Below are 112,847 nucleotides of genomic sequence, written 5' to 3'. Positions count from 1 at the left end.
AGCGTTCTTGCTGGGCCCGATGACGCAGAAGTCCAGACTCACTTCGTCGAGGGAGAAGGGAATGTATTGATTGGCCTCGGACTCGACCTGAACTTCGAGTTCCTGTTCTGTCATCCCGCCTGGCAGCGTGATCTTCTTGGTGATGACAGCCGACGGCGGCAACGCCAAGGCGACGTTCTTCGTGCGCGTGCCGCTTTTCTTGACCAGTCGGCGCAGGGCATCAGCGACCTCATCGAACTTCTCGATGTTGCCATCGGCGATCCACCCGCGCTCCAGCGGCTCGATCGCACAGCGCTCCAGCACCAGACTGCCCGCCTTATCACGCCCCAGCTCGACCAGTTTGACGCTGGAAGAACTGATGTCGATTCCCAGCAGCGGCGCAGACTGGCGACTGAACAAAGACCCCATTGAGCTCAAGATTGGTCCCCTGTAACTTGCCAAAATGAGGCAACAAAACTTAACACTTCACATGAATGCTATCAGTAAGATAGTTCTCCAGCAAAGATTTTTCCCCGCGTAACACTTGCGGAGCGTTGCCAAAAGCAGACGAATTTTTCGCGCTTTGCAAGACCGTTTGGGGAGGGTGGCGCGCCTTTTGGCGACCTGCTCATCGCACGGCGCTGCGATTTTCCGTGCTCAGGAGCAGACATTTTTATAATGGGGGGTCCTACCCCTCCGGAGCGATATGCCGCCCTCTCCATCGAAGTCCACCGACAAGCCGGACTCCTCCCCCGCTCCCCACCGTCCCACCTGGCTTCGTTGGTTCCTGCGTGCAATCCTCTGGATCGCAGGCTTGGCAACTGCAGCCGCTTTCGGGCTGGCGCTGACCATCGCCGTGGCCCTGGCCGTCGCCTACCCGAACCTGCCGGACATTTCCGATCTTGCCGACTACCGGCCCAAGCTGCCCCTGCGCGTCTATTCAGCGGAAGGTGCTTTGCTCGGCGAATTTGGGGAAGAGCGCCGCAATCTCACCCCCATTGGAGAAATCCCCAAGGTCATGAAGGACGCAGTATTGGCCATTGAAGATGCCCGCTTCTTTCAACACGGCGGCGTTGATTACAAGGGCGTGGTTCGCGCCGGTCTCGCCAATCTGGGCCGCGTGAAAAGCCAGGGAGCATCCACCATCACGATGCAGGTTGCACGCAATGTTTACCTCTCTTCAGAGAAAACATTTACACGCAAAATTTACGAAATCTTACTGACATTCAAGCTTGAGCATTTACTGAGCAAGGATCAGATTCTTGAAATTTACATGAATCAGATTTATCTCGGCAATCGCGCTTATGGATTTGCGGCGGCCTCGGAGGCGTATTTTGGCAAGCCATTGAAATCCGTGTCTGTGGCAGAGGCGGCCATGCTGGCCGGCCTGCCCAAGGCGCCCTCCGCGTACAACCCGATCAGCAATCCGAAACGGGCGCGCTCCAGGCAGCTGTACATCATCGAGCGCATGGAGGAGAACGGATTCATCACAGCCCAGCAGGCCACGGACGCCAAGAAGGAAGAACTCAAAATCCGGTCAGGACCGGACAACACCCGGATCCATGCGGAGTACGTCGCCGAGATGGCGCGCCAGCTGATCTTCACTCAGTATGGCAACGAGGCCTACACACGGGGATTGAATGTCTACACGACCCTCAACGCGGCAGAGCAGGAAGCTGCCTATGGGTCGCTGCGCCGGGGCATCATGGACTACGAGCGGCGACAACAGTACCGGGGGCCGGAGAAGTTCGTGGCCTTGCCCACTGCAGCCCAGGAGGTCGAGGATGCCATTGACGACGCATTGGCCAATCACCCGGACAACGGGGATGTCCTCTCCGCCGTCGTTCTGGAAGCCTCTCCCCGCAAGATCATTGCGGCCCGGGCCAATGGCGACAACCTCGAGATCACCGGCGACGGCCTGAAGCCCGCGCAGTCGGGCCTCAGCGACAAGGCACCGCCGAACATCAAGATTCGCCGAGGTGCGGTGATCCGGGTCGTGAAGACCCCCAAGAACGCCTGGGAGATCACACAACTGCCTGAAGTCGAGGGCGCGTTCGTGGCCCTGGACCCGCGCAGCGGGGCGATCCGGGCCCTGGTGGGTGGGTTTGACTTTGACAAGAACAAGTTCAATCACGCGGCCCAGGCTTGGCGCCAGCCGGGGTCGAGCTTCAAGCCCTTCATTTATTCCGCGGCGCTGGAAAAGGGGTTCACGCCCGCTACGGTCATCAATGACGCCCCGCTGTTCTTTGACGCCGGCGTCACGGGCGGCCAGCCGTGGGAGCCCAAGAACTACGACGGAAAGTACGACGGGCCCATGAGCATGCGCACCGGCCTGGCCAAGTCCAAGAACATGATCTCGATCCGGATCCTGCAGGCCGTGGGCCCCAAGACGGCCCAGGAATGGGTGTCGCGTTTTGGCTTCGATGCGGAAAAGCACCCGGCCTACCTCACGATGGCCCTGGGCGCGGGTTCGGTCACGCCGCTGCAGATGGCGACCGCCTATTCCGTGTTCGCCAATGGCGGATACCGTGTGAACCCCTGGCTGATCGCCAAGGTCACGGACCACAAGGGCCGCGTGATCTCGGAAACAACGCCACCGGTGACCAGCGAGCAGCCCCGCGCCATCGACGCCCGCAACGCCTTCATCATGAACAGCCTCCTTCAGGAGGTGACACGGTCCGGCACCGCCGCGCGCGCGCAATCCACGCTCAAGCGCCCGGACCTTTACGGAAAGACCGGCACCACCAATGATTCGGTTGACGCCTGGTTCGCCGGCTACCAGCCCACCATCGCCGCCGTGACCTGGATTGGTTACGACACGCCCCGCAACCTCGGAAGCCGCGAAACCGGGGGCGGGCTCAGCCTGCCGGTATGGATCAATTTCATGGAACGCGCGCTCAAGGGTGTGCCTGTCATGGAACCCACGGTGCCGGCTGGCGTCGTCAACGTCGGCGGGGAGTGGTTCTACGAGGAGTACGCCCGCCACAGCGGCATCTCCAGTGTGGGCATTGATGACCGCTCTGCGTCACCGGCGGTGGCCCCGCACGCACCGCCCCCGGCGGAGGAGCGAAACCGCATCCTGGACCTGTTCCGCAACTGACACGGCCGGGACTATCAGAGGCCCAGCCTGGGGGGCAGCAAGCTTGAGCCAGGCTGAGGCGGTTTCCCTAGGCCGAGAACTGCAGCGGCAGGCCCGCTTGCCGGGCTGCGTCACGGCTCAGGCAGTCAAAGAACTCTCCCGCGCCCTTGGTGTCTTGCCATGCCTGGCCATCGAAACGGTAGTGGTAGCCACCGGAGCGCGCCGCCATCCAGACCTCGTGCAGCGGCTTTTGGAGATTGATCACGATCTGGCTGCGGTTGGGGAAGGTCAGCGTCACCATGCCCCCCGAGCGCTGGGCGTCCACATCGGCCTCGGTCGCGTCGTTGATACGATCACAACTGCGCTCGACGGCCAGAAGCAGTTTTTCGGCGTGGTCCAGGAATTCAAGGTCGGTCATTACAATTTGCGCATGTTGATAGCTTCCCAAATTCTAGTCAGGACGCTTGTCCTTGCCGCCAGTACGGCGGCCCTCGCCGGCTGCGGCCAGCGAGGCCCCCTGTATCTTCCCAGCAGCCCCGCGGCTGCACAGCGCGCAACCCTTCCGCAGACCCTGACACCCAGCGTCGGCACGACCACGCCCGCCCAGGCACCGGCGGCTGCCGCATCGCAGCCGCGTTAAGCCGCGGCGAATCGCCGGCAGGGGCCTGCGGCCCACCTGGCTGCCACTACCAATGCCGAGGTGCTTGATTTCCATCAAGGACACCTCGAAGGGTCAATCGTACAGTCCGTGCTTTATCGCACTGCAGGATGGCCATGGCCCTGGAACTCTACCGCGACAAGAATCACGCTTGTCTGATGTTCACCGACCTCATCGAGGAAGACGGCCAGGCCGTGCAGGCCAACCAGTTCCTGATCGTGGACGACGACACGGGCGCCATCATCGATCCCGGCGGCAACCTCGCTTTCAACGAGCTGTTCATGGGAATGACCAAGCATTTCCCGCCACACAAGCTGTCGTACCTGATCGCCTCGCACGCGGACCCGGACATCATTGCCTCGCTGGACCGGTGGATGACCAGCACCAAGGCAGACTTGGTGATCTCGCGCGTGTGGGAGCGTTTCGCCCCGCACTTCACCAAGGTCGGCAAGACGGAGAACCGGGTCATCGGGGTGCCCGACAGCGGCGGCCACCTGCCGCTGGGCCGCCATGAACTGGTGCTGCTGCCTGCGCATTTCATGCATTCCGAAGGCAATTTCCATTTCTACGACCCGGTCAGCCGCATCCTGTTCACGGGCGATCTGGGGGTGTCCATGATGTCCGGTGCCGAGGCACGCGTGCCGGTGACCGACCTCAAGGCGCACATCCCGCGCATGGAGGGGTTTCACCGCCGCTACATGGTCTCCAACAAGATCCTGCGGCTGTGGGTGCGCATGGCGCGGCAGCTCGATATTTCCATGCTCGTTCCGCAGCACGGCGCGCCGATCATCGGCAAGCAGGCCATCAGCGACTTCATGGACTGGATCGAGAACCTGATGTGCGGCATCGACCTGTTCGACGACCGGGCCTACCAATTGCCCACCAGCTACATCGATCCGGTGACCCGGCAGCTGCGGCCCGGGCTGGGGCGGTAGCACGGGCCGTTTGCTCGATCTTCAATAAAAACAGGGCCTGGCGCTTTACTGGCAAGCGCAGCTAGCTATATATTTTATAGCAATCGATCTAGCATCCCATCCGCATTGCGTTACCGGGCCCCAGCGGCCGTCCGGCGGGGAGCCGCCGCCCCCTGCGCCGCCTGCCGCTTGCGCAGCCGGTGCCACAGCCGCCAGCCGAGCAGGGCCGCGAGCACCACCGCGTAGACCGCCACCTCGCCAAAATCGTTCTTGCCCGCGCGCATCCAGAAAAAATGCAGGATGGCCAGCCCCGCCACCGCGTACACGCTGCGGTGCAGGGCCTGCCAGCGCCTTGCACCCAGCGCCTTGATGGCGCGGTTGAACGACGTGGCGGCGAGCAGCGTGAGCACCAGCAGCGCCAGGGACCCTACCAGGATGAAGGGCCGCTTGACGATGTCGCGCACGATGTCGGCCACATCAAAGCCCATGTCGAACCAGGCGTAGCTCAGCAGGTGCAGCAACCCATAGAAGAACACGAACAGCCCCAGCATGCGCCGAAAGCGCGCGAGCTGGGGCGTGGAGGCGAGCACGCGCAGCGGTGTCACCGCCAGCACCAGGCACAACGCGCGCAGCGTCCAGTCGCCCGTGGCGCGGATCAGGGCTTCGGCAGGGTTGGCCCCCAGTTCGTTGGCGGCCGCGGCATACACCAGCCAGGCCAGCGGAAGCAGGCACAGCACGAACACCCCGGGCTTGGCGGCAGGATGGAGCAGCAGTTTTCGCATGGGGGTAAGGGCCGGGCCGGGCTTTCGCCACCGGACGTGACGGCGGAGCCGGGCGGACGCGGCGGTCAGTAGAACTTCTTGAGGTCCATGCCCGCGTACAGCTGCCCCACCTGGGCTTCGTAGCCGTTGAACATCAGCGTCTTGCGCTTCTTGGCAAAGAGGCCGTCTTCGCCAATGCGCCGTTCGGTGGCCTGGCTCCATCGGGGGTGGTCCACCTCGGGGTTCACGTTGGAGTAGAAGCCGTACTCCTGTTTGGCCGCCTTGTTCCACGCCGTGCCTGGCTCCTTCTCGACAAAACGGATCTTGACGATGCTCTTGGCACTCTTGAATCCATATTTCCAGGGCACCACCAGGCGCACCGGCGCGCCATTCTGGTTGGGCAGCACTTCGCCGTACATGCCGAACGCCAGCAGCGTCAGCGGGTGCATGGCCTCGTCCAGGCGCAGGCCCTCCACATAGGGCCAGTCAAGCACGCGCGAGCCGACAAACGGCATGGTGGCCTTGTCGGCCAGCGTCACGAACTCCACATACTTGGCGCTGCCTTGCGGTTCCACCCGCTTGATCAGTTCGGACAGCGAATAGCCCACCCATGGAATCACCATCGACCAGCCCTCCACGCAGCGCAGCCGGTAGATGCGCTCTTCCTGGGCACTGAGCTTGAGCAGGTCTTCCATGCCGTACTTGCCAGGCTTCTTCACCAGCCCTTCGACTTCCACGGTCCATGGCGTGGTCTTCAGGGTGTGAGCATTGCGGGCGGGGTCGGCCTTGTCGGTGCCGAACTCATAGAAGTTGTTGTAGGTGCTCGCGTCCTTGTAGTCGGTGAGCTTTTCCATCGAGATGGCGCCCGGCACGGTGGACTTCGCACTGGCCAGCGCCGCCAGCTTGCCAGGACGCGCGACAGTGCCCTGCTGTGCCAGCGCCTCGCGCCCGGCCCAGGCGGCCAGTGCCGCGCCCGCCGCCCCGCCGGCCATCAGCCGGAGCATCCTGCGCCGCTCCTCGTACACCGAGCGCGGCGTGATCTCGGAGGAATGCGGGTGGTTGAAACCCGGTTCGCGGGATGGAATCAGCATGGGTGTCTCCGGTGGTTCTCGGTTGAAACGGACTCTGCGATAGAGCGGAACAACTGCTAGTTCGTTCCCTGGGCCGTTCAGGTTACACCGAAGACACAATAGTTGCAGGCGCCGCCTGCCTGCCTGCCGGGCAGGGGCGTGCGGGCAGCCGCGGGCCTACAGCGTGCCGTAGCTGTGCAGCCCGCTCAGGAACATGTTCACGCCCAGGAACGCGAACGTGGTCACCGCCAGGCCGACCAGCGCCCACCAGGCCGAGACGGTACCCCGCAGGCCCTTCATGAGGCGCATGTGCAGCCAGGCCGCGTAATTGAGCCAGACGATCAACGCCCAAGTCTCTTTCGGGTCCCAGCTCCAGTAGCCGCCCCAGGCCTCGGCCGCCCACAGCGCCCCCAGCACGGTGGCGATGGTGAAGAACGCAAAGCCCACGGCGATGGACTTGTACATCACGTCGTCCAGGATCTCGAACGACGGCAGGCGCGCCGCGATGCGCTTGCGGCCGAAGAGGATGCCCGCCACGATGAATGCCGAGATGCCGAAGTACACCATCCAGTAGCTGCCGCCGTTCTCGGTGGCGCCCTGGCGGAACACGATGGGCTCGAAGCACAGGACCACGCCCAGCAGCCACAGGGGGGCCAGCTTGTACCAGCGGGTTTCGGTGGCCTGCTGCTTGATGAGGTAGGCGAACGCCACCATGGCAGCCAGCGCGAACGTGCCGTATCCGATGAAGTTGGCGGGCACGTGCAGCTTCATCCACCAGCTCTTGAGCGCGGGCACCAGGGGCTGGATCTCATGCGCCTCGCGCACCACGGTGTACCAGAGCAGAAAGCCGACCGCCGCGCTCACCACCAGCATCACGAAGCCGCCCAGCGCGCGGGTGTCGTACTGCTGCTCGTAGTACAGGTAGAACGCCGCCGTCATCCAGCAGAACAGCACGAACACTTCATACAGGTTGCTCACCGGGATGTGGCCGATGTCCGGGCCGATGAGGTAGCTCTCGTACCAGCGCACCAGCGTGCCGATGAGCGCCATGGCCACGGCCACCCAGGCGATGCGCGAGCCGAGCATGCCCATGGTCCTGCCTTCGCCGCGCGAGAACATGCCAATCCAGTAGAACGCGGTGCTGATGAAGAACAGCATGCTCATCCAGAGGATGGCGGACTGGCTCGACAGGAAGTACTTGAGGCCGAACACCGTGTCCGCGCGCGCCAGGCTGCCCGCGCCGTCCTGCTGGTACAGGCCGATGGCAAAAAGCGCCACCGCCGTCACCACCAGCATCAGCACGCGCAGCGGCCGCCAGAACCAGCCCAGCCAGATGGTGCAGGGAATGGCACCCAGCAGGATGCCTTTTTCGTACACATCCATGTAGCTGCCGTAGCGCTGCAGCGCATAGAGGCCGCCCACCGCCACGATGGCCGCGAACAGCCAGTCGAACCAGTTGCGGCGGGCGAAGAACCCCTCATTCAGGGTGATCGCGGTATTCGTGTTGCCGGTGGCGGTGTTCATGCGGTGCCTTCCGGGGCCTTGCCGGCCCCGATCAGTTTCTGTGCGAGCTGTACAAACTCCTGGTCCCCGTCCATGGTCTTGCGGTTCGTGGACAGCGCCATGGTGGCGTGGCTGCCGCCGCCCTGCGGCGCCACCCAGACCCAGACGCGGCGCTCGCGCACGTACAGCATGGCAAAAACACCGAGGATCAGCAAGGCGCAACCCAGATAGACAATGTTCTTGCCAGGGGCTCGGGCCACCTGGAACACGCTGGCCTGCACCTGGGTGAAGTCCTTGAGCTCGAACGCCAGTGGCGCGGGGTATATCTGCGCGTCGCTGAGCGACAGCACGGCCTGGGTCATGAAGCCCCGTGTCTGTTCATCCTGCGGCAGGCGCGGCAGGCCCGCGTTCTGGCGCGACAGCTGGGCCACCTCAAACAGCGTGCCATTGAGAATGCGCACCAGCACTTCACCGGCGCGCGCGCGCTCGGCCTCCGGCACATTCGCCTCCATGAAGTCCGAGACCGCCTGCAGGCCACCGGTGGGCTTGCCGTCCACCATGCCGCGTCCGGCGAACAGGGCCAGCGCCCGCGATGCGGACTGCTGCAGCTGCTCGGCCAGATCCGTGCGCGAGGCATCGATGGCCTGCGCCACATAGCGGCGCACCGCCTGTTCGCGCGCCACCGGGTCGGCCAGCGTGGCCTTCAGGCGCATGAAGCCGTCCATGCCGCCCTTGTCATCGGCCGGCACGCGAAGGTATCGGAACGGTTCCGCCGGGCTCTCGCGCACCCCCAGCAGGAACACCGGCACGCCGTCCCCCGTGTCCACGGGCAGCATGTAGTTGTGGAACTCGCGGGCCTGGCCCGCCGCGTCGCGCAGCTTGTAGCTCACGCTGGGGCCCACGTTGCGCAGCTCCTTCTTGGTCACGGTCTTGTTGGCCGCGCCCAAGCGGGACTCCACCGACTCGCGCAGGTCCACCTTGCGCACATCGACACCGGTGCCGCCCGGGCCTGCTCCGCCGAAGTTCTCGACATTGATGGTGCGCAGCGCCGTGAATTCCAGCGTCAGCGTCTCGCTGCCAGTGCCGCCGCCGTTGTTGGTCAGCTGGGTGGAATTGCCCACCACGCCCTCGACATCAAAGGCCTTGGCGCCTGCCACCATGGGCACGGCCCGCAACTTCAGGTGCGAACCACCGTCGTCGAAGCTCGACTGGTAGATCTCGATGCCGCGGTAGCTGGCCGGGTGGTTCACCTCCACGCGCGCCGGGGTCTTCTCGCCCGTGGCCTTGTCATGGATGACGATCTCGCTGGCAAACAGCTTGGGCATGCCGGTGGAGTAGTGCTCGACGATGAATTTCTTGAGCTCGATGGCGAACGGCAGGTCCTGCAGCAGCACGCCGTCGGACTGGTTCAGGATCGCCGTGCTCGACTGCGTGCCCTCCGCCACGAGCAGGTTGCCGCGGAAGGTCGGGTTGCGCTCCGACAGGCGGTGCTCGGGCTTCACATCGGCGATCAGCCCGCCGCCCTGGTACGGGGTCTTGCCGCCCAGCAGCATCTGGGCGCGCACGATGAGGTCACCGTCCAGCAGGCCACCCACGCACACCAGCACGATGGCGCTGTGCGCCGCGATGTAGCCCAGCTTGTTGGCAGCCCCCGCCTTGGCGGCCACCATCCAGCCGGTACCGGGGCCGGCGGCCGTGTCGCGCTGCTGCAGGCGCACTTTCCAGCCGCCGCCCGCCAGCATCGTGCCGATGCGGCGCGCCTCGGCCTCGGCGGACCCGCTCAGCCCTGCCTCGGCCTTGTGGTGGAAGGCCTTGAGGCTTTGCTCCCGGATGTTTTCCTTGTAGACCTTCAGGTCGATGAGGATCTTGGGCGTGTTGCGGGCAATGCACAGCGAGGTGCTGACCACCAGGAACGCCAGGATGAGGAGGAACCACCAGGCGCTGTAGACCGCGTTGAGCTGGATGGCGCCGAACAGCTCGGCCCAGAACGGCCCGAACTGGTTGACATAGTTGACCGCCGGCTCATGCTGCTTGAGCACCGTGCCGATCACGGAGGCGATGCAGATCACCGTCAGCAGCGAGATGGCGAACCGCATCGAGGACAGCAGTTCGATCCCTGCGCGCAAGGCCTGGGAACCAGACTGGATGCGAAGGCCTTGGGTGTTGTCGGACATGGATGGAAACGTGGGCTTCGGGGCGCGAAAGAAAGAAAAAGGGCGGGACCATCTGTGCGATGGGCCCGCCCGTTTTGGGATTGTTATTGGCGGTAGGTTCCGTGCGGCCCGGTCTTTCGGGCCACAAGATTGACGAAAATCAAATCGCTCAGCGCAGGCCGGCGATGTAGTCGGCCACGGCCTTGATTTCCTTGTCGTTGAGCTTGGCCGCCACTTGCGTCATCTGGATGCTGTTGGCGCGCGAGCCGTCGCGGAAGGTGTTGAGCTGTGCCACGGTGTAGTCAGCGTGCTGGCCCGACAGGCGGGGGTACTGCGCGGGGATGCCGGCACCGTTGGGGCTGTGGCAGCCCGCGCAGGCAGCGATCTGGCGGTCGGCGATGCCGCCACGGTAGATGCGCTCGCCCAGGGCGACGAGGTCCTTGTCCTTCGCGAAGCCGGCCTTCGCGGGCTTGGCGGTCACCCAGTACGCGATGTTCCGCATGTCGTCATCCGACAGGGCACTGGCGAAACCCTTCATGACGGCGTTGTTGCGCTTGCCGGACTTGAATTCCTGCAGCTGCTTGACCAGGTATTCGGGGTGCTGCTGCGACAGCTTGGGGTTGGCCGCGATGGCCGAGTTGCCATCGGCGCCGTGGCAGGCGGCGCACACCGCGGTGTAGCTGGCCTCGCCCTTGACGAGATCCGGCTTGGCCGCTTTGGGGGCATCGCCCGCCGCAAAGGCCGAAATAACAGGTGCTGCCAGTGCGGCAGCCGTCAGCAAGGAGGCGAGCAACTTCATATCGAGGGTCTGTGTTTATGTGCGCAAAACCTCGCGATTCTACAATGAGGCTCCCTCGCATCCCAATTCCCCATGACGACATCTCCTACCGCGCCAGTTGCTGGCTCCCTTCCGCCCGCACCTGACGCCAAGACCGCCATGGGCTGGATGCACACGGCCAAGTTCCTGACCACGGCCGCGCAGCTGCACCACCTGCCGCCCATCGACGTGCCCGAAATCGCCTTCGTGGGCCGCTCCAATGCGGGCAAATCCACCTGCATCAACACGCTCACCCAGCAAAAGCAGCTCGCGTTCGCGTCCAAGAAGCCCGGGCGCACCCAGCACATCAACCTGTTTTCCCTGGGCAAGCAGGGCGTGATGGATGCGGTGCTGGCCGACCTGCCCGGTTACGGCTACGCCGCCGTGTCGCGCTCGGACAAGGTGCGCTGGCAGCAGGTGATGGTGAACTACCTGGTCAGCCGCCCCGGGCTCACGGGCATCGTGCTGCTGTGCGACCCGCGCCTGGGCCTGACCGAGCTGGACGAGGCCCTGCTGGAAGTGGTGCGCCCGCGCGTCGAAGAGGGTCTCAAGTTCCTCATCGTGCTGACCAAGGCCGACAAGCTCACCCGCGCCGAGCAGGCCAAGGTGCTGTCGATTACGCGACTGAACGCGGGCGGTGGAGAGGTGAAGATGTTCTCGGCCCTCAAGAAACAAGGCGTGGACGAGGTGGCGCAGCTGCTGTGGCAATGGGCACACCCGGTACAGCCGGCCGCCCCCGCAGCAGCGCCCGACGGCACCGCCGCACCGGAAGCCCCTGAGGATTCTCAGCAAAATTAGGCACGGCGCTTGTCTGTCATGCGCTGCTAGCTATTCAATTCATAGCATCATGATCCAGACCCGTTCCGTCACCCTGCCCCACGGCATCACCCTGCACTGCCGCGTGACCGGCGTGGCCGGCCGCCCGGTGCTGCTGCTGCTGCACGGTTTCCCGGAAGGCGCCTTCATCTGGGACGAACTGCTGCTGCACTTCGCTCGGCCCGAAAACGGCGGCTACCGCTGCATCGCACCCTACCTGCGCGGCTTCGGGCCCTCCAGCAGCCCGGCCGAGGCCGAGGCCTACCGCGCCAAACACCTGGTGCAGGACCTCGCGGCCCTGATCGCGGCCGAGTCCCCTGGCGGCCCGCTCGAATGCCTGGTGGCGCACGACTGGGGCGGGGCCGTGGCCTGGAACCTGGCCAACCAGCAGCCGGGGCTGATGAAGCGCCTGGCCATCATCAATTCGCCCCACCCGGGCACGTTCCTGCGCGAGCTGCAGCACAGCCCCGCGCAGCAGGCCGCCAGCCAGTACATGCACTTTCTCTGCCGCCCGGACGCCGAGGCGCTGCTGGCCGAGAACGATTTTCGCCGCCTGTTCGGCTTTTTCGACGCACCGGACGGCCGCGCCCCCGCCTGGCTCACCGAGAGCGTGCGCGCCCAGTACCGCGCCCTGTGGCAGCAGGGCCTGACCGGGGCCTGCAACTACTACCGCGCCAGCCCCCTGCGCCCACCCCGCGAGGGCGACGACAGCGTGCAGGCGATCACCCTGCCGGACAGCATGCTCACCGTGGCCGTGCCGACCCTGGTGCTCTGGGCGATGGACGACCCGGCCCTGCTGCCCGGGCTGCTCGACGGCCTGCCGGGCTGGATTCCCCAACTGCAGCTGCACCGCGTGGAGCAGGCCTCGCACTGGGTCGTGCACGAACACCCCGAGCGCGTGGCGATGGAGCTGCGGCACTTTTTGCAGCAAAAATGATAGCTGTCAGCGCTTGAAGCGTAAGCGCTGCAGCCTGTTTTCACCCAGTGACAACGGGTTCCCCGTCTGTCCGCGCCCGCGAGCGGCCAGCCAGCAAGAGCCGGCTGCGCCTGGCTTCATTCAGTACACCGAGCCTTCGCCCTCGGGCCGCGTCTTGAAGCGCTTGTGCACCCAGTAGTACTGGCCGGGCGACACATCGATGTAGCGCTGCAGATTGGCGTTCATGAGGGCGGTGTCCGCCTGCACGTCGTCGGTGGGGTAGCCGGGCCAGGCAGGCGAGATCTCGGCCACATAGCCCGTGGGCGTGAGGCGCGTGACCATCGCGATCACCTTGGCCCGCCCCAGCCGCGCAAAGCGCGACAGCGACGGCACGGTGGCGGCCTGCATGCCGTAGAACGGCACGAACAGCGAGTCGTTGCGGCCGAAGTCCATGTCGGGCAACAGGTACAGCAGGCCACCCTTGCGCAGATTGGCGATGATGGGCTTGACCCCGTCGTTGCGGTTGAGCATGCGCACGTCGCCAAAGCGCTGGCGCCCCTCGCGGAACCAGGCATCCACGGCCGGGTCCGGGTGGGTGGAGAAGATCGACGTGAACGCGCGCGACGTGTGCAGCGTGAGCGCCGAGCCGCCCGCATCCATGCCGTAGAAATGCGGCGCGAAAATGATGGTGGGCGTGTCGCCCTCCAGCTCGTTGAGCGCTCCCCGCAGCTTCACGCGCTCGAGCACCACATCCCGGGGCGCGAACCACAGCCAGCTGCGGTCCAGCCACGACTGGCAGAACACCACGAAAGTTTCCTGCGCCCAGGCACGGCGCTGCTGCTCGCTGGCATCGGGATAACACAGCGCCAGATTGCGCAGCGCCACACGCCGGCGCGGCCCGGCCAGCACGAACAGGATGCGGCCGATCAGCCAGCCCATGCCGCGCAGCACCGGCAGCGGCAGGCGCGCCAGCACGCGCATGAACCAGACCCCCAGGCGGCCCGTCATGCGGCCACCTCGGGCGCCGCGGCGGACTCAGCGCGCGGCTGCTTGTAGCGGGCGTAGCCCCACAGGTACTGTTCGGGGCATTGGCGGATGAGGTGTTCCATGGCCTGGTTGATCTGCAGGACGGCGACGTCGATCTGGTCGGACAGCGGCTGTGCCAGCGGCTCGAAGTGGGTGACGAAACCCCGGCCCCAGGGCAGGCGCTCGCAGCGCGCCAGCACCACGGCCGCGCCCGTCTGCTGGGCCAGGCGCACGGCCAGGGTCATGGTGTAGGCGTCCCGGCCAAAGAAAGGTGACCAGTGGCCCTGCCCTTCGGGCGGCACTTGGTCGGGCAGCAGGCCCACGGCCTCGCCCCGGCGCAGGGCCTTGATCATCTGGCGCACCCCCGCGAGCGTGGTGGGCACGGCGAGCATGCCGGGCCGGTTGCGCGCGGTTTCCATCACCTTGGCCAGCCAGGCCTGGCGCGCGGGGCGGTACAGCACGGTGATGGGCCCGCGCTCGGCGCTCCAGCGCCGGGCCGCGGCCTGCGCCGACAGCTCGAAGCACCCCTGGTGGGGCGTGAGGTACACGATGCCGCGCCCGGCCGCGTAGGCCGCCTCGACGCAGGCCTCTCCCTCCAGCCGGCAGGGCATGGGCGCGCCCAGCCACAGGCGGGGCAGCTCGGTCACCATCCGCCCCGCATGGGCCACGGCCGCGCGCACGGTCCCGAACGGATAACCCGCCAGCGCCACATTGGCCAGGAAGCGGCGCCGGTAGGTGGGCGAGGCGGCGAACGCCACCCAGCCCATGGCCGCGCCCATGATGTGCAGCAACCACAGCGGAAATACGGAAAAGAATCGGAAGACGACTGGCATTAAAATGGATGGGTCGCTGAGTTAAATGAGCAACTTGCAGGGCGACGTTAAATAAATCTGCTAAAGCGTTCGCCAAAGCTCCTTCGGGGTGAGGGCAACGCCCCAAATGCCGGAACACAGGAGTTTATTCAAATGGCGAACGACTTTCTCTTTACCTCGGAATCCGTCTCCGAAGGCCACCCCGACAAGGTGGCCGACCAGATCTCGGACGCGATTCTCGATGCGATCTTCAAGCAGGACCCCCGCTCGCGTGTCGCCGCCGAAACGCTGACCAACACCGGCCTCGTGGTGCTGGCCGGCGAGATCACCACCAACGCCCACGTGGACTACATCCAGGTGGCGCGCGACACCATCAAGCGCATCGGCTACGACAACACCGACTACGGCATCGACTACAAGGGCTGCGCCGTGCTCGTGGCCTATGACAAGCAGTCCAACGACATCGCCCAGGGCGTGGACCATGCGTCCGACGACCACCTGAACACCGGCGCCGGCGACCAGGGTCTGATGTTCGGCTACGCCTGCGACGAGACGCCCGAGCTGATGCCCGCGCCCATCTACTACGCGCACCGCCTCGTCGAGCGCCAGGCCCAGCTGCGCAAGGACGGCCGCTTGCCCTTCCTGCGCCCCGACGCCAAGTCGCAAGTAACGATGCGCTACGTGGACGGCAAGCCCCACAGCATCGACACCGTGGTGCTCTCCACCCAGCACCACCCCGACCAGAGCGAAACGCAAACCAAGATGAAGGCCTCGTTCACCGAAGCCATCATCGAAGAGATCATCAAGCCCGTGCTGCCCAAGGAATGGCTGCAGGACACCCGCTACCTGATCAACCCCACGGGCCGCTTCGTCATCGGCGGCCCGCAGGGCGACTGCGGCCTCACAGGCCGCAAGATCATCGTGGACACCTACGGCGGCGCCTGCCCCCATGGCGGCGGCGCCTTCAGCGGCAAGGACCCCACGAAGGTGGACCGCTCGGCCGCCTACGCCGCCCGCTACGTGGCCAAGAACATCGTGGCCGCCGGCCTGGCGCGCCAGTGCCAGATCCAGGTGGCCTACGCCATCGGCGTGGCCGAGCCGATGAACATCACGGTCTACACCGAAGGCACGGGCGTGATCTCCGACGAGCGCATTGCCGCGCTGGTGAAGGAGCAGTTCGACCTGCGACCCAAGGGCATCATCCAGATGCTGGACCTGCTGCGCCCGATCTACGAAAAGACGGCGGCCTACGGCCACTTCGGCCGCGAAGAGCCCGAATTCAGCTGGGAAAAGACGGACAAGGCGGCGGCACTGCGCGCAGCAGCAGGGCTGTAAAACCCACCGCGCGAATCACGCGCCGTAAGCCCTCCCCGGCCCCAAGCCGCAACGCCCAGGCGTTGCGGCTTTTTTTCGCGCTGCGTCTGGCAGCCGCGCCCAGGGGCCCTCTCCTACAGCGGCAACCCGCCCGGGCTGACGGCCGCGCACCCGCCCCACCGGTATCGTTCCTGCACACCCTCACGCAGCCCCGGGCTGCTCTTCAACCCCCGCAAGGAGCGACCATCATGCTGAAGTACGCCATCATTTTTGCCCTGATTTCCCTGGTTGCAGGCGCGCTGGGCTTCACCGGTGTGGCTGCCGGCGCCGCTGGCATTGCCAAAGTGCTGTTCGTGATCTTCCTGATCATCGCCGTGGTGTTCGTGGTCCTCGCCGCCGTGGGCGTGGGCGCCGCGCGCAAGGCGCTGAAGTAGCCGCCACGGCTTGGTTGCACCCCCACGATCCACGCACAAGAAAAGAAATCAGGAATCCCATGGCCCTCAACATCTTTGAAGCGCTGCGCGAAAGCCACGAACGGCAGCGCGCGCTGTGCAAGCAGCTGGTCGATACCAGCGGCGACACGCCCGAGCGGCACGACCTGTTCGAGCAGCTCAAGACAGAACTGCTGGCGCACGAGCTGGCCGAGGAGCGGCATTTCTACATTCCGCTGATGGCGCACGATGCGGGCGTTGATCTATCCCGCCACGCGATCTCCGAACACCACCAGCTCGATGAACTGGTGGAATCGCTGGAGGATGCCGACCCCGCAACGCCCGCCTGGCTGCCGCTGGCCAAAAAACTGGCCGAGAAGGTCGAGCACCACCTGGAAGAAGAGGAACACAAATTCTTCCAGATGGCCGGCAAGCTGCTGACCGAAAAGCAGAAGATGCAGCTGGCCAAGGAATACCTGGCGACCTACGAAGAAGCAAAGACGACGACTGCCTGAGCGGCGACGGCATCCTTCTCACCCCATGTGAAGACAGTGCGTGAATTGCGCGTCGCGCCCCCGCGGGGGAACGTGATCAGCGCCTCAGGCCACCGCTTCCTCGGCCTGCACCACGCAGTTGCGGCCCCGGGACTTGGCCACATACAGGGCGGTGTCCGCGCGCTTGATGAGGGCATGGGCGTCTTCGTGATGGTCCCAGGTCGCCACGCCAAAACTCGCGCTCACATGGCCCACCGAATCGAAGGGCGCGCCGGCGATGCGGGCACGCACGGCCTCGGCCATGGCCATGGCGGCGTCCACCGGGGTTTCCTTGAGCAGGATGATGAACTCCTCCCCGCCGAAACGCGCCGCGCAGTCGGACGAGCGCAGCAGTTCGCGCACGCGCAGTGCCGTGCTCTTGAGCACCACGTCGCCCGAATCGTGCCCGAAGGTGTCGTTGATGCGCTTGAAGAAGTCGATGTCGAACATCACCACCGACAGGTGGCTCTTCTTGATGCGGGTGTCGGCCATCTCGGTCTCCAGCCGTTCGAAGAAGCGGCGGCGGTTGACCAGATCGGTCAGGAAGTCCTTGGTGGCCAGGTCCTCGAGCTTGCGGTTCAGGCGCGCCATGGGCTCGATCACCAGCGAGGACAGCGACAGGTTCAGCACCACGAACAGCAGCACGAAGCTGCCCAGCAGCGCGCCCATCACGGTATAGAAGGTCTGGCGCGCCTTCTCCAGCGGGAAGTACATCGGCACCTTCACCACCTGGATGCCCACCGTTTCGTTCATGCCCCAGCCAAAGCCGTTCTTGTCGCCATACACCTTGAGCATGGTGGGGGGCGCCACGGCCGGTGTGCTGTGGCAGGCCATGCACTGGGCCTGCTTGATGGTGATGGGGCGGGCCACGTACAGGGCGCGGTGCATGCCCTCGCCCACCTCGCCGGAGACCTCCTTCTTGAGGTCCGCGCGGCCTTCGCGGAAGTCGCCGATGATGCGCTCCTCCCATTCCGTGGCGCGGTCGCGCAGATTGGTGGGATTGAGCACCGCCTCCTTGTACTCATACCCGGGAAAGCGGCTCTGCAGGCGACGCAGGGTCTCCGTGGCGGCATAGGCTGGCACCGTCTGGGGGAGGAATTTTTCCGCCAGCGTCACGTCCAGATGCGGCTTGACGAGCTCGGTGGTGTAGTCGCGGATCGCCATGGCCGCATGCATCATGATCTGCGAGTTGTGCTGCACCTCCTCGATCGCCGACTGCTGCAGGAATCGGTGCACGTACAGCCCCGCCCCCACCACCGCCAGCAGCAGCACACCCGCCAGCACCAGATTGAATTTCAGCCGCAAAGACATGGATGACCCTCAGGCGCCAGCGTCGGGCCGGCTTGTTGTTGTTGGCGGTGCGGCGGCGGCCCTCCCGGCCCGCCGGCGCGCACCCACCCTTCGTGGGACACAAAGTTTGCGTTTGTGCCAGATTTCCCCGGCGCGGTCCAACTTTTTCGTTCGTTCGTGCGTGCGTGCGCGCCGCCGCCAGGGCGCTACAGCCCCCGTGCGCTCAGCGACAGGCTGCGCCGGTAGGCGTGACGCACCCGGTACAGCTGCGCGGGCCGGTGGGCGCCGCCGGTCTGCAGGGCACCGGGCAGTGCCTCCAGCATCGCGAGCTCGTCCATCTTGCGGCGAAAGCTCACCTTGTTGATCGCCTCGCCCAGCACGGCTTCGTAGACCGCCTGCAGCTGCGGCAGCGTGAAGGGCTCGGCGCACAGGTGCACGGGCATGGACGAATACTGGCTCTTGCTGCGCACGCGCAACACGGCGGCATCGACGATCTGGCGGTGGTCGAACGGCAACGGCGGCAGGCCGCCGTCCACGGCCACCAGCTGCACACGGCCCTCCGCCTGGGCCAGCGTCCCGGGCGGGACCAGCGCACAGTACGCCACCGCCAGGGACCAGCCCCGCGGGTCCCGCACCGCGCCCGAGAAGGTGGCCAGCTGCTCCAGATAGGGACTCTCCAGGCCCGCCTTGGCACGCAGCACGCGGGCGGCGGCGGCCTGGGCGTCCACATCGTCCTGAGCGTGGATGTAACCGCCCGGAAGCGCCAGCGCCTGGGCGAACGGCGCGTGCTCCCGGCGCACCAGGGCCACCTTCAGCACCCCCTCTTCCAGGGTCAGCAGCACCACATCCACGGTGCAGATCACGGCACAGGCGCTGTCGTCGTTCATGGGGGAAGGCACATGGTTCATTGCAGAGATATACGAACGAGGCTACCACCGGGCGGCGCAAACCCCAAGCGCTTGCGTGCTGGCCGCTGGCGCACAGCGGAAACATGAGGTTTCACATTAGTTAGTTGCATTATTAACCTAACAAACCTACACTGTTCCCATACCGAAGGAGAAGCCCATGGCCCGCAATATCCAGCTGCTGGTGATCGACCCGCAAAACGACTTCTGCGACCTGCCGGCCGATTGGCAACCCCGCCAGCCGGACGGCACCCGCACGATGCCCAGCCTGCCCGTGGCTGGCGCCCACGCCGACCTGCAGCGCGCGGCCGCCTTCATCCGCGCGCAGGCGGGGCGGCTCGACGCCATCACGGTGACGCTCGATTCGCACCAGCGCTTCGACATCGCCCACCCCGGCTTCTGGCAGCAGGCCGACGGGTCGGCCGTCGCGCCCTTCACGCCCATCACGGCGGCCCAGGTGCGCAGCGGCGCCTTCACCCCCCGCAGCGCCGCCGCACTGCCCCGCACGCTGGCCTACCTGGATGCGCTGGAAGCCCAGGGCCGCTACACGCTCATGGTCTGGCCGGTGCACTGCGAGATCGGCAGCTGGGGCCACGGCGTGCATGCCGACGTGCTGGCCGCCTGCGGCGACTGGCAGCTGCAGCTACAGCGCGCGGTGCACCACGTGTTCAAGGGCACCAACCCCTGGACCGAGCACTACAGCGCGATCCAGGCCGAGGTGGTCGATGCCGCCGACCCGGACACCGCCCTCAACACCCGCCTGCTCGCGGCGCTCGACACCGCCGACCTGCTCTTCATCGCCGGCGAGGCCAGCAGCCACTGCGTGCGCGCCACCACCGAACACATCGTGCAGCACCTGCCCCGCCTGCAGGCGGCGGGCGCCCGGCCCGGCCACATCGTGCTGCTGACCGACTGCATGAGCCCCGTGGGCGGCTTCGAGGCGCAACACCAGGCCTTCCTCGACGCCATGCGCGCGCAAGGGGTGCAGCTGGCCACCAGCACGGAAATCGGCCTCTAGCGCTTGCTGAACAAGCGACAAGCTATAAAAACAGGAGCATCATCATGACCCGCATCATCACCAGCCTGCTCGACACCGACCTGTACAAGTTCACCATGTGGCAGGCCCTGCTGCACCGCCATCCGCAAACACAAAGCGAATACCGCTTCGTGTGCCGCAACCAGCCCCTGTACCCGCTGGCCGAGCTGCTGCCGCAGGTGAACGCCGAGCTGGACCACCTGTGCTCGCTGCGCTTTACCAAGGGCGAGCTCGACTACCTCGGCGGCCTGCGCTTCATCAAGAGCGACTTCGTCGACTTCCTGCGCCTCTTCCAGTTCCAGCGCAACTTCATCGAGGCGCGGGCCGAGGGCGACACGCTGACCATCGTGGCCCGCGGCCCCCAGGTGCATGTGATGGGCTTCGAGATCTTCGTGCTGGCCATCGTGAACCAACTGTACTTTCGCCGCTTCGACGCGGCCGCAGCGCTGGCCAGCGGGCGCGAGCGCCTGGCCGCCAAGGTACAGCGGTTGCAGGACCTGGCCCGGCAAGCCACCTTGCGCCACCCCTTCGAGCTGTTCGACTTCGGCCTGCGCCGCCGCTACAGCGGCGACTGGCAGCGCGAGGTGGTCAAGACATTTGCAGAGCAGACACCCCAGTGGTTCAAGGGCACCAGCAACGTGCTGCTGGCGCGCGACCTGAACCTGGTGCCCATCGGCACCATGGCGCACGAATACCTGCAAAGCTACCAGGCGCTGGGCGTGCGGCTGCGCGACTTTCAAAAGGCCGCGCTGGAGGACTGGGTGCAGGAGTACCGGGGCGACCTGGGCATCGCGCTGACCGACACGGTGGGCATGGACGCCTTCCTGGCCGACTTCGACCTGTACTTCGCCAAGCTGTTCGACGGCCTGCGCCACGACTCGGGCGACCCGGTGGCCTGGGGCGAAAAGGCGCTGGCGCACTATGCCAGGCTGCGCATCGACGCGCACACCAAGCGGCTCGTGTTCTCCGACGGCCTCGACCTGGAGCGCGCCCTCATGCTGTACCGCCACTTTGGCGACCGCACGCAGCTCGGGTTTGGCATTGGCACGAACCTCACCAACGACATGGGCGCAGACCACAAGCCCCTCAACATCGTGATGAAGCTCACGCACGCCAACGGCCAGCCCGTGGCCAAGCTCTCGGACACGCCCGGCAAGACGCTGTGCGACGATGAAACATACTTGGCATACCTGCGCCAGGTCTTCAGCATTGCATAAGAAGCCCCCTGAGTCGCTTCGCGCCTTCCTCCGGGGAGACGACGCCCTCACTGCGGGGCGGCCCTTGCTCGGCGTCCCTGGCATGGGCTGCGCCCGTGTCGGCGGCTGCCGACGAAATCGAACCTTAGGAGGAATGACACCATGCTCCGCATCACCATCGCCCAGCTCAACTTCACCGTCGGCGACATCGAGGGCAACGTGGCCCGCATGGTGGCCGCCGCGCAGCAGGCGGCGCGCGAACAGGCCGACCTCATCGTGTTCAGCGAACTGTCGCTGTGCGGCTACTACCCCGGCGACATGCTGGAGGAAAGCACCTTCCAGCAGCGCATCGAGGCCGGCCTGGCCGCGCTGCAGCAGGCCTCCGCCGGGCTGCCGCAACTGCACTGGGTGGTGGGTGCGCCCACGCCCGCGCGCGGCCCCGGCAAGCGGCTGCACAACAGCCTGCTGGTGCTGCAGGGCGGCACCGTGCGCCTGCAATACGCCAAGCAGCTGCTGCCCACCTACAACATCTTTGACGAGCGCCGCCATTTCGAGCCGGGGCCCGACGTGGCCAAGGTGCTGCGCATCGGCAACGCCCAGGTGGGCCTGCTGGTCTGCGAGGACGGCTGGAACGACCACGGCGCCGACTACGCGACGAACCCCTTCGAGCGCATGCGCGACGCGGCACCCGACCTGGTGGTGAGCATCAATGCCAGCCCCAGCCACATCGGCAAGCGCGAACAGCGCCACCAGATCTTTGGCGGCTCCTCGCGCCGGCACGGCCTGCCCATCCTGTATGTGAACCAGGTGGGCGGGCACGACCAGGTGGTGTATGACGGCGCCTCGTTCGCCGCCGAGCCCGAGGCCGGCATCGTCTTCGAGGCGCCACGCTTCGTGGAGGACGTGCGCACGCTCCGATTCGAGGGCGGAAGCTTCTTCACGGCGGAAGGCGCACGCCCCGCGCCCGTGCCGGAGCAGGGCCTGCCCACGATGGATTTCTACCGCCAGCAGATCGTGCTGGGCCTTTCGGACTACGCGCGGCGCTGCGGCTTCACGCAGGTGGTGGTGGGCAGCTCGGGCGGCATCGACAGCGCGCTCACCCTCGCGCTGGCGGCCGAGGCGCTGGGACCCGGGAACGTGGTGGGCATCACCATGCCCTCGCGCTATTCCAGCAGCGGCTCGGTCGATGACTCGGTGGCGCTGTGCCGCAACCTGGGCGTGCAGCTCTTCACGCACCCGATCGCCGATCTGGTGGCGGGCTACGCGCGGCAGTTCGAGGCCAGCTTTGGCCCGCCGCTGGCGGGCCTGCCGCTTGAAAATTTGCAGGCGCGCATCCGTGGCACGGTGCTGATGGAGTATTCCAACGCCTTCGGCCACCTGCTGCTCACCACCGGCAACAAGTCGGAAATCTCGGTGGGCTACTGCACGCTGTATGGCGACACCAACGGCGGGCTGGGCCTGATCGGCGACCTGTACAAGACCGAGGTGTTCGCGCTTGCGCGCCATGTCAACGAACACGCCGGGCGCGAGCTGATTCCGCAGGCCATCATCGACAAGGAACCGTCCGCCGAGCTGGCGCCCGGCCAGCGCGACGTGGACAGCCTGCCACCCTACCCGGTGCTGGACGAAGTGCTCAAGCTGCTGATCGAGGGCGACCGCCTGTCGAGCGCCGAGCATGCGGCCGCGCAGGCCTTCGTGGCGCAGCTGCAGCAGGAAGAAGCCGGCCGCGCGCTGGTGCAGCGCGTGCGCATGATGGTGGCGCGCAACGAATACAAACGCCGCCAGGCCCCGCCCATCGTGCGCGTGCGGGCCCGGGCCTTTGGCAGCGGGCGGCAGATGCCGATTGCGGCACGGTATGCATGAACCATCGATCAGATAAAATCACTACAAAAAAGATAGCTGCTGGCGCTTGATGGACAAGCGCCAGCGGCCAAAAAACCTCAAAAATACAACCCAGCAATGGAGACACATGCTCGATACCGCCATCTACATCGGGCGTTTTGAACCCGTGCACAACGGCCACATCGCGCTGCTGCGGCGCGCGCTCGACAGCGCGCAGCAGGTCATCGTGGTGGTGGGCTCGGCCTGGCAGGCGCGCTCGCCCAAGAACCCCTTCACCTGGCAGGAGCGCGAAGCCATGCTGCTGATGGCGCTGCCCGAGGCCGACCGCAGCCGCGTGCAGGTGCTGCCCATGCGCGACTACTACAACGAGGCCGTGTGGGTGCAGGCCGTGCGCCAGGGTGTGGCGCGTTTGACCGCACCGAATGCGCGCACCGGGCTGGTGGGCCACTTCAAGGACGCCACCAGCGGCTACCTGAGCGCGTTCCCCGGCTGGGAGCTCATCCATGTGGAGCGCCAGGGCCCCATCGACGCCACGGCCATCCGTGACGCCTGGTTTGGTGCGAGCCCCGACACCGTTCCCTCCGCCCTCGCCCCCCTGGCCAACCAGATGCCCCCCAGCACCCTGGCCACGCTGGTCCAGTTCGCGCAGACCCCGCACTACCTGGCGCTGCAGCAGGAGTGGCGGATGCTGCGCGGCTACCGCCAGGCCTGGGCGGCCGCGCCCTATCCGCCCGTGTTCGTGACGGTGGACGCCGTGCTGCGCTGCCGCGACCATGTGCTGCTGATACGCCGCGCCCACGCCCCCGGCAAGGGCCAGCTGGCGGTGCCCGGCGGTTTCATCGAACAGCGCGAGACCGTGTGGCAGTCGTGCCTGCGCGAACTGGTGGAAGAAACCCACTGCCACCTGCCCGAGGCCACCATGCGCGCCGCCCTGCAGTCGGTGGCCGTGTTCGACCACCCCGACCGCAGCCAGCGCGGGCGCACGCTCACGCATGCGCACTACTTCGATCTGGGGGACGCGCCCTTTCCCGTGGTGCAGGCCGATGACGATGCGATGCTGGTGCAGTGGACGCCCATCGGCCAGCTGGCGGGCCTGGAAGAGGAGTTCTTTGAAGACCACTTCCACATGCTGGACCACTTCCTGGGGCTGACGGAACTGCACTGACGGCGCAGGGCCGCATTTCGGGCAAGAACTGCTGCCGGCGCTTGTCCATCAAGCGCTGACAGCTATCATTCAGATAGCATCAAGTCCCCGCCCGCTCGAGCATGGCATGCAGCAGCACGTTGCACCCCGCCGTGATGTGCTCGGGCTTGGCATCCTCGATCTCGTTGTGGCTGATCCCGTCCTTGCACGGGATGAAGATCATGCCGCTGGGCGCCAGCTTGGCCATGTACACGGCATCGTGCCCCGCGCCCGAGACAGCGGGCATGTGGCTGTAACCGAGCTTGGCGGCCGCGCGGCCCACGGCCTCCACGCAGTTCTCGTGGAAGGCCTGGGCCGGGTAGCTGGACACCATCTCGATGTGCACCTGCACGCCGTGTTCCTGGGCCACCTGCCCGGCCAGGGCCTTCACCTCGGCGGCCATCTGGTCCACGAGTTCGTCGGTGCTGTTGCGCAGGTCGATGCTGAACTTGACCCGCCCGGGGATCACGTTGCGGCTGTTCGGGAACACCTGCACCATGCCCACGGTGCCGCGTCCGTGCGGCGGGTGGCGGTGGGCTGCCGCCACCACGTCCTGCATGATGCGCGTGGCGGCCAGCATCGCATCCTTGCGCAGCGCCATGGGGGTGGGGCCGGCGTGGGCTTCCATGCCGGTCACGGTGCAGTCGAACCAGCGGATGCCCAGCACGCCGCTGACCACGCCGATGGTCTTGTCGTTGTCTTCCAGCACCGGACCTTGCTCGATGTGGGTTTCGAAGTAGGCACCGATGGGGTGGTCGCCGGGTTCCTGGTCGCCGATGTAGCCGATGCGTTCCAGCTCGCCCTTCACGGTCTTGCCCTCGGTGTCGGTGGCGGCGTAGGCGTGTTCCAGCGTGAAGGCCTTGGCGAACACGCCCGAGCCCATCATCACGGGCACGAAGCGGCTGCCCTCCTCGTTGGTCCAGAACGCGACTTCGATGGGCGCCTCGGTCTCGATGCCGTGGTCGTTGAGCGTGCGCACCACCTCGATGCCCGCCAGCACGCCGTAGTTGCCGTCGAACTTGCCGCCCGTGGGCTGGGTGTCGATGTGGCTGCCGGTCATGATGGGCGGCAGGCTGTTGTTGCGCCCGGGGCGGCGCATGAAGCCGTTGCCGATCTTGTCGATGGTCACCGTCATGCCCGCCTCGCGCGCCCAGCGGGTGACGAGATCGCGGCCCTGCTTGTCCAGGTCGGTGAGGGTGAGGCGGCACACGCCGCCCTTGGGGGTGGCGCCGATCTGCGCCAGCTCCATGAGCGAATCCCACAGGCGCTGGCCGTTGATGCGCAGGTTCTCGATATCGGGTTTGACTTTGGTGTCCATGGTGTTCTCCAGAGGCATTGAATCGGTCAGCGAGTCCATCAACGTGCGACAGCGGTAGGCGCCAGGTCCTGCGCGCGCTTTTGCACGGCCTGGAAGTTGGCGCCGAACGCGGGGCGCTTGATGTAGCGGCCCTTGCCCTGTTCGGCCCGCAGGTCGCCGTTGGCGAACACCACGCGGCCCTGGCTGATGGTGTGGCTCGGGATGCCACGCACGGTGCGGCCCTCGAAGATGTTGAAGTCGCCCTTGCTGAACTGCGTCTTGGCCGAGAAGGTCTTGGTGCCTTCAGGGTCCCACAGCACCAGGTCGGCGTCGGCACCCTCGCCGATGAAGCCCTTGCGCGGGTAGATGTTGAACAGCTTGGCGCAGTTGGCCGAGGTGATGGCCACGAACTCGGAGGGCGTGAGGCGCCCGGTGTTCACGCCCGCATCCCAGATGGCGGCCATGCGCTCTTCCACCCCGCCCGTGCCGTTGGGGATCTTGGCGAAGTTGTCCTTGCCTGCCGCCTTCTGCGCGGCGCAGAAGGTGCAGTGGTCCGTGGCGGTGGTGTGCAGCTGGCCCGACTGCAGGCCGCGCCACAGCGCCTCCTGGTGGACCTTGGGGCGAAAGGGCGGGCTCATCACATAGGCGGCGGCCTTGGCGAAGTCCGGGTCGCGGTACACGCTGTCGTCCACCAGCAGGTGCCCCGCCAGCACCTCGCCGTACACACGCTGGCCGCGCGCGCGGGCGCGGGCGATGGCGTCGGCCGACTCCATGCAGCTCACATGCACCACGTAGATGGGCACGCCCAGCACGTCGGCAATGGCGATGGCGCGGTTGGCGGCCTCGGCCTCGACCATGGGCGGGCGCGAGAGCGGGTGACCCTCGGGGCCGGTGATGCCCATCTTGGCGACCTCCTGCTGCAGCAGGTACACCAGCTCGCCGTTTTCGGCATGCACCGTGGGCATGGCGCCCAGCTCCAGCGCGCGCTTGAAGCTGTTCACCAGGGTTTCGTCGTCGCACATGATGGCGTTCTTGTAGGCCATGAAGTGCTTGAAGCTGTTCACGCCTTCCTGCTGCACCAGGGTGCCCATGTCGGCGCGCACCTGCTCGCTCCACCAGGTGATGGCGACATGGAAGGAATAGTCGGCAGCCGACTTCTCGGCCCAGCCGCGCCACTTGCGGTAGGCGTCGAGGATGGGCTCCTGCGGGTCGGGAATCACGAAGTCGATGATGCTCGTGGTGCCCCCGGCCAGGCCCGCGGCCGTGCCGGTGAAGAAGTCGTCCATGGTGACGGTGCCCATGAACGGCAATTGCATGTGCGTGTGCGGATCGATCCCGCCAGGCAGCACGTACTGGCCGCTGGCGTCCAGGGTCTGTGCGCCCGCGGGGGCCTGCGCCGCCACGCTCTCGCCCACGGCCACGATGCGGCCGTCCACGCACAGCACATCGGCCGGCTGCTCGCGGTCGGCATTGACCACGGTTCCACCGCGGATCACAAGGGCTTGGGTCATGGGGATCTCCTTCAGGGATGCAGATCAAAAAGAGGCCCTGCGCTGGCACCAGGCCCAGGCAGGGCCGGAGGTCATTGCTTTTTCTTCGCGGTCAGGTAGTAGTAGGTGCCGGCCACGGCCAGGCTGAAGAACCAGCCCGAATCGAACAGGGTGAGCCAGATGGCGGGCATGCTGGCCTTGTCCACCACGCCCGACACCGCCAGATAGCCCGGCAGGCACGGCAGCACGCCCAGGAAGAAGGCCATGAGCGCATGCAGGTTCCAGCCGTTGCTGTATTCGTACTCGCCGCCGCGGCGGTACAGGTCGTCCACCTTCAGCTCGCTCTTGCGCACCAGGTAGTAGTCCACCAGCAGGATGCCCGCGATCGCGCCCAGCAGCGTGCCGTAGCCGCCCAGCCAGGTGAAGAGGTAGCCGCCTGATGTGGCCAGGATCTTCCAGGGCATGAACACGAGCCCGATCAGCGCGGCGATGATGCCGCCCATGCGAAAGCTGATCCTGGTAGGCGCGCACTGGCTGAAATCATAGGAAGGCGACACCAGGTTGGCGGCCACGTTGGTGGTCAGGTTGGCCAGCAGGATCACCAGCAGGCCCAGGCCGGCCGCCACGCTGCCCATCTGGGTCAACAGGCCGTCGGGGAACAGCTGGGCCTTGCCGTACAGGATGGCCGACGCGGAAAAGCCGATGACGCCCACCATCGAGAACAGCGCCATGGGAATCGGCAGGCCGATGGCCTGGCCCAGGACCTGGTCCTTCTGCGATCTGGCGAAACGCGTGAAGTCCGGAATGTTGAGCGCCAGCGTGGCCCAGAAGCCCACCAGCCCGGTGAGCGCGGCCCAGGTCTTGGGCCCGCCTTCCACCACCTTGGCGGGCAGGTTGAAGAGCTGGCCCGAGGGCACCCGCACCATGAGCACCACCACCAGCAGGATGGAGGCGGCGATCATCAGCGGCGCGGCGATCACCTCCAGCTTGCGGATGGATTCCGGCCCTCGCCAGATGAACCAGATGTGCACCGCCCAGAAGGCGAGGAAACACATGAACTGCGAGGTGCTGATGGTCTGGCCATCGGCCGGCCCCGCGAGGTTCATGCCCACGATGTTCAGGAAGCCATGCAGCGCCAGCGCACCAAAGTAGCAGTTGATGGAGAACCAGCCGCAGGCCACCAGGCCGCGCAGCACGGCGGGCAGGTTGGCGCCCTTCACGCCGAACGATGCGCGGGCGAGCACCGGAAACGGCACGCCGTACTTGGGGCCCACGCGCCCGATGAGCACCATGGGCACCAGCACGATGCAGTTGGCCAGGAACACCAGCCACACGGCCATTTGCCAGGAGAAGCCCTGGTCCAGCATGGAGCTGGCCATGGTGTAGGTGGGCACGCAGACCACCATGCCCACCCAGAGCGCGGCAAAGTCCTTCCAGGTCCAGTGCCGCTGCGCGGCGGTGGTGGGGAGCAAATCTTCGTTGGCCAGCGTGTTGGATGCTGCGCCGGGCATCAGCCCCGCCACATGGGCAGCGCCACCGGTACTGTTCGTCATGCCTGTACTCCTGTCAAAGACCTCATTGGGGTTGCACACAACCCGCTGTCTGGTCCGGCGCCCCGGTGCATTCAGATGCGGGCCAAAGGAAGCGAGCGATGCTATAGATCACGCAAGGACCGCACCAGATGCAGCGCAGCACGCGTTGCGAACGCGCACCACATCGGGCGCCTCCAGCGTCATGCCGCCGCCGGCACGCGCTGCGGGTTGTTGGGGTGCGTCGTCCAGTTGGCGTATTCACCGGTGACCGTCTTGCCCGTGCGCACATCCACCTCGCCGGGCTCCAGCGCGCGCATGGTGATGCACTCAGGCACGGGGCAGATCGACACGCACAGGTTGCAGCCCACGCATTCGGCCTCGTTGATCTCGAACTTGCGCACGCCACCGTCCTTGGTGAAGGTGATGGCCTGGTGCGAGGTGTCTTCGCACACCACATGGCAGCGGCCGCACTGGATGCAGGCATCCTGGTTGATGACGGCTTTCTCAATGTGGTTGAGGTTGAGGTTCTTCCAGTCCTTGACGGTGGGCACGGCCTGGCCCTTGAAGTCGTCGAGCGTGGCGTAGCCGTGCTCATCCATGAAGTTCGACAGCCCGTCGCACATGTCCTGCACGATCTTGAAACCGTAGACCATGGCCGCCGTGCACACCTGCACCGTGCCGCAGCCCAGGGCGATGTATTCGGCCGCGTCGCGCCAGGTGGTGATGCCGCCAATGCCGCTGATGGGCAGGCCGGCGGTCTGCGCGTCGCGCGCGATCTCTGCCACCATGTTCAGCGCGATGGGCTTGACGGCCGGGCCGCAATAGCCCCCGTGCGAGCCCCAGCCGTCGGTGCTGGGGCTCATCACCATGCGGTCCAGGTCCACGCCCATCACGGAGTTGATGGTGTTGATGAGCGACACCGCGTCCGCCCCGCCCGCCTTGGCGGCGCGCGCCGGGTGCCGCACGTCGGTGATGTTGGGGGTGAGCTTCACGATGACGGGCAGGCGGCTGTAGTGCTTGCACCAGGCCGTGACCATCTGGATGTACTCGGGCACCTGGCCCACGGCGGCGCCCATGCCGCGCTCGCTCATGCCGTGCGGGCAGCCGAAGTTGAGCTCGATGCCGTCGGCGCCGGTGTCCTCGACGAGCGGCAAAATGCTCTTCCAGCTCTGCTCCTCGCAAGGCACCATGAGCGAGACGATCATGGCGCGGTCGGGCCAGTTGCGTTTGACGCGCTTGATCTCTTCCAGGTTGGTGTGCAGCGGCCGGTCGGTGATGAGCTCGATGTTGTTCAGGCCGATCACGCGGCGGTCTTGCGACATCAGCGTGGAGTAGCGCGGGCCGTTGACGTTGACCACGGCCGGGTCTTCGCCCAGCGTCTTCCAGACCACGCCGCCCCAGCCCGCCTCGAAGGCGCGGGTGACGTTGATCTCTTTGTCGGTGGGCGGTGCGGAGGCCAGCCAGAAGGGGTTGGGGCTTTGGATGCCCAGAAAATTGCTGCGAATGTCTGCCATGGGGTGCTCCCGTGAGTTGCAGTTGACGACGTCAGGCCACGAGTGCCACGGGCACGCTCAGCGCTTGATGCATGGAGACAGCGGCGACCTTGCCGTGCTCCACCGCCTCCACCGTGAGGTCGCGGCCACCCACGCGGCAGTCGCCTCCGGCCCAGACGCGCGCCAGACTGGTGCGGCCCTCCAGGTCCGTCACAATGCGCCCGGCTTCCAGCGCGATGGAGGCACCCACCGGCTCGGCCACAAAGGTCTGGCCGATGGCCTTGAGCACCATGTCGGCCTCCAGCATGAAGGTCTCGCCGGTTTCCACCAAGTTGCCGCCACTCAGCGCCGTGGCGGCAAAACGCACGCCCTTGACAACACCGCCTTCGCTCAGCACCTCTTTCGGTGCAGCCCAGTGGCGGATGGTCACACCATTCGTCTGCGCCCACTGCTGCTCCACAGCGGACGCCGACATGGCCTCTGCGCCGCGACGGTAGACGATGGTCACTTCTTCGGCGCCCAGCTTGCGCGACTGCACGGCGGCATCCACTGCCGTCATGCCGCCGCCGATCACCACCACGCGGCGGCCCACGGGCAGGGTCGAGAGATCGGTGCTCTGGCGCAGCTCGGCGATGAAGTCCACCGCATTGCGCAGGCCGGTGGCCGTGGGCTCAGCCACGCCCAGCGCGTTCACGCCCTGCAGGCCCAGGCCCAAGAACACCGCATCGTAGCCGCCCAGCAGGCTGTCGAGCGTGATGTCACGGCCCAGCTGCTGGCCCGTGCGCACCTCGATACCGCCGATGGACAGCAGCCACTCCACTTCCTTCTGCGCGAAGTTGTGGGTCGTCTTGTAGCTGGCCAGGCCGTATTCATTCAGGCCGCCCAGCTTGGGGCGCGCCTCGAACAGCACCACGTCATGGCCGCGCACGGCCAAGCCGTGGGCACATGCCAGGCCAGCCGGCCCTGCGCCCACCACCGCCACGCGGCAGCCGGTGGAGGCTGCGCGCTGGAACAACGGTGCGCCCGGGCTGGCAAAGAATGCGTCGGTGGCGTAGCGCTGCAGCGAGCCGATCTCCACCGGCTTGTCCTCGTTGGTGTTGCGCACGCAGGCCTGCTCGCACAGCACCTCGGTGGGGCACACGCGGGCGCACATGCCGCCCAGCGGGTTGGCCTGCAGGATGGCGCGGGCCGCGCCCCGGTTGTTGTCCTGCGCGATGCGATGGATGAAGGACGGGATGTCGATGCCCGTGGGGCATGCCGTGGCGCACGGAGCGTCGTGGCAGTAGTAGCAGCGTTCGGCTTCGATCAGCGCCTGCGGGCGGGTGAGCGGCGGGTGCGCGTCGCTGAAGTTGCGGGCGTAGTCGGCCAGGTTCAGGCGCGCGGCATGTATGCCGCAGGCACGGCTTGCGGGTGTGTCCATCAGTCTTGCTCCGGAAGGTTCGGGGTGGAGATCCAGGCATGCGCGGCACGGGCCGCCCCGCGCCCTGGGGCTTTGTGGCACCTGTGGCGGGCATGCCGCGTGCCAGCCAACGCAGCGCAAGCCAGAATGCTTGCGCCCGCGAACTTCGGAGGTTTCATCGTGGTCCTCGCTGTGGGGTGCAGGTGCCCGCCGCTTTATTTGCCGCGGTGCCCTGCGATGTGGGTAAATTTACCAACCCGTAAAAATTTACCAATTGGTAAAATCCCTAGAGCAAGCGCCATGCCAGCCAATTGCCAGTCTTCGAGGCCTCGCTTGTTCCACAATGGTGCGATGACAGACGCCCGCCAGTCCCCTCCAGATCCCGCCGCGCCCCCGCGGGCCAAGGCACCGAGATCCCCCGCCCCCGACGACACGGCCGCCACCCGCGCGCCCACGGCATCCCGCCTGCTCAAGGAGCAGGGCATCCTGGCGGAGGCCGAGAACCACTTCGCGCAATTCGGCTTCGAAGGCGCCTCGCTGGAGAACATAGCGGCCGCCATCGGCATCAGCCGCCACAACCTGCTGTACTACTTTCCGAGCAAGGAAGCGCTGTACCAGCGTGTGCTGGACGACGTGCTCACCCAGTGGCTGGCCGGCATGGAGGACCTTTCGCACAGCGAAGATCCCCAGCAGGCCCTGCGCCGCTACATCCGCGCCAAGCTTCAATACTCGCGCGTGCACCCCCAGGGAGCCAAGGTATTCACCAAAGAGGTGATTGCCGGTGCACCACGCTATGGCAAGGCCATCCGCGAGCGCGTCGGCCCGCTGCTCAAGACCGAGGTGCGCACTTTCGAGCGCTGGGCGCGCGAAGGCCGCATCGCCAAGGTGAACTTCACCCATCTGATGTTCATCATCTGGTCCGTGACGCAGGCCTATGCGGAACAGGAAGCGCAATTCGCCTTGTTGCTGGGCAAGCCGTCACTGACCGAACGCGACTATGAAAACGCCGAAGCGTTGATCGTGCGCATGGTGCTGAGCGCGCTTGCGCCGGATGCCGTGGCCTGACGCCGCCAGGGCCCCGAAGGCGTGCACCGTGAAGAACGCCGCCAGGGCCCCCAAACCGCTACTCAATCCGTAGCACGAGGCCATGCAGAGGCGGGCGCCACCGGCAGATCTTCTCGGTAGGGGTTCTTGCCGGCGCGCCGCGACGCCAATGCTCCCCAGGCCGCCCACACGCCTTCGTTGCGCCTTCACGCCTGCCGCTGCTGCCACAGCACGTCCAGCACATGCTGGGTCGCCCGCTCCACCGCCCCCGCCCGGTGCGCGATGCCCAGTGGCCGCCACAGTGCGGGGCGCAGCGCCAGCATGCGGATGCGCGGGTCCAGTGGCACGGCCGCGGACGCCTCGTGCGGTAACAGGGTGGCCCCATAACCCGCCGCCACCAGGCTCTTGATGGCATCGTTGTAGTTGAGCTGGATGCGCGCCTTGGGATGCCTGCCCGCCAGGGCGAGCCACTCGCTGGCCAGGCGCGACAGGCTGGTGCCCACGTCGTTGAGGATCAGCGGCTGGCTCGCCAGCCACTGCGGCGTCGCACGCCGGGGTGCGGGCCATGCGGCCGGAACAAACGCCATCACCGGGTCACGCCGCCACGGCAGCACCTTGACACCTTGCACGGCGCCCTGCGGGAGCGCGACAAGGCCCACATCCAGCGAGCCGTTGGCCAAGCGCGCCATGGTCTCCTGCGAAGTGAGCACAGCCACCTGCACGTCAATGCCGGGGTGATGCTGCCCGACCACCTCCAGCGCCCGGGGCAGCAGGTGCGCAATGACACCGGTGGAGGCACCCAGCCGCACGCGGCCCGACAGGCCCTGGACCTGCCGCTGCACGACGTCCAGCGCCTCCTCGGCATCCGCCAGCAGGCGGCGCGCCCTCTCGACCAGGGATTCGCCCACGCCGGAGGGTTTCACTTCGCCACGCTTGCGCACGAGCAGGGGCGCGCCTATCTGCGCCTCCAGGTCGGCGACATGCAGGCTGACCGTGGGCGCGGCAAGGTGCAACACGCGGGCGGCCTCGGCGAACGAGCCGAGGTCGGCAATGGTGACCAGCGTGCGCAGACGGTCCAGATTGAGTTCGCGCATGACGTTCAGTAAAACTGATGCTGATGTTTGTGAAATTCAACTTTTCAAATTCTATGCCTCCGTTGAAGATTCCGTACCAACATTCACACACCAGGAACACCCCATGAGCGCTCCCCTTGTTTTCATCGATGGCGACCAGGGCACCACCGGGCTGCAGATCCACGACCGCCTGCGCCATCGCACAGACCTGCGCCTGCTGACGCTGCCCGAGGGCGAGCGCAAGGACGCGGCCCGGCGGACCGAGGCCATCAACAGCTGCGACGTCGCGATCCTCTGCCTGCCGGATGCCCCGGCGCGGGAAGCGGCCGCCGCCGTCGTCAACCCCGCGGTCCGCGTGATCGATGCGAGTTCCGCGCACCGCACCGCCCCCGGCTGGGTCTACGGATTTCCCGAAATGGACAAAGAGCAGGCCGCGCGAATCGCCCGCGCCCGGCGCGTGAGCAATCCCGGCTGCTATCCCACCGGTGCCGTCGCCCTGCTGCGGCCTCTGGTACAGGCGGGCCTGCTGCCTGCGGACCACCCCATCACCATCCACGCAGTCTCTGGCTATTCAGGTGGCGGCCGGGCGCGCGTGGAGGAGCATGAAGGCCCCCACACCGCCAACGCGCCGGCCTTCCAGATCTACGGCCTGCGGCTGGAACACAAGCACACGCCCGAGATCGCCCTGCACGCAGGCCTGTCTGAGCGCCCGTTCTTCCTGCCCGCCTATGGCTCTTTTCGCCAGGGCATTGCGCTCACCATTCCCCTCTTGCTGCGGCAGCTGCCTGCGGGCACGACGGGCAGGCACTTGCACGCCTGCCTCGCGCGCCACTTCGCTGGCGCGGCGCATGTCGACGTCATGGACCTTGCCCAGGCCGAGGCGGCCGAGCATCTGGACCCGCAGGCCCTCAACGGCACCAACCAGCTGCAGTTGGGGGTCTTCGCCAACGACCGCCATGGACAGGTGCTTCTGACCGCGGTGTTCGACAACCTGGGCAAAGGGGCTTCAGGGGCCGCGGTTCAGAACCTGGAATTGATGCTGGCCCACAGTGCCCGGGAATGACGGGTGCCGTGGTCCGCGGGCGAGGTGCGCATGTAACAAATCAACACCACAGAAAGCGAATGTATGTGCGGCATATGCAACGCCGCAGGCAGTTGTTTTGTGGGCTTTTTCACGGTTCGCCGCGTATTTTTGGTCTGCTACACTGCCTTCGCTGTACCGTTTTCTTGCAGGCGCGCAGCCCACATCCCCCACTCGCCCTCATGGCTGCACACGGCAAAGCACCCTATCTTTACGCTCTGATTTTGTTGTTGGCCGTGCTGGGCGTCTACGTGCCTGGACTCCACAACGAATTGCTGTTTGATGACATGCGGCTCACGGATGGTTCCATCTTCGGCAGGTACGGCAACCTGCTGGAGATCAAGCAGCGCATGGTGTCGTATGGCAGTTTCGTCTGGGTCGACCAGCTCGTGGGCAGCGGCTGGTGGAAGCAGCGGCTGGTCAATATGGCGTTGCACCTGGGTGTGGTGGCTGCGATGTACGCGCTCTTCAAGTCGCTGATGGCCCATACCCGCTTCCCGCAGGACATCGAGGAACAGGCTCACTTCGCATCATCCCAAGACGCCGCATTGCGCGTGGGCATCGCTTTGTTTGCGCTCAATCCGGTAGCCGTCTACGCGGTGGGCTACCTGGTACAGCGATCAATCCTCATGGCAACGCTGTTCTCGGTGCTCGCGTGCTGGGCGTTTGTGCGCGCTTTGGAAACACAGCGAGTGGTCTGGTATGTGGGCGCATTGGCCAGCTACTTGCTGGCCTTGCTGTCCAAAGAGCATGCGGTCATGACCGTCGCCGTGGGCATGGCACTGTATGTCCATGTTCGCCGCCCCAGCCTCAAAAACATCGCCATGGCGATGGGGGCCACGCTCTTGCTGCTGGCCTTGGCTACTGCCGCGCTCCTGCGCTTTCGCGGCGAGCTGATAGGCCAGCTCTTTGATGCGCAGTCCGTGGCCTTCGCCCAGCAGCTTGAGACGCTGCGGCCTGGAATTTCGCAGCAGATGTTCCCCTTGAGCATCCTCAACCAGGCTGCACTTTTCTTTGCCTACGGCCTGCTGTGGGTGGTGCCTTATGTTGGATGGATGTCCATCGATTTGCGCCCGGCATTTCCGTTGGGCTTCGCCTCATCCTGGCATATTGTGGGAGCCTTGGGCTATGTGGCACTGCTCTGCGGCTCCGCCTGGTTGCTGCTGCGGCGCACGGGCGCACTGAGCCTTGCGGCGCTGCTCCTCCTTTTTCCACTGTTGTGGTTTGCCACGGAGTTCGCCACCGTCTGGGTACAGGATCCACTTGTGCTGTATCGCAGCTATCTTTGGGGTGTGGCGCTTGCTGGATTGCTGGCGATAGCACTCACGGGCTTCAGGCCCCGTACCATCTATGCACTCGGCGCCGTACTCGGTTTGTTGTTTGCTGCACTGGCGCTGGAGCGCAATCTGTCGTTGCGTGACGAGGTGACTGCCTGGACGGATGCCGCGGAGAAAATCAACCTCAAGGCGCCCCCCAGCGCAGTGGGCCGCAGTCGCCCCTTTCTGAATCTGGGAGCGTATTACCTTGGCAAAAAGATGGTCGATCCAGCGGAAAGAAATCTGTCTGTTGCAAAAGCCCTTGGCGACCAGGGAGAGCTGGGGAATAGCACGCTGTTCAATACGGGCGTGATCCTCCAACTCAAGAAGAACCATACAGAAGCGCTCCGTGCTTTCGCCACCGCCGAAGCCCAGGGGTATGCAGAAGTATCCCTGTACTACCATCGTGGCGAATCCCAAGCGGCGCTTGGACAGCTGGCGCCTGCATTTGAGAGCTTCAGTACGGCGCTGGACATGGCAGAGAAGGACCCTGAACAGGCAAGCATCCTGCCCACGGTGCGCGTGCGCCAGATCGAGACCGCCATGGCAGCGGAGCTTTATGATGAAGCTATCAAAGGCTTCCATGTTCTACTTCAAACCGCGCCCAATGACCCCCGACTTCTGCTTGGATTGGGAATGGCGCAGGTAGGAAAAGGCGAAACCGGAGCCGCTATTGAAGTGTTCAATCAACTCATTGCAAGCAACCCCAGCGCGGCCGCATACTACGGACGTGCCGTAGCACACCACCGTGCGGGTCATCAAAAGGAAAGCTTGGACGACTTGGACCAAGCCATCAAATTGGACCCGAAGCATCCGCAATATCCTCAGATGCGGGAAGTATTCGCGACCCCCAAGAAAAAATAAGGCGTGACACGTTGTGGCTCTGCGTGTCCTGCACATCGGCAAGTTTTATCCACCCCATCGGGGGGGCATGGAAGTTTTCCTGGCCGACCTCATCAAGGCACAGCGCGCCGCAGGAATTGATGCAGCCGCGCTGGTGCACGGAACTCCCGAGCCAAACGATCCGCCGTGGATTACACGGGTACCTGTGCAGTTACAACTTGTCTATGCGCCGATAGCAATCGGGTTTCGTTCGGCCTTGGCAAGGTCCATTGCCAAGCACAAGCCCGATGTCCTGCATTTACACATGCCAAACAATTCGGCACTTTGGGTTCTCACTTTGGGGACGGCGCGAGGAATACCGTGGGTCGTGCACTGGCATTCAGACGTGGTGGTCTCGCGCATGCAGAGCGCGATAGGACTTGCCTACCGGCTATATCGCCCATTCGAGCAGGCTGTGCTGGACCACGCCAAGCGCGTCATCGCTACTTCGCAACCTTATCTCGAATCGAGCGAACCTCTGCAATCTTGGCGCCACAAATGCTCCGTCATTCCCCTGGGCCTGGATACCGAGAATTTGACGTTCGAGGTGCCCACGCCCTCCCAATGGAAGGCCAATAGGCTTCGTTTGCTGTCCATTGGAAGGCTCACGTACTACAAAGGCTTTAAAACGCTGATCAAAGCGGCAGCCCGCATGGAGAACGTGGAGTTGCTGATCGTTGGGGATGGAGAACTTCGCAGCGAGCTACAGGCGCTGATTGGCGCGCTTGCGCCCACTGACAAGCCAGCGAATGTGCGCTTGTTGGGCAATGTGTGCGACGAAGAGAAGAATGCTCTCCTGCAGGACTGCGATGTGTTTTGCCTGGCCTCGCATGAACGTACCGAAGCCTTTGGCATGGTGTTGCTTGAGGCGATGCACTATGCACGACCGTGTATCGTGTCGGCGCTGCCAGGCTCCGGGATGCCATGGGTTGTAGCCACCGCCGGCGCCGGACTCCAGGCGCGTCCTGAAGATGTAGCCGACTGGGAGGCCACCATTCGGCAGATGCAGAACGATCCCGCACTTCGCGCCCTGAAAGGTGAAACAGGGAAAGCTGCCTTGCAAACATACTTTTCGATTGATGCTTGCGCGCAGGCTGTTGCCGATCAGTACGTACTGGCGGCTCCGGAAGCCGATCATTTCCGCCGTCCCCCCAAAGACATTCTTATCGTCATTCCTGCTCGGAACGAGGCGGCAACAATAGGTGCATTGCTATTGCGTCTGAAGGCAGAGGGTTGGCACAACATCGTTGTCATCAATGATCAAAGTACCGACGATACAGGCGCCATTGCATCCGCCGCAGGTGCACATGTGTTGAACCCAGCCCTGCCCATGGGGGCGTGGGGCGGCATGCAAGCCGGCATCTGCTATGCCCTGCAGCAAGGCTATCGGGGCGTCATCACCATGGACGCGGACGGACAGCACGAGGTGGATGAACTCCCCGTGCTGCTTCAGGCAAGAAACCAGTCAGACTTGGTCGTTGGCGCCTTTCCAGAACGGGCCAGCCGCTTGCGCCATCTTGCATGGCAATGGTTTCGCCAACTGGCAGGTTTTGATTTGCGGGACTTGACTTCCGGTTTCAGACTGTACAACCATCATGCGATGAGGGTTCTCGCATCCCGCGAAGCCACGTTGCTGGACTACCAAGACCTCGGGGCCCTGCTATTGGTACGCAGGGCCGGTCTTACGATCTCGGAAGTTCCCGTGTCCATGAATTTGCGTGCAGTGGGGACATCACGCATATTCAACTCGTGGATCAGCGTGGCCAAATACATGGTTGCAACAACATTGCTTTGCTTGGCTCGATGGGACATTGGCCAGCGGAAGGCGCCCTAGATCATCCAAAGTTGTGCGTTTCTCCCGGCCATCAACCCGAAGACCACCCATATTCAATGCCAATTTGTATTTTCCCAGCGATGCAGTACAAATGAAATGACAAATATAAAAAAACCAAGCGAATTAATATGGAAATCGATAATTATTCTATCGATTTTTACGGCCATCGCTTTTCCGGGAACGGTCCGCGCACAAAAAGTATTGCAACTCGTCCCCGGGCAGCCGCCCCTTGCCGGCACGACAACTGCGGCACTCAACACAAAACCTGGTGAGGCATTGCGCATCGAAAATCTGATAGTTGATGACAAGCATCCTTCAGTAGTTCATCTTGAGCTTCACCGCTCCGAGGTGGTTGGCAGCGATACCCAGTATGTGGTGGTAGATGGAAAAGGGGCCCGCGCATTTCCATTTGCCGGTAACGCCCATTTCATTGGCGGCCTAGAGGGAAAGCCCGAAAGTTATGCTTTCGCAACAATAACCCCAGATGGCGAAATCCGAACCATCATTCACCGAGATAATGATGTCATAGTGAATGAACTACTCCCCGCGCACGGCAGTAGCGGAGGGAAAGTCGCGTCGCGGCTGGTTGATCATCATAAGGATTTTGTCAATCGAGAATTTTCTTGTGGTGTAACACCCACTTTTCTTCAAAGTGAGCCGATTCAACGCAATATTCGCTTAGATGAGATTTTAAAAACGAGCAAGGCAAACTCTTCTCAAATTCTTGCAGAAAAAGCGGATAGCCCGCGCCGCGCCGACATCATCATTGACAGCGACTACGAGCTCTATCAAAAGCTTGGATCTGAAGCCGCAACCTTCACGTACATCACAAACCTTCTCACCTACATTAGCAGCAGGTACCAAACGGAAGTTGCCACGCGCTTCAACCTCAAACAGATACTCATCCGTACAACCTCAGCAGACCCGTGGAGCAAAACGACAACAGGTGAGATGCTCGATGAACTTCAAGCTTTTTGGAACTCGGGCGCAAACGCATCGGTTTCCAGACACCATGTGCACCTCATGAGCGGCAAAAACATAGGCGGTGGCATAGCCTATGTGGGCAGTTTGGCCAGTCCAACTATTGCCTATGGGGTTAGCGCAGGACTTTCGGGCAACTTCACTCCCTCAAACCCCCAAGTCATCTGGGATTCTGTAGTGGTTGCCCACGAAATTGGGCACGCCTTTGGAAGCTCACACACGCATGACTATGACAATCCATTCATTGCGCCATCACCAAACAATGGGGGCGCCATTGACTGCTGCTTCTCGGGGGACGCCACCGGGCAATGTGGTATCTCACTCGGAGGGGCTGGACGCCTTGGGTATCTGCCAGGTATCTCATCAATTTCAGGGGGAGGGGCTGGCCAACGCAACGGCACCATCATGAGCTATTGCCATCTTTTGAATGGCTCGATGGGCAATATCGCCTGGACATTTGGAACCAGTCATCCATACGGTGTGAATCCAGATCGCGTGCCTGCCGTCATGTCAAGCCAAGCCCAATCAAAGCTACCGCTTGATACATCTGGCACTTTTCCCTTGGCGGTGGGCATTTCCGGCACCGGCACCGTAACCAGTTCTCCCGCGGGCATTAACTGCGGAATTGACTGCAATGAAAGTTACGCGGCAGGGACTACTGTCATGCTGTCAGCTACAGCGGGAACGGGCTACACCTTCTCGGGATGGAGCGGTAACTGCACGGGGAACGGGCCATGCTCCATGACGATGAATGTGGCAAAGAACGTCATGGCCAGTTTTGTACCCACACCACAAGGGGTTCTCTCCATTGCCAAGGTAGGAACCGGCAGCGGCACTGTGGTGAGATCCGGAGGCGCCCTCAATTGCGGCAACACATGCACTGAATCGCTGCCCCCTGGCTCGATCGTCACCCTCACAGCCACGCCCGCCAACGGCAGCACGTTCACGGGATGGAGTGGGGATACTTGCACCGGCACGGGTTCGTGCTCATTCACGGTCAACGCAAACACGACCGTCAATGCCCAGTTCAATCTGAGTTCCGGTGGCAGCACATCGACACCTCTGCTACAAAGCAATTTATCTGGCAGTGCTGGCTCTACGCAGTACTTTTCCGTGGCGGTTCCTGCCGGAGCCATCAATCTCGTGATTCAGATCAGCGGCGGCACGGGAGATTCAGATCTCTACGTCAAACTGGGCCAAGTGCCAACCCTGTCGTCTTACGATTGCAGGCCATATCTCATTGGTAATATTGAGACTTGTACACTCACCACACCGGCAGCAGGCACTTACCACATTATGCTCACTGGCTATGAGCCTTTTTCCGGATTAACGTTGGCCGCCAGCTATCAAATGCAAGCCCCCCCAGACATCGGCACAATTATAAATCTCCTGCTTTTGAATTAAGACGAGCCAAGAGGATATATGAAACTCCAAAAATACTTCTGCATTCTTGCAACAACCATTGGTGCACTTTGGGTCCACGCCGCGCAGGCTCAGACTTTCTACATCGAGGAAGATCCAGTTTACCTTCGATTTGAACAATATACCGGAATCAATGGAAATCTCTCTTTTTGGCGCTTACCGACCCCGGGGGTTTCGACGTTCCCCGGGGGAAGCTGTACCAACTTGCGAATCCCCCCTGATCGCCCAGAGCAGGCTTCAAGATTCATGGCGCTATATCTCTTCTCAAAGACCAACAACAAGAAAATTTTCTACCTATACAATACAACTTCGTGCGTCATGGTCAGCTTCGGCACGAATGGCTGATGAAATTTATTTACGAAGGATTTTGGCAGCCTAGGAAGAGGCGCTGATTCAGCGCATATATTCGTTGCGTTGGCGATTTGCAGACGCGAAAAGAATACTATGCACGACATCGCTTTAGTTGTTGCCGAGACTACTTGGCTACGCCACTTCAAGCTTCAAGCATCCAGCGCAACGTCTCCTCCAACGGCGGGACTTCCCAATCACCAATCAGACCAAGCAGTTTGTCCGCACTCCCTCTTAGCGAGCGAACCTCGTTACCGCGGACAAATGCTGGATTGACCTGAACATCCAGGCTGTGGCTGGAAATGCGCCCCATCATGTGCAGGACTTCTCGCAGCGAGTGCATGCGACCAGAGCACACATTGACTGTGGCCCCAGCAGGGCATATCTGCAACAACCGGCGATAGGCCTGTGCAACAGCGCGCACATCTGAAAAGTCTCGCCAAACATCCAGATTTCCCAATTGAATGGTATCCGCGCGCCTGCGGAAATGCGCCGCCATTTTAGGCAGCAGAAAGTCCTCAGACTGCCCCACACCGGTGTAATTGAAGGGCCTGGCAATCACAATGGGCAACTGGTCCATCCACAGCCGCGCCATGAATTCCATGGCAAGTTTGCTCACTGCATAGTCGTTTGCCGGATTGAGGGGCGCGGCCTCAGTCAACACACCTTCTATAGAGTTGCCATACACATTGGCGCTGCTGGCTAACAGCACACACTGTGGCTTGCGCCGAGCGTCTGCAAGCACCGCCAGCAAGTTGCGCGTGCCTAACAGATTCACACGATAAAACGCATCTGCATCTCCATGGCCCACAAACGCTATGGCCGCCAAATGAACCACCACATCGGGCTGCACGTCTTCCACCACCAGCTGCAATGCAGATGCGTCCAGTAAATTTGCACAACGATAGCGAGGGTCGGCCGCATCGGGTTGCGTTCCGACACCCCAGACGTCCCATCCATGCGACTGCAACTCTGCAGCCACATAGCGGCCAGTAAATCCCTTCATGCCGGTGATCAGCGCTCTCGGTTGGGTCATGGCATCCAAGCCCTTGCCTTCAGAACGAGAAACCAGCCTGATTACGCCTCAAGTCAGCCTCTACCATCATCTGGCACAACTGCTCCAGCGTTGTCTGCGGCTCCCACCCCAGTTTGGCTCTCGCCTTGGCAGGATCGCCGATGAGCAACTCCACCTCTGCCGGACGATAGAACTTTGGATTTACGCGCATGACCGTTCTGCCTGTCCCAGCATCGACAGCCATTTCGTGATCAGCCGAGCCGATGAAGTCCACTTCAATACCGGCCCCCTTGAATGCCATGCGCACGAAATCACGCACAGTTTCCGTGCGGTTGGTAGCCAATACGAATGTATCGGGTTCATTCGCCTGCAGCATGCGCCACATACCCTCTACATACTCTTTGGCAAAACCCCAATCCCGCTTGGCGTCCAGATTGCCCAACTCCAGAACATCGAGTTTCCCTAGCTTGATTCTGGCCACGCCGTCGGTAATCTTTCGAGTTACAAACTCACGACCGCGCAATGGGCTCTCATGATTAAACAAGATACCGCTACTGCCAAATATGCTATAGCTCTCCCTGTAATTTACAGTCATCCAATGCGCATAAAGCTTTGCAACACCATATGGACTGCGCGGATAAAAGGGTGTGCTTTCCACTTGAGGCACGGCCTGGACTTTACCAAACATTTCAGACGTACTTGCTTGGTAAAAGCGTATATCCGGATTAACCAAACGAATAGCTTCCAATAAATTGAGAGCACCGAGGCCGGTAATTTGAGCCGTGGCAGTTGGCTGTTCAAACGACACCCCCACAAAACTCTGAGCAGCCAGATTGTAAATTTCGTCGGGCTGAACCTTTTGCAGCAATGAAATACTCGAACCCAAATCTGTAAGATCGTATTCAAGCAAGTGAAGATGGGGGTTACTTTCAATCCCCAATTCTTCGATTCGCCAAAAATTGACCGAGCTCGTGCGTCGATAAGTACCATAAACGGCATATCCTTTTAGCAACAAAAGCTCCGCCAGATATGCACCATCCTGCCCCGTAATCCCAGTAACAATTGCTTTTTTCATGATCGAAATTAATTAATCATTCCAATATAAATGAATAAAATCCTTTTGGACTGGCCTCCGACAGGAATTCGAACATGTCACGCCCAGAATAGAGCTCTTTTCCATTCAAATCGGCGGCTTGGAGCCGGTTTACCCACACATCAGTCCCAATGCCATGCCCCTGGAGATGCCCAAGATGGAGCTCCAAATGCGAATACCGAGCATGCTTCAAAATTCTGGCATAACAGGGGCATGCCAGTAGGTCGAGCTCATATCCCTCTATATCCGTCTTAGTGAAGTCAAATTTCAGATCATCCATTCGATCAATACGATAGCCGCGCAAAGGCATATTCATAAAATCCACTAGCATCTTGGAATTTTCATCCCCTTCTGATGCGTTGGAGGCCAGAACCGCAAACGGAATAACAGTAACCTTACCGATGACGCCATTTATGAAGCAATTAAATGTCCCAATAGCGACATTTAGAATGGATGGCTCATAAGAAATGACCTCAGTCGTATCAGATTGCAGCGCATAGTAGCATGCCCATATCATCTGATGTCCGCCCAGGTCCAAATAGCGCTTGGAGTTTGCGAATAGCCCACGTTTTGACTCCAAAAGGAAATCAAAAGCATGCTCTGCGCCATCCCTCCCATACCACTCCAAAGACTGCTCATTAATTATCGCAACAGATAGCCCGTCACCCCCATCAAATCTGAAGTCCCTTACATACGGTTTCTTCAAAAACCGGTGACTGGAGTTCAAATTTTTCCCAAGCACACGCTCTAGACTATTTTTCAAATCGCCAACCGCGCCCAACCAGTTGCCATTTCTTGCAGCAAGCAGGGCAGAATCAGAAAATTTGAAACACCCATCCTCTACATATATGTCGTGAGCACGAAATGCCGCGTTCATTTTTTTGACATAGATCTCATAATCACCATCAAAAGACATCTCAACTCCTTCGAATTATATTAATCAGCGCGCTACTTTTTCCACAAAACCGACAACAAGATCAGAGAAATACCTACCCAACTGCTCAAAATCATTACACAGCCTCCACCGCTGAGACTGCTCCCTTATTTTGGCTATTTCCTCTACATCTTGCCCGACGGCATGGATGATTTTACCGATGCCCAGCGCCAAATCCTCTGAATTTGTTCCTGGCAATTCATACACAAAATTACGAACATCTTCAAAAATACTTAAAGGAGTAACCGCCACCAAAACTCCAGAGGCCAACCCCATTCTTACAGCAGCACTTGACGATTCAGAAGTATTTTGATAAGGAAAGACTACGAGATCAGCTGAGGACAAAAGACTTAAAGAATCCTCATTCTCCAAGTAATCAGTAATCATTCGAATTCTTGAAGACAAACCTCGGTCGCTGATAATTTTTTTGCACCGATTAATCAGCGCTTCCGACGCTGAATCGGAATATATGGCATTGACCATATCCAGCCTTATTTCAACACCCTGCCGGGACAACATGTCCACTGCAATAATAAGTTGCTCCAAACCTTTGTGAGGCAACGCGAAACCGTAAGAAGCGACTTTAAATATACCTCCCTCGGTTTTTTTCTCAGATGCTGATGCCTTAATAACGCCCTGAGGGAAAAATACCAAGTTTTTATGAATGCCCAATCGATTGAGATTCACCACATCATTAAGAGAATGTATCAAGACAGCATCACACACACCAAGAGCTAGGGCAAGTTCAGAGAGCCGACGATTGATCACTTCAGGCGGAGGATCCACTGTGGAATGGAGCGTCACTGTCACCACCCGGCCTTTGGTTTTTTGGCGAACTATAAAATCCGAAAGAACAGAAAAATCGTGAAAACCAAAATTCAATTGTATGGATAATACGTCAACATCAGCACGGTCTACGGAGGCGTTGAGCATCGAGAGATTGCCGCCGCCATTTCTCCAACAGCGAATGATATTTACCCCATCATTATCTATCAGGGCTTGTTCGAACGGAGCAAAAATGACAGATGGTTGATTGATAGCACCTACCAAGTTCTTAGAATACGACGCTATTCCACACTTCGTATTCCAAGTAGTAACCCATCCGATTTTCACCTCCCGTTTTAGCTTACCCAAAGCAAGAAGTGCGGAGATTTCATTATCCGCTACAGCCGAAGAGGACCTGAGCAAAAAATTATCGGGAACGTTCTTGATATCAGGGCATTCCGCCACTCTAGAAAGAAATTTTCGATAAATAATGCCGCCGCCCAGAGCAGACTCTTTGTCATCAATAAGACGCTCAGTGGTCTCCATGAATTCTATTGCTCTTTTTGCAGACATCTCCCAGGAAAATTTTTTCGAATGCGCGAGAGAATGCTTTTTCAAAGACTCATAAAAAGACTGATCAAGCAATGCTTTCTCCAACTTAGCCGAAATCGCACTCGTGTCTTGTGGATCAAACATCGCATCGGATCGACCCAAAACCTCAGGAATACTTGTCGTGTTAGAGCCGATCGCGGGCACGCCACAAGACATCGCCTCTAGAACAGGCAATCCAAAGCCTTCCCTGAAAGATGGAAAAACAAATAAGGAAGAAAGATTATATAAATCAATCAAATCCTCATCAGCAATATGGCCCAAAAAAAGAACGGCATCATCCCTTAGACCCGAATCCTTGCCGATTTTTTTAAGGCGACGATAAATCTCATCCCAGCCTTTTCCGACAATAACCAGCTGATAGTTGTTCACAATATCAGACGATGTCAGTGCAAAAGCCCTTATTAATCCCTCCTGATTTTTACGAGAATCAAAGCTCGCAACATAAATGAGAAATTTTTGCCGGATACTAAATCTATCTCGCAGATCCTGCTCTCGCTCTATCGATATTAGGCGTGGCTTGAATTTTGAGTCTACGGCAGACGAGATATTTACAATGCGGTCTGATGCGAATTCACCGACATCATGCCCCTCGATTTTTGAATAGTTAGAAATAGCCAGAAGAATTCCGGCATTGCGCATGTGATCGATTTTTTTGAAAAAATGCTTTTCAAGCACATGATTTGTAAGGTACTTCTCCCGCTCCACCAACGGAATCAAGTCATATAGTGTCACCGCAGTCCTGGATGCGGGAAAAAGCAGGCCAACCGAAGTAACGACATCATCGCCCAAGCCTTCTATCAAACTGGTCACATGCACGATGTCAGGAGAAAGGTCTGCGATAAATTTCTCTCGAATAAGCTCCGCCATCCTTGTCAAACCAATTTGACCAGTTGCAGCGGTCTTATTTTCTGCAACATCTGAAGGAATATCGATCGCTAATATTTTATGCTGAGGAATCAAGTCAATGAATTCAGCCCGCACCTCATTCTCTGAGGGCAATGATTTATTCAGAAGGACATAAAAATCGTGGCAATGGCCTACTCGCATCATTGCTTTCGCCAAAGCCATGGAATAGCGGCCGATTCCACCAAATCTGCTACCAGACTGGCAGCTCTGAAGATCAATCAGAATTTTCATTAATAAATGTAAATGCTAGGAAATAAGCAGCTCTAAGCAAATCAGGACAATGCCTATTGTCAATTGAAACATTACTCAGTGACTACTCTTGCAGGCGCCTCGAAGATCTGTGTATATCTTATGACCTCTGGGCGTAAGATCTTCTCTGCTCAGCTCTTTTGATTGGCTAAATCCAGCAATCATAAAACTATCGATTCTTCCCGGTCGGGAGTGAATGTCCAGCAATTGCGCGTGCAACGCCGGATATTTTTGCAAAAGCCATTGATTTATTCTGGCACTGGCTTTTGGCTTTTGCAAAACGAAGGAGATCAAATACGATAATGGCCGCCGACACGCATTGATTGCACCATGTATTGCCCGATTGAGACCATGACGGATCAGAGGGAAGAAATGAAGTGCCAGATCTGCAAGGAGACGCAATGGCAAAGTAATGCGCCATGACATGCTTTGACGCAATCTCGAGATCTCATGCTCTGCATTCACCGCCCTGCGTTCCAGAGCCACCAGCCTCGCTTCCATTCTTTCAACATTTTTGGCAAACGCCCGGTCTGCCTCGCTGGCCTCGCTTTTCAATATTGATGCCTTCGCCTTCAAAGCTTCAACCATTCCCTCAGACTGCAAGAGTTTTTGCTCGATTTCAAATTGAGCACGCAATTTAAATCCATCAAATATATTGGGTGGAAATTTAAATGCCGGAATTAAATAGGCGTGCTCTTTCGCAACGTAGAATCTATTCAATCCATCCGTGTAAACAAAAAAATACTCCGAGGTCAGCAGCAGTTTTTCCCAACCCTCATACACCTCAATTTGAGAGTTTGGAATGGTGGCTTCGACAAGAACAATCCAGGGGCGATTCTTGGTCCAATCATTCCCCTCCAGCACCGCTTGCTCAAAACCCTCTACATCAATTTTCAAAAAATGAACTTCCTCTCCCCGTGGAAAATAACTATTCCAAATTGCATTAAGGGTCGTTACAGAAACCTGCTGACGAATATAAGGCCGCCCCGCAACCACCCCCTCCTCAGCAATTGAATCCACAAGAGTGGAGAGCCCGGAGCCTTCGAAAATAGTAATTGGAAGCGTCCCCGGTGCACGACCAAGCGCCATTCCGACATTATTATCGCGAGGACGCTTATTTTGTAGAAGCTTTAGAAAATCCGGGTTTGGCTCAATATTAATGCCATGCCAGCCCTTTTCATAGAATGCTCTGGTGACTGAATCCTGATCAGGCCAAGCCGCACCAACGTCGATATAGCGCCCCCGCTCTATGTTTGCGAGTGCGCGCATCAACATCACATCTTCAAAGTTCTGGGCATAAGAAATCATTGTATTTTCAGCTACCACTGGTAGGTGCCGTTTTTATCCAGATAGCGATTCAAATTGGACCTGATAAAACTTATCTGATCTTGGCTAAGCAACTCAGATGCATCTTTGGATCTCAACGATGAAACATGGCGTCGGTGATAAAAGTTGACTTTATTATAAAAACTAAAACCTATATCGACGCTATCGCCCACATCCATATTACTAGTTTTTTTAAATACCGCTTTCTTTTTATTGTTCAGCCAGATTTTTTGAACCTCAAATGCACCCCATTTCCCGAAAAGGTATTTGCTGATTTTCCTTATCACAAGCCAAGGATATCGATCAATATCCTCATATTTTATGTTCAACATATTTTTGTGCATTTTTTGGTGCCACGAAAGCCACTGCTCATAAGTAGCAACGGACTCTGCTAGGGAAAAACCAAAAACATTCATCCATGACGCAATAGCGTCTTCTGGTTTGCGCACAGTGCAAACACATGGAACACCTCTTTTATTTAGAAGTGCATTTATCAGCTCATCAGGCGAATGGCTTTTGACGATTGCATTGATTGGCCCGTCACATTCAGAAAGAACGTCGTTTATCGAATTTGAAGAGGATGTAGAAACACCGCCTCTTGCATCAAGAAGCTCTCGGACAACGTTATAGGAAAATGTCGATCCACTTCTCTGCATCCCCGCCACGATGACTATCACTTTTTTTCCACCTCAACATTGCCAAATAGGTTCGCAAAGCCATAAGAGCTATAAGCATGTGCACTTATTACACGAAATATCAAAACGTCTACTCTGCGATGCAACATCTCTTCCTTGTCGCGCCCTTCTCTCGTCACTCCCACATTAAGGTAATAAGTCCCAGGAACCAAATTTCCTTGTAGCCCGAACCGAATCCGAGCAGATTCAGCAGATTGGAAAGATCTTTTCGGATTTCCAATATTGGCATTTGCGTTGGTAGCATAAACGCATACTCCATCCACAGACTTCACCATCATTCCGAAATTCACGCGATCAGCCGGCTCTTTAAAATCAACCTCATAACTAACAAATATGGGATGTCCTTCAGGGATAATATTCGTTACAGCCCCATCGTTATCTGAAATATTAACATTGACTATTTCGGCCCCCCTGCTTCCGTATTGAACCTCGACACTGCTAGAGGCCAAGGATGAGTCATACAGCGGGACTATCTCTTTTTTTTGTTCTCTCGTATCTTTTGCAGCCCCAAAAAGCAATCGCTCATATGCATCGCAAACGGTTCTAGCTTTCCCAATTTCAGATATTATTCCGTTATTAACAAGAATAGCCCGATCACATATCTTTTTTACCGTCTCTGTATCATGACTAACAAAAAGCAGGGTAGTCCCCGCCTCCTTATACTCCTCGATGCGTCTAAAACACTTTCTTTGAAAAGCAGCGTCCCCGACCGAAAGGGCCTCATCGACAATCAGTATGTCCGGCCGAGTTGCGGTAGAAACTGCGAAAGCCAGCCTGACCTGCATTCCACTTGAATACGTCCTCAGAGGCTGATCAATATAATCACCAATATCAGCGAATGCCTCTATTTTCGGCATCAAGGCATGGATTTCATCAACGCTATACCCCAGCAACTGCCCGGTCATATACGCATTTTGACGCCCCGTGAAATCAGCGTGAAATCCCATCCCTAATTCAAGCAAGGCGGCTACTCTCCCTTTGACATGAACGCCGCCAGTAGTCGGCTGTGTAGTTCCCGTAATTATTTTCAGCAAGGTGCTCTTACCTGCACCATTGACCCCCACAATTCCCACTGCCTCCCCTGGCTCAATAGTGAAATTGATGTCTCGCAGCACCCATGTTTTTTTATGTTGATCGTGACCAGTTATCCATTCAAGCATCCTCGCCCATTTATTGGGGTAGCGTTTATATGCCTTACTAACATTCGAAACAACAATAGTTCCCATCAGAGTTCGTCCACCAGTTCACCGACGCGCGACAAAAAGAACCAAGCGCCCAAAATCAAAAAGAACATCGTCAGAAAAACGAGCGGAGCCAAGCTAGCAAAATCTGGAACACGCTGATTCAAAAATAGGGTCTGATAGGCCACCATCAAAGGCTGCATCGGGTTGTACTGCAGCACCGCCCGCGCAGCGGCTGGCAAGGAGTCGAATACATACACAATAGGCGTGAGCCAGAACCAGAACTGCACCACGATGCCCGTGAGCTGACCCACGTCTCTGAAGAACACATTGAGCGTGCCCAAAAATATGCCCAGTCCCAGCGTAAAGAGCACCTGCAAGGCCAATAACGGCACCATCGCCCACAAGGCCCAGCCCGGCCAATGGCCAATCAGTGCCAGAAAGGCGAGATACAGCCCAAACACAATGCCAAAGTTGACCAGCGCAGACACCGCCACAATCGCCGGAAGGCAAATGCGTGGAAAGCTGGATTTTTTGATCAGGTTTCCGTGCTCCAGGAATACGCCATTCAGTCGTCCGAGCATTTCTGCAAACAGGCTCCAGGTAAGGACCCCGGCGCACAGATAGATGCTGAATGCAAACGGTGTTTGCTCATGGCCTGCAAGACCAGGTCGCATGAGCTGACCGAACACGACGGTATAAATGACGATCATGGTCAGCGGGTTGGCAACTGACCAGAATGCGCCGAGCAAGGATTCGCGGTACTTGCCGTGGAACTCGCGCATGACGCTGCTCCACACGAAGCCACGGTAGCCCCACAGGGCTTTCAGCATGGGTAGGCCGGGCATAGCAAGGTCAACCCTCTTTGGCACTGCTGCCTTGCGGTGCCGGCATCGCCCGGCCGTAAGTGTCCTCAAACCGCACTATGTCGTCCTCATCCAGGTAGCTGCCAGATTGCACTTCAATGATTTCAAGGGGCACTTTGCCAGGGTTTGTCAACCGGTGCACATGCCCCAGGGGGATGAAGGTGGACTCGTTTTCGCCCAGCAAAAAAACCTTGTCCCCGTTGGTGACCTGGGCGGTGCCCTTGACCACGATCCAATGTTCGGCGCGGTGATGATGCATCTGCAGGCTCAATTGGGCACCGGGTTTGACCACGATGCGTTTGACCTGAAAGCGTTCGCCGCCATCGATGCTGTCGTACCAGCCCCAGGGCCGGTGAACTTTGCGGTGGGTTGAAGCCAGGCTGCGCTTTTGGGCTTTGAGTTCAGCCACGATTTTTTTAACGTCTTGCGTACGGCTTTTTTCCACCACTAATATGGCGTCAGGAGTTTCCACCACCACCACGTTGTCCATCCCCACGGTGGCTACCAAGCAAGACTCGGAAAACAATAGGCTATTGCGAGTGTCGATGGCCAGCGTCTGGCCGGCATGCGCATTGCCGTCAGCGTCATGTGGCAAAACATCCCAGAGAGCGTCCCATGCCCCCAGATCAGACCATCCCGCATCCAGTGGTACCACGCGGGCGGCTATGCCCAGCGCATCGTTGCCGGGCAGGTGCTCCATCACGGCATAGTCGATGGAATTTGACGGACAAGCAGCAAAAGCTTCGTTGTCTGGGCGTACGAAGTCCATGTCGCGGACACTTCTTTCGATGGAAGCTTGGCAAGCCTGGAGCATTTGAGGCTGCAGGACTTCCATGGCGCGCAACCATTGGTCGGCGCGCACCATGAACAAACCGCTATTCCATAGATAGCTACCGCTGGCAACATAGTCCTGCGCCAGGGCCAAGTCGGGTTTTTCAGCAAAGCTCTGAATGGCAAATGCGTTACCGCCTTCGATGGCCTCACCTTTTTGTATGTAGCCATACCCGGTTTCTGGACGGCTGGCCACGATGCCAAAAGTCACCATGTCACCCCCCTGGGCGAGCTGCCAAGCGATTTCAACGGCTTGGTGGAGCCGCGCTACGTCGGACATGACATGGTCCGCGGGCATGGCCAGCAAGATGGCATGCGGATCTGCCACCAAGGCCGCGAGAGTCAATGCGGGTGCGGTGTTGCGGCCTACGGGTTCCAGCACCAGAGTGGCATCGTCGAAGCCAGCTTCCTGCAGTTGCTGCGCCGCCAGGAACCGATGCTCGCTATTGCACACCACTATGGGCGCAGCCCTGGGGATGTGGGGCCCTACACCGTCCAGGCGCCTGGCCGTGTCTTGCAGCATGGAAATTCCGTTTCCCCGAACGGAGAGAAATTGCTTGGGATAGGTTTCGCGCGACAGCGGCCACAGACGGGTGCCTGAGCCGCCACACAAGATGACTGGCAGCAGTGGATGGATCATGGATGGGGGATATCAGACGAAGAGGCCTTGTCGCGTGAGCGGCGTATTTCGGCCTCCAGAATAGCCAGCCGTTGATTGAGACGGCGCATATCGCGTTCGATACGGGTGTTGACCATATCAACATGCAAGGCCTTCAACAGAAGAACAATGCAAACAAAAAGTAACAATAGCGCCGGGGGGTAGCTGATGCGGAGAAGCAGTGCCAAGCCGTCGATCAAGCCGGGCCACATCCCCAAAAGTGCTGCGGCGCCGGCCACGACCACCCAGAAAAGGCCATGCATGAGGTACAGATGATCGCGGCGAACCAGATAGAGGATCAGCACAGCTAAGCCTATTCCCATCAATGCCGTGGTTGCTTGCAAGGATGCCATCAGGTGGTCTCCCCCTCTTAAGTTAATTAGGTTAGGAGCATCCCGTTGCGGGGGTCAAAACAGCCACAGTAGCTGTCGGGCGACCACATCGCAGGCTTCAGGCGCCCAGAAGATCAAACAAATGCACAGGGCCTTGCTTATGCGGGGCATTGTAGGTGCGGAACGCCATCGCGCCTTCGTCTCGAGCGTTACGTAAATCATTGATTTGTTTGAGCCCTTGGCAGCACACGACAGAAAGGTTTAGATACCTGTGCCACTCTGGATTGGTTCGCGAGGATTCCATGCCACTGGACTTTAGATTGTGTCCGGTTCCCTTCTGGTTTCCCGTAGACAATGTTTGGTTCGGGTTCAATCGCATTCGCTTGTTTCGCCTCCCAGACTGCCATCGCCCCATGTTGCGAGAGGACCAATTGAATCCCCTTTGTGCCTGGGCCATATTTGTACAGAGAAATTTCAGTCTACGAGGTGCCAGGGCGCTGCCCATGGCTGGAACGATCAACATCTAGGTTGCAGCGATCCCGACACAGGCGCAGCCCTGGGAAATATCGGCCAAGGCAGTTCAGTTCAGCGTTCGAGTTGAGCAGAGGTGTAGCCATCGCCATATCGGACGATCTGTGTCCTATAGTGGATGACCGTCCCGAACCGATCGCCATTTCAAGCAGCGCAGCTCTTGTACCAAGCGAAGAGCCCATCGCGCTCGGGGCAAAACTCAGTTTGTCGGACCTCAAATACCTTTGCGCCAGCGCGGTGCGCAGGCTCCAACGATCTCTCGATCATCGACGTGCTGATGCCACACGCATGGTTCTATGCGAGATTCGGCACCCAGCTTTTCCGCGTCCAGTAACTGACAGACTGATTGCATGGGGTAGAGGCAATGCTGAGCGTTGAGGTGAGCGGACGCTACGGACGGTCCGATTGAATGCCCATGTCATCCTTCAGCGCAGATACGTAGTAAGCGCCGTCACAGCGAGGGCCAACATGAAGCGCCCAGGTTTTAGTAGAAGGCCATTCCTCGCGACAGGGCGCGTGGCGGCTCCCGGGCTCTCAAGGCGCCTTTGCTGAACAGTCACAACGACCTCTCACCTTCTGCCGCTTAAGCTTGTTCGAGAAGCGCGCGCGGAACGGCGCGGGAAACGGCGCGTGCCCAAGGACGGTCCAGCGTAACTCCAGGCGCATCCTCCAGTTGGAAGGTGCTCACGGCTTCGGTGAGTTGCTGGGCCTGCAGCTCCAGGCTCTTGGCGGCGGCGGCGCTTTGCTCCACCAGAGCCGCGTTCTGCTGCGTGGCGTGGTCCATCTGGTTGACGGCCTGGCCGATCTGGGAAATGCCCGTGCTCTGCTCGGAGCTGGCGGAGCTGATCTCGCCCACGATGTCCGTCACCCGCTTGATCGCGCCCACAACCTCAACCATGGTCTGCCCGGCTTGATCCACCAGGCCCGTGCCCACGGACACCTTCTCCACGCTTTCGTTGATCAGCGCCTTGATCTCCTTGGCGGCGCTGGCGCTGCGCTGCGCGAGGTTGCGCACCTCGGTGGCCACCACCGCAAAGCCTCGGCCCTGCTCGCCGGCGCGGGCAGCCTCTACCGCGGCATTCAGCGCCAGGATATTGGTCTGGAAGGCAATGCCATCGATCACACCGATGATGTCCGAGATCTTGCGCGAGCTGTCGTTGATGTCCCGCATGGTGGTGACGACCTTGGAGACCACCTCGCCGCCTCGTGTGGCCACGGCGGATGCGCTGATGGCCAGCTGATCGGCCATCTTGGCGTTCTCGGCGTTGTTGCGGATCGTGGAGGTGAACTCTTCCATGGTGGCGGCGGTCTGCTGCAAAGCGCTGGCCTGCTCTTCGGTGCGCTGGCTCAGGTCTGCGTTGCCCATGGCGATCTCGCTCGTGCCGGTGGAGATGGAGTCGGTGGCGCCCCGTACCTTGCTCACGATGCTGGCCAGGTTCTGCTGCATGGCACTCAGCGATGCCAGCACGCTGCCGCCGGGGGCAGCGCTCGCCCCCGCAATGCTGGACAGGTTGCCGCCCGCCACCTTGCTGGCGGCACTGCTCAGTGCATCGGGCTCGGCACCCAGGGCCCTCAGCACTCCGCGGGTGATGGTCACCCCGCATGCCACCGCCATCACGGTGGCCAGCAATGCGAGGCCGATCAAGAGCCGGCGCTGGAATTCGAAATCGGCCTCGGAGGAATCCACCAGCTGTTTGGAGCGCTCATCGGTTGTCTTTTGGTACTCGTCGGTCTTGGCAATCAGGGCGGCGAGAAGCGGCCGGCACTCGTCATTGATTTTCGCAATGGCTTCGTCCTTTTTGTCGGCCATCGCCAAATCGACGATGGACAGGGCCACCGGCCCATATGACTGCTCGATCTTTTCGAGTTCGGCCACCAGCGTCCTGACGTTGGCTGGAATGCCTGGGCCTTCTACCGCCTGTTTGAGCAGGGCCAGGCGTTTTTGGACGTCTTCGTGGGCTTTGACGACAGCCGCCTTTTCCGCGTCGCGTTCTGCAGGCTTGGTCGCCAGCACCATGTTCCGGGCGGCCACGGCGCGCGCGTCGACGGCGCTCCGTATTCCTTGGGCCACATGTGCCCGTGCGTCGATACCGGTCACGAAGTCATGAAATTGCGTCTTGGCGCTGCTCATGTCCTTGATGGCGAACGCGGACAGGACCACGATAAGCACCACCATCAAGCCAAACGACAGTGCCAACCTCGCCCGCATCGTCATGTTCTGAAAACCCATCGCAGTCCCCCAATGTTCATCTGCGTTATGGTCAGTAGATTTGTAATATTTTGTCAATAGACAACAGCTATTGTGATGAGGGATATGGATTCAGTGTTCATTGCTGCGCTGCCGCGTGACCCATGTGCGGAGAAATAGATCACACCGGGACACGGCATTCCCCCCGGGGATCACCGCTTCGGCCCGCCCCACTGCTCGCAAGGGCTTGATCGTTCTTGGCACCACCAACATCATTCCATCGACTGTTCGGCAGCTGCAAGGCCTGGCCTCACCGCTGCAGACCAGGCCGTTGCTCAGACCCCTTTCAGGCCTCTTCGCGCAGCGACGCCCTGAGGATCTTTCCCACCGACGACTTGGGCAGTTGCTCGCGGAAAACGATCTGGCGTGGCACCTTGTAGGCCGTGAGCTGGGTGCGGCAGTGGCGCTCCACGTCCTCTGCGTTGAGCGCCGGGTTGCGCGCGACCACGAAGGCGCGCCCGGCCTCGCCGGTGCCGGCATCCGGCACACCGATGACGGCGGCCTCGGCGATGTCGGTGTGGGCCGCGAGCACGTCTTCCACCTCGTTCGGGTAAACGTTGAAGCCGGACACCAGAATCATGTCCTTCTTGCGGTCCACGATGCGGATGAAACCGCCCTCCTCCAGCTGCGCAATGTCGCCCGTGTGCAGCCAGCCGTCCCGGATCGCGCTGGCACTATCTTCCTGCGCATGCAGGTAGCCGGCCACCACCTGCGGCCCTTGCACCAGCAACTCGCCGCGCTCGCCCTGGGGCAGATCGCGCCCCTGGTCATCGACGATGCGCACGCGGCAGCCCGGCATGGGCACGCCCACGGTGCCCAGGCGCGGCGTAGCCGAGGGCGGGTTGCACGAGACGATGCACGATGTCTCGGTCATGCCGTAGCCCTCCAGGATGGGGCAGACCACCGCCTGCCAGGCCTGCGCGGTCGACGTGCGCAGGGCCGTGCCACCCGAGAAGGTGTAGCGCAGCTTCGGTGGCCTGGCCTGGAACCAGGGCTCGGCCAGCAGGCCGGCGAACAGCGTGTCCACCCCGGCAGTCCACTGCACGTCGAACTGCTCGAAGGTCTTTTGCAGGTTGGACATGGGGCGCGGGTTGGGCACCAGCAGGTTGCGTGCACCGACCTCGAAGAACACCAGGAAGTTCACCATAAAGGCGAACACGTGGTACATGGGCAGCACGGTGAGCATGGTCTCGCCCTGCTTCGGCCCATCGTAGGCGTCGAGAAAATCGCGCGTGATGCGCAAGGTGGCCAGGATGTTGCTGTGCGTGATCACTGCGCCCTTGCTGCGCCCGGTGGTGCCGCCCGTGTACTGGTACACCGCCACGGGGTGGCTGCGGTGTTCGACGGGCTCCAGCGCCTGCCCGCGCACCAGCGCGTCGGCCATGCGCGGCAGCGGCGCCGCGGTGGCGGTCATGGGCTTGTCTCCTGTCTCTTCTTTTTATGAACGCATCAGGCCTTGGCTTTGAACGCTGGGAGCTTGTCACCCAGCCGCGCGCCCATTTCGGCACCCAGCGCCTGCAGGCCGCTCAGGGGGCGCACCATGACTTCGAACTCAGTGATCTGCCCCTCTTCATTGAAGCGCACCAGATCGATGCCCTTGAGCTGCTTGTCGCCCACGCGCGCGCTGAACTCCAGCACGATGTTCAGGCCCTCGTCGGTGGCCAGCTGGCGGTGGTAGGTGAAGTCTTCGAACACCTGGATCACGGTGGACAGGGCCAGCATCAGCGCCGGGGCCGAGGTGTAGGCCGTGTTCGCCATGGGCGAGCGGAACACCGCGTCCGGGTGCACGATGCTCAGCAGGTTCGACAGGTCGCGGCTGGCCACCATGTGGTGCCAGGTGTCGAGCGAGCGGGCGACGGCGGGGTGGATGTTCTTCAAGGCTTCAGTCATGGGATGTCTCCTGGGGTGGTTTTCAAAGAAATCAGATCGAGGCTGCAAGCGTCGTGCCCTGCAGGATGGCGCGCTTGGCGTCGAGCTCGGCGGCCACATCGGCACCGCCGATGAGGTGCGCGCTCTGGCCCGCGGCCAGCAGCACGTCGTACAGTTCGCGCAGCGGCTCCTGGCCGGCACAGACCACGATGTGGTCGACATCGAGCACGCGCGGCTGGCCGTCGATGGTGATGTGCAGACCGGCGTCGTCCACGCGCTCGTAGGCCACGCCCGAGCTCATGCCCACGTTGCGCGCCTTGAGCGAGGTGCGGTGGATCCAGCCCGTGGTCTTGCCCAACTGGTCGCCCACCTTGCTGGCCTTGCGCTGCAGCAGATGCACGTGGCGCGCGGGCGCCTCCACCTGCGCGGCGCGCAGGCCGCCAGCCTGGGCATAGGCGGTGTCGATGCCCCATTCGTCGTTGAACTTGGCGGGCGCCAGGGCCCCGCTCTCGCCTTCGTGCGTGAGGTACTCGCCCACGTCGAAGCCGATGCCGCCCGCGCCGATCACCGCCACGCGCTGGCCCACGGGCTGCTTGTCGCGCAACACGTCCAGGTAGCTCAGCACCTTGGGGTGGGTGATGCCGTCGATGTCGGGCGTGCGCGGCCGGATGCCCGTGGCCACAACCACCTCGTCATAGCCCTGGCCAACCAGCTCCTGCGCGGCCACGCGGGTGGAAAGGCGCACCTCCACGCCATGCAGCTCCAGCTGGCGGCGGTAGTAGCGCAGGGTCTCGTAGAACTCCTCCTTGCCCGGCACCTGCTTGGCGATGTTGAGCTGGCCGCCGATCTCGCTGCCCGCATCGAACAGCACCACCGCATGGCCCCGCTGCGCGGCCGTGACGGCAAAGCTCAGGCCGGCAGGGCCGGCGCCGACCACAGCGATGCGCTTCTTGGCGGCGGTGGGCGCGATGACCAGCTCCGTCTCGTGGCAGGCACGGGGGTTGACCAGGCAACTGGTGATCTTGCCGCCGAAAGTGTGGTCCAGGCAGGCCTGGTTGCAGGCGATGCAGGTGTTGATCTCGTCGGCCCGGCCCTGGCGTGCCTTGCGCACGAAATCGGCGTCGGCCAGCAGCGGCCGCGCCATGGAGACCATGTCGGCGCAGCCCTCGGCCAGCAGGCGCTCGGCCACCTCGGGCGTGTTGATGCGGTTGGAGGTGATGAGCGGTATGCCCACCCGCCCCATCACCTGCTTCGTCACCCACGCATAGGCCGCGCGCGGCACCTTGGTGGCGATGGTTGGGATGCGCGCCTCGTGCCAGCCGATGCCGGTGTTGAGGATGGTGGCGCCCGCCGCCTCGATGGCCTGGGCGAGCTGTATCACCTCGGCCAGCGTGGAGCCGCCCTCCACCAGGTCGAGCATGGACAGGCGGTAGATGATGATGAAATTCGGCCCCACCCGCTCGCGCGTGCGCCGCACGATCTCCACCGGAAAGCGCATGCGATTGGCATAGCTGCCGCCCCATTCGTCATCGCGGTGGTTGCTGCGCGCTGCGATGAACTCGTTGATCAGGTAGCCCTCGGAGCCCATGACCTCCACCCCGTCGTAGCCCGCGTGCTGGGCCAGAGCGGCGCAGCGCGCGAAGTCTTCGATGGTCTGCTCCACCTCTTCCGCCGTGAGCGCGTGCGGCACGTGGGGGTTGATGGGTGCGCGCAGCGCGCTCGGGGCCACCAGGTCGCGGTGGTAGGCATAGCGGCCGAAGTGCAGGATCTGCATGGCGATCTTGCCGCCCTCGGCGTGCACGGCCTGCGTCACCTTGCGGTGCTGCCCGGCCTCGTGTTCGTTGACCAGCATGGCCCCGCCCTGCATGGGCCGGCCGCGCTCGTTGGGCGCAATGCCGCCGGTCACGATAAGCCCCACCTCGCCACGCGCCCGCTCGGCATAGAAGGCCGCCATGCGCTCGAAGCCGTTGGCCACCTCCTCCAGCCCCACGTGCATGGAGCCCATGAGCACGCGGTTCCTGAGCGTGGTGAAGCCCAGGTCCAGCGGGGCATGCAGGTGGGGATAGGGACTGCCGCTACCAGCAGCCTGTGGAGCCGGGGCAGGTTTCGGGACGGCGTTCATCGGGGGTCTCCTTGTTTATGCAACCAGTTGCACAAATATAGCCAGCATCACGCATTTATGCAACTGGTTGCGTAAACAATGGAGAGCAGTCCCGATTCAGGCAAGATGGCGAACTACGCAGCTTTCTCCGGCGCCCTCTTCCGATGTCCCTGCCCCACGCCCTTCTCACCGCCCTGGTCGAGCACCCCTGCTCGGGCTCGGAACTCGCCGAGCGCTTCGACAAGTCCATCGGCTACTTCTGGCACGCCACGCACCAGCAGATCTACCGCGAGCTGGCGCGGCTCGAAGAAGCACGGTGGATCGAGGCCCTGCCGGCCGAGACGGGCCGCGGCCGCAAGCGCCAGTTCCGCCTGCTGCCCGCGGGTCGCAAGGAACTGCGCCGCTGGATCGCCGAGCAACAGGACCCCACGCCCCTGCGCGACGAACTCATGGTGCGCCTGCGCGCCGAGGCCGCCGTCGGCCCCACCGGTCTGGAAAAGGAAATCGCCCGCCTGCAGGCCATGCACGAGGACAAGCTGGCCGTCTACCAGCGCATCGAACAGCGCGACTTCATGGGCAAGGAAGCGAGCCGAGAGCGCCGCCTGCAGCACCTGGTGCTCAAGGCCGGCATCCTGCAGGAAGAGCTGTCGCTGGCGATCGCGAGAGAGGCGCTGGAGATACTCTGCACACCGCGCCCGCCTCCGACGCCCTCTGCCCGGTGACCACATGTCACTCGCAGCGCCATGACCAGCCTCCGGCGTACCCCAGTGCCAGCGCCAGCTAGTCACACCAAGCAGCACCACGCCATCGGAGCATTCAAGATGCCGAGTCCTCATGTCTCCGCCCAAAACCTATTTCAGCGCGCAGTGGACGGCCTAAATGATCTTCATGGCGCTGGCGGGGAGGGATCGGCACCATGGAAGGCCCCATTCTCGGCGCGCTGCTTTCCTTGCGGTAGAGACGACGTGGGGCGGACAGGGCGTGCTGTATCTCATCGGCCCTGGTGCCATTGCCATGCTGTTCGCGATGTTTTTGCCCAGGGGCGCTTGAGGGGCAGTGCAGCAGCGCTGGAACGTGCGACCGCTGTCCGCGGGCTATCGGATGCGTACGCGCGCCACACATGTTCCAGAAAAAGAGGAGCAATATTCAAAATCAATAGCAAACAACGCTTATGGGACAAGCGGTAGATGCCATTTTCAATCGAAAAATTCGATGGTACGCGGGTCTTTGCACCCGTCGAAATACTTTTGCAGCATGGCGTGAAACACGCTGCCCGGCGCAGAAACTTCGCCAAACAGCGTCATGCTGGAGCGCAGCTTGAGGTCGTCCGGCGTGCCAAACACATCCAGCGCCGAGCACGTCCCCAGGCCCAGCAGGATCTGGCAGCACTCGCGCAGCCGGCCGGCAAGCACTGGATGCGCCAGGTAAGCCTGCGCCTCGGCCAGCGACTGGATGGCATAGCGCTGGGCCACGTCGCTATGCCCCAGTCCCTTGATCTGCGGGAACACAAACCACATCCAGTGCGTGCGCTTCTTGCCCGCCCGCAGCTCGGCGATCACGCGGGGCCAGACGGGATCCTGGGCTTGCAGGAAACGGTCGAGGACAGGGGGAAGGGGCATGTTCGGGTAGTGGATGCTGGGCTGGCTGAAGTGAATGGTGACCATGAATTCACCGGAAGACAACAGTTGGATGGTGACGGAAAGGCAGGGCTGGCTGCAGGTGATGTGCCCGAAACACCTGGATCAGATCACCATGCCAGAATGACCCGATGAGCACATCGACATCCTCCTCCTTTCTGTCTAGCGCAGACGGCATCCCGGTCATCACCTACACCTGGGCCGAGACCCCCGGCAAACCCGTGGGCGCCGTGCAGATATCTCACGGACTAGCCGAGCACGGCGAGCGCTACGACCGCTTTGCGAAGGCCTTGAACGCTGCCGGCTTCATCGTCCATGCCGTGGATCATCGCGGGCACGGGCGCACCGCTGGTGGCAGGTTGGGGGACTTTGGCGCCGCAGCTTTCAGCGGGCTCATTGCCGATGTGGCCCAGTACGGCGCACTGCTGCGCACGCAGCACGCCGGCCTGCCGCTGTTTCTGTTTGGGCATTCGATGGGTTCGTTTGCGGCGCAGGCGGCGATCCTGGATCACGCATCGACCTGGTCAGGTGTGTTGCTCTCAGGTTCAACCGCGCTGGATGCGCTCGCCGCAGCGATGGCCAATGCTCCCGCAGACGCGCCTGCCGGATTGGAGGCATTCAACGCAGGTTTTGAGCACCGTACGGGATACGAATGGCTTTCGCGGGACGGTGCGGAGGTCGATGCCTATGTAGCGGATCCGTGGTGTGGGTGGGATGTGCCGGACGATGTGATCCCGTCGCTGTTCGCTCCGGCTTCCCGGCTGGCGGATCCAGCGCTGCTAGCAGGTATCCGCAGTGACCTGTCAATCTTCATTGCCTCTGGCGACGCAGATCCGCTCGCGGGGGGCGGTGCGCTGATTCAGCTGCTGGGTCAGCGCTACCGCGATGCAGGCATCACCGACGTGACAGTCAAGCTGTACACGGCTGCCCGCCACGAAATCCTCAATGAGACGAATCGTGATGAGGTGACTGCCGACATCGTGGCCTGGCTGCGTGCCCATGTGGGGTAGCCTGATGCGGTGTCGCCGCATTGCACGAATGGAGGCCTGACCTCGGAGGGCCTCGAGCCTGAGTCCTGCTATTTGAACGACCGATACTCCACATTCATGGACTGAACCAGTTCGGCGGCAGTCGGCAGGGACGTCACACCCGACACCGAATGCCCCGCACTCCACAGATCCGACCACCGTTGGATGACGGGTCCTTCAGATCCGCCTCCGAATTTCTTGCGGGCCTCCTGCACGGATACCGTCTCGTCCAGCCCATCGGGGTCGAGTCCGACACGGACGATGGACGATTTCAAGAAGTTCGCGGGCAACCCCGTAAAGGCACGCGTCGCAAGCACATCGTCCATGGAGCTTTCCAGAAGCATCTGCTTGTAGTCTCCCCCAGCCAGGCTTTCCTTGGTGGCGATGAATCGCGTTCCCACGCACCCCAGGTCGCAACCCAGGACCGTCGCTGCGCGCAACGCCACACCGTCGGACAGGCCACCTGACAGCACGATGGGGCCATCGAACAGCTGGCGCACGGCGCGCACGAAAGCGAACGGGTTGGCCCAGCCGGTGTGCCCACCCGCGCCGGACGAGAGCAGCACCAGGCCATCGACGCCCGCCTCCAGAGCACGCTCTGCATGGTGCAGCGAGGCCACATCGGCAAACACGAGGCAGCCGCCGTCGTGCAAGATGGGAATCACCGACGCGGGCGACCCGACGCTGGTGATCACCAGCTCTGCGCCGTGGCGCACGATCAAGTCCGCTTCGGCCTTGAGGCGTGCGGGGTCGCGGCGCATGATGAGATTGGGGCAATAGGGCGCCCGGCTGGGCTGTTCTTCGGCCTCGCGCTGAAGCCGCTGAAGCCAGGTCTCGAACTCGTCCAGAGACGTGCAGTTGGCCGTGGGAAATGCGCCGATGACGCCAGCGGCGCAGGCAGCGGAGACCAGTTCGATTCCCGAGACACGCAGCATGGGGGCCGCAATGACGGGCACCACCAGCCGCTCCATGAAAGGCAGTCGGTTCATTCTTGCTCCATTGAATCCAGTGAATGCACTGTGCGCAGGGCCGTGATGGCCTGCACTGCTTCGTCCACCAGGCCGTTTACGATGGCCTGCAGCGGCTCGATACGCTTGGCGAATGCGATGGCTGGCCCCAGGGAGGCCATGCCATGACGCCAGTCGCCCTCGGCGTAGCAGCGGTCGCGCGCGACCGTTCCGCTGATGAGGTCGCCGAACGCGGCGTGTTCGGTGGCGGCTGCCCGTTCGATGGCCTGAACCTGGCGCGCAGTGTCGTTGAGCAGCACGCGCCAGGTGGTGCCCAGCGATTGCAGCAGCCGCACCGTGGAGTGCTCGTCGCAGGTCAGCAGATGCTCTTTGTAGCGAGGGTGCGCCTGGATTTCCTCGCACACCAGGAAGCGGCTGCCGACGAGTACGCCGTCAAGCCCCTGGGCCAGCACCGCAGCCAATTGCCTGCCGCGGCCGATGCCGCCGCCCAGCACCACCGGCACGCTGAACTGGCCGTATGCCAGCGCCCCCATGAGCATCGTGGGCAGCTCATTCATGCCCGGATGCCCGCCTTCCTCCATGCCGACCAGGGCAATGGCATCGGCGCCAGCGCGCTCCGCCGAAAGAGCGTGGCGGATGTTCGAGGCTTTGTGAACGACGATGGCATCTGCCTTGTGAAGAGCGGTGATGAGGTCCGCCGGTGCATGTCCGGCTGTCTCGAAGATCCTCACGCCGTGCGTCAGGGCTGCATCCATCCAGCGCGGAATCATGGTGTTGGCTTCGGGCCGGTGCGAGAGCGTGAGGTTGACGCCAAACTGTTTGCCATGGGTCAGTTCCGAGCACAGCGCAAGGGCTTCGCGGAAATCCGCTTCGCTGGCGTACGACCGGGGCGTGATGAAGCCCATGCAGCCCGCATTCACCAGCGCGGCAACGTACCGTGCGTCGGACAGCCACATGAGGCCGCCGCCCAGGATGGGATGGTCGATCCCCAGCAGCCGGGTGATCCTCGTGTGCAAGACGCTGCCCATGGCCTACCAGCCTGAACTGCCGAGCTGCGGTGCGCCTGCAAGGTCTGCACCGCCCATTCCCTCGAGTGGAACGGGGAACCTGACCAAGGGCAAGTCTTCGCCGGGAGCGAATTTGCCGCGTGAGGCAAAGTGCGGCTGGGCGGCCAACTCTGCGGGCGGCACCACTGGCGCGGCGGGCACATCGTGCCGGCACAGCAGTTCAAAGGCCTCGTGCGAATCCAGGTGCTGCGTGGCCTGCTCGATGCGCAGGTTGATCGCATCCGCCACAGATTTTCTCGCCTTGTGGGTGGCGTACTTCGCGCCGTCGAAGGGAGCCAGGTCCAGCACCGCACACAGGCGCTTCCAGAAATGATCCTCCAGCGCAGCAATCGACACGTAGCGGCCATCCTTGCACCGGAAGGCGCCGTAAGCCGCCTTCACCAGCGTTGCCTCGCGCTGCGCTTGCAGCGTGCCTGCGCCTGCGGAGCGGTAGGCGCCCAGCCGCGGGTTCATCCAGTGCAAGGCGCAATCGGCCAGCGCCACGTCCAGATGCTGCCCCCGGCCGGTGGCCTGGCGCTGAAACAGCGCGGCGAGTGTGGCGGACAGCGCGTACATGGTTCCGCACAGATCGGCCACGGGCAGGCCGAAGCTCTGCGCGGGTGCGCCGTCCGGCGTACCCGAGACGGCCAGCACCCCCGCGGCAGCCAGGTAGTTGATGTCATGCCCCGGCAGGTCGGCCCAGGGACCGGTCTGGCCGTAGCCGCTGAGAGACACATAGATGAGTTGCGGATGCGCCTGGCAGAGCGAAGCGGCATCCAAGCCCAGGCGCGCCATCACGCCAGGGCGGTAGGACTCGACCACGACATCGGCCGACGCGATCAGCTCGCGGACCTTGTCGCGCTGGGCTTCGTCCTTGAGGTCCACCAACAGGCTCTGCTTGCCCCGGTTCACGGCCTCGAAAGCGCCCTGGCCCAGGTGACGGGCGTTGTCGCCATGCGGCGGGCGCTCGATCTTGATGATGCGTGCGCCCATCTCCGCCAGGTTCTGCGTCAGAAACGGCCCCGGCAGCAGCTCGCTGAAATCCACCACCGTGATGCCCTGCAACGGCGGCCGGGCGGCGGTGGCCGTCATGCGGACGCTCCTTCGGCGGTTCTTTCGATGATCACGGCGTCCAGCGGCAAAACGCCTTCTCCGCGTGCGCCAATCCACACCGGGTTGAGGTCCATTTCCTCGATGCGGCCAGCGTTGTGCATCACGAAGTCCGAGATGCGCAGCAGCAGCGTCTGCAGCGCCTCCAGGTCCGCCGCTGGGCGGCCGCGCGCACCTTCCAGCAGGGGAAAGCACCGCATCTCACGCACCATCGCCGCGGCCTCGCTGGCGCTGAGCGGCAACATGCGGCGTGTCACATCGCGCAGGATCTCCACGTAAATGCCCCCCAGGCCGAAGGTCATCACGTGGCCGAACACCGGGTCGCGCGTAACGCCGACCATCAGCTCCAGCCCGCCGCGGGGCGCCATCTTCTCGATCAGCAGGCCGTCGATGTGCGCGTCGGGCCGGTGGTGCTTCGCGGCGTCCATGATGTCCGCCCAGGCCTGGCGCAGTTCGTCGGCATTTTGCAGCCCCACCTTGACGCCGCCGATGTCCGACTTGTGGACGATCTGCTCGCTGGCGATCTTGGCCACGACGGGGTAGCCCATGGCGTTGGCGGTCACCAACGCTTCTTCCATAGTGGACGCGAGCATGTTGGGCAGCAGGCCGATCCCCGCAGCCTGCAGCTGGCCTTTGGCCTGCGCTTCAGACAGGCTGAGGGTGGCGGCGGCTGGCGGCAGAACGACCACAGGCTGCATGGGCGGCTGGGTGCCACGCGAGCGCTTCCAGCGGCCATATTCAACCCAGCGCTGAATGGCCTTGATGGCTTTGCCCACCGAACGCGGCGGCGCGAAACCGCCTTCGACCAGCATGCGATACCCCTCCCCCATGCGGTCACTCATCCAGATGGGAATGATGGGTGTTGCGCAGCCTTTCTGCGCCGCGATGATGGTGCGCGCCAGCTGGATCGTGGTGTCGCCATAGTCCAGTGCAATCGGAACGATCACGCAGCCGAGGTTCGGGTCCACGGCCACCGCACTCAGCGATTTTTCGATCAGCGCCGCATCGCTCAGCACGGCGGCGGTGGTGTCCACCGGGTTGTCCAGGGCCGCGAAGTCGGGCAGCAGCGAGGCCAGCACCTCCCGCGTGTGCGGGGTGAACTGAGCGAGGGTCAGGCCTGCGGTGCCCACAGCATCCGCCGTCAACGCCGCCGTCCCGCCCGAAGAGGTGTAGATGGCCACCCCTTCGCTTGGGGGCGGCTCCGCGCGTGCGAACAGCCAGGCTGCATCGACAAGCTCGTCGATGTCATCGACCTCGATCACACCGCACTGCCTGAACACCGCGCTGTTCACCTCGGCCGACCCCGTGAGGGACGCTGTGTGCGATTGCGCCGCCTTTTGCCCGTACTCAGACTTGCCGACCTTGAGCGCAATGACTGGCTTGCCATTGGCGGCTGCGCGGTTCACGGCAGCCACGAACTTCGCGCCATCCTTGATGCCTTCCAGCAGGGTCACGATCACCTTGATGTCGGGTGCATCGGCCATGTAATGGATGAAGTCGGCCACCTGCAAGTCCACCTCGTTGCCGGTGGAGGCCCACAGGCCAATGCCAATGCCGCGGTCCATGGCCTGCATCACGTTGCGCCCCAGGCCGCCACCTTGCGTGGCCAGGCCAATGGGACCCTTGACGAGGTCGTGCGGGAAGGATGGCGAGAAAGTCAGTCCCAGGCGGTGGTTGACGTTGGTGAGGCCCGGGCAGTTCGGCCCGTACAGGCGCATGCCGCCCGCGTCGGCGATTTCCTTGAGGCGCACCTGAGCGCGTTCGCCTTCTTCGCCTGCCTCGCCAAAGCCCGATGTCAACACGATGGCAAAAAGGACGCCCCGGTTGGCACATTCCTCCGCCACGGCCAGCACGCCGGATGCGGGCACCACGATCACAGCAACGTCGGGCGTGGCTGGCAGTGACGCAACGCTGGGCCAGCAACGGTGCCCGCGAATCTCCGCCTTGGTCGGGTTGACGAGGTAGATGTCTCCGTCGAACTCGGAATGGTCCAGCAGATTGGTCAGCGTGCGCTCGCCGATGCTTTGCGGGCGGTCCGAGGCGCCCACGAGGGCAATCGAGCGAGGGCGGATCAGTCGTGAAAGGTCTGTCAATCTTGTCTCCTGGTCGTTATTGGGGTGGCGTGGAGGCTCAGGCAATCGCCGAGATGCCCAGGATTTCCCGACCTGCGATCAAGGTCTGCACTTCGGTGGTGCCTTCGGGAATCGTTCCGCCGCGCGTGTCGCGAAAGATGCGCTCAATGGGGTAGTCGGTGGCGTAACCCAGCCCGCCATGCACTTGCAGTGCCATGCTGGCCACTTCATGCGCAGCCTCGGTGGCGTAGAGCTTGGCAATGGAGCAGGCGGTGCGCGCATCGGCATTGGCATCCAGCGCGGCAGCGGCACGCAGGCTCAGTGCGCGTGCGGCTTCCACCCGGATCGTCATGTCCACGATGAGCTTTTGCACCAGCTGGAAGCTGCCGATGGGCTTGCCGAACTGTGTACGGGTGCGGGCATAGTCGATCGAGAGGTCGAGGGCCGCTTGCGCGGCGCCGACCGCACCCATGGCAATGTTGACACGGGCGCCGTCCAGGCCGATGAGCATCTTCTTGAGCGCCTTGCCTTCCTCGCCCAGCAGGTTCTCGCGGGGCACCTTGACATTGTCGAATGCCAGTTCCGCCGTGCCGGTGCTGCGCAGCACCATCGTGTCGACGTTGCGCACTTCATACGGAGACACCTCGCGCTCCACAAGGAAGGTGGAGAGCTGCCCCTGGCAGTCGGGGCTGAACGTACGCGCGACCACGATGCCGAAGTCGCCAAATGCCCCGTTCGTGATCCACAGTTTTCGGCCGTTGAGGACGTAGTGGTCCCCCTGCAGGTCTGCACGGGTCTGGACCTGGGCGATGTTGGAGCCCGTGCCTGGCTCGCTGATGGCATTGAACACGCGGCGGTCAGATGCCAGCAAGGGCTTCAGGAAGCGTTCGCGCTGCTCCTCGTTCGCCTCTGCGGCCAGCTTGTTGATGGCCGCATTGGTGATGTTCACCATCGTGCGCAACGACAGCCACGTGTAGCCCGCCTCTTCCATGAGCATCGCCCAGGTCATCTGGTCCATGTCCATGCCGCCCAGGGCCTCGGGCAGCCTGCCGCCGATGTATCCGAACTGCGACAGCTCCTTGAGAAGCTCGAAGGGAAAGGTCTTGTCCCTGTCGTGCTGGGCGACGCGGGGAGCGACTTCGCTTTTCATGAAGCGGCGCACGCTGTCGCGCAGCATTTCTTGTTCGGAATTCATCGTTGCATACATGGCTAGGTCTCCTGGGTTGAATGCATGGATCCGCCGCTAGGCGGCGGTGGTGTCTTTGGCGCCCGCGCCGCGCCGGCCGGATGCCGTGGCGCGCAGCGTGGGAGCCGCGTTCTGGGGGTGGAACACAAGTGCCTGCACCTCTTGCAAGGCTTGCAGGCAGGCGTCCTTGGTACGGCGAAGGCGTTCGGTGGGGCCGGCGATCGACAGCGCGAGGGGTTCATCGCCCAGGTAGCCAGCGACGGCGATGGCGGCCAGGCCGTCGAAGCCTTCGTTTTCCACCCAGATCCAGCCTTGCTGGCGTGCTTGTTCGATCTGTGCCTCCAGTGCTGCGAGGTCCGTGATGGACCCGGGGGCGATCTGCTTGAGCGGCTTGAGCCGCAGCTGGCGTGCGGCTTCTTCGGGTGTACCCAGCGACAGCGCCGCCTTGCCCAGCGCGGACACGTGCAACGCAATCTTGTTGCCCACGTTTTCCACATAGCGCAGCGGATGAGTTCCCTCGGCAAACGCCAGTACCTTGACCACGCCCGCCTCCACGCGGCCGCACATCCCTGTCTCTCCCGTCTTGTCACGCAGCAACTCGCACGCCTCGGACGCCACGGCGTAGAGCGAATCACCCGCAGCGATGCCTTTGGCAATCGTGAGCAGACGGGCCGTTGGATAGAAGCGTCGGGTTCGCGCCGTCCGCATCAGGTAGCCCAACTCATGCAGCGTGTGCAGCAGATCGGAGCAGCTGCTCTCGGGAAGGTCCATCAGGCGCGCAAGGTCTGAATTGGAGAGTTCGCGGCGCTCCCGGGCAAAGACCTCCAGCAGGGCCATGGTGCGAGAAGCGGCGGGGACAATGGTTGGCATAAGTTCTCCGGTATTTCGTAGATGTCAACGAATCATAACTTTGAGGTGAGCGCGATTGCAGCAGACCATTCCTTATGAGATTCAAATTTTCTTTTGAATGCAGCTCACAAGATTGCTTGCATTTCTACGAAATATTGAAGTATTCTACGACCAGCCGCAATGAAGTGGCAACAAAAATGGAGACAAGCATGCGTAGAACCTTCCGAGAACTGATTGTTTTTGTCATTGCCTCGTTGGCCTTTGGCGTCCTGCATGCAGCAGGAGATGCGTGGCCGAGCAAGCCCATCACCTTCGTGGTGCCGTTCCCACCCGGGGGCATCACGGACAACACGTCGCGGCTTTTGGCCAAGCTGCTCAGCGCACAGCTGGGACAGTCGGTGGTGGTGGACAACCGTCCCGGTGCCGGTGGCTCCATCGGTGTGGAGTCGGCTTCGCGCCAGCCGCCAGACGGCTACACCATCATTTACGGCACGCAGGGAACGCATGGCGCCAATCTGGCGCTGTACAAGAACGTGCGCTACGACCCCGTGACGGACTTCGTGCCCGTGCATGCCATGTCCGAAACACCGCTCATGCTGGTGATCAACCCCTCACGCCCGTTCAAGACGGTGCCCGAGCTGATTGCCTATGCCAAGGCCAATCCCGGCAAGCTCAACTACGGCTCCGCCGGTCCAGGCACGGGCACCCACCTGACGGCCGAGTTGTTCCAGACCGCCGCGGGCATCAAGATGACCCATGTGCCGTACCGCGGCAGCGCGCCGGCACTGAGCGACCTGATGGCCGGGAGCATCGACCTGATGTTCGACTACCCGGCGGTGGTGTTGCCCCAGGTGCAGGCGAACAAGCTCAAGGCGCTGGCGGTCACCTCCAAAAAGCGTTTGTCCAGCTCCCCCGACGTGCCCACCGTGGGCGAGCTGGGCGTTCCCGAAGCGGAATCCACGGCCTGGGGCGCGGTGTTCGTTCCGACCAAGACGCCGCCGGACATCGTGAAGCGCCTGGGCGACGAGATCGCCAAGGCCATCGTTCACCCCGAAATGCTGCAAGCCACCGAGAAATTCGGCAGTGTCCCGCTCGCCGGCCTGCGCGACGCCAAGCTGGGTGCCTTCGTGAAATCGGAGATGACCCGGTGGCGTGCGGTTGTTCAGCAGTCGGGCGCCAAGCTCGATTGACGGGGTCGCGGGCACTACATGCCCGCCCCCCCACCTTTCCCTTTCACCCCCTTCTTTCTATGACCGATTCAAAGACCTCCTTGAAGCCGTTGCAGCCGACTCTGTATGAGCTGGCTGATGACGGCCACTCGCTCAACTTCTTCTTTGCGCAGTGCGGCGCCTGCGGTGGGATGAGTTTTCCTGCCAACGCACCGGGATGCATGCACTGCGGAGACCCGCTGAGCGGAGCGCAACGCGTCACGCGCCCGGGGGGAGGAGAGTTGCTGGAGTTCGTGACCCTGCACGTGCCGCTGTTGCCTGGCATGGCGGCGCCCAGCATTGCTGGAGACATCCGCATCGCGCCCGGCATCGTCGAAGAAGGTGTGATGGCCGTTGGGGACGAGACGGCGCTGAAGCACGGCATGGCGGTTCGTGCCGTTGCCGAGGTGAAGCGGGAAGAAGGTGTTTACGCCTGCCGCTTTGTACCCGCGAATGAAGGAGCCGCGCAGTGAGCAATACCAATCAATCCACTGCAGGCAACTGGCTGGATGCCCATGGCGGTGTGTTCATCGCCGGTGTCGGTCTGCACCCCTATCAGTTCCCCACCGAGACACCTTACACCGAGCTGGGCCTCAGGGCTGTGCGTGCCGCACTCGAGGACTCGGGTGTTTCCTGGGCCCGTGTGCAGAGTGCCTACGTGGGCACAACCTCGATTGGCATGGCCGCCGGCCGCGTGATGCTGCGCCACCTGGGATCCACGGGTCTGGCGGTGACGCAGGTGGAAAACGCGTCGGCCTCTGGATCGTTCGCTTTCCGGCAGGCATGCATGGAGGTGGCTAGCGGCATGAGCGATGTGGTGCTGGCGGTGGGCGTGGACAAGCACGGTGACGGGCGCCGCGCTGCCAACAAGGACGGACTGGAAAGGCTCAGCGAGACCGCCACCATTCCGGCGGTGAAGTTCGCGATGATGGCGCGCACCTACCTGCGCGAGCGCGGCGCCTCCGTGGAGGAGATGGCCGGCGTGGCGGTGAAGAACCACGGCAACGCAGCGCGCAATCCGTTTGCTCAGTTTCGCAAGCCCCGGACGCTGGAGCAGGTGCTCGCATCGCCGCGCGTGGTGGGCGACCTCACGGTGCAGCAATGCTGTCCACGCGGCGAAGGGGCCGCGGCGGTGATGCTGGTTTCTGGCAACGCCATCCGAAAGCTGGGACTGGATGCGCGGCGCTGCGTGCGCGTGAAGGCTTCCGTGGCAGGCAGCGAGCGCCCCGAGATGCAATACGGCGACAGCGCCGTGGAGCTGGTCCGCACCAGCGCGCAGGCCGCGTTTGACCAAGCAGGCATTGCACCCAAGGAGCTCGACCTGCTGGAGCTGCACGACGCCTTCTCCGTGGAAGAGCTGCTGTACAGCGAAGCCATCGGTGTGTGCGACCCAGGCGAGGGCGCCCGCTATCTGGCGCGTGGCGATTCGCACATCGGTGGCCGCTGCGCCATCAATGCATCGGGCGGCCTGATCGGCATGGGCCACCCACTCGGGCCCACGGGCATCGGCCAGTTGGCAGAAATCACGCGTCAGCTGCGGGGCGAGGCGGAGGGTCGCCAGCACCCCAACGCGCGCTGGGGCATGGCCCACATGATCGGGCTCGGCTCGGTCTCCGTCGCCCACGTGCTGTCGGCATCGGCCTGACGGCGCCGCACACTTCTTTGTGGAAAGCAATCCAATGACTACCCCTGACATCCAGGACCTGGGCACATTGCTCTATGAGGTGCGCGACCGCGTGGCCGTGATCACCCTCAACCGGCCCGAGCGCATGAACACGCTGGGCAGCACGATGAAGCCCGACCTCGCCCGCGCCTTCTTCGAACTGGCCCGCAACGACGACCAAGTGCGCGCGGTTCTGATCACCGGCAGCGGCGACAAGGCGTTCTGCGCGGGCGCCGACATCAAGGAGCGCGCCACCGACGTGGTGCGCGGCACGGAGTACTTCGTGCGCCAGAAGGCGACCCACGAACTGTTTCGCAACATCGAAGAGTTCGAGAAGCCCGTCATCGCTGCCATCAACGGCGTGGCCCTGGGCGGCGGGCTGGAGATTGCGCTGTGTTGTGACCTGCGCATCGCGGCCTCCCACGCGCGCTTCGGCTTGCCAGAAATCAAGCTGGGAGTCATCCCGGCGGCCGGTGGCACGCAGCGGCTGCCACGGCTGGTGGGTGAAGCCCGGGCCAAGGAACTGATCCTGACGGCCGACCTGGTGGATGCAGAGACGGCGCTGCGCTACGGCCTGGTCAGCCGTGTGGTGCCGCAGGCCGAGCTGATGACGGCTGCGCTGGAACTGACCCAGCGCATAGCGCAACACCCCCCGCTGGCAGTCCGTTTCGCCAAGCGCGCCATCAACCGCGGCATGCAGACCGACCTGGACTCGGGCCTGGAGTACGAACGCTACGCGGCCGCAATGATCGTGGACAGCGAAGACCGCATCGAGGGCATGCGCGCCTTCGTCGAGAAACGCGAACCCCAATTCAAAGGACGCTAGTGCAATACCGGCTAGTGCAATACCGCACTGGTGACTTCATTCAGACAACACGCACGAAAGGAATCCCATGGAACTCGGATTGAACGGACAGGTCGCTCTCGTCACTGGCGGCGGACAAGGCGTGGGCAGGCAAATTTGCATCGAACTCGCAGCCGAAGGGGCGCGCGTGGTGGTGAACGACCTTTTTGCCGAGCGTGCCCAAGCGGTGGTTGATGAAATCAACGCCGCTGGCGGAAAGGCCTATGCAGCGCCTGCGGACATCACCCAACTGGAGGAGGTCGATGCCATGGTGGCAGGTGCTGCCCAGCACTTCGGCGCGCCCGTCACCGTGCTGGTGAACAACGCGGGGATCATTCCCGAGCGCCGCGAGAAAGGTGGCCGCACACCCGCCTTCGTGGATACACCCGTGGTGGACTGGGCCAAGATCGTGAACCTCAACGTCTACGGCACCATGCACTGCTGCCGCGCCGTGCTGCCCGGCATGGTCGGGCGCAAGACGGGCCGCATCATCAACATCATCTCGGAAGCAGGCCGCATCGGCGAGGCCAACATGGCCGTTTACTCGGGCGCCAAGGCGGCGATTGCCGGGTTCGCCAAGGCTCTCGCGAGGGAGCACGGCCGCCACGCCGTCACGGTCAACTCGGTGGCCCTTGGCGCCGTGTCCCACGAGGGCATCAAGGACGGCCCGCTGAACATCCACGCCACGGTGGAAAACAACGAGCTGCTGGGCAAGATGCTCAACGCATACCCCATCTCCAAGGGCGTGGGGCGCCTCTCCCGCCCAACGGATGTGTCCGGCATCGTCGCGTTCCTGGCGTCAGACCGCGCGCTGTTCATCACGGGGCAGACCATCGGTGCATCCGGCGGGTTCGCGATGGTTTGAAGCAGGGCGAAACGCTCCAGCAAGCCACTTCGGTTCCGATCATGTGGTGAGAGGTGCTGCATTCACACGCGGCACTGCCGAACACACAACAAGGAGACAAGACCATGATGAACCGCCGCCACTTCTCGGCATCCATGGGTGCTTTGGCACTCTCGCCCTCGGCATTTGCACAGAACGCTTACCCGCAGCGCCCCATCACACTGGTCGTGCCCTTCTCCGCGGGAAGCGTGGTCGATGTCCAGGCCCGTTTGATCGCACGGGCGCTGAGCGACAACCTGGGCCAGCCCATGGTCATCGACAACCGGGTCGGTGTGAGCGGGTCCATCGGCGCCGAATTCGTGGCCCGTGCGGCGCCCGACGGGTACACCCTCCTGATCGGAACGCAGGGCACGCAGGGCACCAACACCGCCCTCTTCAAGAACATCCGCTACGACCCGGTCAAGGACTTCGTGGCCATCCACGGTCTGACGGGGAACGCCAACGTTCTGGTATCCCATCCAGGCCTGAAGTTCAGCACCATGGCCGATGTGATCGCGTTCGGCAAGCAGAAACCAGGAAAACCCAACTTTGGGTCTGGTGGCAACGGTACGTCAGCGCACCTTTGCCTGGAACTATTGCAAACCCAGACCGGCGCGCGCTTCAACCATATCCCCTACAAGTCGAGCACGGCGGCCATGGTCGATCTGATCGCCGGCAACCTCGATGTGATGTTCGACTACGTGCAGACCTCCCGCGCGCAGATCCGGGACGGGAAAATTGCCGCGCTGGCCGTCACCAGCACCAGCCGCCTGGCCGTGCTCGCCAATGTGCCCACCATGGCCGAGGCCGGAATCCCCAGCGTGGTGGCCATGAACTGGGGCGGTGTCTTTGCACCAGCCAACACGCCTGCGCCCATCGTCAAGCGCTTGTCCGATGCGGTGGGCCAGGCACTGAACTCGCCCGAGGTCACGGCGTCGCTGGACGCGGTTTCGAGCGTCAAGATGGGCATGCCGCACGAGCAGTTTGCCCCCTTCGTGGCCGCCGAGGCCGCCAAGTGGGGCGAGGTGATCCGCAAGTCCGGAGCGAGTCTCTGATGCCGACGCCCCAGGTAGCCGTTGTCACCGGCGCGGGCAGCGGTATCGAACGCGCGCTCGCGCTGGCCTGTGCCCGCGAAGGCATGGCGGTGGTGGCGGCCGACATCGAGGCAGAGATCCTGGCGCACACGCAGGTGCTGGTGGAGACGGCAGGCGCCGCCTGCCTGGCACAGTGTTGCGACGTGTCCGACGCCACGGACGTGGAGCGGCTGGCCGAGGCCAGCTGGAACCGGTGGGGCGGTGTGGACTGGCTATTCAACAACGCCGGCGTGGCGGTGCTCGGGACAGCCTGGAATGCCACGGACGACGACTGGCGGTGCGTGCTGGCATGGCCGCTTCTGCCATCAGTGCCGAGGATGTAGCGCGCGCCGCGGTCGAGGCGATTCATGCGCGCCGCTTCTACGTCATTCCCCATGCCCACACGGGTGCGTCCGTGAGGGACCGCAGCCAAAAGATCATGGGCGATTTCCACCACATTCACCAGGAGAGTCTTCAGTGACCGCAGTCCACCCACCAGCCGACCTTTCAGCCTCGCAGGACCTTGTCCGAGCGCTCACGGAACGCGTTGAACGCATGGAGAGCATTGAAGCCATCCGCGCGCTGCGCGCCCGATACCACGAAATGGTGAATGAGGATGCGGGGAACCGCCTCTACGAATTGTTTGCCCCCGATGCCTACGTCGCCTACGGCGGGCGTCCTGAGGTGCGGGGCCGGGACAACATCCGTGCGTTCTTCGCTGCGTTTCCGGTCCAATCGGCCCGGCAGTTCATCCATAGCCATGTCGTGCAGGTGCAGGGCGACCGGGGCACGGGGTCCAGCTACCTGGACGGTCGGCCCGTGCGGGACGGCAAGAGCTACTACGTGGTGGGCCGCTTTGACGACGAGTACATCCATCTGGATGGGCAGTGGTTCTTTCAACGCGTCACCTTGAGCGTGCACTACATGATCGAGGCTGCCGAGCGCTGGGACCACCTCATTCCCCTGCAGGTGGAGCGTTGATGCACAGCAGAGCCGCCATGGCCTTGTTGCCTTCCTTGTTCGATCTGACCGGCCAACGTGCGCTCGTGACCGGTGCCGCCAGTGGCCTCGGGCTGGCCATCGCAGAAGCCCTGCTGGACGCGGGCGCGGAAGTCGTGCTGTCCGACAGCGACGCCCAGGCATTGGACGCCGAGGTGCACCGCCTGCGCAAGACGCACGCGAAGGTGCAGCAGCGGGTGATCGACGTGAGCGATGGCGCCGATGTGGACCGCAACATCGACGCGATGGCGGCAAAGGGGCCCATCGATTGCGTGTTCGCCAACGCGGGCATGAGCGCCGGGCGCGGATTCCTGGTGGAGCCTGGGCGCCTGGAGAACGTGGACCCGGCTTCTTGGGAGCGGGTGCTCCAGGTGAACCTGAGCGGCGTGCTGGCCACGTTGCGCGCGGCCACCCGCCACATGAAGCCCCGGGGCCAGGGGCGAATCATCGTGACCTCGTCCATCGCGGGGCTGCGGGCGGAGGCGCACTCCGGATATGCCTACGTGGCCTCCAAGGCTGCGGTGAACAACGTCGTGCGCCAGGCGGCCATCGAGCTGGCGCCCTTCAACATCCTGGTGAACGCCATCGCCCCCGGCCCATTTGCCACCGGCATCAACGGAGGACGCCTGCGCCTGCCGGAAAGCGCCGAACGCATGCGCACCTACATCCCGCTTGGCCGTATCGCCCAGCCGCACGAGATCCAGGGGCTTGCGTTGCTGCTGGCGTCACCCGCCTCGAGCTACATGACCGGTGCCATCATCCCTATCGACGGCGGCGCCAGCGCGCGCTAGCGCGGCATCATCATTTCAACCACCGACGACAGGAAGGCACACCATGATCATCGTTACCGGCCATGTGATCGCACGCAAGGACACGGAGGACACCGTTGAGCGGCTGGCCCTGGAGCATGTCCTGCGCTCCCGGATGGAGGCGGGATGCGTGTCCCACGAGGTGAGCCGCGACGTGCAGCAGCCGCTGCGCTTTGTGTTCATTGAGCGCTGGAGCGACCTGGCCGCGTTGCAGGCCCATTTCCGAGTAGAAGCCTCGCGCGATTTCGCACACTCGATGGCAAGCTTGTGTGAGGAGGCTCCGCAGATTGATGTATACGAAGCGGAAGTGATTTCCATACGCTGACGGCGTTGGTCCAAGACGAGGCAATCCAGCAAGCGGAGCAAGGTATTTGGATCAAATTTTCCGAGACGCGTTTGAGGCCCCGCGACGATTCAACACAGCCCACGGCGTTGTGGTCAGTACCTATTCGAGAAATTCGCGCTGATGCGCTGGCGCAGGTACTCCGCGCCCGTGATGGGCGGGTACTTCTTCGCCGGGCCTTCAATGAGCGCGTCCTCATTGGCTTGGCAGAAGAAAGCCAGGCTGTAGCGCGCGCCCTGGTACTCGTGCGGCAGAGGGTTGCGCACCCGGTGGAAGTTGCTGGGCAGTTGGTCGTCGCTCCAGCGCGTGAGCATGTCGCCGATATTGCAGGTGATCACGCCCTCGGCTGGCTCCACGCTGGTCCACTGGCGGCCCTCGGCCTCCTTGCCGGGCAGCACCTGCAGGCCGCCCTGGCCGGGGCGCTGGAACAGCAGGGTGAGGCAGTCAAAATCGGTGTGGGCGCCGGCACGCCACAGGCCCAGCTCGTCCTTGAGCGCCGGATCCACCGCAAAGTAGTGCAGCATGCGCAGCGTGCTCTGGTAGGTGGGCAGGTCGGGGTCGTGGGCGCGGTTGAAGAAGTCCGCATCAAAGCCCAGCTTGTAGGCAAAGCACGAGAGCAGGCGCATGCCCACTTCCCAGCACTGGCGCTCGAATGCCAGCGTGGCGGCCTGGAAGCCGGGCAGTTCGGCCTCGGTGGGCCAGAGGCCCGCCATGCGTGGGCGCGTGACCTGGTAGGACTCCTTCTGGTCCGGCGTGCGCGTGGAGGGGCGGATCTGCGCCTTGTGCTCCCAGCCGGCGTTGCGCGACAGGGGCCACTGGGCCTTGGTGGCCTGGGGCTGGTCGAAGAAGGCTTCGGCGCGCGCGAAGGCGGCGCGGATGTCCTCGACGGGGATGCCGTGGTTCGTTACCTGGAAGAAGCCGATGTCGACCGACGCGCTCCACAGCTGCTCGGCGATTTCCTCTTTGCGGTTGTCGAAGTCGGAGATGTCGATGCAGCGCACTTCGCGCGTGGAGGTCTCGCCGTCCATCGCGCCGCCCATGCGCGATTCTTTTTCGAGCTCGCCCAGCACGTCGGGGGCGACGGTCGGTTCGTAGACGGGGGATGTGGTGGGGGTTGCGGCAGTGCTGTGCATGGCGTGATTTCCTCGTTGAGTCGTCAATGGCAACAAGGCACACGGCAGGCCGCAGCAAGGAGTGAAGTTGCGGCACGGCGCCATGTGGCTCTTGAAGGGGACAATGGCAACGGCCCGCAGGCTGCGCGGGCCTTCAACAGGCACCACGCACCGCACGCAAGCCGCCACCGGCTTCAAGAGCAATGACCCGCCAGCCGGTCCACGCAATGCGGATGGGCTGGACTGAACGCTTCTACTCTTACCCCGGATGCTAGCAAACGGCAGGCCAGCAATGCCGTCGCGCACTCCATAGGAAAGCCGCACCGCGCCATGCGGCCCAAGGCCCGGACACTCACCAAACCAGGGCAGCGGCGCACCAAGCCTGCGCACCGCAAATGCGTGCCCAGCGCTTGCCAGCTCCAGCGCACAGGGGGCCCCGCAGCGGCTTGCGCCAAGGCAAGATCTGGGCAAAACGTGCCTGGCGCTCAGCACGGCGCAGCGCTTTCGCGACACCGGGCACGCTTTCTGCATCAGCTCCTGCCGAGTAGAAGCGTTCAGCGCTGCCATCCCTTGCGGGTGGTAGCGCCCGGAAATTGCTCAGTTCGACCCGGTACCGCGGCGGCACACGCCTGTGGGTACAGGGCATTCCACCGAACCTGGGCCACCACCATGTTGATGCAACGCCGCCGCTTTCTCTTGACCACCCTCGCCCCTTCCATCGCCGCCACGCTGGGTGCCCCTGCCGTGGTGCGTGCGCAGGGCGCATCACTCACCCCGCTCAAGTTCACGCTGGACTTTCGGGTGACGAGCCAGACCTCGCCCTTCTTCCTGGCGCAGGCCAAGGGCTACTTCAAGGACGAGGGCCTGGACGTGACCATCGACGTGGGCGCAGGCTCCGTGGCATCGATCACACGCGTGGCCAGCGGTGCCTACGACATCGGCCTGGGCGACATCAGTTCGCTGGCCGAGTTCCACGCGCAGAACGCCGACACGCCGGTGCAGGCCATCTACCAGTACTACAACCGCGCGCCCTTCGTCATCATCGGCCGCAAGGACCGCGGCATCACCACCGATTTCCAGTCGCTCAAGGGCAAGAAGGTGGCGGCGGCCGCCGTGGAAGCCACGCGCCGCAGCTGGCCCATGGTGGCCCGCGCACTCAAGACCAAGCCCGAGCTGTTCGACTGGGTGACCACCGACTTCAGCGCGCGCGACAACGTGGTGGTGCGCGGCGATGTGGATGCGGCCACCTATTTCCACGACTCGGCCGTGTCGCTGTTCGCGCGCGTGCCGGCCAAGGAACTGTCGGTGCTCGAATACAACAAGGCGGGCCTGAACCTGTATGGCAATGCCGTGCTGGCCGGGAAGCTTCTGCAGGAGAAGCCCGAGGTGGCCAAGGCATTCCTGCGCGCGAGCAACCGCGCCCTGCGCGAGACGCTGGCCAATCCCGAGGCCACGTTTGCCGCCATCAAGGCGCGCGAGGCCATTCTGAACATGGACGTGGAGCGCGAGCGCTGGGCCATCACGCGCCAATACCTGCAGACGGCCGAATCGCAGGCCGTGGGCCTGGGCGGCGTGCAGGGCGCCATACTGGCGCACCAGATCGAGGAGGTGGCGGCCGTGTTCAACCTGGCGCGCAAGCCCGCGCCCGAGCGCGTGTTCAACCCGGCCTTTTTGCCGGCCCTGGCCGACCGCAAGGTGGTGGCATGAACGGCAGCGCAGCACCCGCCGCACTGCTGCCGCAGGAGGCCACCATCGACGAGCGCGACGGCAGGTACCTGCGCCAGGCCATCGTCCTGGCCGACAAGGCCCGTGCACGCGGCAACCGGCCCTTTGGCGCGGTGGCGATCAGCGCCGATGGCAGGCTGCTGGCCGAGGCCTACTGCAATACCACTGAGACCGGCGACTGCACCGGCCACGCCGAGACCAATGCCGTGCGCCAGCTCAGCCCGCGCGTGGGCCGCGATGCACTGGCACAGGCCACCCTGTACTCATCGGCAGAGCCCTGCGTGATGTGCGCGGGCGCCATCTTCTGGTCGGGCATCGGCCGCGTGGTGTTCGGCATCGACGCGGTGCGGCTGCGCGGGTTCCGCGGCGAACGCGCCGAGCAGCGCGATGCCGAACTGTCGTGCCGCGACGTGTTCGCCGCATCGCCGCACGCCATCGAATGCATCGGGCCGGCCCTCATCGCGGAAGCGAGTGCCTCGCACGTGGGCTTCTGGAAGCTCTGAGCAACCAGCGACAATCGCCCACCATGCCGCCCAAAGCCCCGCTCATGACCGAACCCGAAGCCGATGGCAGCAGCAATGTCTCCGGCGCACTGCTCAGCCGCTCCAAGCAGGGGCGCGAGCGCATCCTGGGCGCGATCCGCGAGGCGGCGATTGCCGAGTTCAGCCGCCACGGCTTCAAGGGCGCATCCACCAAGGCCATCGCCGAGCGCGCGGGCCTGACCAAGCCGCAGCTGCACTACTACATCGCCAGCAAGGAAGAGCTGTACGAGGAGCTGCTGTACTCGGTGCTCAACGGCTGGTCGGGCGCCTTCCAGTTCGACAGCGAGAGCGACGACCCCAAGAAGGTGCTGAGCACCTATGTGCGCAAGAAGCTCGACTACGCACTGGACAATCCGGGGCTGTCGCGCATCTTCACCACCGAGGTGCTGGGCGGCGGGCGCAACCTGGGCCGGTACTGGCCCGTGGCCGTGAAGTCCACCCAGCAGAAGGTGGACCTGATCGACCGCTGGATCGCCGAGGGCCGCATGCGCCCGCTGGACGCGCGCCTGCTGCTGATGCAGATCTGGGGCATGACGCAGCACTACGCCGACTACGGCGTGCAGGTGCACATCATGCTGGGCCTGGCGCCCGAAGAGACCATCGACCGCGAACCCATCGTGCGCGAGCTCACCAATTTCGTGCTGCTGGGCTGCGGCCTGGCACCCGATTTCGCACCAGAGTGAACAGGCCTGCACGCTTGCGGGCGTGGCAGAGCCCCTGTACGGCGCCTTGACCCAGGGCAAGGCAGGCCACGGCCCGAAAGCCTGCTGGCACAGCATTTGCAATAGTTTGACCAATCGATCAAATCAAGTGGTCAAACATGCAAACCCCAGCCACGGCAGCGCCGCTGCCCGCCACGGAACAGACTTTTGAACTGGTGCTTGCGCGCAGCCAGATGCGGCTGCCCGTGCAGCCTGGCGAAAGCATGGCCGATGTGCTGCAGCTCGCCGGCATCGCCATCGACACGCTGTGCGAACAGGGCGTATGCGGCACCTGCGCCACGCGCTGGCTGGCCGGCGCGCCCGACCACCGCGACAGCTGCCTGAGCCCTGAGGAGCAGGCCACCCATGTGGCCGTGTGCTGCGCGCGCAGCCACGGGCCCACGCTCACGCTCGACCTTTGAAGAAGGAGCCCCCGCCATGCGCATCCTCGTGATCTATTGCCACCCGGTGGAGACCAGCTACAACGCGGCCCTGCACGACGAGGTGGTGCGCAACCTGCGTGCGGCCGGCCACGAGGTGGACGACTGCGACCTGTATGCCGAGGGCTTCAACCCCGTGCTCAGCCGCGAGGAGCGCCTGGGCTACCACGAGGTGCCGAGCAACCGCCTGCCGGTGCAGGGCTATGTGGACCGGCTGCTGTGGGCCGAGGCGGTGGTGTTCTGCTTTCCCACCTGGTGCTTCGGCATGCCGGCCATGCTCAAGGGCTTTTTCGACCGGGTGCTGATGCCCGGCGTGGCCTTCGACATCAGCGACCCGCACAACGTCAAGCCTTCGCTCACGCACATCAAGCGCATCTCGGCCGTGGTGACCTATGGCCGCCCGCGCTGGACGGCGCTGCTCATGGGCGATCCGCCACGCAAGTCCGTCACGCGCTACATGCGCCTGCTGACCGGCGGCAAGGCGCGTGTGGACTACCACGCCTACTACCACATGAACGTGGCTACGCCGCCGCGGCTGGCCGCCTTCAAGGCGCGCGTGGGCCAGGCCATGGCGCGCTTTGCCTGAGGGGATCTTGTCCATGCACGCATCCAACGCCCCCGACCACCTGCTGCGCGCGCGGCTGCCGCGCTGGCTGCTGCCGCGCCAATGGCCCGCCCGGGGCAGCCAGCCCACACTGGCCGATGTGCACCTGGTGCAGGGCCGCGTCGAGTCCATCACGCCGCACCACCCTGCCCAGCCCCCGGCCACGGGCGCCACCTGGGACCTGGCCGGCGCCCTGGTGCTGCCCGGCCTGGTGGATGCGCACACCCACCTGGACAAGGCCTTCACCCTGCCACGCATGGGCACGGTGAAGCCCGGCCTGCTGGGCGCCATCGAGGCCATGATGGTGGACCGCCAGGGCTGGACCGAGGCCGACATCCGCGCCCGCGCCAGCCGCGCCCTGCAATGGGCCTGCGAGGCCGGCACCGTGCACCTGCGCACCCACTGCGATTGGTGGGAGCCCGATGCGCAACCGCTCGCCTGGAATGTGCTGCGCAGCCTGGCGCACGAATGGGCCGGCCGCCTGCTGCTGGAGCGCGTGGCCCTGATCCCCCTGCACCTGTACACCGAACGCACCACCGCCATGCGGCTGGCCGCCACCGTGGCCGACAGCGGCCCGGGCGCGCTGCTGGGGGGCTTCGTGCATTCCACGAACTGGGACCCACAGGCCCTGCGCCACCTGTTCGAGGCCGCGCAGCACCACGGCCTGGACGTGGATCTGCATGTGGACGAGGAACTGCACCCCGGCGCCCAGGGCCTGGCCACCACGGCGGCGCTGCTGCAGGAGCTGCGCTTCGAAGGCCACGTGGTCTGCGGCCACACCTGCGCGCTGGCCGCACAGGACGAGGCCACCGCCCTGGCCACGCTGGATGCCGTGGCGCGCTGCCCCATCACCCTGGTGACCCTGCCCATCACCAACCTGCTGCTGCAGGACGCCGTGACCGGCCGCACGCCACGCCAGCGGGGCATCACCCTCATCAAGGAGGCGCATGCGCGCGGCATCCCGGTGCTGGTGGCCAGCGACAACATCCAGGACCCGTTCTGCCCCGTGGGCAGCCTGGACCCGCTGGAGGCCCTGGCCACCGGCGTGCTGGCGGCGCAGCTCGACGCGCCGTTCGACCGCTGGTCCGAAGCGCTGTGCCGCAGCGACTGGCTGCGCCGCGGGCCCGATGCCTTGCCGCTGCAGCCCGGCATGCCGGCCGACCTGATCGTCTTCCAGCAGGCCGATGGCTGGGGCTTTCCATCGCGCACGCAGCAGCGCGTGGTGCTGCGCCAGGGCCGCGTCACCAGCGGCCATGCCAGCGCGGCGTGGCATGTGGCCAACGCCACCCCAGCCCCCTCCCCCATTCCTGACCGGAGCCTTGCATGACGACCGCTTCCACCACCCCCTCGGGCATTGCCCAGCCCCTGGCCCGCTATGCCGCCTGGCGCCGCGCGGGCGACCTGGTGTTCCTGTCCGGAATCATTGCCGTGGACCCTGCGGCCAGCCGCATCGTGCGCGGCTATGCCGACATCCCCGACGAGGCGGCCACGCTGATCGGCCGCACGGGCGAGTTCAGCAGCGACATCAAGGAGGGGCCCATCCTGGCGCAGAGCTGGTATGTGCTCGACCGCATCCGCCAGACCATCGAGGCCGCGGGCGGCCAGATGTCCGACGTGTTCAAGCTGGTGCAGTACTTCAAGCACCTGGACCACTTCCCCCAGTACAGCCGCGTGCGCAAGCTGTTCTTCCCGGGTGAGCCGCCGGCCTCCACCGTGGTGGAGGTCACCGGCATGCTGCCCACTGCCGACATCCTGATCGAGGTCGAAGCGACTGCCTACCTCCCCTTGCGCTGACCTCTCCATCCCCCTTCACGAAAGACCCGCCCATGCTGCACGGCTACACCCCGCCCCACCGCTACCTGCCCTACCTGAGCTGGACCGAGATCGCCGACCTGCCGGACAAGGAGAACACCGTGATCGTGCTGCCCACGGGCGCCACCGAGCAGCACGGCCCGCACCTGCCCTGCGCGGTGGACACGGTGATCAGCGCGGGCGTGGTGGGCCATGCGCTGGCGCGCCTGCCGGCCGAGGTGCCGGCCTTTGCCATGGCCCCCATCACCTACGGCAAGTCGGAGGAGCACCTGCACTTCCCCGGCACGGTCACCTTGAGCGGCGAGACCCTGCTGGCCACCATGAACGAGGTGGGCGAGTCGGTCTACCGCGCGGGCTTTCGCAAGCTGCTGTTCGTCAACGGCCACGGCGGCCAGCCGCAGGTGATGGAGATGTGCGCGCGCGAGCTGCGCCTGCGCCATGGCGACTTCATCGTGGTGCCCAGCTTCACCTGGCGCGTGCCGCACGTGGCGGGCAAGTATTTGTCGGAGCAGGAAAAGAAGCTGGCCATGCACGCCGGCCATGCCGAGACGGCGCTGATGCTGGCCCTGGCGCCCGATACCGTGCACATGGAACGCGCGGTGGTGAACTACCCGCCCGTGTTCGGCTCGCCCCTTCTGTCGCCCGACGGCCGCCCGGCCTGCGCCTGGAGCGCGCGCGACTTCGGGCCCAGCGGCATCATCGGCGACCCGCTGCCGGCCACGGCCGAGCAGGGCCACGCCATCCTCGATTCGCTGGCCGTGAGCTGGGCCGCCGCCATCACCGAGCTGCACCAGCTGCGCTGGGCCCCGCGCGCCGAAGCCACCTGGGGCCGCGCCAACCACACGGGCCATGTGGAGCACTCCACCGCCCTGGCTTGAAACCTGCGAACGCAGCCGCATCCCTCCCCCGTTTTCGTCCCTGTTCCCCCTCCACCACCTACCGGAGCACTGCCATGATGAAGAAGACCGCCTCCCGCCTTTCCAAACTTGGTGCAGCCGCACTGCTCGCTGTTGGTGCCGCCGGCACCATGCAGGCCCACGCGCAGGAAAAGTTCACCTACATGACCAACTGGTATGCGCAGGCCGAGCATGGCGGCTTCTACCAGGCGGTGGCCACGGGCCTGTACAAGAAGTACGGGCTGGACGTGACCATCAAGATGGGGGGCCCGCAGGTCAACATCGTGCAGATGATGGCGGCCGGCCAGGCCGAGTGCGTGATGGGATCGAGCGACCTGCAGATGATCCAGATGCGCGAGGGCGGCGTGCCCGTGACCACGGTGGCGGCCGTCTTCCAGAAAGACCCGCAGGTACTCATCGCGCACGACGACGTGAAGAAGTTCGAGGACCTCAAGGGCAAGACCATCCTCATCGCCTCGTCGGCCCAGCGCGGCTACTGGCCCTGGCTGAAGGCCAAGTACGGCTTCAACGATGCACAGACGCGACCCTACACGTTCAACATCCAGCCCTTCGTGGCCGACAAGAACACTGCCCAGCAGGGCTACCTGACGTCCGAGCCCTTCGCCATCGCCAAGGCCGGAGTGAAGGCCAACACCCTGATGTTCAGCGACCAGGGCTACCCCGCCTATGCCACCACGGTGAGCTGCATGGACAAGACAGTCAAGGAGCGCGGCACCGCCGTCGCCTCCTTCGTGAAGGCCACCATGGAAGGCTGGAAGAGCTACCTGGCCGACCCGGCCCCGGCCAATGCCCTGATCAAGAAGGACAACCCGAACATGACCGATGAGCAGCTGGCCTACAGCGTGGCCAAGCTCAAGGAGATGGGCATGGTGACGGGTGGCGATGCGGCGAGCATGGGCATCGGCGTGATGACCGATGCGCGCGCCAAGGCGAGCTACGACTTCCTGGTGGAGGCCAAGCTGATCGATCCGGCCAAGGTGAAGCTGGCCGATACCTACACGACCTCCTTCACCAAAGACCTGAAGGTCATGCCCTGACCCTCGGATCGCCACTACTGCCCTGAAACAGCGCCCCGCTGCTTGCGGCGGGGCGCATCCATCGAAAGGCGCGCACCATGACCCCCACCGCCCCCGCTGATTCCCCCACCCTGGCGCCCGCGCCGCGCAGCACCCCCGCCGTGCAGGTGCTGTCGGCCGAGAAGACCTACCCCAACGGCACGCAGGCCTTGCTGCCGGTGGACCTGACCATCGAGGAAGGCGAGTTCGTCACCCTGCTCGGCCCCTCGGGCTGTGGCAAGAGCACCTTGCTGAAGATGGTGGCCGGCCTGCTGGAGCCCACCGACGGCCGGCTGCAGCTGTGGCACAAGCCCGTGGCCCAGCTCGACGAAAGCGGCAAGAAGATGGCCTTCGTATTCCAGTCGCCCACGCTCATGCCCTGGGCCAGCGTGCAGACCAATGTGCGCCTGCCGCTGGACCTGGCCGGCGTGCCGCGCCAGGAGGCCGATGCCCGCGTGGCCGAGGCGCTGGCCCTGGTGGGCCTGTCGAAGTTTGCCAACGCGCTGCCGCGGGCGCTTTCGGGCGGCATGCAGATGCGCGTCTCCATCGCGCGCGGTCTGGTAACCCAGCCCGACCTGCTGCTGATGGACGAGCCCTTCGGCGCGCTCGACGAGATCACGCGCCACAAGCTCGACGCCGACCTCTTGGACCTGTGGCGCAAGAAGAAGCTCACGGTGATCTTCGTGACGCACTCGATCCACGAGGCGGTGTTCCTGTCGAGCCGCGTGGTGATGATGGCCGCGCGCCCCGGCCGCGTGGTGGAGGAGTTCCGCATAGCCGCGCCCTACCCGCGCACGGCGGACTTCATGGTCTCGCCCGAATTCAGCCGCTATGCCAAGCAGCTGCAGGACAGCCTGCTGCGCGCCAGCGCCGACACCGAGGAGACCGCAGCATGAGCACACCTTACCCTACTGCACCTGCAGCGCCCGCACCGGCAGAGCGCAGCGCGCAACCCGCCCGAGCCAAGGCGCCCAAGCCCGTCGCAGCGCGCGTTCCCCTCATGGCCCAACCGCGCGTGCAGCGCGTGGTCTACCCGCTGCTCGTGGGTCTGGTGCTCATCGCGCTGTGGCAGGGTCTGGTCACGGCCATGGAGCTGCCGCCCTACCTGGTGCCCTCGCCCCTGCTCATGCTCAAGACGCTGTTCACCGACTGGGCGGCCCTGGGCGGATCGCTGTGGGTCACCGTCAAGATCACCGTGCTGGCGTTTGCCGTGGCCACGGTGGCGGGGGTGCTGATCTCGTTTCTGTTCGTGCAGAGCAAGCGCATCGAGACGGCGCTGTTCCCGTACGCCGTGCTGCTGCAGGTCACGCCCATCGTGGCGGTGGCGCCGCTCATCATCATCTGGGTGAAGGACCCGACCGCGTCGATGGTGATCTGCGCCGCGCTGGTGGCGCTGTTCCCCATCATCAGCAACACCACGCTGGGCCTGCGCAGCGTGGAGCCGGACCTGCAAAGCTATTTCAAGCTCAACTGCGCCACGCGCATGCAGACCCTGCTGCGCCTGCGCATACCGAGCGCGCTGCCCTACTTCTTCGGCGGGCTGCGCATATCGAGCGGGCTGGCGCTGATCGGCGCCGTGGTGGCCGAGTTCGTGGCCGGCACGGGCGGCCAGGGCGCGGGCCTGGCGTACCAGATTTTGCAGGCGGGATTTCAGCTCAACATCCCGCGCATGTTCGCCGCGCTGCTGCTGATATCGCTGACCGGCGTGGCGCTGTTCGCGCTGATGGCCTGGGGCACCCGCTTGGCCCTGGGCAGCTGGCACGCCAGCGAAAACTCGCACGACTGACCCTACCCCCCGACCGAACCGCATTCATTTTTTGACACCGCGCACGCGTGGTGGGGCCGCGCATTGCCCGCCACCACCCGCCGCACAGACAGGAGAGACACATATGACCACCGTAACCGCCCCCCAACTGCCCGAACAACTGCCCGGCCTGGACTGGATTGCTGACCCGCTGCGCGTGGGCCGCCTGTCGCAGGACTTCGCCTGGTTCAGCCCCGTGCTCAAGCGCGATCTGGCCGGCAAGCGCGGCGACGTGGCCGTGCGCCCGCGCACCGAGGATGAGATCCACCAGGTGGTGGCGGCCTGTGCGCGCGCGCAGATCCCCCTGACCGTGCGCGGCAGCGGCACCGGCAACTACGGGCAGAGCACGCCGCTGCATGGCGGGGTGATCCTGGACCTGTCGGGCTACAACGGCTTTGGCTGGGTGCGCGGCGCCGTGGGCCGGGCGCAGGCGGGCATCCGCCTGTCGGACTTCGACGCGCAGGCCAAGCCCCTGGGGCAGGAGCTGCGCTGGCTGCCCTCCACCTACCGCAGCGCCACCTTGGGCGGGCTGTTCGGCGGCGGCTTCGGCGGCGCCGGGTCGATCAACCACGGGCCGCTGGCCGCGCCGGGCAACGTGCTGGCGGTGCGCGCCATGACGGTGGAACCCGAGCCCCAGGTCATCGAGCTGCGCGGCCCCGAGGCCATGCTGCTGCACCACACCTACGGCACCAACGGCATCGTGCTGGAGCTGGAGGTGGCGCTGACCCCCGCCGTGGCATGGACGGAGTGCATCGTCACCTTCACCGACTTCGACGCCGCGCTGGAATTCGCCGACCGCTTTGGCGCCGCACCGGGGCTGGAGAAAAAGGAGGTGTGCTTTCTGGCCGCGCCCATCCCGGCCTACTTCACCAGCCTGGCCGAGCACCTGCCCGCGGGCTGCCACGCAGTGATGCTGCTGGTGGCCCCGCACTCCGAAGACGGCATGCGCGACATGGCCACCCGGTACGGCGGCAGCGTCAGCTACCGCAAGACCGCCGACGAGGTGGAAAAGAGCCACAAGACCCTGCTCGAGTACACCTGGAACCACACCACCCTGCATGCGCTGAAGGTGGACAAGACGCTCACCTACATCCAGAGCGGCTTCAACCCCGCCACCCGGCTGGAGCAGGTGAAGGCGCTGGAAAAGGCCCTGGGCGGCGAGGTGATGATGCACCTGGAGTTCCTGCGCACCAAGGAAGGCGCCTTCAACTGCAGCGGGCTGCAGCTCATCCGCTACAGCACCGAAGAGCGCCTGAACCAGATCATGCAGATCTACCGCGACCACGGCGTGCAGATCAACAACCCGCATGTGTATATCGTGGAAGACGGCAAGCAGAACAACCTGGATCCTGCCGTGGTGGGCACGAAGCGCCGCTTCGACCCGCAGGGCTTGCTCAACCCCGGCAAGCTGCGCAGTTGGTCCTCCCTGCAGTGACGGGGGTTTTCTGCCATCGCCAATCCATCTGGTGGCGCCTTCCGATGGCCAGGGCGAAGCAAACGTAGGAACCGGCGCATGGGCGTGATGCCGGCCCCCGTGTCGGTGGGCGCGCACCTGCAAAAGACCCATGGACTGGTGCAGGTGGGCACCAGCCCCGACGCGCAGGAGCAGTTCCACCTGATCTACAGCGCGCGCAAGGTGATGCACCCGCTGCTCACGCGCCTGCTGGAGGCCGAAAAAAGCGGAATGCTATTGAATCAATAGCTGTTTGCGCTTATTGGAAAAGCGCTGGAGGCCAGTTTCATTCAAACCCCCAGGCGCCGCCGCCCACGCCAGCCCAGGACGCCCAGCAGCGCCGACAGCAGCAGCACGCCCCACTCCGACAGCGTGGGGATGGCCTGCGCACCCACTACGGGTGGCGCGGCAAACAGCAGCATCGCGTGCGGGTCGGTGATCGCGCCCGGCGTGGTGGTGTCGCCGTCGCCCACGCCATTGTCCGTCACGGTGAAGGTCAGCCGGTTACCCGCCACGCTACCGTGAGGGAACCACGTGGACGCCGGGGCGCCCACGCTGGCGGGGCCGAACTTGTGGGGCTGCAGGCCCGCCAGGCTGCCTGCGGGGTAGTCCATCTGCACCGCCAGCGTGGCGCCCGCGCAGCCCGTGGCGGCAAAGCGCAGCACGCCCAGCGGGGCCGTGGCGTTGGCGGGCAGGTTGTCGCCTGCGGTGGCAGCGCTCAACGTGAGGCTGCTCACCACGCAGCCCGCCGGGCCGCCGCTGATGCCCACCACCACCTGCTGCCCCATGCCGCCGCCGGGCAGCGGCAGGCTGACCGGGCTCACGGTGTGCGTGATGCCCGCCAGGGCGCCCATGTTGTTGGCGTCGCCGCCGTAGCTGGCGGTGATGGCCTGCGTGCCCATGGGCAGGGTGTTCACGGCGCAGACGGCCGCGCCGCCGACGAGGGGCGCGGCCGCGCACAGCGGCACGCCGCCTGCGCTGAACGCCACCGTGCCCGTGGGGCTGTCCGCCCCGGACAGCGTGGCGGTGAAGGTGACACTGGCACCTACGGGGCTGGGGTTGGCGCTGGCGGCCAGGGCCAGCGCGGGCGTGGCATGGGTGCTTGTCGGCAACGCGTCGGACACCATGCCGTTGACGAACACGCGCAGCGCGTAGCGGCCACGCGGCAACACGCCCGGCGCGGCCACGTCCACCGTGGTGGCCGACGATGCCGTGGGCGTGAGCCAGCGCGTGGCGCCGTTGTCCAGCCGCCGCAGCTGTACCAGCGGCAGCGGCGTGGGCGATGCGCCCGTGCCACCGCCGCTGGCCTCGCTGTCGCCGTGCAGGCGCAAGCCGCCCAGGGTGAAGGCGGTACCGTCCACCAGGCGGGCCGGGCCGCTGGCAAGCTGGGGCACGCGGGCCGCTGGCACGGTGCCTCCAGCGGGGTCATAGCGTTCGGCACTGGCCAAATTGCCACCGGAACCAATGCCGCCCGCGGCCAGCACGTGGCCCGAAGGCAACAGCACGCTGGCGTGCTGCGCACGGCCCGTGATCAGCGGTGGCGTGCTGGCCCAGGTGTTGGCAGCGGGGTCGTACAGCTGGCTGCCGCTCCGTGCCCCGCTGAGGTAGCCCCCAACCAACAGCACCTGGCCGCCGGGCAGGAGCATGGCCGTTGGATCGCTGCCGCCGGTACCTGAGGCCAGCGTGCCCGCGGGCGACCAGGTGCCGGTCGCCGGGTCGTACAGCTCGGCGGTCAGCTCGGCGGTGGGGCTGTTGAAGGGGCCGGTGGCGCCGCCCGCCACCAGCACCTTGCCCGAGGGCAGCAGGGTCGCGGTGTGGTCGCTGCGCGGGATGGCCAGCGCGCCCGTGGCGGTCCAGGTGTCTGATTGGGGGTCGTAGATCTCCGCGAGGGCGGTGCGGCCACCGTTGGTGAACCCGCCCGCCACCAGCACGCGCCCATCGGGCAGCATCACGCTGCTGCCAAAGTAGTGCCGGACCGAGAGCATCGGCGCGCGCAATGCCCAGGTGTCGGTCGCGGGGTCGTAGAGCTCCACGGTGTTGCTGGACGGGCCTGTCCCGTTGGCCCCGCCGACCACCAGTACCTTGCCCGACGCCAGCAGCGCGGCGCCCCCGCCTCTGTGTGCGGCGTTCATGGGGCCGGTGGCCGTCCAGGTGTTGGTGTTCTCGTCGTAGCGCTCGGCGCTGGCACCTGTGCCGCTGGCCACCAGCAACTGGCCGGACGCCAGCAAGGTCAGGGTGGGCATTTCGCGGCTGGTGAGGTGGTTGGCGGCAGGGCTCCAGCTGTTGCCCACGGGGTCATACAGCCGTGCGGAGGTCGACAAACTGGTAATCGCCAACACCTTGCCTGACGGCAGCAGCGAGGCCCGCGTGACGCTGCCCCCCATGCCCATGCTGCCCGCCGCGCTCCACGCGCCGCTGGCGGGGGTGTAGACCTCCGTGCTGGCCAGAAGCGGGCCGGCGCCGGCGCCAGCCACGGCGAGCACCGTGCCATCGGGCAGCACCGTGGCCGTGTGGTAGAGGCGCGGGCTGGCCAGCGCGGGGGCCGCAGTCCAGCTGTTGGTGCCGGGGTTGAACAACTCGGCGCTGCCGAGCAGCCCATGGATCAAGTTGGAGCCTGCCGCGACCAGCACCGTGCCGTCGGGCAGCAGGCTGGCCGTGTGGCTGAAGCGCCCCGTGGTCAGCGGGCTGACGGCGGTCCAGGTGCCGGCACCGGGGTCGTACAGCTCGGCCTGGGCCAGGGCCAGGGCCAGGCTGTCGGCTCCGCCCACCACAAGGACCTGGCCGCTGGGCAGCAGGGTGGCCGTGTGGTCATAGCGCGCGGTGGCCAGCGTATTGCCGACGGTGGTCCAGGTGCCCAGGGCGGGGTCGTAGAGTTCGGCGCTATTCAAAGCGGCGCTGCCATTGACCGTGCCCCCTGCGACGAGCACCTTGCCATCGGGCAGCAAGGTGGCCGTATGTTCAAAACGCGGCTGGGCCAGGGCGCCGGTGTCGGACCAGGCGCCCAAGCCGCCGTTCGCGGCGGGGTCGAAGAGCTCCGCCGGGCTGGTGGCTGGGCCGGGGGGCCATCCCCCCGCCACGAGTACCTTGCCATTGGCCAACAGCGTGGCGGTGGCTTCGCGGCGGGCATGGCCCAGGGCGCCAGCGGCGGCCCAGGTGCCAGTGGCGGGGTCATACAGCTCGGCACTGGCCAGGACAGCGCCATCCATGCCCCCCGCCACCAGCACCTTGCCGCTGGGCAGCAACGTGGCGGTGTGGCCTTGGCGCGCCGCAGCCATGGCGCCCGTGGCCGCCCAGGCGCCGGTGGCAGGGTCGTACAGTTCGGCGCTGGCGGTGCGCGCGTTGCCTGCCACTTGCCCACCGGCCACCAGCACCTTGCCATTGGGCAGTACGGTGGTGCTGTGGTCGCTGCGCGCGGCAGCCAGGCTGGCACCGCTGGCCCAGCCCACAGCCTGCGCCTGCGCAGCGCCCGCCTGGAGCAGCAGCCAGCCCCCCAGCAGCCAGGCCAGACACAAGGCGGCACGGTGGCGCGCGGACAGCAGGTTTCTTGGCATGTTTTGACCTCCGGCGCTTATCCATTCAGCGCAAGCAGCTATTGTTTTGATAGTTCTTCAGCCATGCGCCTGCGCACAGGCGAGTGGTGCGCGCGATGCTGCCATCGCGCCGGGCCGTTGTCTGTCCTCAGAACTGATGACATCACACAGCTCACCATAATATGGGCGCGGCGCCCCGTCATGTGCACGATCGCAGTCGTCACGAACCCGGGGGGGCAGTCAACGAGGTGGAAGCCACGGGAAGGCAACCAAGGAAAAGACAGAGGACAACCTTCGGTTCACGACGGCGCATGGTTCCTCTGGGTCGACACGCGCCGGTCACACACCAAACCGGTCACTCGCACCGGTATCCCCGTCGGCAACGATCGAACGCCCGGTCTCGGCGGAGCAGTGGCCGTCGGTGCGGCTGCCCGTCGATTGACCGCTCAATACGAAGCCGTCGCTCAGGTTGTCGACGCGAATGACTTGGTACAGCCTGTAGCTGACCTTGAAGTACGACCGCAGTGGTCAATGGCAAAGTGCGTTATTGCTCACTTCCAGTTCAAACCTCTGTGGCTGGTGCTCAGCTAAATGGCGTTCATGCGAGGTGCTCCTCAGGTTCACGGTCGCGGGTGCCGAAATCTAAAGTTGAATGGCGGAACAACGAAAGTAGAGTGGCGTTCCGCACGTTCCGCAACATCCGCAGTAACAGACAGCCGAAATGTGCGCGGCGTCTTGAAACCGCCACAAATGCCCGTATCATTAGCACTCACCACAGACGAGTGCTAACACCGCACCGCCTGCCGGAAATTTCGCAGCGCCTGGTCCCCCGGGTGCTGGTAAGTCAGCTTTTTTTCACTGAAAACAGGAGCAATGCAATGAACCTTCGCCCTCTGCACGATCGCGTGATCGTCAAGCGTATCGAAAGCGAAACCACGACCGCCTCCGGCATCGTGATCCCTGACAACGCCGCTGAAAAGCCCGATCAAGGTGAAGTGCTGGCCGTTGGCCCCGGCAAGAAGAACGACAAGGGCGAACTGATCGCCCTGAACGTGAAGGTCGGCGACCGCGTTCTGTTCGGCAAGTACTCGGGCCAGACCGTCAAGGTCAAGGGCGACGAACTGCTGGTCATGAAGGAAGACGACCTGTTCGCAGTCGTCGAGAAGTAATCCTTTCTCCTTCGGTTTACTCACTTTTTCATAGCTGCTAGCGCTTTACCAATAAGCGCTAGAAGCATTTTTGATTCAAATCTTGTAGGAGCCAAACATGGCAGCAAAAGACGTAGTTTTCGGCGGCGAAGCCCGCGCACGCATGGTTGAAGGCGTGAACATCCTGGCCAATGCGGTCAAGGTGACCCTGGGCCCCAAGGGCCGCAATGTGGTGCTGGAGCGCTCGTTCGGCGCCCCTACCGTGACCAAAGACGGTGTGTCCGTGGCCAAGGAAATCGAACTCAAGGACAAGCTGCAGAACATGGGCGCCCAGCTCGTGAAGGAAGTGGCCTCCAAGACCAGCGACAACGCTGGTGACGGCACCACCACCGCCACCGTGCTGGCCCAGGCCATCGTGCGCGAAGGCTTCAAGTACGTGGCCGCCGGCATCAACCCGATGGACCTCAAGCGCGGTATCGACAAGGCCGTGACGGCCCTGGTCGCCGAGCTGAAGAAGGCTTCAAAGCCCACGACCACCTCCAAGGAAATCGCCCAGGTGGGCTCGATCTCCGCCAACTCCGACGAAACCATTGGCAAGCTGATCGCTGACGCCATGGACAAGGTCGGCAAGGAAGGCGTGATCACCGTGGAAGACGGCAAGTCCCTCGACTCCGAACTGGACGTCGTGGAAGGCATGCAGTTCGACCGCGGCTACCTGTCGCCCTACTTCATCAACAACCCAGAAAAGCAATCCGCGATTCTGGACAACCCCTTCGTGCTGCTGTTCGACAAGAAGATCAGCAACATCCGCGACCTGCTGCCCACGCTGGAGCAAGTCGCCAAGGCCGGCCGTCCGCTGCTGATCATTGCCGAAGAAGTCGAAGGCGAAGCCCTGGCGACGCTGGTGGTCAACACCATCCGCGGCATCCTGAAGGTCGTGGCCGTCAAGGCTCCAGGCTTTGGCGACCGCCGCAAGGCCATGCTGGAAGACATCGCCATCCTGACGGGCGGCAAGGTCATCGCTGAAGAAGTGGGCCTGACCCTCGAGAAGGTGACCCTGGCCGACCTGGGCCAGGCCAAGCGCATCGAAGTGGGCAAGGAAAACACCATCATCATCGACGGCGCCGGCGCCGCTGCTGACATCGAAGCCCGCGTCAAGCAAGTGCGCGTGCAGATCGAGGAAGCCACGTCCGACTACGACCGCGAAAAGCTGCAAGAACGCGTGGCCAAGCTGGCTGGCGGCGTGGCCGTGATCAAGGTCGGCGCTGCCACCGAAGTCGAAATGAAGGAAAAGAAGGCCCGCGTGGAAGACGCGCTGCACGCAACGCGCGCAGCTGTGGAAGAAGGCGTTGTGGCCGGTGGTGGCGTGGCCCTGCTGCGTGCCAAGCAAGCCGTGGGTGACTCGATCAAGGGTGACAACGCCGACCAGGAAGCCGGTATCAAGCTGGTGCTCAAGGCCATCGAAGCGCCCCTGCGCGAAATCGTGAACAACGCCGGCGGCGAAGCCTCGGTGGTGGTGAACGCTGTGTTGGCCGGCAAGGGCAACTACGGCTTCAACGCATCGAACGACACGTACGGCGACATGCTCGAACTGGGCATCCTGGACCCCACGAAGGTCACCCGCACGGCCCTGCAGAACGCTGCCTCCGTGGCATCGCTGCTGCTGACGACCGAAGCCATGGTTGCAGAAGCACCCAAGGACGAGGCCGGTGCTGGCGGCGGCATGCCCGACATGGGCGGCATGGGTGGCATGGGCGGCATGGGCATGTAATTGCCCGGCCGCTCCGGGTGGAACCCAGGTTCTGCCCGGTAGCCCACAAAAAACCCCGCAGGTCGCAAGACCTGCGGGGTTTTTTACTTGGAACACGTGAAGCACGTCGTGGCGCGGGCCGCTCTTTCGACATTTGTATCGCGATTCACTGCACAGCGCCAGCCCAGAGCAAAGGGCCCGGCCTTCGCATGGGCACTGTCCCGTGCCAGTGCCGCCGTGCAAGGGCCGCCCCGCCGCATGGGCGGCGTCCCCCTCGGGGTAAGACGCGAGGCGGCTCATGGGGGTTAAAACCTATACGTCGCGCTCAGCACCACGTTGCGGCGCGTGGCCCACCAGCAGTCACCGCGCGACAGGCAGGTGCTCATGTACTTCTTGTCGGCGAGGTTGCTGATGTTGAGGGCATAGCGCCAGTCCTGGGTATCGTAGGCCAGCAGCGCATCGACCACCCCGGCGGACGGAACCTCGGGGCCGGTGCCGTCGCGGAACGACGACAGCCAGCGGTAGCCCGCGCCCGCCGAGAAGCCGCGCACACCGCCGATGGAAAAGCGGTACACGCCCCACACGGCGGCCTGGTGGCGGGGAAGCCCTTCCAGCAGGGGATCGACGTCCGTGTAGTTGTAATGGGCCGTCAGGTCGAAGGCCGTGGCCACGCGGGCCTTGTACTCCAGCTCCAGGCCCTTGTTGCGGGTCTGGCCCACCTGCAGCGAGTTGTCGGGGTTGGTCGGGTCGGCCACCTTCTGGTTCTTTTCCTTGAGGTCGTACACCGCCGCCGTGAATTGCGTGGAGCTGCCCGCGGGCGCGTACTTCACCCCCACCTCGATCTGCTCGCCCTGCAGCGGCTTGAAGCGCTGGCCATAGGCGTTGGTGCCGCTCACGGGGCTGAAGGACTCCGCGTAGCTGATGTAGGGCGTCCAGCCCCCGGCCAGCTGGTACATCACGCCCAGGCGCTTGGTGGTGTCGCTCGTGCGGTCATCCGTCTGGCCCGCCAGGCCGTTCACGGCGCGGTCGTGGCGCAGGCCGGCGATGAAGATCCACGGGCCCCACTTCATCTGGTCCTGCACATACAGGCCGCTTTGGCGCTGCACGTTCTCGGGCCTGGCGATGAGCGTGGGGTTCAGGCGGTGGCCGTACACCGGCGCATAGGCGTCGATGGGCGTGTTGTAGGCATCGTCCGCCTCGTTCTTGTTCTCGGTCTGCCGGTTCCAGTCCACGCCCAGCAGCAGCTGGTGGCTCAGCGCGCCGGTGGTGAGGTTGCCCTGCAGGTGGGTGTCGACCGCGGCCATGCGCGTGCGCGTGACGTTCTTGCCGTAGATGCGGCCCGTCAGGCGCTGGTTCACGGGGTCCCAGCCGAACCCGCCGGGGACCGTGAAGAAATCGGCGTAGTGGTAGCCGCCGCGGTTCTCGTTGCGCGCCAGGCGCAGGTTCTGGCGCACCGTCCAGGCATCGTTGAAACGGTGCTCGAACAGGTAGCCGATGGATTCGCGGTCGCTGTCGTAGTAGTCGCCGGGCTCGCCGATGAAGCGGTTGATGGGCAGCATGCCATTGGGGTTGGGCAGCAGCGTGCCCGACCAGGGCAGGAACTGCGCCGTGCTGCCCGTGCGGTCCTGCTGCCAATGGGCCTGCAGGGTGAGCGACGTGGCGGCATTGGGCCGCCAGGCAAGCGAGGGCGCGATCAGGCGCCGGTCGTTCTGCACGTAATCGGTCTGCGTGTCCGCATCGCGCGCCACGGCCACCAGGCGGTACGACCATTCGCCGTCCTGGGTGAGCGGGCCGGTCAGGTCGGCCTGCAGCTGCTTGCGGTTCCAGCTGCCGATCTGCACGCCCACCTCGCGCTGCGCCTCCTGCAGGGGGCGCTTGCTCACCATGTTGACCACGCCGGCCACCGTGCCTGCGCCGAACAGCATGCCCGAAGGGCCGCGCAGCACCTCGAGGCGCTCCAGCGTGTAGGGCTCGGCGGGGGTGCTGCTGGTGTACCAGTTGTAGTTCTGGCGCAGCCCGTCGAGGTAGGTGTCTGGCGAGCTGCCGCGCACGCGCACGCTGTCGGAACGGCTGTCGAGGCCGTAGGCGTCGCTGCGCACGCCCGCCGCGTACAGCAGCGCCTCCTGGAAGGTGGTGGCCCCCTGGTCCACCAGCTGGTCGCGGGTGACCACGGTGACGGACTGCGGGGTTTCCGACAGCGGCGTGTCGGTCTTGGTGGCGGTGGCTGCATTGCGCGCGCGGTAGCCCACCACCGGGCCGGTAGCCGTCTCCTTCTCCGCGCTGGCGTCGACGCGCACCTCGGACAGCGTGGCCGCCGCGCCCTGTGCCACCGCCCAGGTAGGGGCCAAACCGAAGGCCAGCGCGATGCCCATGCAGACCGCCGTCTGCCGATGTTGGATTGCCATGATTTTTCAGAATGGAAGTAAGAATGATTACCATTTTAAAAATCAAAGCAGCCTCCTGGACGGATCCGGCGCGGGATGTCGTACAACGACAACATCCTTGGCCCCCGATTTTTTCCTGAATTCATCAAATTTAATAGCAGCTCACGCTTGTATATCAAGCGCAAAGGCCACTTTATTCACGATCCGGGCGGCGGACTCCCTCCAGAAAAACCAGGGCGATGCCCATATGCCCACAAGCGCGGCCCCAACAAAAAAGCCCGCCGGCCGTAAGGCAAGCGGGCTTCGCGGGTTGCAGGCCAGGCGGGCCTGCCTGGGGCGGGATCAGCCCTCGCTGGGCTGCACCCACCAGTAGATCAGCACCAGCACACCGATGCCGGTCAGGGTCAGCAACTGCCACCAGCCCGAGCGGCCGATGTCATGCAGGCGGCGCGCGCCCACGGCCAGCCCGGGCAGCACCAGCGCGAGGGAGACGATGCCGGAGATCACGTCGCCCAGGAAGCTGGCGACCACCATCACCGCGACCTGGAACAGAAAGAACCACCAGAACTCGGAGCGCACGGCGCGACCCGAGAAACCCGCGTACTGCGTCAGGCAGCTTTTGACAGCCGAAACAAAATCCATACAGAACTCCCTCTCTTTGAAACGTGAAGCCGTTGTGGCAGGGCCAAGCCCCGCGCCATGATAGGGGCGCACAGGGCATCCAGTCCACACGTCCCACCACTCCATCGGCGGCCCCACGCCTGGCAGCCGGGCCACAGGGCAAATTTTGCTTCTTTTTTTATAGCTTGCAGCGCTTGCCGGATAAGCGCTGACGGCCTATTTGAGCATGAATCCTGGTGTTCACGCGGCCTTGCGCAACGCATGCGTGTCGCGCGCCAGCTGGGTGATGCGCGCCCAGTCGCCCGCACGCACGGCGTCGGCGGGCGTCAGCCACGAGCCGCCCACGCAGCGGACGTTGGGCAGCGCCAGGTAGTTGGACGCGGTGGCCTGGGTGATGCCCCCCGTGGGGCAGAAGCTCACCTGGCCGAACGGGCTGGCCCAGGACTTGAGCAGCGGGATGCCGCCCGCGGCCTCCGCCGGGAACAGCTTGAGGAACGAAAACCCGTCCGCCAAGGCCGCCATGATCTCGCTGGACGTGGCCACGCCCGGCAGCAGTGGCAGGTTGAGCCCCTTGCAGGCGCTGCCCACCTCGGACGTGTAGCCAGGGCTCACGGCAAAACGCGCCCCGGCCTCGCTGGCGCGCCGCGCATCGTCGGCGTTGAGCACCGTGCCCACGCCCACCACCGCTTCGGGCAATTGGCGCGCGATGGCAGCGATGGCGGGCAGGCCGGCGGCGGTGCGCAGCGTCACCTCCAGCACCTTCACGCCACCGGCCAGCAAGGCCTCGGCCAGGGGCAGCGCGTCTTCCACGCGGTCGATCACGATGACGGGAATGACCGGGCCATGGCTGGCGATGTCGAGAGGATTCATGGGTTTGTGCTCCTTGGTGTGTTCGGTGTCGGATGCCGCAAGCGGCCTACAAAACTAGCGCGGCGCGATGCCAGTGCACCCGTGGAACGGGCTTTGCCAGGCCACCGGGTGCGTCCCCCTCCCGCGCAGGGAGGGAGGAGGAAGCCGCGCAGCGACTCAGGGGGTGCATCCTGCTACAGCCATGTGCAGGCGCCTTGTTCCGCACCGCCCGCGTGGCGGCGGAAGTTGGTGAAGAGTTCGCGGCCGAAGCCGGTGGCGGGGGGCGCGGTGTAGGGCGCCAGGGGGCGGGCGGCCCAGGTGGCCTCATCGACCAGCACATCCAGCGTGCCGGCCACGGCATCCACCCGCACGATGTCGCCATCCAGCACCTTGGCCAGCGGGCCGCCGGCCAGCGCCTCGGGCGTGACGTGGATGGCGGCGGGCACCTTGCCCGACGCGCCGCTCATGCGGCCGTCCGTCACCAGCGCCACCTTGAAGCCCTGGTTCTGCAGCACCGCCAGCGGCGGGGTGAGCTTGTGCAGCTCGGGCATGCCGTTGGCCTGCGGGCCCTGAAAGCGCACCACGGCCACCATGTCCTGCTGCACCTCGCCCGCGCTGAACGCGGCCAGCAAGGCCTCCTGCGAATCGAACACGCGCGCGGGCGCCTCGATGACGTGGCGGTCTTCGGGCACGGCCGAGACCTTGATCACCGCGCGGCCCAGGCGCCCCTGCAGCAGGCGCAGGCCGCCCGTGGGGGAAAACGGATGGGACACCGGGCGCAGCACGGTCTCGTCGCCCGACACCGCCGGTGCGCCCTGCCCGCCCGCGGCGATGCCGCCCGCGTTCACACTGCCCACGCCCGGGTGCATGAAGCCCCCTTGCAGCAGTTCGCGCAGGATCCATGCGGGCCCGCCCGCGGCCTGGAACTGATTCACGTCGGCATCGCCATTGGGGTACACGCGGGCCAGCAGCGGCACGGCGGACGACAGCTCGTCAAAGTCCGACCAGTCGATCAGGATGCCCGCGCTGCGCGCAATGGCCACCCAGTGGATCAGGTGGTTGGTGGAGCCCCCCGTGGCCAGCAAGGCCGCCATGGCATTGACGATGCAGCGCTCGTCCACCATCCGCCCGATGGGCGTGAAGCGCTGGCCGCGCTTGCCGATGTCGAGCACGGTGCGCACGGCCTGGCGCGTGAAGGCTTCGCGCTCCTCGGTGCCGGGCGGTGCAAAGGCCGCGCCGGGCACGTGCAGGCCCATGGCCTCGAGCAGCATCTGGTTGCTGTTGGCCGTGCCGTAGAAAGTGCAGGTGCCAGGGCTGTGGTACGCGGCGGACTCGGCCTTGAGCAGTTCGTCGCGCCCCACCAGCCCTTGCGCGTACTGCTCGCGCACCTTGGACTTGTCCTTGTTCGACAGCCCCGTGCCCATGGGGCCCGCGGGCACGAACACGCAGGGCAGATGCCCGTAATGCAGCGCGCCGATGAGCAAGCCGGGCACGATCTTGTCGCACACGCCCAGCAGAAGCACGCCGTCGAACACATCGTGGGACAGCGCTACCGCAGTGGCCATGGCAATGGCGTCCCGGGAGAACAGGGACAACTCCATGCCGGGCGTGCCCTGCGTCACGCCGTCGCACATGGCGGGCACGCCGCCCGCCACCTGCGCGGTGGCGCCGTGGCGCGCGGCCTCGTCACGCAGGATGGCGGGGTAACTCTGGTACGGCTGGTGGGCCGACAGCATGTCGTTGTAGGCCGTGACGACGCCGATGTTGGGCGCCTTCTCCACGGTGACCTTGAATTTTTCGGCGCCGGGCAGGGCCGCGTAGGCATGGGCCAGGTTGGCGCAGCCCATGCGGTCTTGCGCGGGCTTGCGCTGGATCATGGCCTCGACGCCGGCCAGATAGGCGGCGCGGGTGTCCTTGCTGCGCTCGATGATGCGGGCCGTCACGCGCGCTACGACTGAATGCATGGGATGCTCCATCGGTGGGTTGGGCCTGGGCACCTGTTCCAGCGCAGGCCACTGTTTGAGGCCCTAGAATGTAACTCGATAACCATCCCATTTCAACCCATGACCTTGCAGTGCCTGCCCCTTGCGCCCTCCGAACTGGGCGAATCGCCGTTCTGGCACCCCGAGGAAAAATGCCTCTATTGGTGTGACATACAGGGACTGGCGGTGCACGCCTGGACCCCGGGGGACGGCCGCCACCGGCAATGGAAGACCCCCAGCGAACCCGGCTGCTGCGCGCCCGTCGCCGACAAAAAAATAGTAATCGGGTTACGGGACGGCTTTTACCTGCTGGACACCACCACCGGCGCGTTCACCCTGCTGGCCCTGCTGCCCCCCGCCCGCCACGACACCCGCGTGCTGCGCCTGAACGATGGTCGCTGCGATGCGGCGGGCCGGTTCTGGGCGGGGTCGGTCATCAGCCCGCGCACGGCCCCCGACGCCGCGCTCTGGCGCCTGGAGGTGGCCGAGGGTGGTTACCGCGTGCACTACATGGCGGGCGACAACTTCACCGCCAACGGCCTCGCGTTCAGCCCCGACAACCGGTATCTGTACTGGTCCAACACCCCGGAGCACCGCATCGACCGGTTTGACTTCGATGTGGCGACGGGCGCCATCGCCAACCGACAGCCCTGGGTGCAGTTCGGCCGCAAGGTGGAAGGCCAGCCCTACGGCGGCCGGCCGGATGGCGCGGCGGTGGATGTGGAGGGCAACTACTGGGTGGCGATGTACGAGGGGGCGTGTGTGCTGCAGCTGTCTCCAGCGGGGCAAGTGCTGCAGCGCATTGAAGTGCCAGTGCAGTGCCCGACCATGGTGTGTTTTGGAGGGGCGGATTTGCGGACGCTGTACATCACGTCGGCGCGGGCGGGAAGGCCGGTGGAGGAACAGGAGGCAGCGATTCCTGCGGGGTCGCTCTTGAGCGTACGGGTCACGGTGACCGGTCTTCCGGTGAACCGCTTCAAGGCCTGAACCGGGCAGGCAAAGGCGCGCGGGGCGGGGCCTCGCGGCATATTGCCCATTCAAAGTTGAGAGCGCAGTAGACGTCGCGGCGGCTGAACTTACCGGGTGAGCACCGGGCGGGGGCCAGCGCGACTTTTCAATCCTTGCTCCCAGTCCGTCCGCCGGGTCCGCATCAGGATCAGCACACCCAGAACCGTTCCGATGGGGAATGCAAAAAGCAGCAGGATTCCGAGAGTTCGCGATAAATTCCGACCCCACAAATGGCCGGAGCGGACACCACGCAATGCGGCGCAATGAAGCACGAAAGGCGTGCCGAAGATGCCCGCAAGAATCAACACCCCGCTTCCACTCGCGTTGTCACCGGCCAAGTAAATGACGCAAAGCAGCGCCGCGCCGATGCCGTAGAAGATTGACAGCCCGAAGTGGATTCGGGCGAGTGACCTGTTCATGAACTGCTCCTTTTGGCGGGATCGTTCCTGTGCACCATACCCGCCCCGCCATGCATGCGCCGCCGCAGCCGCGTGCGGTGCCAGCCGAGGCGACGAAGCCCACGGCTCAATCACCCGTTTTCATCGCCCCCAGCACGTCATAACACGCCCCCATGTTGTGATAGTCCACCTTCCCCGCGTTGCTCTTCTCTCGCGTGTGGTTGCGGTTGGCACCGTCGAGGACGCGAAACCACGCGCCGTGTTCGTGGTCCACGAAGTGCTCCCAGCAATACGCCCAGATTCGGTCGTACCAGTCCCAATAGCGCTCGTCGCCCGTGCGCACAGCCAGCACCGCCGCAGCCGCCATGCTCTCGGCCTGCACCCAGTGGTATTTGCCGTCGTCGCAGATGCTGCCGTCGGGCGCCATGCCGTAGACGATGCCGCCGTGCAAGGCATCCCAGCCCTTCTCCAGCGCTGTGTCGAAGAGGAAGCGCGCACAGGGCAGATGCCAGTCCGCCGGCGCCAGGGCGTCCAGTTGCAGCAGCAGCTTGGCCCATTCGGTCTGGTGGCCGATCTGGTAGCCCCAGGGGCGGAAGATGTTGCTGCGGTCGTGGCGGTTGTAGTCCCAGTCCACCGACCAGTCGGCGTGGTAGTGCTCCCACACCCAGCCCTCGGCAGCAGGGGCCGAGGTGCGGTCCGACAACGCGGCCTGGCGCTGGCAGATGCCCTGCGCGAGCTGTTCGGCGCGCTGGATATAGCGCTGCTCGCCGGTGGCGCGAAAAGCCGAGATCATGGCCTCACAGGCGTGCATGTTGGCGTTCTGGCCCCGGTAGTCCGCCAGCACCCAGTCGGGCGACGCCTCATCGGCGTACAAGCCCTGCGCGGGCTGCCAGAAGTGCTGCCCGGCGGTGTCGAAGGCATCGGCCAGCCAGCCGCGTGCCTCGGGCACTCCGGCCTCCAGCGCCCGTGCATAGGCCAGCATCACGAACGCCATGCCGTAGCAATGCCGCGTGCCATCCAGCACCGTGGCACGGCCGCCCTGCCAGTCGATGAGCCAGGCGTAGCCGCCGGTGGCGGGGTCGAGGAACGCAGTGCGCAGAAACTGCAGCGCGTGCACCATGCCGCTCTGGTAGCGCGCCTCGCCCGTGGTGCGGTAGAGCATGGCATGGGTGACCACAAAACGCGTGGCGCTGACCAGGTGGCGGGTGCGCGTGTCGTACACCGTGCCGTCGTCCAGGAAGAAGTGGTACATGCCGCCACTCGCGTCGGTGGCCACGGGCTCGTAGAACGCCATGGTCTGGCGGATGTGCGCGCGCAGGAAGTCGGCGGACCGGAAATCCGGCCGGGGTGCGGTCATGGTGTCTCCTCGAAAAATCGCCAGTGCCCGTGGTCGCGCCGCCGCAGGACGGCCGCCACCGGTCTTTGTCAAATGCCGGCGCGCAGCCGGGCGAGCAACCCGGCGGTGGAGCCGTCGAGCCCTGCGGCATCGCCGCTGGCCAGGCGCGCCTCGATGTCCTTGGCCAGCACCTTGCCCAGTTCCACGCCCCACTGGTCGAAGCTGTTGATGCCCCACAGGCTGCCGCTCACGAACACGCGGTGTTCCTGCAGCGCGATCAGCGCGCCCAGCGACGCGGGGGTGAGCGCATCCAGCAGCAGGAAGGTGCTGGGCCGGTTGCCCGGGAAGTGGCGGTGGCCGTCCTCCCCGTCCTTGCCCACCATCAGCGCCTGGGCCTGCGCCAGGGCGTTGGCCAGCAGCTTGTCGTGGTGGCCTTCCAGGGGATGGGTGGGCTGGCGCACGGCGATGAGCTCCAGCGGCAGCACGTCGGTGCCCTGGTGCAGCATCTGGAAGAACGCGTGCTGGCCGTTGGTGCCCGGCTCGCCCCACAGCACGGGCGACGTGGCATAGGGCAGCGGCTGGCCGTCCAGCCCCACGCGCTTGCCGTTGCTTTCCATCTCGAGCTGCTGCAGATAGGCCGGCAGGCGGCGCAATGCCGCGTGGTAGGGCGCGATACAGCGGCTGGTGAAGCGATGGAAGTTGCGGTACCAGATGTCCAGCAGGCCCAGACGCACCGGCAGGTTCTGCGCCAGGGGCGCCGTGCGAAAGTGCTCGTCCATGGCGTGCGCTCCGGCGAGCAGATCGCGGAAGCCCGCCGAGCCAATCGCGATCGCGATGGGCAGGCCAATGGCCGACCACAGCGAATAGCGCCCGCCCACCCAGTCCCAGAAGCCGAAGGTGGTGGTGATGCCCAGCGCCTTCGCGGCATCGACATTGGTGGTGAGCGCCGCAAAGTGGCGCCCCACATCCTGACCGCCTTGCGCCGCAAACCAGGCCAGCGCCGAGCGCGCGTTGGTCATGGTTTCTGCGGTGGTGAAGGTCTTGGAGGCGATGAGGAACAGCGTGTTCTCGGCCTTGAGCGACTGCAGCACCGTGTGCAGTTCGTGGCCGTCCACGTTGGAGACAAAGTGCAGCCGCTTGCCCCGCGCGCGGAACTGCTCCAGCGCCAGCACGGCCATGTGCGGGCCCAGGTCCGAACCGCCGATGCCGATGTTCACCACGTCGGTGATGGCGCCATCCGCACGCACCGTGTCGGCATAGGCCAGCATGGCATCCAGCGTGGTGTGCACCTGGGCCAGCTTCTGCGCGATGTCCGGCCCGTCGCCGGGCAGCGCCAGGCCCCGGGGCCGGCGCAGCAGCGTGTGCAGCACGGCGCGCCCTTCGGTGCTGTTGATGGGCTGGCCACCGAACATGGCGTCGCGGTGCTGTTCCAGGCCACAGGCACGGGCCATGTCCAGCAGCAGCGCCTCGGTGGCGGCGTCCCACAGGTTCTTGGAAAGATCCGCAAACACCTCGGGCGCGTGCTGGCTGAAGTGCCCAAACCGCTGCGCATCGCTGGCAAAGGCCTCCCGCAGGTCCAGACGGCTGCCATCTGCGGTGAACGCGGCCTGCAACTGAGGCCACTCTAGGGTTTGGTCGCAACGGAGGGAGGGCATGGTGGATTCAGGATATCGGGGAGGTGAAAACCGGCGAGATAGTAACTTGATTACACAATTTTTCTGATACTTTTCTGCGCACGAACTGTCAAAAAACGTTTACAGCCTCTACAGCTACACAACCCAATGTAACGAGATTACAATTTCCAGCCTCAGACGCACAACAACACCCTGATATGGAGACCCCATGAGTTTTGACCTTGTCCTGTTCGGTGGAACAGGTGATCTGGCGTGGCGCAAACTCATGCCGGCGTTGTTCCAGGCGTTCCGGCACGGAACGCTGCCCGAGGGAGGCCGCATCATTGCGGTGGCGCGCGACGAGCTGAGCCATGAACAATACCGCAGCCTGATCCAGTCGCGCTTTGACAGCGTGGATCTGGCCAAGCGCCCCACCCCGGACGAGTTCGAACGCTTCGGCGCCCTGCTGCACTACCTGCGCATGGACCTGTCGCAAACGCAGGACTACGCGCGCCTGGCCACCTTGCTGCACGAGCGCGCCGCCGACACCGTGGTGATGTACGTGGCCACCGCGCCCAGCCTTTTCACCAACGTGTGCGAACAGATCGCCGCCGTGGGCCTGAACGGCCCCGCCACCCGCGTGGTGCTGGAAAAGCCCCTGGGCCACGACCTCAAATCCAACCAGGCCATCAACGACACGCTGCGCCGCGTGCTCAAGGAAGAGCAGGTCTTTCGCATCGACCACTACCTGGGCAAGCCCGCGGTGCAGAACCTGTTTGCGATGCGCTTTGGCAACGCGCTGTTCGAGCCACTGTGGCGGCGCGAGAACATCGCCAACATCCAGATCACCATCGCCGAGGAGCTGGGCGTGGAAACGCGCGGCGCCTTCTACGACCAGACCGGCGCGCTGCGCGACATGGTGCAGAACCACGCGCTGCAGCTGCTGTGCGCCATCGGCATGGAGCCGCCCATCAACTCCAGCGCCAATGCGATCCGCGACGAGAAGCTCAAGGTCCTGCAGTCGCTCAAGCCCTGGAGCATGGAGACCATTGGCCAGCATGTGATCCGCGGCCAGTACGCCGCGGGCAAGACCCACGGGCACAACGTGCCGGGCTACCTGCAGGAAAAAGGCGTGGCCAGCGACAGCACCACCGAGACCTTCGTGGCGCTGCGCACCGAGATCAGCAACTGGCGCTGGGCCGGCGTGCCGTTCTACATCCGCACCGGCAAGCGCCTGGCGGGGCGCGACGCGCACATCGTCGTCAACTTCCGCCCCGTGCCGCACCCCATCTTCAAGATGCCCTCGGGCGCGGTGAACCGGCTGGTGATCAACCTGCAGCCCAGGGACGGCCTGGAGCTGCACCTGCTGGCCCAGGGCGCGGCCCAGCACCAGACCGAACCCGCGCTGTCGCAGGTGGCGCTGAACCTGGACTTCGACCAGCGCTTCGGCACCGAGCGCGTGGGCGCGTACGAGCGCCTGCTGCTGGACGTGATCGCCGGGCGGCTGAACTTGTTCGTGCGCAGCGACGAACAAGAAGAAGCCTGGCGCTGGGTGGAGCCCATCCTGCAGCACTGGAAGAACGACCCCGCGGGCCCGCGGCCGTACGCACCGGGCAGCTGGGGCCCGAGCGCCGCCAGCGCCATGATCGCGCGCGACGGGCATTGCTGGAGCGAAGAGATGTGATGCCATGGAAAAGAAAGGCCCTGCGGGGCCTTTCTTGCTCCCGGCCCCGGCGGTCTAGCGCCTGACGGGCCCCGGCCCCACCAGCTCGATCGGCAGACCGTCCGGATCGGCGAAGAAAGTGAACGACGCGCCCGTGAACGGATCGATGCGCACCGGCTCTGCCGCCACGCCATGCGCGGCCAATGCCGCCAGGCTGGCGTCCATATCCGCCACGCGCAAGGCCAGGTGGCGCAGGCCGCAGGCCTCGGGATACGACGGGCGGGCCGGCGGGTTCGGAAAGGAAAACAGCTCCACCTGCGAACCATCGGGCAATTGCAGGTCCAGCTTGTACGACTCGCGCTCGGCACGGAACACCTCGTTCACCACCGGCAGGCCCAGCACCTCGGTGTAGAAGCGGCGCGAGCGTGCGTAGTCGCTGGCGATGATGGCCACATGGTGCACACCGCTGACCTGCAAGGCGGGGCCGCTCATCCTCCGGAGCCCGCGATGTCCAGCGCGCGCGACGCGCCATGCAGCGCGGGCGTGGCGCTCGGATCGATGACCCAGCAGGGTATCGACGCGAGGTACGGCTGAAACCGCCCCTTGGCCTCGAACCGCGCGCGGAAGGAGGATTTGTCGAACCACGCGCCCAGGCGCGGCACCATGCCCCCGCCGATGAAGACGCCCCCGCGTGCCCCCAGGGTGAGTGCCAGGTTGCCCGCCACGCTGCCCAGAAAGCCGCAGAAAAGATCCAGCGCCTCCAGCGCCAGCGCGTCGTGGGACTGCAGGGCCAGCTCAGTCACCTGGGCGGCCGAGCTGACCTCCTTTCCACCCCGCTGCGCGAGGCGGCGCAGCGCGTGGTACAGGTCCACCAGCCCCGCACCACACACAGCGCGCTCGGCCGACACATGGCCGTAGCGCTCCTGCAGGATGGCCAGTACGTCGAATTCACGCTGCGTCTGCGCCGCCAGCGACACATGCCCGCCCTCCCCCGACAAGGGCACGCCGTTGCTGGAGCCGGGCGGGAACACCAGCCCCGACACACCCAGGCCCGTGCCCGGGCCCAGCAGCGCTATCGCGGCGCCCGGCACCGCCTCGCCGCCGCCCACGGGGCGCAGCAGGTCGGGCGTGAGCAGGGGCAGCGCCAGTGCCAATGCGGTGAAGTCGTTGATGACCACGAGCCGCTCGAAACCAAACGCCTCGCGCACCGCGCGCTGCGAAAAGCTCCAGCTGTGGTTGGTCATGCGGATCGCGTCGCCCGTGACGGGGTTGGCGATGCCGAACGCCGCCTCGCGCGGCGCGGGCACGCCCACTTCCTTCAGGTAGGCCGCCAGCGCGGCATCCACGGTGGGGAACTGCGCGCAGGGCAGCACCCGCGTGTCGTTCAAGGGACCGCCCGGCTCGTTCTGCCAGGCCAGCCGGATGTTGGTGCCGCCGATGTCGGCGAGAAGGCGCTGAGGGTGCATAGGAAAAAGATGGAGACCAAAGGTCACACGCCCCGCTGCCCTGCGGCAGACGGCGGCCCGTGGATCATGAATGCTATTATTTATATAGCTATTCGCGCTTTGTGGACAAGCGCTGGAGCCTCTTTTTACCTGAATTACCTCTTCAGGCAAAGACCAAAGCCCCTTCTTGCGGCGACCCAGCGGCGGGAGGCTCGTCCTTCTCAGCCCGTCAATCGCTCTTCGGACTTCGCATCGAACCAGTGGGCGTTGGCCGGTGCCACCGTCAGGCCCACCTGGTCGCCCGGCTGCACGCGGGTTTGTGCGTCGGTGCGCAGCGTGACGCTGCCTGCGGCGGTGTCCACCATCACATAGGTGTCGGGGCCCGTGGGCTCCACCACGCTCACCTGCCCGCGCCAGGGCGCACCGTCCTGCAGCTGCAGCTGCAGGTGCTCGGGGCGCACGCCCAGCAGCATCTCCGCGGCGCCCGCGGGCGGTGCCAGGTCCAGCGCAGCTCCCACGATGCCAAACTGCCCGCCGGCCTGCACGCCACCGCGCAGCAGGTTCATGGTGGGCGAGCCGATGAAGGTCGCCACGTAGGTGTTGGCCGGGCGGTTGTAGATCTCGTCGGGGGTGCCCAGCTGCTGCACGACGCCGCCCTTCATCACCGCGATGCGCGAGCCCAGGGTCATGGCCTCGACCTGGTCGTGCGTCACGTACACGCTGGTGATGCCACTGGCCTGGTGCAGGCGCTTGATCTCGGCGCGCATCTCCACGCGCAGCTTGGCGTCCAGATTGGACAGCGGTTCGTCGAACAAAAAGAGCTGCGGCTGGCGCGCCAGCGCCCGGCCCATGGCCACGCGCTGGCGCTGGCCGCCCGAGAGCTGGCTGGGCCGGCGGTCCAGCAGGTGGCTGATCTGCAGCATGGCCGCGACTTCGTCGATGCGTTTTTGCCGCTCGGGCCTGGGCATCTTGCGCATCTCCAGCGCAAAGCCGATGTTGTCGGCCACGGAGAGCGTGGGGTACAGCGCGTAGCTCTGGAACACCATGGCGATGTCCCGGTCGCGCGGGGGCATGCCCACCACGTTCTTGCCGGCGATGCGGATCTCGCCCTCGGTGGGCTCGTCCAGGCCCGCAATGATGTTCAGCAGCGTGGACTTTCCGCAGCCCGAGGGGCCGACCAGGATGAGGAACTCGCCTGGCGCGACGTGGATGTCCACCTTGCGCAGCACCTCCACGCTCTTGTCGCCCTTGCCAAAACGCTTGTTGATGCCTGCGATGTCGAGTGATGACGCCATGATCTCTACTTACCTTCTTAACCTTTGACGGCGCCGGCAGTGAGCCCGCGCACAAAAAACTTACCGGCCAGCACATAGATCACCATCGTGGGCAGGCCCGCGATGATCGCGGCCGCCATGTCCACGTTGTAGGCCTTCACGCTGCTGCTGGTGTTGGCCAGGTTGTTCAGGCCCACGGTCACCGGCTTGGAGTCGGTGCCCGAGAACACCACCCCGAACAGGAAGTCGTTCCAGATGTTGGTGAACTGCCAGATCAGCGTGACCATGATGATGGGCGTGGACAGCGGCAGCACGATGCGCCAGAAGATCTGGAAGAAGCTCGCGCCGTCCATGCGCGCGGCGTTCACCAGCTCTTTCGGAATGGCCGCGTAGTAGTTGCGAAAGAACAGCGTGGTGCCGGCCAGCCCCGCCAGGCAGTGCACCAGCACCAGGCCCGTGATGGAGCTCGACAGCCCCAGCCAGCCGAGCACCTGGCTCATGGGCAGCAGCACCACCTGGAAGGGCATGAACACGCCGAACAGCAGCATGCCGAACAGCGCATCGCTGCCCCGGAACTTCCACAGGCTCAGCACGTAGCCGTTGAGCGCGCCCCACACGGTGGAGATCAGCACCGCCGGCACGGCCATGGCCACCGAGTTCAGGAAGAACGGGCGCAGGCCGTTGCAGTCCACGCCGGTGCAGGCGCTGGACCACGCGGTGCCCCAGGCCGACCAGTTCAGCGCGGCGGGCAAGGCCAGCAGCGACGTGCTGCGGATCTCCTCGGCGTCCTTGAAAGACGTGACCAGCATCGCGTACAGCGGCAGCAGGAAAAAGGCGGTGGCCAGGGCCAGCACCGCGTAGACCAGCAGGCGGCCCACGGAAGGAAATACAGAAGGCTTAGCGGTCATGGGGCTTGGTCCGCAGTTCGCTGTAGAGATAAGGAATGACCAGCGCCGCCACGGTGGCCAGCATCATGGTCGCGCTGGCCGCGCCCAGGCCGATCTGGCCGCGCGAGAACGACATGGTGTACATGAACGTTGCGGGCACGTCGGTGGCAAAGCCGGGGCCACCGGCCGTGAGTGCCATCACCAGGTCGAAGCTCTTGATCGCCAGGTGCGACAGCACCATGAGCGTGGAGAAGAACACCGGCCGCAGCGCGGGCAGCACGATGCGCCAGTAGATGCGCGGCAGCGATGCGCCATCGACCTGCGCGGCCTTGATGATGCTGTCGTCGATGCCGCGCAGGCCGGCGAGGAACAGCGCCATCGCAAAGCCCGCGCTCTGCCAGATGCCGGCGATCACCACGCAGTAGATGGCCATCTCGGTGTCCACCAGCCAGCCGAATTCGAAGTTGGGAAAGCCCCAGTCGCGCACCATTTTTTCGATGCCCAGGCCCGGGTTCAGCAGCCACTTCCAGGCCGTGCCCGTGACGACGAACGACAGCGCCATCGGGTACAGGTAGATCGTGCGCAGCGCGCCCTCGGCGCGGATTTTCTGGTCCAGCAGCACGGCCAGCACCACGCCGATGGCCAGGGACCCGCCCACGTAGCCCACGCCGAAGATGCCCAGGTTCTTCAAGGCCACCCACCAGCGGTCCATCTCCCACAGGCGCTCGTACTGCGCCAGGCCCGCCCACTCGTAGTTGGGCAGCATGCGCGAAACAGTCAGGCTCAATACGCCGTTCCACAGCATCAGGCCGTAGATGAACGCAAAGCCCAGAACAAAAGCCGGTGTCACGACCAGCTTGGGCAACCATGTCTCGAACGTATTCTTGGTCATCGCCGGGCCACCCCATGGTGAAGAAACATCCCCCTCGGGGGCAGCGACCCGCGCGGCGGCGGAGCGTGGGGGTCATTTTTCATGGCTGCGAAAAAATTTCTGGCATGTGCCTGCATATGAAAAAAAAGGGGGGCACGCACAGAGTGCCCCCCAAAGAACAAAGTCACCTCTGACTAACTCGCTAACTCACTTCACCATTCCATGTCCGGGCCACAGGGGCCGCCGCGCCGGGCCAAGCCCCGCGCCGCGCCTCCCTGCGGCCCGAAGTGGAATCACTTACCACCAGACCTCGTACTGCACACCCACCAGCGTGCGCGAAGTCTTGCCGTTGGCACCGAAGGTGGCCGCATTGGCCACGGCGGCGGCCTGGTTCCAGTTGGCCTTGGTCACATACAGGCGCAGCTCGGGGCGCGACCAGAAATCTTCCGACAGGGCCAGGGCACCCGCCAGCGTGACCTTGGACAGGCGCTGGTCGGGGCCCGTGCCCTTGCGCGTGGTGGTGGACAGCTCGGCCAGCATCTTGAAGTTCTGCGTGAACGCGTACGA

General features: G+C 63.9%; 99 protein-coding genes and 1 pseudogene (2 of these 100 cut by a window edge). 47 read left to right on the top strand and 53 right to left on the bottom strand.

What is annotated here, in order from left to right; genetic code table 11:
- Positions 1-417: the beginning of a pilus assembly protein PilM gene (locus tag AC3RCE_RS05350; RefSeq protein ID WP_218340348.1), read on the bottom strand. 663 nt of this gene lie to the left of the window's left edge; only the first 417 of its 1,080 coding nucleotides appear in the window; it begins with the start codon at positions 415-417; its stop codon lies beyond the left edge, outside the window.
- Between the two features lie 268 nt (positions 418-685).
- On the opposite strand from AC3RCE_RS05350, the gene AC3RCE_RS05345 reads away from it, so the two are divergent.
- Positions 686-3,079 (top strand): penicillin-binding protein 1A, encoded by a 2,394-nt coding sequence (locus tag AC3RCE_RS05345; RefSeq protein ID WP_492254680.1) that lies wholly within the window; start codon positions 686-688, stop codon positions 3,077-3,079.
- Positions 3,080-3,146: 67 nt separating this feature from the next.
- Here AC3RCE_RS05345 and cyaY read toward each other — a convergent pair whose 3' ends face one another.
- On the bottom strand, positions 3,147-3,476 hold the full coding sequence (cyaY, locus tag AC3RCE_RS05340) for an iron donor protein CyaY (protein ID WP_218293416.1): 330 nt from the start codon (positions 3,474-3,476) through the stop codon (positions 3,147-3,149).
- 12 nt (positions 3,477-3,488) lie between these two features.
- On the opposite strand from cyaY, the gene lptM reads away from it, so the two are divergent.
- Complete coding sequence (gene lptM / locus AC3RCE_RS05335; RefSeq protein WP_218293415.1) at positions 3,489-3,698, top strand: LPS translocon maturation chaperone LptM; 210 nt, start codon at positions 3,489-3,491, stop codon at positions 3,696-3,698.
- Positions 3,699-3,832: 134 nt separating this feature from the next.
- Positions 3,833-4,651 (top strand): oxygen-binding di-iron domain-containing protein, encoded by an 819-nt coding sequence (locus AC3RCE_RS05330; protein WP_218293414.1) that lies wholly within the window; start codon positions 3,833-3,835, stop codon positions 4,649-4,651.
- Positions 4,652-4,761: 110 nt separating this feature from the next.
- Here the strand turns inward: AC3RCE_RS05330 and msrQ are convergent, their stop codons facing one another.
- From msrQ to AC3RCE_RS05305, 5 genes are all read right to left on the bottom strand, one after another.
- Complete coding sequence (msrQ, locus tag AC3RCE_RS05325) at positions 4,762-5,412, bottom strand: protein-methionine-sulfoxide reductase heme-binding subunit MsrQ (protein ID WP_369641633.1); 651 nt, start codon at positions 5,410-5,412, stop codon at positions 4,762-4,764.
- Between the two features lie 65 nt (positions 5,413-5,477).
- The gene (gene msrP / locus AC3RCE_RS05320; protein WP_492254679.1) at positions 5,478-6,482 is read right to left on the bottom strand and encodes a protein-methionine-sulfoxide reductase catalytic subunit MsrP; all 1,005 of its coding nucleotides are present in this window, start codon (positions 6,480-6,482) and stop codon (positions 5,478-5,480) included.
- A 156-nt stretch (positions 6,483-6,638) separates the two neighbouring features.
- A complete protein-coding gene (ccsB, locus tag AC3RCE_RS05315; RefSeq protein ID WP_218293411.1) occupies positions 6,639-7,985 on the bottom strand; it encodes a c-type cytochrome biogenesis protein CcsB in 1,347 nt (448 codons plus the stop codon).
- Positions 7,982-10,138: a cytochrome c biogenesis protein ResB gene (locus tag AC3RCE_RS05310; protein WP_218340351.1), complete on the bottom strand. Its 2,157-nt coding sequence runs from the start codon at positions 10,136-10,138 to the stop codon at positions 7,982-7,984. Before AC3RCE_RS05310 ends, ccsB begins: the two co-directional genes overlap by 4 nt.
- A gap of 148 nt (positions 10,139-10,286) precedes the next feature.
- Entirely contained in the window at positions 10,287-10,916 is a 630-nt protein-coding gene (locus AC3RCE_RS05305) for a c-type cytochrome (RefSeq protein WP_218340352.1), read from the bottom strand.
- Positions 10,917-10,988: 72 nt separating this feature from the next.
- On the opposite strand from AC3RCE_RS05305, the gene yihA reads away from it, so the two are divergent.
- Positions 10,989-11,732: a ribosome biogenesis GTP-binding protein YihA/YsxC gene (yihA, locus tag AC3RCE_RS05300; RefSeq protein WP_218293408.1), complete on the top strand. Its 744-nt coding sequence runs from the start codon at positions 10,989-10,991 to the stop codon at positions 11,730-11,732.
- Between the two features lie 49 nt (positions 11,733-11,781).
- Positions 11,782-12,687: an alpha/beta fold hydrolase gene (locus tag AC3RCE_RS05295; RefSeq protein ID WP_218340353.1), complete on the top strand. Its 906-nt coding sequence runs from the start codon at positions 11,782-11,784 to the stop codon at positions 12,685-12,687.
- Positions 12,688-12,807: 120 nt separating this feature from the next.
- Here AC3RCE_RS05295 and AC3RCE_RS05290 read toward each other — a convergent pair whose 3' ends face one another.
- On the bottom strand, positions 12,808-13,674 hold the full coding sequence (locus AC3RCE_RS05290) for a lysophospholipid acyltransferase family protein (protein ID WP_218293406.1): 867 nt from the start codon (positions 13,672-13,674) through the stop codon (positions 12,808-12,810).
- Positions 13,671-14,525 (bottom strand): lysophospholipid acyltransferase family protein, encoded by an 855-nt coding sequence (locus tag AC3RCE_RS05285; protein ID WP_218293405.1) that lies wholly within the window; start codon positions 14,523-14,525, stop codon positions 13,671-13,673. The genes AC3RCE_RS05290 and AC3RCE_RS05285 overlap by 4 nt, the downstream gene beginning before the upstream one ends.
- 132 nt (positions 14,526-14,657) lie before the next feature.
- Between AC3RCE_RS05285 and metK the strand changes: the two genes are divergently transcribed.
- The 3 genes from metK (at position 14,658) to AC3RCE_RS05270 (ending at position 16,764) form a co-directional block, all read left to right on the top strand.
- Complete coding sequence (gene metK / locus AC3RCE_RS05280) at positions 14,658-15,839, top strand: methionine adenosyltransferase (RefSeq protein ID WP_218340355.1); 1,182 nt, start codon at positions 14,658-14,660, stop codon at positions 15,837-15,839.
- A 227-nt stretch (positions 15,840-16,066) separates the two neighbouring features.
- Positions 16,067-16,252 carry a DUF1328 domain-containing protein gene (locus tag AC3RCE_RS05275; protein ID WP_218340356.1) on the top strand — a complete coding sequence of 62 codons (186 nt, stop codon included), beginning with the start codon at positions 16,067-16,069 and terminating at the stop codon, positions 16,250-16,252.
- Between the two features lie 59 nt (positions 16,253-16,311).
- Positions 16,312-16,764, top strand: coding sequence for a hemerythrin domain-containing protein (locus AC3RCE_RS05270; protein WP_218293402.1), 453 nt, complete (start codon positions 16,312-16,314; stop codon positions 16,762-16,764).
- A gap of 84 nt (positions 16,765-16,848) precedes the next feature.
- On the opposite strand, the gene AC3RCE_RS05265 is transcribed toward AC3RCE_RS05270, so the two are convergent.
- Both AC3RCE_RS05265 and AC3RCE_RS05260 read right to left on the bottom strand, forming a co-directional pair.
- Positions 16,849-18,093, bottom strand: a complete 1,245-nt coding sequence (locus tag AC3RCE_RS05265; RefSeq protein ID WP_218340357.1) for a diguanylate cyclase — start codon at positions 18,091-18,093, stop codon at positions 16,849-16,851.
- Positions 18,094-18,278: 185 nt separating this feature from the next.
- A complete protein-coding gene (locus tag AC3RCE_RS05260) occupies positions 18,279-18,980 on the bottom strand; it encodes an NUDIX hydrolase (protein ID WP_370628114.1) in 702 nt (233 codons plus the stop codon).
- A gap of 157 nt (positions 18,981-19,137) precedes the next feature.
- Here AC3RCE_RS05260 and AC3RCE_RS05255 point away from each other — a divergent pair, with 157 nt between their 5' ends.
- The 4 genes from AC3RCE_RS05255 (at position 19,138) to AC3RCE_RS05240 (ending at position 24,216) form a co-directional block, all read left to right on the top strand.
- Positions 19,138-19,995 (top strand): cysteine hydrolase family protein, encoded by an 858-nt coding sequence (locus tag AC3RCE_RS05255; protein ID WP_492244409.1) that lies wholly within the window; start codon positions 19,138-19,140, stop codon positions 19,993-19,995.
- 44 nt (positions 19,996-20,039) lie between these two features.
- Complete coding sequence (gene pncB / locus AC3RCE_RS05250) at positions 20,040-21,230, top strand: nicotinate phosphoribosyltransferase (protein ID WP_492244408.1); 1,191 nt, start codon at positions 20,040-20,042, stop codon at positions 21,228-21,230.
- A gap of 141 nt (positions 21,231-21,371) precedes the next feature.
- Positions 21,372-23,072 (top strand): NAD+ synthase, encoded by a 1,701-nt coding sequence (locus tag AC3RCE_RS05245; RefSeq protein WP_492244407.1) that lies wholly within the window; start codon positions 21,372-21,374, stop codon positions 23,070-23,072.
- A 106-nt stretch (positions 23,073-23,178) separates the two neighbouring features.
- Positions 23,179-24,216 (top strand): bifunctional nicotinamide-nucleotide adenylyltransferase/Nudix hydroxylase, encoded by a 1,038-nt coding sequence (locus AC3RCE_RS05240; protein WP_218293396.1) that lies wholly within the window; start codon positions 23,179-23,181, stop codon positions 24,214-24,216.
- Positions 24,217-24,295: 79 nt separating this feature from the next.
- Here AC3RCE_RS05240 and AC3RCE_RS05235 read toward each other — a convergent pair whose 3' ends face one another.
- The 5 genes from AC3RCE_RS05235 to AC3RCE_RS05215 all read right to left on the bottom strand — a co-directional run bounded on the left by AC3RCE_RS05235 (position 24,296) and on the right by AC3RCE_RS05215 (position 31,466).
- Positions 24,296-25,552, bottom strand: coding sequence for a Zn-dependent hydrolase (locus tag AC3RCE_RS05235; RefSeq protein WP_492254678.1), 1,257 nt, complete (start codon positions 25,550-25,552; stop codon positions 24,296-24,298).
- Between the two features lie 38 nt (positions 25,553-25,590).
- Positions 25,591-27,042: a dihydropyrimidinase gene (gene hydA, locus AC3RCE_RS05230; protein ID WP_218340363.1), complete on the bottom strand. Its 1,452-nt coding sequence runs from the start codon at positions 27,040-27,042 to the stop codon at positions 25,591-25,593.
- Positions 27,043-27,113: 71 nt separating this feature from the next.
- A complete protein-coding gene (locus AC3RCE_RS05225; RefSeq protein ID WP_218293393.1) occupies positions 27,114-28,574 on the bottom strand; it encodes an NCS1 family nucleobase:cation symporter-1 in 1,461 nt (486 codons plus the stop codon).
- 179 nt (positions 28,575-28,753) lie between these two features.
- Complete coding sequence (gene preA / locus AC3RCE_RS05220) at positions 28,754-30,067, bottom strand: NAD-dependent dihydropyrimidine dehydrogenase subunit PreA (RefSeq protein ID WP_218340365.1); 1,314 nt, start codon at positions 30,065-30,067, stop codon at positions 28,754-28,756.
- Positions 30,068-30,098: 31 nt separating this feature from the next.
- Entirely contained in the window at positions 30,099-31,466 is a 1,368-nt protein-coding gene (locus AC3RCE_RS05215) for an NAD(P)-dependent oxidoreductase (RefSeq protein WP_492254677.1), read from the bottom strand.
- A gap of 330 nt (positions 31,467-31,796) precedes the next feature.
- On the opposite strand from AC3RCE_RS05215, the gene AC3RCE_RS05210 reads away from it, so the two are divergent.
- Entirely contained in the window at positions 31,797-32,510 is a 714-nt protein-coding gene (locus AC3RCE_RS05210) for a TetR family transcriptional regulator C-terminal domain-containing protein (protein WP_492244405.1), read from the top strand.
- 185 nt (positions 32,511-32,695) lie between these two features.
- Here the strand turns inward: AC3RCE_RS05210 and AC3RCE_RS05205 are convergent, their stop codons facing one another.
- Positions 32,696-33,583, bottom strand: a complete 888-nt coding sequence (locus AC3RCE_RS05205; protein WP_218293389.1) for a LysR family transcriptional regulator — start codon at positions 33,581-33,583, stop codon at positions 32,696-32,698.
- Between the two features lie 103 nt (positions 33,584-33,686).
- Here AC3RCE_RS05205 and argC point away from each other — a divergent pair, with 103 nt between their 5' ends.
- The 5 genes from argC to AC3RCE_RS05180 all read left to right on the top strand — a co-directional run bounded on the left by argC (position 33,687) and on the right by AC3RCE_RS05180 (position 41,423).
- Positions 33,687-34,625: an N-acetyl-gamma-glutamyl-phosphate reductase gene (argC, locus tag AC3RCE_RS05200; RefSeq protein WP_492254676.1), complete on the top strand. Its 939-nt coding sequence runs from the start codon at positions 33,687-33,689 to the stop codon at positions 34,623-34,625.
- 200 nt (positions 34,626-34,825) lie between these two features.
- On the top strand, positions 34,826-36,823 hold the full coding sequence (locus AC3RCE_RS05195) for a tetratricopeptide repeat protein (protein WP_492254675.1): 1,998 nt from the start codon (positions 34,826-34,828) through the stop codon (positions 36,821-36,823).
- Positions 36,824-36,890: 67 nt separating this feature from the next.
- Positions 36,891-38,675, top strand: coding sequence for a glycosyltransferase (locus tag AC3RCE_RS05190; RefSeq protein WP_492254674.1), 1,785 nt, complete (start codon positions 36,891-36,893; stop codon positions 38,673-38,675).
- A gap of 96 nt (positions 38,676-38,771) precedes the next feature.
- A complete protein-coding gene (locus AC3RCE_RS05185) occupies positions 38,772-41,060 on the top strand; it encodes an InlB B-repeat-containing protein (protein ID WP_492254673.1) in 2,289 nt (762 codons plus the stop codon).
- An 18-nt stretch (positions 41,061-41,078) separates the two neighbouring features.
- Positions 41,079-41,423 carry a hypothetical protein gene (locus AC3RCE_RS05180; RefSeq protein ID WP_218293385.1) on the top strand — a complete coding sequence of 115 codons (345 nt, stop codon included), beginning with the start codon at positions 41,079-41,081 and terminating at the stop codon, positions 41,421-41,423.
- 148 nt (positions 41,424-41,571) lie between these two features.
- Here the strand turns inward: AC3RCE_RS05180 and AC3RCE_RS05175 are convergent, their stop codons facing one another.
- From AC3RCE_RS05175 to AC3RCE_RS05110, 14 genes are all read right to left on the bottom strand, one after another.
- Positions 41,572-42,462, bottom strand: coding sequence for an NAD-dependent epimerase/dehydratase family protein (locus AC3RCE_RS05175; RefSeq protein WP_218340595.1), 891 nt, complete (start codon positions 42,460-42,462; stop codon positions 41,572-41,574).
- 19 nt (positions 42,463-42,481) lie between these two features.
- Entirely contained in the window at positions 42,482-43,516 is a 1,035-nt protein-coding gene (gmd, locus tag AC3RCE_RS05170) for a GDP-mannose 4,6-dehydratase (RefSeq protein ID WP_218293384.1), read from the bottom strand.
- 16 nt (positions 43,517-43,532) lie between these two features.
- Positions 43,533-44,450, bottom strand: coding sequence for a class I SAM-dependent methyltransferase (locus AC3RCE_RS05165; RefSeq protein WP_218340372.1), 918 nt, complete (start codon positions 44,448-44,450; stop codon positions 43,533-43,535).
- A 24-nt stretch (positions 44,451-44,474) separates the two neighbouring features.
- On the bottom strand, positions 44,475-46,982 hold the full coding sequence (locus tag AC3RCE_RS05160) for a glycosyltransferase (protein ID WP_492254672.1): 2,508 nt from the start codon (positions 46,980-46,982) through the stop codon (positions 44,475-44,477).
- 75 nt (positions 46,983-47,057) lie between these two features.
- Positions 47,058-48,308, bottom strand: a complete 1,251-nt coding sequence (locus AC3RCE_RS05155; protein WP_492254671.1) for an FkbM family methyltransferase — start codon at positions 48,306-48,308, stop codon at positions 47,058-47,060.
- Positions 48,309-48,319: 11 nt separating this feature from the next.
- Positions 48,320-49,003: a sulfotransferase family protein gene (locus tag AC3RCE_RS05150; protein ID WP_492254670.1), complete on the bottom strand. Its 684-nt coding sequence runs from the start codon at positions 49,001-49,003 to the stop codon at positions 48,320-48,322.
- Complete coding sequence (locus AC3RCE_RS05145; protein ID WP_492254669.1) at positions 49,000-50,247, bottom strand: ABC transporter ATP-binding protein; 1,248 nt, start codon at positions 50,245-50,247, stop codon at positions 49,000-49,002. Before AC3RCE_RS05145 ends, AC3RCE_RS05150 begins: the two co-directional genes overlap by 4 nt.
- The gene (locus AC3RCE_RS05140; protein WP_218293378.1) at positions 50,247-51,035 is read right to left on the bottom strand and encodes an ABC transporter permease; all 789 of its coding nucleotides are present in this window, start codon (positions 51,033-51,035) and stop codon (positions 50,247-50,249) included. The genes AC3RCE_RS05145 and AC3RCE_RS05140 overlap by 1 nt, the downstream gene beginning before the upstream one ends.
- Before the next feature lie 22 nt (positions 51,036-51,057).
- Complete coding sequence (locus AC3RCE_RS05135; RefSeq protein WP_492254668.1) at positions 51,058-52,539, bottom strand: mannose-1-phosphate guanylyltransferase/mannose-6-phosphate isomerase; 1,482 nt, start codon at positions 52,537-52,539, stop codon at positions 51,058-51,060.
- Positions 52,536-52,910 carry a DUF2304 domain-containing protein gene (locus AC3RCE_RS05130; RefSeq protein WP_218340377.1) on the bottom strand — a complete coding sequence of 125 codons (375 nt, stop codon included), beginning with the start codon at positions 52,908-52,910 and terminating at the stop codon, positions 52,536-52,538. Before AC3RCE_RS05130 ends, AC3RCE_RS05135 begins: the two co-directional genes overlap by 4 nt.
- Before the next feature lie 1,093 nt (positions 52,911-54,003).
- Complete coding sequence (locus AC3RCE_RS05125) at positions 54,004-55,650, bottom strand: methyl-accepting chemotaxis protein (protein ID WP_492254667.1); 1,647 nt, start codon at positions 55,648-55,650, stop codon at positions 54,004-54,006.
- 304 nt (positions 55,651-55,954) lie between these two features.
- Positions 55,955-57,082, bottom strand: coding sequence for an AMP-binding protein (locus AC3RCE_RS05120; protein ID WP_492254666.1), 1,128 nt, complete (start codon positions 57,080-57,082; stop codon positions 55,955-55,957).
- A 35-nt stretch (positions 57,083-57,117) separates the two neighbouring features.
- Positions 57,118-57,558, bottom strand: coding sequence for a nuclear transport factor 2 family protein (locus AC3RCE_RS05115; RefSeq protein ID WP_492244401.1), 441 nt, complete (start codon positions 57,556-57,558; stop codon positions 57,118-57,120).
- A 31-nt stretch (positions 57,559-57,589) separates the two neighbouring features.
- Entirely contained in the window at positions 57,590-59,659 is a 2,070-nt protein-coding gene (locus tag AC3RCE_RS05110) for an oxidoreductase (RefSeq protein ID WP_492254665.1), read from the bottom strand.
- 143 nt (positions 59,660-59,802) lie between these two features.
- Here AC3RCE_RS05110 and AC3RCE_RS05105 point away from each other — a divergent pair, with 143 nt between their 5' ends.
- Positions 59,803-60,360, top strand: coding sequence for a PadR family transcriptional regulator (locus AC3RCE_RS05105; protein WP_492254664.1), 558 nt, complete (start codon positions 59,803-59,805; stop codon positions 60,358-60,360).
- A gap of 474 nt (positions 60,361-60,834) precedes the next feature.
- Here the strand turns inward: AC3RCE_RS05105 and AC3RCE_RS05100 are convergent, their stop codons facing one another.
- Positions 60,835-61,257 (bottom strand): DUF1810 domain-containing protein, encoded by a 423-nt coding sequence (locus AC3RCE_RS05100; RefSeq protein WP_218294399.1) that lies wholly within the window; start codon positions 61,255-61,257, stop codon positions 60,835-60,837.
- A 149-nt stretch (positions 61,258-61,406) separates the two neighbouring features.
- Here AC3RCE_RS05100 and AC3RCE_RS05095 point away from each other — a divergent pair, with 149 nt between their 5' ends.
- Positions 61,407-62,285, top strand: a complete 879-nt coding sequence (locus AC3RCE_RS05095; protein ID WP_492254663.1) for an alpha/beta fold hydrolase — start codon at positions 61,407-61,409, stop codon at positions 62,283-62,285.
- 68 nt (positions 62,286-62,353) lie between these two features.
- On the opposite strand, the gene AC3RCE_RS05090 is transcribed toward AC3RCE_RS05095, so the two are convergent.
- The 6 genes from AC3RCE_RS05090 to AC3RCE_RS05065 form a co-directional block, all read right to left on the bottom strand.
- Positions 62,354-63,292: an NAD(P)H-dependent flavin oxidoreductase gene (locus AC3RCE_RS05090; protein WP_369641597.1), complete on the bottom strand. Its 939-nt coding sequence runs from the start codon at positions 63,290-63,292 to the stop codon at positions 62,354-62,356.
- Positions 63,289-64,227 (bottom strand): NAD(P)H-dependent flavin oxidoreductase, encoded by a 939-nt coding sequence (locus tag AC3RCE_RS05085; RefSeq protein ID WP_492254662.1) that lies wholly within the window; start codon positions 64,225-64,227, stop codon positions 63,289-63,291. The genes AC3RCE_RS05090 and AC3RCE_RS05085 overlap by 4 nt, the downstream gene beginning before the upstream one ends.
- 75 nt (positions 64,228-64,302) lie before the next feature.
- The gene (locus tag AC3RCE_RS05080; RefSeq protein WP_492254661.1) at positions 64,303-65,409 is read right to left on the bottom strand and encodes a CaiB/BaiF CoA transferase family protein; all 1,107 of its coding nucleotides are present in this window, start codon (positions 65,407-65,409) and stop codon (positions 64,303-64,305) included.
- Positions 65,406-67,520: an acetate--CoA ligase family protein gene (locus tag AC3RCE_RS05075; protein WP_218340387.1), complete on the bottom strand. Its 2,115-nt coding sequence runs from the start codon at positions 67,518-67,520 to the stop codon at positions 65,406-65,408. Before AC3RCE_RS05075 ends, AC3RCE_RS05080 begins: the two co-directional genes overlap by 4 nt.
- Positions 67,521-67,557: 37 nt before the next feature.
- Positions 67,558-68,706 (bottom strand): acyl-CoA dehydrogenase family protein, encoded by a 1,149-nt coding sequence (locus AC3RCE_RS05070; RefSeq protein ID WP_255591221.1) that lies wholly within the window; start codon positions 68,704-68,706, stop codon positions 67,558-67,560.
- A gap of 36 nt (positions 68,707-68,742) precedes the next feature.
- Entirely contained in the window at positions 68,743-69,555 is an 813-nt protein-coding gene (locus tag AC3RCE_RS05065; protein ID WP_218293366.1) for an IclR family transcriptional regulator, read from the bottom strand.
- A gap of 188 nt (positions 69,556-69,743) precedes the next feature.
- Here AC3RCE_RS05065 and AC3RCE_RS05060 point away from each other — a divergent pair, with 188 nt between their 5' ends.
- The 10 genes from AC3RCE_RS05060 (at position 69,744) to AC3RCE_RS05015 (ending at position 77,338) form a co-directional block, all read left to right on the top strand.
- Positions 69,744-70,724, top strand: coding sequence for a Bug family tripartite tricarboxylate transporter substrate binding protein (locus AC3RCE_RS05060; protein WP_492254660.1), 981 nt, complete (start codon positions 69,744-69,746; stop codon positions 70,722-70,724).
- 59 nt (positions 70,725-70,783) lie between these two features.
- Positions 70,784-71,215: a PhlB family protein gene (locus AC3RCE_RS05055; RefSeq protein WP_492254659.1), complete on the top strand. Its 432-nt coding sequence runs from the start codon at positions 70,784-70,786 to the stop codon at positions 71,213-71,215.
- Positions 71,212-72,387 (top strand): thiolase family protein, encoded by a 1,176-nt coding sequence (locus AC3RCE_RS05050; RefSeq protein ID WP_492254658.1) that lies wholly within the window; start codon positions 71,212-71,214, stop codon positions 72,385-72,387. The genes AC3RCE_RS05055 and AC3RCE_RS05050 overlap by 4 nt, the downstream gene beginning before the upstream one ends.
- A 34-nt stretch (positions 72,388-72,421) precedes the next feature.
- Positions 72,422-73,231, top strand: coding sequence for an enoyl-CoA hydratase/isomerase family protein (locus AC3RCE_RS05045; protein ID WP_369641592.1), 810 nt, complete (start codon positions 72,422-72,424; stop codon positions 73,229-73,231).
- Positions 73,232-73,298: 67 nt separating this feature from the next.
- Positions 73,299-74,114, top strand: coding sequence for an SDR family NAD(P)-dependent oxidoreductase (locus AC3RCE_RS05040; RefSeq protein ID WP_492254657.1), 816 nt, complete (start codon positions 73,299-73,301; stop codon positions 74,112-74,114).
- Positions 74,115-74,218: 104 nt separating this feature from the next.
- Positions 74,219-75,187, top strand: a complete 969-nt coding sequence (locus AC3RCE_RS05035; RefSeq protein ID WP_492254656.1) for a Bug family tripartite tricarboxylate transporter substrate binding protein — start codon at positions 74,219-74,221, stop codon at positions 75,185-75,187.
- Positions 75,187-75,549: an SDR family NAD(P)-dependent oxidoreductase gene (locus AC3RCE_RS05030; protein ID WP_492244392.1), complete on the top strand. Its 363-nt coding sequence runs from the start codon at positions 75,187-75,189 to the stop codon at positions 75,547-75,549. The genes AC3RCE_RS05035 and AC3RCE_RS05030 overlap by 1 nt, the downstream gene beginning before the upstream one ends.
- 133 nt (positions 75,550-75,682) lie before the next feature.
- Complete coding sequence (locus tag AC3RCE_RS05025) at positions 75,683-76,186, top strand: nuclear transport factor 2 family protein (protein ID WP_369641589.1); 504 nt, start codon at positions 75,683-75,685, stop codon at positions 76,184-76,186.
- A gap of 17 nt (positions 76,187-76,203) precedes the next feature.
- A complete protein-coding gene (locus AC3RCE_RS05020) occupies positions 76,204-76,995 on the top strand; it encodes an SDR family NAD(P)-dependent oxidoreductase (RefSeq protein ID WP_492254655.1) in 792 nt (263 codons plus the stop codon).
- A 43-nt stretch (positions 76,996-77,038) separates the two neighbouring features.
- Complete coding sequence (locus AC3RCE_RS05015) at positions 77,039-77,338, top strand: putative quinol monooxygenase (RefSeq protein WP_218340392.1); 300 nt, start codon at positions 77,039-77,041, stop codon at positions 77,336-77,338.
- Between the two features lie 113 nt (positions 77,339-77,451).
- Here AC3RCE_RS05015 and AC3RCE_RS05010 read toward each other — a convergent pair whose 3' ends face one another.
- Positions 77,452-78,396: an isopenicillin N synthase family dioxygenase gene (locus tag AC3RCE_RS05010; RefSeq protein ID WP_492255358.1), complete on the bottom strand. Its 945-nt coding sequence runs from the start codon at positions 78,394-78,396 to the stop codon at positions 77,452-77,454.
- Positions 78,397-79,143: 747 nt separating this feature from the next.
- Here AC3RCE_RS05010 and AC3RCE_RS05005 point away from each other — a divergent pair.
- From AC3RCE_RS05005 to AC3RCE_RS04945, 13 genes and pseudogenes are all read left to right on the top strand, one after another.
- Positions 79,144-80,175, top strand: a complete 1,032-nt coding sequence (locus AC3RCE_RS05005) for an ABC transporter substrate-binding protein (RefSeq protein ID WP_369643858.1) — start codon at positions 79,144-79,146, stop codon at positions 80,173-80,175.
- Entirely contained in the window at positions 80,172-80,696 is a 525-nt protein-coding gene (locus tag AC3RCE_RS05000; protein ID WP_218293358.1) for a nucleoside deaminase, read from the top strand. The genes AC3RCE_RS05005 and AC3RCE_RS05000 overlap by 4 nt, the downstream gene beginning before the upstream one ends.
- A 44-nt stretch (positions 80,697-80,740) precedes the next feature.
- A complete protein-coding gene (locus AC3RCE_RS04995) occupies positions 80,741-81,418 on the top strand; it encodes a TetR family transcriptional regulator C-terminal domain-containing protein (protein ID WP_218340394.1) in 678 nt (225 codons plus the stop codon).
- Positions 81,419-81,555: 137 nt separating this feature from the next.
- Positions 81,556-81,858 (top strand): 2Fe-2S iron-sulfur cluster-binding protein, encoded by a 303-nt coding sequence (locus AC3RCE_RS04990; protein WP_492254654.1) that lies wholly within the window; start codon positions 81,556-81,558, stop codon positions 81,856-81,858.
- Positions 81,859-81,874: 16 nt separating this feature from the next.
- Complete coding sequence (locus AC3RCE_RS04985) at positions 81,875-82,462, top strand: NAD(P)H-dependent oxidoreductase (RefSeq protein WP_492254653.1); 588 nt, start codon at positions 81,875-81,877, stop codon at positions 82,460-82,462.
- A 13-nt stretch (positions 82,463-82,475) separates the two neighbouring features.
- On the top strand, positions 82,476-83,807 hold the full coding sequence (locus AC3RCE_RS04980; protein ID WP_492254652.1) for an amidohydrolase family protein: 1,332 nt from the start codon (positions 82,476-82,478) through the stop codon (positions 83,805-83,807).
- Entirely contained in the window at positions 83,804-84,274 is a 471-nt protein-coding gene (locus AC3RCE_RS04975) for a RidA family protein (protein WP_057228706.1), read from the top strand. Before AC3RCE_RS04980 ends, AC3RCE_RS04975 begins: the two co-directional genes overlap by 4 nt.
- 32 nt (positions 84,275-84,306) lie before the next feature.
- On the top strand, positions 84,307-85,170 hold the full coding sequence (locus tag AC3RCE_RS04970; RefSeq protein ID WP_492254651.1) for a creatininase family protein: 864 nt from the start codon (positions 84,307-84,309) through the stop codon (positions 85,168-85,170).
- Between the two features lie 77 nt (positions 85,171-85,247).
- A complete protein-coding gene (locus tag AC3RCE_RS04965) occupies positions 85,248-86,246 on the top strand; it encodes an ABC transporter substrate-binding protein (RefSeq protein WP_492255357.1) in 999 nt (332 codons plus the stop codon).
- A gap of 77 nt (positions 86,247-86,323) precedes the next feature.
- A complete protein-coding gene (locus AC3RCE_RS04960; RefSeq protein ID WP_492254650.1) occupies positions 86,324-87,160 on the top strand; it encodes an ABC transporter ATP-binding protein in 837 nt (278 codons plus the stop codon).
- On the top strand, positions 87,157-88,050 hold the full coding sequence (locus AC3RCE_RS04955) for an ABC transporter permease (protein ID WP_492254649.1): 894 nt from the start codon (positions 87,157-87,159) through the stop codon (positions 88,048-88,050). The genes AC3RCE_RS04960 and AC3RCE_RS04955 overlap by 4 nt, the downstream gene beginning before the upstream one ends.
- Before the next feature lie 103 nt (positions 88,051-88,153).
- Positions 88,154-89,503, top strand: a complete 1,350-nt coding sequence (locus AC3RCE_RS04950; protein WP_492254648.1) for an FAD-binding oxidoreductase — start codon at positions 88,154-88,156, stop codon at positions 89,501-89,503.
- 78 nt (positions 89,504-89,581) lie between these two features.
- Positions 89,582-89,770 (top strand): annotated as a pseudogene (locus tag AC3RCE_RS04945) (LysR family transcriptional regulator); the annotation flags it as partial.
- Between the two features lie 41 nt (positions 89,771-89,811).
- On the opposite strand, the gene AC3RCE_RS04940 reads toward AC3RCE_RS04945, so the two are convergent.
- A complete protein-coding gene (locus AC3RCE_RS04940; RefSeq protein WP_492254647.1) occupies positions 89,812-93,072 on the bottom strand; it encodes an IPTL-CTERM sorting domain-containing protein in 3,261 nt (1,086 codons plus the stop codon).
- 857 nt (positions 93,073-93,929) lie between these two features.
- Here AC3RCE_RS04940 and AC3RCE_RS04935 point away from each other — a divergent pair.
- Positions 93,930-94,220: a co-chaperone GroES gene (locus AC3RCE_RS04935; protein ID WP_005799501.1), complete on the top strand. Its 291-nt coding sequence runs from the start codon at positions 93,930-93,932 to the stop codon at positions 94,218-94,220.
- A 97-nt stretch (positions 94,221-94,317) separates the two neighbouring features.
- On the top strand, positions 94,318-95,970 hold the full coding sequence (groL, locus tag AC3RCE_RS04930) for a chaperonin GroEL (protein WP_218340408.1): 1,653 nt from the start codon (positions 94,318-94,320) through the stop codon (positions 95,968-95,970).
- Between the two features lie 284 nt (positions 95,971-96,254).
- Here the strand turns inward: groL and AC3RCE_RS04925 are convergent, their stop codons facing one another.
- The 4 genes from AC3RCE_RS04925 to edd all read right to left on the bottom strand — a co-directional run bounded on the left by AC3RCE_RS04925 (position 96,255) and on the right by edd (position 101,767).
- Positions 96,255-98,354 (bottom strand): TonB-dependent siderophore receptor, encoded by a 2,100-nt coding sequence (locus AC3RCE_RS04925; protein ID WP_218340409.1) that lies wholly within the window; start codon positions 98,352-98,354, stop codon positions 96,255-96,257.
- A 321-nt stretch (positions 98,355-98,675) separates the two neighbouring features.
- Positions 98,676-98,975 (bottom strand): DUF805 domain-containing protein, encoded by a 300-nt coding sequence (locus AC3RCE_RS04920; RefSeq protein ID WP_218293348.1) that lies wholly within the window; start codon positions 98,973-98,975, stop codon positions 98,676-98,678.
- Between the two features lie 219 nt (positions 98,976-99,194).
- Positions 99,195-99,824, bottom strand: a complete 630-nt coding sequence (eda, locus tag AC3RCE_RS04915; RefSeq protein ID WP_218293347.1) for a bifunctional 4-hydroxy-2-oxoglutarate aldolase/2-dehydro-3-deoxy-phosphogluconate aldolase — start codon at positions 99,822-99,824, stop codon at positions 99,195-99,197.
- A 173-nt stretch (positions 99,825-99,997) separates the two neighbouring features.
- Entirely contained in the window at positions 99,998-101,767 is a 1,770-nt protein-coding gene (edd, locus tag AC3RCE_RS04910; RefSeq protein ID WP_492244380.1) for a phosphogluconate dehydratase, read from the bottom strand.
- A 99-nt stretch (positions 101,768-101,866) separates the two neighbouring features.
- On the opposite strand from edd, the gene AC3RCE_RS04905 reads away from it, so the two are divergent.
- A complete protein-coding gene (locus AC3RCE_RS04905; protein ID WP_492254646.1) occupies positions 101,867-102,772 on the top strand; it encodes an SMP-30/gluconolactonase/LRE family protein in 906 nt (301 codons plus the stop codon).
- Between the two features lie 89 nt (positions 102,773-102,861).
- Here AC3RCE_RS04905 and AC3RCE_RS04900 read toward each other — a convergent pair whose 3' ends face one another.
- The 3 genes from AC3RCE_RS04900 to pgi all read right to left on the bottom strand — a co-directional run bounded on the left by AC3RCE_RS04900 (position 102,862) and on the right by pgi (position 106,182).
- The gene (locus AC3RCE_RS04900; RefSeq protein WP_218293344.1) at positions 102,862-103,212 is read right to left on the bottom strand and encodes a hypothetical protein; all 351 of its coding nucleotides are present in this window, start codon (positions 103,210-103,212) and stop codon (positions 102,862-102,864) included.
- Between the two features lie 106 nt (positions 103,213-103,318).
- Entirely contained in the window at positions 103,319-104,548 is a 1,230-nt protein-coding gene (locus tag AC3RCE_RS04895) for an AGE family epimerase/isomerase (protein ID WP_492254645.1), read from the bottom strand.
- Between the two features lie 68 nt (positions 104,549-104,616).
- On the bottom strand, positions 104,617-106,182 hold the full coding sequence (gene pgi, locus AC3RCE_RS04890; protein WP_492254644.1) for a glucose-6-phosphate isomerase: 1,566 nt from the start codon (positions 106,180-106,182) through the stop codon (positions 104,617-104,619).
- 187 nt (positions 106,183-106,369) lie between these two features.
- Between pgi and zwf the strand changes: the two genes are divergently transcribed.
- The gene (gene zwf, locus AC3RCE_RS04885) at positions 106,370-107,824 is read left to right on the top strand and encodes a glucose-6-phosphate dehydrogenase (protein WP_218293341.1); all 1,455 of its coding nucleotides are present in this window, start codon (positions 106,370-106,372) and stop codon (positions 107,822-107,824) included.
- A gap of 54 nt (positions 107,825-107,878) precedes the next feature.
- On the opposite strand, the gene gloA2 is transcribed toward zwf, so the two are convergent.
- The 6 genes from gloA2 to AC3RCE_RS04855 all read right to left on the bottom strand — a co-directional run.
- Positions 107,879-108,295, bottom strand: coding sequence for an SMU1112c/YaeR family gloxylase I-like metalloprotein (gene gloA2 / locus AC3RCE_RS04880; RefSeq protein ID WP_492244375.1), 417 nt, complete (start codon positions 108,293-108,295; stop codon positions 107,879-107,881).
- Positions 108,292-109,269: a glucokinase gene (gene glk / locus AC3RCE_RS04875; RefSeq protein WP_492254643.1), complete on the bottom strand. Its 978-nt coding sequence runs from the start codon at positions 109,267-109,269 to the stop codon at positions 108,292-108,294. The genes gloA2 and glk overlap by 4 nt, the downstream gene beginning before the upstream one ends.
- Positions 109,270-109,469: 200 nt before the next feature.
- A complete protein-coding gene (locus AC3RCE_RS04870; protein WP_492254642.1) occupies positions 109,470-110,543 on the bottom strand; it encodes an ABC transporter ATP-binding protein in 1,074 nt (357 codons plus the stop codon).
- Positions 110,544-110,560: 17 nt separating this feature from the next.
- Positions 110,561-111,430, bottom strand: coding sequence for a carbohydrate ABC transporter permease (locus tag AC3RCE_RS04865; protein ID WP_218340419.1), 870 nt, complete (start codon positions 111,428-111,430; stop codon positions 110,561-110,563).
- Complete coding sequence (locus tag AC3RCE_RS04860; RefSeq protein WP_492244372.1) at positions 111,420-112,301, bottom strand: carbohydrate ABC transporter permease; 882 nt, start codon at positions 112,299-112,301, stop codon at positions 111,420-111,422. The genes AC3RCE_RS04865 and AC3RCE_RS04860 overlap by 11 nt, the downstream gene beginning before the upstream one ends.
- A 276-nt stretch (positions 112,302-112,577) precedes the next feature.
- Positions 112,578-112,847, bottom strand: the 3' end of a protein-coding gene (locus tag AC3RCE_RS04855) for a carbohydrate porin (protein WP_255591227.1). It continues 918 nt past the right edge of the window; only the last 270 of its 1,188 coding nucleotides appear in the window; the start codon falls outside the window, past its right edge; the stop codon is at positions 112,578-112,580.

Source organism: Acidovorax sp. GW823-FHT05D11 (assembly GCF_058795695.1).
This window is presented reverse-complemented; position numbering and strand designations above follow the sequence as displayed.

What these genes read in the sequence shown, in the direction of transcription:
- AC3RCE_RS05345 (WP_492254680.1), top strand. Translation starts at nt 686, where the DNA reads ATGCCGCCCTCTCCATCGAAGTCCACCGACAAGCCGGACTCCTCCCCC.
- cyaY (WP_218293416.1), bottom strand. Translation starts at nt 3,476, where the DNA reads ATGACCGACCTTGAATTCCTGGACCACGCCGAAAAACTGCTTCTGGCC.
- lptM (WP_218293415.1), top strand. Translation starts at nt 3,489, where the DNA reads ATGTTGATAGCTTCCCAAATTCTAGTCAGGACGCTTGTCCTTGCCGCC.
- AC3RCE_RS05330 (WP_218293414.1), top strand. Translation starts at nt 3,833, where the DNA reads ATGGCCCTGGAACTCTACCGCGACAAGAATCACGCTTGTCTGATGTTC.
- msrQ (WP_369641633.1), bottom strand. Translation starts at nt 5,412, where the DNA reads ATGCGAAAACTGCTGCTCCATCCTGCCGCCAAGCCCGGGGTGTTCGTG.
- msrP (WP_492254679.1), bottom strand. Translation starts at nt 6,482, where the DNA reads ATGCTGATTCCATCCCGCGAACCGGGTTTCAACCACCCGCATTCCTCC.
- ccsB (WP_218293411.1), bottom strand. Translation starts at nt 7,985, where the DNA reads ATGAACACCGCCACCGGCAACACGAATACCGCGATCACCCTGAATGAG.
- AC3RCE_RS05310 (WP_218340351.1), bottom strand. Translation starts at nt 10,138, where the DNA reads ATGTCCGACAACACCCAAGGCCTTCGCATCCAGTCTGGTTCCCAGGCC.
- AC3RCE_RS05305 (WP_218340352.1), bottom strand. Translation starts at nt 10,916, where the DNA reads ATGAAGTTGCTCGCCTCCTTGCTGACGGCTGCCGCACTGGCAGCACCT.
- yihA (WP_218293408.1), top strand. Translation starts at nt 10,989, where the DNA reads ATGACGACATCTCCTACCGCGCCAGTTGCTGGCTCCCTTCCGCCCGCA.
- AC3RCE_RS05295 (WP_218340353.1), top strand. Translation starts at nt 11,782, where the DNA reads ATGATCCAGACCCGTTCCGTCACCCTGCCCCACGGCATCACCCTGCAC.
- AC3RCE_RS05290 (WP_218293406.1), bottom strand. Translation starts at nt 13,674, where the DNA reads ATGACGGGCCGCCTGGGGGTCTGGTTCATGCGCGTGCTGGCGCGCCTG.
- AC3RCE_RS05285 (WP_218293405.1), bottom strand. Translation starts at nt 14,525, where the DNA reads ATGCCAGTCGTCTTCCGATTCTTTTCCGTATTTCCGCTGTGGTTGCTG.
- metK (WP_218340355.1), top strand. Translation starts at nt 14,658, where the DNA reads ATGGCGAACGACTTTCTCTTTACCTCGGAATCCGTCTCCGAAGGCCAC.
- AC3RCE_RS05275 (WP_218340356.1), top strand. Translation starts at nt 16,067, where the DNA reads ATGCTGAAGTACGCCATCATTTTTGCCCTGATTTCCCTGGTTGCAGGC.
- AC3RCE_RS05270 (WP_218293402.1), top strand. Translation starts at nt 16,312, where the DNA reads ATGGCCCTCAACATCTTTGAAGCGCTGCGCGAAAGCCACGAACGGCAG.
- AC3RCE_RS05265 (WP_218340357.1), bottom strand. Translation starts at nt 18,093, where the DNA reads ATGTCTTTGCGGCTGAAATTCAATCTGGTGCTGGCGGGTGTGCTGCTG.
- AC3RCE_RS05260 (WP_370628114.1), bottom strand. Translation starts at nt 18,980, where the DNA reads ATGAACCATGTGCCTTCCCCCATGAACGACGACAGCGCCTGTGCCGTG.
- AC3RCE_RS05255 (WP_492244409.1), top strand. Translation starts at nt 19,138, where the DNA reads ATGGCCCGCAATATCCAGCTGCTGGTGATCGACCCGCAAAACGACTTC.
- pncB (WP_492244408.1), top strand. Translation starts at nt 20,040, where the DNA reads ATGACCCGCATCATCACCAGCCTGCTCGACACCGACCTGTACAAGTTC.
- AC3RCE_RS05245 (WP_492244407.1), top strand. Translation starts at nt 21,372, where the DNA reads ATGCTCCGCATCACCATCGCCCAGCTCAACTTCACCGTCGGCGACATC.
- AC3RCE_RS05240 (WP_218293396.1), top strand. Translation starts at nt 23,179, where the DNA reads ATGCTCGATACCGCCATCTACATCGGGCGTTTTGAACCCGTGCACAAC.
- AC3RCE_RS05235 (WP_492254678.1), bottom strand. Translation starts at nt 25,552, where the DNA reads ATGGACACCAAAGTCAAACCCGATATCGAGAACCTGCGCATCAACGGC.
- hydA (WP_218340363.1), bottom strand. Translation starts at nt 27,042, where the DNA reads ATGACCCAAGCCCTTGTGATCCGCGGTGGAACCGTGGTCAATGCCGAC.
- AC3RCE_RS05225 (WP_218293393.1), bottom strand. Translation starts at nt 28,574, where the DNA reads ATGACGAACAGTACCGGTGGCGCTGCCCATGTGGCGGGGCTGATGCCC.
- preA (WP_218340365.1), bottom strand. Translation starts at nt 30,067, where the DNA reads ATGGCAGACATTCGCAGCAATTTTCTGGGCATCCAAAGCCCCAACCCC.
- AC3RCE_RS05215 (WP_492254677.1), bottom strand. Translation starts at nt 31,466, where the DNA reads ATGGACACACCCGCAAGCCGTGCCTGCGGCATACATGCCGCGCGCCTG.
- AC3RCE_RS05210 (WP_492244405.1), top strand. Translation starts at nt 31,797, where the DNA reads ATGACAGACGCCCGCCAGTCCCCTCCAGATCCCGCCGCGCCCCCGCGG.
- AC3RCE_RS05205 (WP_218293389.1), bottom strand. Translation starts at nt 33,583, where the DNA reads ATGCGCGAACTCAATCTGGACCGTCTGCGCACGCTGGTCACCATTGCC.
- argC (WP_492254676.1), top strand. Translation starts at nt 33,687, where the DNA reads ATGAGCGCTCCCCTTGTTTTCATCGATGGCGACCAGGGCACCACCGGG.
- AC3RCE_RS05195 (WP_492254675.1), top strand. Translation starts at nt 34,826, where the DNA reads ATGGCTGCACACGGCAAAGCACCCTATCTTTACGCTCTGATTTTGTTG.
- AC3RCE_RS05190 (WP_492254674.1), top strand. Translation starts at nt 36,891, where the DNA reads ATGGAAGTTTTCCTGGCCGACCTCATCAAGGCACAGCGCGCCGCAGGA.
- AC3RCE_RS05185 (WP_492254673.1), top strand. Translation starts at nt 38,772, where the DNA reads ATGACAAATATAAAAAAACCAAGCGAATTAATATGGAAATCGATAATT.
- AC3RCE_RS05180 (WP_218293385.1), top strand. Translation starts at nt 41,079, where the DNA reads ATGAAACTCCAAAAATACTTCTGCATTCTTGCAACAACCATTGGTGCA.
- AC3RCE_RS05175 (WP_218340595.1), bottom strand. Translation starts at nt 42,462, where the DNA reads ATGACCCAACCGAGAGCGCTGATCACCGGCATGAAGGGATTTACTGGC.
- gmd (WP_218293384.1), bottom strand. Translation starts at nt 43,516, where the DNA reads ATGAAAAAAGCAATTGTTACTGGGATTACGGGGCAGGATGGTGCATAT.
- AC3RCE_RS05165 (WP_218340372.1), bottom strand. Translation starts at nt 44,450, where the DNA reads ATGTCTTTTGATGGTGATTATGAGATCTATGTCAAAAAAATGAACGCG.
- AC3RCE_RS05160 (WP_492254672.1), bottom strand. Translation starts at nt 46,982, where the DNA reads ATGAAAATTCTGATTGATCTTCAGAGCTGCCAGTCTGGTAGCAGATTT.
- AC3RCE_RS05155 (WP_492254671.1), bottom strand. Translation starts at nt 48,308, where the DNA reads ATGATTTCTTATGCCCAGAACTTTGAAGATGTGATGTTGATGCGCGCA.
- AC3RCE_RS05145 (WP_492254669.1), bottom strand. Translation starts at nt 50,247, where the DNA reads ATGGGAACTATTGTTGTTTCGAATGTTAGTAAGGCATATAAACGCTAC.
- AC3RCE_RS05140 (WP_218293378.1), bottom strand. Translation starts at nt 51,035, where the DNA reads ATGCTGAAAGCCCTGTGGGGCTACCGTGGCTTCGTGTGGAGCAGCGTC.
- AC3RCE_RS05135 (WP_492254668.1), bottom strand. Translation starts at nt 52,539, where the DNA reads ATGATCCATCCACTGCTGCCAGTCATCTTGTGTGGCGGCTCAGGCACC.
- AC3RCE_RS05130 (WP_218340377.1), bottom strand. Translation starts at nt 52,910, where the DNA reads ATGGCATCCTTGCAAGCAACCACGGCATTGATGGGAATAGGCTTAGCT.
- AC3RCE_RS05125 (WP_492254667.1), bottom strand. Translation starts at nt 55,650, where the DNA reads ATGGGTTTTCAGAACATGACGATGCGGGCGAGGTTGGCACTGTCGTTT.
- AC3RCE_RS05120 (WP_492254666.1), bottom strand. Translation starts at nt 57,082, where the DNA reads ATGACCGCCACCGCGGCGCCGCTGCCGCGCATGGCCGACGCGCTGGTG.
- AC3RCE_RS05115 (WP_492244401.1), bottom strand. Translation starts at nt 57,558, where the DNA reads ATGACTGAAGCCTTGAAGAACATCCACCCCGCCGTCGCCCGCTCGCTC.
- AC3RCE_RS05110 (WP_492254665.1), bottom strand. Translation starts at nt 59,659, where the DNA reads ATGAACGCCGTCCCGAAACCTGCCCCGGCTCCACAGGCTGCTGGTAGC.
- AC3RCE_RS05105 (WP_492254664.1), top strand. Translation starts at nt 59,803, where the DNA reads ATGTCCCTGCCCCACGCCCTTCTCACCGCCCTGGTCGAGCACCCCTGC.
- AC3RCE_RS05100 (WP_218294399.1), bottom strand. Translation starts at nt 61,257, where the DNA reads ATGCCCCTTCCCCCTGTCCTCGACCGTTTCCTGCAAGCCCAGGATCCC.
- AC3RCE_RS05095 (WP_492254663.1), top strand. Translation starts at nt 61,407, where the DNA reads ATGAGCACATCGACATCCTCCTCCTTTCTGTCTAGCGCAGACGGCATC.
- AC3RCE_RS05090 (WP_369641597.1), bottom strand. Translation starts at nt 63,292, where the DNA reads ATGAACCGACTGCCTTTCATGGAGCGGCTGGTGGTGCCCGTCATTGCG.
- AC3RCE_RS05085 (WP_492254662.1), bottom strand. Translation starts at nt 64,227, where the DNA reads ATGTGGCTGTCCGACGCACGGTACGTTGCCGCGCTGGTGAATGCGGGC.
- AC3RCE_RS05080 (WP_492254661.1), bottom strand. Translation starts at nt 65,409, where the DNA reads ATGACGGCCACCGCCGCCCGGCCGCCGTTGCAGGGCATCACGGTGGTG.
- AC3RCE_RS05070 (WP_255591221.1), bottom strand. Translation starts at nt 68,706, where the DNA reads ATGTATGCAACGATGAATTCCGAACAAGAAATGCTGCGCGACAGCGTG.
- AC3RCE_RS05065 (WP_218293366.1), bottom strand. Translation starts at nt 69,555, where the DNA reads ATGCCAACCATTGTCCCCGCCGCTTCTCGCACCATGGCCCTGCTGGAG.
- AC3RCE_RS05060 (WP_492254660.1), top strand. Translation starts at nt 69,744, where the DNA reads ATGCGTAGAACCTTCCGAGAACTGATTGTTTTTGTCATTGCCTCGTTG.
- AC3RCE_RS05055 (WP_492254659.1), top strand. Translation starts at nt 70,784, where the DNA reads ATGACCGATTCAAAGACCTCCTTGAAGCCGTTGCAGCCGACTCTGTAT.
- AC3RCE_RS05045 (WP_369641592.1), top strand. Translation starts at nt 72,422, where the DNA reads ATGACTACCCCTGACATCCAGGACCTGGGCACATTGCTCTATGAGGTG.
- AC3RCE_RS05040 (WP_492254657.1), top strand. Translation starts at nt 73,299, where the DNA reads ATGGAACTCGGATTGAACGGACAGGTCGCTCTCGTCACTGGCGGCGGA.
- AC3RCE_RS05035 (WP_492254656.1), top strand. Translation starts at nt 74,219, where the DNA reads ATGATGAACCGCCGCCACTTCTCGGCATCCATGGGTGCTTTGGCACTC.
- AC3RCE_RS05030 (WP_492244392.1), top strand. Translation starts at nt 75,187, where the DNA reads ATGCCGACGCCCCAGGTAGCCGTTGTCACCGGCGCGGGCAGCGGTATC.
- AC3RCE_RS05020 (WP_492254655.1), top strand. Translation starts at nt 76,204, where the DNA reads ATGGCCTTGTTGCCTTCCTTGTTCGATCTGACCGGCCAACGTGCGCTC.
- AC3RCE_RS05015 (WP_218340392.1), top strand. Translation starts at nt 77,039, where the DNA reads ATGATCATCGTTACCGGCCATGTGATCGCACGCAAGGACACGGAGGAC.
- AC3RCE_RS05010 (WP_492255358.1), bottom strand. Translation starts at nt 78,396, where the DNA reads ATGGGCGGCGCGATGGACGGCGAGACCTCCACGCGCGAAGTGCGCTGC.
- AC3RCE_RS05005 (WP_369643858.1), top strand. Translation starts at nt 79,144, where the DNA reads ATGCAACGCCGCCGCTTTCTCTTGACCACCCTCGCCCCTTCCATCGCC.
- AC3RCE_RS05000 (WP_218293358.1), top strand. Translation starts at nt 80,172, where the DNA reads ATGAACGGCAGCGCAGCACCCGCCGCACTGCTGCCGCAGGAGGCCACC.
- AC3RCE_RS04995 (WP_218340394.1), top strand. Translation starts at nt 80,741, where the DNA reads ATGACCGAACCCGAAGCCGATGGCAGCAGCAATGTCTCCGGCGCACTG.
- AC3RCE_RS04990 (WP_492254654.1), top strand. Translation starts at nt 81,556, where the DNA reads ATGCAAACCCCAGCCACGGCAGCGCCGCTGCCCGCCACGGAACAGACT.
- AC3RCE_RS04985 (WP_492254653.1), top strand. Translation starts at nt 81,875, where the DNA reads ATGCGCATCCTCGTGATCTATTGCCACCCGGTGGAGACCAGCTACAAC.
- AC3RCE_RS04980 (WP_492254652.1), top strand. Translation starts at nt 82,476, where the DNA reads ATGCACGCATCCAACGCCCCCGACCACCTGCTGCGCGCGCGGCTGCCG.
- AC3RCE_RS04975 (WP_057228706.1), top strand. Translation starts at nt 83,804, where the DNA reads ATGACGACCGCTTCCACCACCCCCTCGGGCATTGCCCAGCCCCTGGCC.
- AC3RCE_RS04970 (WP_492254651.1), top strand. Translation starts at nt 84,307, where the DNA reads ATGCTGCACGGCTACACCCCGCCCCACCGCTACCTGCCCTACCTGAGC.
- AC3RCE_RS04965 (WP_492255357.1), top strand. Translation starts at nt 85,248, where the DNA reads ATGAAGAAGACCGCCTCCCGCCTTTCCAAACTTGGTGCAGCCGCACTG.
- AC3RCE_RS04960 (WP_492254650.1), top strand. Translation starts at nt 86,324, where the DNA reads ATGACCCCCACCGCCCCCGCTGATTCCCCCACCCTGGCGCCCGCGCCG.
- AC3RCE_RS04955 (WP_492254649.1), top strand. Translation starts at nt 87,157, where the DNA reads ATGAGCACACCTTACCCTACTGCACCTGCAGCGCCCGCACCGGCAGAG.
- AC3RCE_RS04950 (WP_492254648.1), top strand. Translation starts at nt 88,154, where the DNA reads ATGACCACCGTAACCGCCCCCCAACTGCCCGAACAACTGCCCGGCCTG.
- AC3RCE_RS04940 (WP_492254647.1), bottom strand. Translation starts at nt 93,072, where the DNA reads ATGCCAAGAAACCTGCTGTCCGCGCGCCACCGTGCCGCCTTGTGTCTG.
- AC3RCE_RS04935 (WP_005799501.1), top strand. Translation starts at nt 93,930, where the DNA reads ATGAACCTTCGCCCTCTGCACGATCGCGTGATCGTCAAGCGTATCGAA.
- groL (WP_218340408.1), top strand. Translation starts at nt 94,318, where the DNA reads ATGGCAGCAAAAGACGTAGTTTTCGGCGGCGAAGCCCGCGCACGCATG.
- AC3RCE_RS04925 (WP_218340409.1), bottom strand. Translation starts at nt 98,354, where the DNA reads ATGGCAATCCAACATCGGCAGACGGCGGTCTGCATGGGCATCGCGCTG.
- AC3RCE_RS04920 (WP_218293348.1), bottom strand. Translation starts at nt 98,975, where the DNA reads ATGGATTTTGTTTCGGCTGTCAAAAGCTGCCTGACGCAGTACGCGGGT.
- eda (WP_218293347.1), bottom strand. Translation starts at nt 99,824, where the DNA reads ATGAATCCTCTCGACATCGCCAGCCATGGCCCGGTCATTCCCGTCATC.
- edd (WP_492244380.1), bottom strand. Translation starts at nt 101,767, where the DNA reads ATGCATTCAGTCGTAGCGCGCGTGACGGCCCGCATCATCGAGCGCAGC.
- AC3RCE_RS04905 (WP_492254646.1), top strand. Translation starts at nt 101,867, where the DNA reads ATGACCTTGCAGTGCCTGCCCCTTGCGCCCTCCGAACTGGGCGAATCG.
- AC3RCE_RS04900 (WP_218293344.1), bottom strand. Translation starts at nt 103,212, where the DNA reads ATGAACAGGTCACTCGCCCGAATCCACTTCGGGCTGTCAATCTTCTAC.
- AC3RCE_RS04895 (WP_492254645.1), bottom strand. Translation starts at nt 104,548, where the DNA reads ATGACCGCACCCCGGCCGGATTTCCGGTCCGCCGACTTCCTGCGCGCG.
- pgi (WP_492254644.1), bottom strand. Translation starts at nt 106,182, where the DNA reads ATGCCCTCCCTCCGTTGCGACCAAACCCTAGAGTGGCCTCAGTTGCAG.
- zwf (WP_218293341.1), top strand. Translation starts at nt 106,370, where the DNA reads ATGAGTTTTGACCTTGTCCTGTTCGGTGGAACAGGTGATCTGGCGTGG.
- gloA2 (WP_492244375.1), bottom strand. Translation starts at nt 108,295, where the DNA reads ATGAGCGGCCCCGCCTTGCAGGTCAGCGGTGTGCACCATGTGGCCATC.
- glk (WP_492254643.1), bottom strand. Translation starts at nt 109,269, where the DNA reads ATGCACCCTCAGCGCCTTCTCGCCGACATCGGCGGCACCAACATCCGG.
- AC3RCE_RS04870 (WP_492254642.1), bottom strand. Translation starts at nt 110,543, where the DNA reads ATGGCGTCATCACTCGACATCGCAGGCATCAACAAGCGTTTTGGCAAG.
- AC3RCE_RS04865 (WP_218340419.1), bottom strand. Translation starts at nt 111,430, where the DNA reads ATGACCGCTAAGCCTTCTGTATTTCCTTCCGTGGGCCGCCTGCTGGTC.
- AC3RCE_RS04860 (WP_492244372.1), bottom strand. Translation starts at nt 112,301, where the DNA reads ATGACCAAGAATACGTTCGAGACATGGTTGCCCAAGCTGGTCGTGACA.